Below are 83,381 nucleotides of genomic sequence, written 5' to 3' on the forward strand. Positions count from 1 at the left end.
GCCGACGATCGCCCGTTCGCCCGCCTGGTAGGCAGTGTTGCGGCGGGCGGAAGCTGCCTGGACGCGTTTCTGGATATGGCCTTGCTCGAGGCTGGACAGCACGCCGCCTTCCGCCTCGATCTGCTGGAACTCTTGCCAGGCCGCCGCGCAGAGCTCCGAAGTCAGCGCCTCGACGGCGCCCGAACCGCAAACCGGATCGGCGACGTGGTCGATGTGGCTTTCATTGGCCATGATCAGTTGCGCGTTGCGGGCAACGCGGCGAGCAAAACCCGCGGGTAGGCCGTGCGCGATCGTGTGCGGCAGGATGGCGATCGAATCCGCGCCGCCGGCGGCAGCCGCGAAAGCGGCGATGGTGGTGCGCAGGATGTTGGTTTCCGGGTCGGCCGCCGTCATCATCCGGAAGGAGGTTTCGGCATGGATGCTGGCGGTGGAGGGCGGTATCGAGCAGGCCTCCTGGACACGCGCCCACAGCCTGCGCAACGCCCTGACCTTGGCCGTCGAAACGAACTGGTCCTGGTCGACGCTGAGCGCAAAACCGATATGCGGCGCCGCGTAGACGAGCGGCTGGCGCGCCTTCTCGAACAGCCTCAAATAGGAGACGGCCGAGGCGAGCATGGTGCCAAGCTCCTGCGCCTCGGTGGCGCCGGCATTGTGGAATACCCGCCCGTCGGCCTCCAGCAGCACGCCGGGCACACCCATCGAAAAGAAATGCGCCAGCGACTGCGGCATCGAAGCCTGCAAAGCCTCGATCGACATGCGCAGCCTGCCGGTCCCGGCAAATATCGCCGCCGGATCGATGCCGAAGGAGAGGTTGAGCTTTGCCGGGTCGGAGCGGCGCTTGGTCAAAAACGCCACCAGCCAGTCGGCCACGGCACGGCTCCAGGGATGGGCGTCGATGCGGATCTGGATGCGGTTGAGCGGCACGCCGTCGAGCACGCCCTCCAGCGCCTCCGCCGTCCTCGGCAAGCCATAGCCGAAGGCGTTCGGCGCACCCTCGAAGACAAGCGACAGTCCGGTGGCACCCTGCGCGACGTCTTCCAGCGCCTGCGCACTGGCGCGGCCTATGTCCGGATCGTCGATGCGCTGGCTGACGATCCACGGTGATCCCGGGTTGGCGCGCACGACAGGCTCGGCGGTTACCGAACGCTCGTAGAGCGGCTCGATGCGGATGGCGTCGTCCGTATGCGAGACGAGCTTTTCCTCGAAGGACCCGCCGGCCAGCGCCTTCTCTGCCAGCGCCAGCCATCGTTGCCGGTCGACGTTCGGAAGTTCGGCATCCTGGGTCAAGGCACCGGCGCCCATCGGTTCTCCTCGTTCTAGCGGCCGCAGCGGCCGACTATGTCAGTCTACGGTCCCCGGTCCCATATCACAATGCAGCACACATGCCGTGCAACACGCCTTTCGTGACGGCGACCGTCAACCGATTGCCAAACATGGGCAGGTTCCGCAAGCTCCAAAAGCCATTTTCGACGGTGCCCATTGTCGCTGCGCAATGGCCTCACTATACCTGCGGCGGGGCTCCCTTTTCTTCAAGGGATCAGGGCATTCAACCCTATAGGTTTGCGGAGACCGGACACATGGCCGACGATACCAGTATCTTCATAGGGGCCAGCCGCAAGCCGGACGACAGCTATCAGCGGCCCGAACAGCTTTTGCTGCAGTATGGCAATCGTCACGGCCTGGTCACCGGCGCGACCGGCACCGGCAAGACGGTGACCCTGCAGATATTGGCCGAGGGTTTCTCCAATGCCGGCGTGCCGGTATTCTGCGCCGACATCAAGGGCGACCTGTCGGGTATCGCCATGATGGGCACAGCGCAGGATTTCCTGGTCAAGCGGGCCGAGCAGGTCAAGCTCGATCCCTATGAATTCCAGGAATTCCCGGTCATCTTCTGGGATCTGTTCGGCGAGCAGGGCCACCCGATCCGCGCCACCATCTCGGAGATGGGGCCGCTGCTTCTGTCGCGGTTGATGAACCTTTCCGAGGCGCAGGAAGGCATCATGAACATCGCCTTCCGCATCGCCGACGAGGAAGGCCTTCTGCTGCTCGATTTGAAGGACCTGCAGTCACTGCTGGCCAATATCGCCGACCGCGCCCAAGAGATCGGCGCCCGCTACGGCAATGTGACGAAACCTTCGGTCGGCGCCATCCAGCGCACGCTGCTGGTCCTGGAGCAGCAGGGCGCTGCCAATTTCTTCGGCGAGCCGGCATTGCGGATATCCGACATCATGCGCACCACGCGCGATGGACGCGGCGCCATCAGCGTGCTCGCCGCCGACAAGCTGATGATGAATCCGCGACTCTATGCGACGTTCCTTCTATGGCTGATGTCGGAGCTGTTCGAGGAACTGCCCGAGGTCGGCGACCCGGACAAGCCGAAGCTGGTCTTTTTCTTCGACGAGGCACACCTTCTGTTCGACGACGCGCCGAAGGTGCTGATCGACCGCGTCGAACAGGTGGTCCGGCTGATCCGTTCGAAGGGCGTCGGCGTTTATTTCGTCACGCAAAATCCGCTGGATATCCCTGAAACGGTGCTGGCCCAGCTCGGCAACCGCGTGCAGCACGCACTCCGTGCCTATACGCCGCGCGAACAGAAGGCCGTCAGGACGGCGGCCGAGACGTTCAGGCCCAATCCCGATTTCGACTGCGCAACCGTTATCACGCAGCTCGGCACCGGCGAGGCGCTTGTCTCGACGCTGGAAGCCAAGGGCGTGCCGTCCATGGTACAGCGGACGCTGATCCGCCCGCCGTCGTCGCGGCTTGGCCCGATCACGCCCGAAGAGCGCCGCAAGCTGATCACCGAGAGCCCGGTTGCCGGACAGTACGACCAGACCGTCGATCGCGAATCGGCTTTCGAGATACTGCAGAAAAAGGCTAAGGACGCCCAGGAGGCACAGGCGCAGCAACAGGACAGCGGCCGTTCGCGCTGGACCATTCCCGGTTTCGGCAATGACGATCCCGCTCCTCAGCCCAGCGGTGGCCGGCGGGCGCCGCGCCCCTCCAACCGGCAGACGGTGGCGGAGGCGGCGATCAAATCCATCGTGCGCTCGGTCGGCTCGTCGGTCGGACGGGCGATCATCCGCGGGATTTTGGGGAGCCTGTCCAGGGGCAGGTGAGGGGCATCGGACCCGAAGGCGGGCGTCGGTGTCGGTAATTCTGTCCTGGCATCAAGCGCCGGTGGCCAGATCTGGAGGACAGCGGACGGCGGCTATGCGCCATTTGCCGACCTTCATTGCGTTTCTCCAAACCTGCCGTTCGCGCTACAGCCTGATACGACCATCAGCGGGCATAGCTGCGTCCTTGGCTCGGCGCTATCAGTAATCAGTGCCGCTATCGCTTGGTTACGTCAGGGTAAAAATCTGATGCTGGACATCAGAGGTCGAACGGTCGGAGTCGACCACCCAAAACCGAAGTTCAATCCGCGACACTATCCAATTGCCCGTCGCTTGTAATCAAGAGGTCATTGGCCTAATCTGAACTGAGGGGATGAGCAGTCTCCCCTTCAGACGGCTTCCGTCAAGCACTGCGCAAGATCCTATTGAGGGATGGCGCGCGTGGATGGCAGGTTCCTTTCAATTGCACTTCACTTATTGTCGCGAATTGTCGCAACTGCTTTGATGGCTGCGGCAAACCTGCCGGTTGCGACGTTTGACGCTGCGGGCCAAGGCACGGAGCCGCCATTACGGCTCGAGGCCAGAATCCCACTCGGAGATGTGCGCGGCCGCATCGATCACATGGCGATCGACTTAAAGAGGCGGCGCTTGTTCGTTGCAGAACTCGGCAACAACAGCATGGCGGTGGTCGATCTCACCCATCGAACCGTGCTTCGCACAATCAAGGGATTACGGGAACCACAAGGTGTCGGCTACCTGCAAGGGACCGACACCCTGTATGTCGCGAATGCCGGCGACGGCTCGGTTCGATTGTTTCGAGGAGCCGATTATGCCGCTATCGGCAAAGTCGACCTAGGGGAAGATGCCGACAATGTTCGCGTGGATAGCGCGACCAATCGGGTCTTTGTGGGGTATGGCAGCGGTGCGCTGGCTGTCATCAATCCCACGACTAACCGGAAAACCGGCGATGTGCCGCTAAAGGCGCATCCCGAAAGTTTTCAGCTCGACGCGAGGACGAGCCACGTCTTTGTGAACCTGCCGGACGTTCATTCAATCGCAGTCGTCGACCGTACATCACTGGCTCAAATCGCAAGCTGGCCGACCGCCGGTTTGGCCGGTAATTTTCCGATGGCGTTGGACGACCCTCACCAGCACGTCCTTATAGCTTTTCGCCACCCTGCGTGGCTCGGCATCTTCTCCATGGGAGACGGTTCGCTCGTCGCGACTGCGAAGATTTGCGGTGATGCCGACGATGTTTTCGTCGACTCGAAACGGCAGCGAGCCTACATCAGCTGCGGAGACGGATTCATTGACGTGCTGGATACCCGGGACCCGCCATATCGACGCATCGCGCATATTCCGACTGTGTCCGGTGCACGCACTTCGCTCTTTGTTCCCGCGCTTGACCTGCTTCTTCTCGCGGTTCGAGCGGGCGGAGAGCAGCTGCCGGCAATCTGGGCGTTTCGTCCAACACCTTGAGGTGCGCACCCGTGTGGACGACGTTTTCCTGTTGAGCTGCATACCGATTGCCTATTCGGCATCGGGCGGAGATGCTTCAATGGCCAGGAGCTCTAAGCACTCAATCTCTTGCATCACCTTTCCAGCGATACCTTGCAAATCGCCGTACATGCCGACGGTCGACTCGATTACGCCTTGTTGGATGATGCTGAGCTCTATTGGATCATGCAAAACGGCATTAAAATGACCGGGATGCCTGCGTTTGGTTCAACGCACAACCAGGAAGAGCTATGGGCGATGGTGGCCTTTACCCGATGTCTTCCAGAGATGTCGCAATCGGAATACGAGAAAATCACCGAAGCCTCTGAAGGGCATCATCAGGCTGGAGGTGAAGACCGTGCACCGGCTGCGTTTCGCAAGTGAGTCGTACAGGGACTGCGGAAGGGCGGTCGTGATCGCTATCCGGTCGTGGCGACAAAGGGCCGCCTGATCCTCGGCTGTAGATCGTGTTCGCGCATCAGGCGACGAATCTTCCCTGCCGCCCAGGGCGGTGACGCTTGATAGCCAGGTTCGAATTTGTCGCGGAGGGCGCTGCTGGGATCACCGGTCCTAACTTGGTAAGACGTGGGTAGGTTGGATTGTCCGGTTCAATTGGTCATGACTGCCACGCAACGTCCGCGTCCGCGACTACGATCTGACGGAACTTCTTCCGCGATGGCAGCCTTCTTTTCAGGTTGCGACAGACGCAGGACATCTTCGAGACAGAGCGCGCCGCCATCTCCGCTGCCGCCGTCCCGCGCCGCGAATTCACGCGGGCCAACTTGAGGACTACCTGAGGACAACCGGGGCGACGCGTTGGTGTATATGACGCTCGGCACGGTGAAGTGGGTGGAGCTTGGTGTCCGCACGTCCTGTATGCAAGGTCACGGGCAGGTTCTGACCCTATTCCCGACCTTGACAGCCAAGCGCAATATGCGCCAGTTGCGTCTTCGGTCGTTGCAAGCCTTGACACGATATGAATCAGCATTGTTGGGCGGCAGCCTGAGGATTGAAACCGATATTCGCCTCGCTGGAATGTCTAACGCGACTCCGTCATGATCTTCCGGCCCTGTCGAGCGACGCTGCCAAAGCCGGTGACGCCAACGCAGGTGATGAGGGCAGGCTAGATCAGTGCAGCAGATCCGCCCGGCGACTTTTCTTTTTGCGGCCCGAGCCTTGCGCGACATGGGCGACGGCTTTGTGGCCGTTCTGTTGCCGGTCTATCTCCTCGCATTAGGCTTCGCGCCTCTGCAGGTCGGCATCATAGCAACCGGATCGCTGCTCGGTTCAGCGCTCTTAACCATCGCCGTCGGACTCCTTGGTGCCCGACACGATCACCGCCAACTCCTGTTTGCCGCCGCCAGTCTGATGGTCGCCACGGGTGTGGCCTTTGCTGTGGTCCACGACTACGCGCTGCTTTTGGTGATCGCCTTCGCAGGCACCATCAACCCGTCGGCCGGCAGCGTCAGCGTATTCGTGCCCTTAGAGCATGCCGTGCTCACACGCGAAGTTACCGACGCCGCGCGGACCAAGATGTTCGCGCGCTACAGCCTTGTGGGTGCGCTCGCAGCCGCGGTTGGCGCGCTCGCTTCGGTGACACCTGATCTTCTGGCTCCAGCCGGCCTCGATCAACTCACCGGCATCAAGGCGATGTTCGTGCTCTATGCGTTGCTGGGCCTGCTCGGCGGTCTCCTTTACGCGCAGATCCCGCAGCGCCGTCCAACGTCGGACTCCGGCAGCACGTCCGCGCTTGGCCCCTCGCGGAATATCGTTTTCAAGCTTGCGGCCCTTTTTAGCCTTGATGCCTTTGCCGGCGGCTTCCTCGTCCAGTCGCTGCTTGCCCTGTGGCTTTTCGAAAAATTCGACCTGTCGCTTTCGGAAGCGGGCTTTTTCTTCTTCTGGTCGGGCGTGCTTTCGGCGTTCTCATTCCCCGTTGCCGCCTGGCTGTCGCGGCACATCGGGCTCATCAACACGATGGTGTTCACACACATTCCGTCCAGCATCGCCCTGATGTTGGCGGCGCTTGCGCCGACGCTCCCTCTGGCGCTCGCCCTGCTGCTGATCCGTGCCGCGCTTTCGCAGATGGACGTCCCGACGCGCTCATCTTACGTTATGGCGGTCGTCACGGAGGCGGAGCGGGCAGCCGCCGCGAGCTTCACATCGGTCCCGCGCAGCCTGGCTGCCGCAGCCAGTCCCGCCCTGGCGGGCGCTCTGTTCGCTGCCTCGTTCCGGGCTTGGCCCCTCCTCATCTGCGGTGCACTGAAGATCGCTTACGATCTGCTGCTGCTGATGCAGTTCCGGCACCTCAAGCCGCCGGAGGAACGCTGATATTTGGGTGCTTGACCGGGAGGGGTCAATCGCGAAGGCAAATGTTGGAAAGGTCGTCGATCACTTCGGTCTGACTCCGGACTTGTCGAATGCCTAATGTGACCCGACATCCTCGACGCGATGCCTGCAGACCATCACCCGCAGCGCAGCAGACAACGAAAGTCTCCGCTGGGCTCTGCCGATCAGGCAGGCCGTGCTTTGTAAAAGCGGCACCAACCATCGGGGCTGATTTCACCCGCGACAATCTAGGATGCATTCGGCTTCAGGAAATGGGTGCACCCGGCGCAGCGGCGACCTTTGTTTGGAACATCCTAATAAAGCGCCACAGGCTTTGGGGTTGTTTCGGCGCCGCGCGCCGCAGGCTGACCTGTCATGCAGGAAGCAAGCCCACCTGCACCGGCAAATCGCCGCGCCGGTCGTCGACGCCTTAAGAAATTTCCGGCGAGACAGCGCTTGGCCTGGCTTACGTTGTGCCGACCCGCAATTTATCTCACCACGATCTTCTTTAATGGTCTTTCCTCCCAATCGAACCCAAAGAAGCGCCGAGTGCTGATCAGATCGATTTGAGGTACTCGATCAGATCACTCTTTTCCTGATCGGTCAGATCAAGGCCGAGATGGCCGTCATAGTGCTCCTTCTGCGCAAGACGTCGATCGGTTCCACTCCTCCTGCCAGGGGTCGATCAAGTTTAAGGACCCGACGTCTCCTCCCGGCTCGAGGTCTATTTCAATAAAACCGTACGTCACCGTCCTGCTTCCTTGATCCCTTGCCTTCCCTTACAATCCCTTCCGGACACAGAGGAGTTCCGCCATGAGCGAAGACGCCGTCAACATGTCGATCCGCAAGTTCCTGAAGGAAGTCGGCGTCACCTCACAGCGCAAGATCGAGGAGACGGTGCGCGAAGGGCAAATCGGCGGCAAGAAGCTGAAGGTCCGCATGACGCTGACGGCGGAAGGCACCGGCCTCAACCACGTGGTGGACGGCGAGATCGAACTTCCATAAGCCGGGCGAAGCGACCTAGCGAAACGTCCAACGCGGCCGAAAGCCGTCGAGACGGATCAGCGGTTGGAATGGCGTCTGGCCGGGTCGATGTAGTACCGCTCACCCCACGCTCTTGCGACTCTGAGGGAACGCGAAAGACCGACCCAACCAAGCCGTTTGACCCGCGCTGGCAGCTGCTGAGTAGGCGAAGTCAGCATCGCCTCGATCGCGCCACGAACGGTCATTGGTCAGCTACTAACGGAATGTCTCGATCCCATTACTTGCCGTTCGATAGCGCGGACGGACATAACAGTCACGTGGCCTCCTTGCGATCATGAGGCGTGCACCCTACCATTTGCCTGGCGGCCTTTAGGGGTCATCACCGTCGGGGGAGGCGTCTGCGCTGCCACCTTCTAAAACGTCGTCGCTTGCGACGCGGTTCTACTTACCGGCGTTGCTCAAGCTGAACAGATCGACGCGATCACGAGAGGGTAGCTCCGGCTGGTCCGCAACGACGAAAGCAGTCTTGTTCCAGCTAACGTCGAATTGGTCGAGCTTACTCACTAGCTTCCTGCGCTCTGCGGCGGAATGCAGCGCTTTGAGTGCCTGCGTTTCATCGGTGCTGATCCCGAGCAACCTTCCACCCGTGGCAGTAAGGTAGGCCAGCAACCAGCCAATAACGAAAGAAGCCGCTCGAATTATTGGCGTTGTGTCCAACAGCAGCGGAACAGAGAAGATCGAGCCCAAGACCACACCAATGCCGATTCTGACGGCTCTGTTGCGGCGAAGGGTCCCCTCGACATCAGTGCAAAGGGCCTCAATCGCATAACGGTCCTCACGGTGCTTGGCCTCCAGCTTTGCGCCCAAGATTGTTGCTTCTTGCTCCCTCTCCTTCTGTATCGTCTCAATTCGTTCATTGACCTTGTTTAACCGTTTTTTCCCTTCGGCTTTTGCCTTGTTGACCGCTTCCAGCCCTTTCTGACGTTCCTCTTCGAGGTGCGGATGCAGCATCTCCTGCCACAAAAGCGGGAGGTTTTCCTCGGTCACGACGTTGGACACACCTAGCGTTTTATCCATGAGGGCCTGCGCGCTGCGATCCTGCGAAATCAGCAAATCGAGCTGGCGGCTCTTGTCGTCATCCCCCAGCGCATCAGTGAGCCGCTTCACGGCCGCTACCACTCCCGGACGGATCGCGAGCACATGTTCGCAGCTTGCCAGCAGCATTCGTTTTGGAATGTTGAGATCACCGGCCCCCATGCCTGTGCGGAGCCAGATGGCGGTCGCAAGTACGCGGCGATGAACGACGGGCGGCACCGTTTCGTCAGGCAGTCCGCTCATTTGGACACACGCTCGGCGGACAATTTGGGCAAGAAGACCGTTCCGAGTCAGGCCGACCGCGTGCGACTTGAATATGTCTCGGCTAGTTCTGCCCCGCCGCTGTCTGACAATGAAGGCAGTGATGTCGGTGTCGTGTTCACGCGCCAACGGATTCTCGGCGTAACTGAGCCTGCCGTAAAGGTCCTGCCAGTTGTCCTTGTTAAAGAACTGGTGCTCGGATGGCCTGCTCCCGGGTTCGATACGTAGCCTTCACACCCACTGCGTCCAACAGGGGAGCAGGGTTGCGCGACACCTCGTTCACATACTCCCGCAAGACCTCACGCCTCAATAGGGCATGCGCAGTCGGGCCTGTAGGGCGCGGATTCTTCAAGACGGCTTGCAGGTTATTCTTTATCTCGTCGAGGCTCTGCCCGAAAATTCGAACCGAGGCCCCGATCCTGATGAGTTCGGCCACGACAGGGGCAGTGTTCTCGCGCGCCAACTTCCCGGAGACACCGAGAAGTTCCATCGCAACTGGCGCATCCAGATAGACAACGAGGTCGGTCTTATCGACCGAGGTCACCGGCTTCACAAAGTCCTGAACGACCTCGGTCAGAAGCCCGATAGCTGCAATCCGGGCAAGTACCTCAGCACTGCCTTGGTTCTCCTCGATTGCATGTTTGACGAAGCGCGCGCACAGGAATTTCTCTTCGTCTCGGAGGGAGGTCGTATTGGGGATTTCTACTACCTGCCGCAGCTTTCCTGACGCATCCGGTTTGACGCCCGCTTTGAACTCGATGCTCTTCTCGCTGAACGCTTCGACGTAAAGGAGCCATTCGACAAGGATGTCCTCGAACTCTTCGACGTCTCGGGGGATTGTAGTGAGTGGCGAAAGCGCTTCGGAGAACTCCTTAAACTGAGTGGCGATGCGGCGTAGCTCAGCCTCAACGGTCTGAGTGGATGCATCCGGCTCGCCGTTGTCAGCCATCTGAATCGTATACGTGGTATCCTTGGCACCTGCGATGTCAGCAACAATCCAGCCGTGACGCTCTAAGTAAGGGACAAATGTCTCGACCAGATCGGAGTTGAAGTTCCACTTGTACATATCGCGAATTGCTGCGGCGATGACATCTGGGTCGAGTTTGCTGCCATTGTGACGGCGCAAGATCGGATCGAAGAACGGCAGCAACCCTTCCAGCACGTTTCCGCTGTCATTTCCGAGTGCAGACAACGCCCCGTAAATGCGAACCGCCGACCGAGTAAGTTGCGTTGCCATGACCCGTATTGAACCGTTGCCTACGGTTGCAGACTAAGGGTCAACGTGGTCGCAGGCTACTGCTTATTGTGCATGTCAAGATGATCATGGTCGGTAATTGTTATGGTCAACGTCGCGGATAGACGCGAACAGCTTCCACCTCTCTTAGCCAAATCAATCCGAAGCGATCCGGCGCCCTAGTGGACGCTCCGCTTCCGAGCCGAGGCGTCGCAGTATGGTCACATCGGGGAAGGTCCGCTTCCGCTCATCGCAAACAGCCTCGAACCGTCGGGCTGAATGACCGCAAACAATAATCCATAGCCGACGATCGCGATCACTGGCCTTGGAATGTCTGGCAAGGGTCAGGAGCGCTGGTTGCGCTCAACGTCGGGTTTCGGGAAGGAGAAACGGCCCAGGACGGGCAGCAATGGGTAGGGAACGCTGGTTGCGTTGAATGTCGGCTATCGGGGGGCTCGGCATAAGCATCGGACCTAAAAGCGGGCACGGGCAAGCCGACGCTCGGCAAAACCAGCAGGACACGTGAGCAATCCCGCCCGCGCTTTCGACCAGCTCAGAAGATCGAGTTGGTCACCGCTTTTATCGGGCCGAGCAGGATCGATCCTTCCGGCACGCCGGCGTCGATCGGAATGGCTTTGCGGTTTGCTGTCGCCACCATCGGCTGACCGATGTCGGCCGTCACCACGACCGGGGTCTTGTTCGGCACACGATCATAGAGATCGATGATGTCCTGGTTCATCAGGCGCACACAGCCCGACGACACCGATTTGCCGATCGACCGCCATTCCGGCGAACCGTGCAAGCGGTAGAGCGTGTCCTGGTTGCCCTGGAAGAGATAAAGCGCCCGCGCGCCAAGCGGGTTCTTGAGCCCACCGGGCATGCCGCCATTGTCGGCGCTGTACGGCTTCAACTCCGGCTGCCGGGCGATCATGTCGTCCGGCGGCGTCCATTTCGGCCATTTCTGCTTCCATTGGACCACCGCATCGCCCGACCATTCGAAGCCGGCGCGGCCGAGGCCGACGCCATAGCGGATCGCCTGGCCGCCCGGGCGCACCAGGTAGAGGAAGTGATTGGTCGTGTCGACGACGATGGTGCCCGGCTGCTGCCCGGTCGGATCGTCCACGATCTGGCGCAGGAACTGCGGGTCGATCTTGTCGACCGGTATGGCCGGCAGCTCGAAGCCGCCATCGGACATCGCCCCATACATCGTCACATAGTCGCCGAGCGCCGGCTCGACATAGGTCGGCGGCGGTGGCTCGACCGGTTGTTGCGACAGCGTGGTGCAACTGGAGACCGCGACCGAGGCGGCGCCAAGGGCTGCTGCGTTGAGAAAACCGCGACGGCTCAGGCGCAGAGAGGACGATGGGGGTGTGAACATGATTGCCTTTTTTAAGTCTCAAATCGCAACAAAGCATAAATGCGTCCTGTTGCGCAGGTGCCGAGCAATGCCCGGCGCGATAGGCGGTTCCAATTCTGGCCGCAGGGTGGACAAACAAAGGCAAAGCTGTGACTGGATCGTCACTGTTGCGCCGAGGCAACATGTCCGGTGTCACCCCCCGGCGACCAGACCTTCAAGGGACGGCAGGATCAGGGCCGGTGGAAAATCCCGGTATTCCTCTGGCTGATTGGCGCGGTTGATCCACACCGTCCTGAAGCCGAATTTGGTGGCGCCGGCGACGTCCCAGCGGTTGGATGACTGGAAAGAGACAGCGCCCGGATAGAGGCGCCAGCCCGTGGTGACCATGTCGTAGACCGACGGGTCGGTCTTGAAGCGCCTGACGCTGTCGACGGAATAGACGTCGTCCAGGACCTGGTCGAGCGCGGCGGACTTGACGGCCGCTTGCAGCATTTCAGGCGAACCGTTGGACAGGATCGCCAGCCTTGCTCCCGATGCCTTGAGCGCCTTGAGCACGGCCGGCACCTCCGGATAGCAGTCCAGCCGCCAATAAGCCTCGAGCAGCTTCGCCTTCAGCCCGGCATCGGCGGACGGAACCTTGCTCAGGGCGAAATCGAGCGCCTGCTCGGTGAGCTGCCAGAAATCGGCATAGGCCCCCATCAGCGTCCTGACCCAGGAATATTCCAGCTGCTTGGCGCGCCAGATCTCGGACAGCAACTGGCCGTCCGGCCCGATCTGGTCGGCGTGACGGCGCACGGCCGCATGCACGTCGAACAGCGTGCCATAGGCGTCGAAAACGTAAGCCGCGAACTGCATTCGACAGTTTTGAGGCCGCGTAAGGCAAGGCGCAAGCGCTGATTGCAGTCCGCCAGCCCGCTGGCCTCAACAAATCTCAGCCAAGCCGGTTGACGGCGGCCGCCAAAGCATCTTCCAATGCGCCGCAACAAGCATCGAACGGAACCTGGCAATGACACTGGCGACTGCGGCGCAATCCGCGACATGGACCTTCGTCGACGGCGACTGGTACGAGGGCAATGTTGCCATTCTAGGGCCGCGCAGCCACGCCATGTGGCTTGGCACCAGCGTGTTTGACGGCGCCCGCTGGTTCGAGGGCGTCGCTCCCGATCTCGATCGTCATGCGGCAAGGGTAAATGCCTCGGCGATCGCGCTCGGTCTGAAACCGACGATGAGCACCGACAGGATCGTCGGCCTGACCTGGGACGGGCTGAAGAAATTCGACGGCAACACGGCGGTCTACATCAGGCCGATGTATTGGGCCGAGCATGGCGGCTATATGGGCGTGCCGGCCGACCCGGCCTCGACGCGTTTCTGCCTTTGCCTCTATGAATCGCCGATGATCTCGCCGGCGGGGTTTTCGGTGACGGTGTCGCCGTTCCGGCGCCCGACCATCGAAACCATGCCGACCAACGCCAAAGCCGGCTGCCTTTATCCCAACAACGGCCGGGCCATCCTGGAAGCCAAGATGCGCGGCTTCGACAATGCGCTCGTGCTCGACATGCTGGGCAATGTCGCCGAGACCGGCACCTCGAACATTTTCCTGGTCAAGGATGGCCATGTCCTGACGCCGGCGCCGAACGGCACCTTCCTGTCCGGCATCACCCGCTCGCGCACCATGGCCCTGCTTGGCGAATACGGGTTCACGACGACGGAAAAGACGCTGTCGATCCGCGACTTCCTGGAGGCGGACGAAATCTTCTCGACCGGAAACCACTCGAAAGTCGTGCCGGTCACCCGTATCGAGGATCGCAATCTGCAGCCCGGACCGGTGGCCAAGAAGGCGCGCGAACTCTATTGGGAATGGGCGCATTCGACTTCGCCCGGCTGACCCGCTAAAAAGCGGCCGGCGCTTCGTTTCCGGAGTTGTTCCAGACCAATCCAGTCCTATGTTAGTCCGGTATCGACACCGGATTTTTCCACGAGGGAGTACGACCGATGGCTTTTGAATTGCCCGCCTTGCCCTATGATTACGAGGCTTTGCAGCCTTATATGTCCAAGGAAACGCTGGAATATCACCACGACAAGCACCACAAGGCCTATGTCGACAACGGCAACAAGCTGGCCGCCGAGGCGGGCATGGGCGATTTATCGGTCGAAGAGGCCGTCAAACAGTCCTTCGGCAAGAATGCGGGCCTCTTCAACAATGCCGCCCAGCACTACAATCACATCCATTTCTGGAAATGGATGAAGAAGGGCGGCGGTGGCAACAAGCTGCCCGGTGCATTGCAAAAGGCGGTCGACAGCGATCTTGGTGGCTACGACAAGTTCAAGGCCGACTTCATCGCCGCCGGCACCACCCAGTTCGGTTCGGGCTGGGCCTGGGTCTCGGTCAAGGACGGCAAGCTGGCGATCTCGAAGACGCCGAATGGCGAGAACCCGCTCGTCCATGGCGCGACGCCGATCCTCGGCGTCGATGTCTGGGAACACTCCTACTACATCGACTATCGCAACGCCCGGCCGAAATATCTCGAAGCCTTCGTCGACAGTCTCATCAACTGGGACTATGTGCTCGAACTCTACGAAAAGGCCTGATCCGTTCCAGAAAGCCCCGGCAGAACCGGGGCTTTTCTTTTTCAGCATCAGAACGACAGCTGCAAAAATTTCACGCAAGCGTGAGGCGAAGCGTCGGAATTTTTAAGCCATCCTTGCCGTTTGTCATCGGTGTGGGGCCGCATCCTGAATTGCCTTCAACATGGAGCCAAGTGAATGAGAAAGCTTATCCTCGCCATCTCGATGCTCGCCTTCGCCGGTTCGGCGGCATTTGGAGACCCGGTAGCTGACCGGCAGGCCCTGATGAAGGAACGTGGCAAGATCGCCGCCGGCTTGTCGAAAGTGGTCAAGGGCGAGACGCCCTACGACGCAGCTTCGGTGCTGACGGCGTTGCAGGCACTGCAGGTCAATGCCGAGAAATTCCATGCCGGCGTCGACACGCTTTTCCCGGCGGGCAGCGACACCGGCGACACCACGGCGTCCCCAAAAATCTGGCAGGACATGGCCGGCTTCAAGACGGCTGAAGGCAAGTACCTCGCCGACGTCAAGGCGGCGGTCGCCGCAGCACCTGCGGATGCCGACGCGTTGAAGGCGCAGTTCAACACCATCGGCGGCGGCTGCGGCAACTGTCATCAAAACTACAGGGTGAAAAAAGGATGATAGCGGGCAATGCGCTTGCTGAAGAAACTTGTCGGCGCCGCCCTCGTTCTGGGCGGTGCGGCCGCGATTGCCGGCTGGTTCCTGTCGGCTCCGGTCAGGCTCGATGCCGCAACGCTGGCTGAGCTTGGTCCTGGCGACGCCGCCAGGGGCAAGCGCATCTTCTACGCCGGCGGCTGCACATCCTGTCATGCCAAGCCTGGCTCGCAAGGCGACGCCCGTCTTCAGCTGGCGGGCGGCCTTGAACTCAAGACGCCATTCGGCACCTTCGTGCCGCCGAACATATCGCAGGATACCAGGGACGGCATCGGCGCCTGGTCGGTCGAGGATCTTGCCAACGCCATGCTGAAGGGCGTGTCGCCGTCGGGCGAGCATCTCTATCCGGCATTTCCCTATACTTCCTACGCGCGCATGAAGCCGGCCGACATTGCCGATCTCTATGCATTCCTGAAGACGTTACCCGCGGTCGCCGGCAAGGCGCCCGCCAATTCGCTGGGGTTTCCCTTCAACGTCCGACGCGGCCTTGGTCTGTGGAAATTGCTCTATTTGAGTGACCAGCCGGTCGTTTCCTTTCCCGACGGCCCACGGGATCCGGTGTTGACAGGCCGCTATCTGGTCGAAGGCCCCGGCCATTGCGGCGAATGCCACACGCCGCGGGATCTTGCCGGCGGCACCAGGAAGAGCCAATGGCTGGCAGGTGCGGCCGCCGCCGAAGGCAGCGGCATCGTGCCGAACATCACGTCGGGCGAGGGCGGCATCGCGGACTGGTCCGAGGCCGACATCGCCAACTATCTCGAAACCGGCTTCACGCCGGATTTCGATACGGTCGGCGGCGCAATGGTCGACGTGCAGCGGAACATGGCCGTGCTGACCCCGGAGGACCGCGCGGCGATCGCCGCCTACCTGAAAGCCGTGCCGCCGCACCCCAACGGCTATCCGGCGCGCAAGAAGCCGTCGAGCTGACGGCCGTTGCGTCAGCGGTCGCCGAGAAAGTCGAAGCCGGTTTCGAAGAAGTGATTGTAGTCGCAGGTCATTTCCTCGCCGGGCGCAATGTCGCGCAAGGCATAGGTCTCCTCCGGCTGCGAGACGTCGCAATTCGGGCTGTCGGCATGGTTCATGTAGCGCGCATCGTCGGCTTCGAAGACGATGTAATTCGGGTCGCGCCGGTCCGGATAGGCGTAGCGGTCGAGATAGGTTCTGACCGGCCCGGTTTCCCGCTCGTAGGCCGCTACCTCGATGCGCCGGTCGTATTTCGGGTCGAGCTTCCAGACCAGCGTGCCGCGGGCAATGTGGTTCTTGGCAAAGACGCCGATGCCCTGGATGGGCGATTTGTCGAGATAGACATCGACGAGCAACATGGCAGATCCCTGGGTGATTGTGTGTTGGCGCGGCTGTGAAAAGGCCGCGCACTGGGTAGCGCGCGGCCTTTGCAATTGCGAGCGGAAAATCAGCTGTGCCTGCCCATTATCCGCAGCCTCGTACGGCTCGTCGCCTGTCGAGACCCTAGCGCTGTTGCAGCGCCAGCCGGATGCCTAAGGCGCAATAGATACCGCCGACAGCCTTGCCTTGCCATCTCAGCACCGTCGGGTTTCGGCGCAGGAATGCACCGAGGCCGCCCGCACCCACGGCGAAAACCACCGTGCTGACGAGGCCCAACAGAACAAAGATGACGCCCAATATCGCCAGTTGAAGCATCACCGATCCGTTTTCAGGCCGCACGAACTGCGGAAGAAATGCGAGGAAGAAAAGCGCGGTCTTGGGATTGAGAACCTCGGTCAAAACAGCCTGCCGAAATGCTTTGGCAGCGGGGATCGCAAGTGCGCCGGCGGCCGGATAGACAGGCGTTTTCTCGATGATCGCGCGAATGCCGAGATAAATGAGGTAGGCTGCGCCGATGTACTTCACGATGCTGAAAAGCGCCGCCGACGTGGCAATGATCGCCGAAATGCCGACGATCGCCATGAAGGTGTGAACCACGTCGCCGGCCGCGATCCCGGCGCCGGTCGCAATGCCCACCCTGGTTCCGGAACTGGTTGCCCGCGCCACCGTCAGAAGAGTGGCGGGACCCGGGATGAAGACAAAGCCAAGCACAACCGCGACATAAGCTATCAACGTGGCGAGATCGATCATTGGTGGGCTCCGCAACTCTCACCGCCAATGAAGCCACGTCGCGGAACGGAAGGCAATGACCGCTCATCCGCCGATGTTCACGCCGCAAGCTCGGCCTTGCCCGTCACCTTGAGCGCGAAGGCGTAGGTGAAGGCGATTTCCTCCAGTCTTGAAAACCGGCCGGAGGCGCCGGCATGGCCTGAATCCAGGTTGATCTTGAACAGCACCGGATTTTCACCCGTCTTGCGGTCGCGCAGCCGCGCCGCCCATTTGGCCGGCTCCCAATAGGTGACGCGCGGGTCGGTCAGGCCGGCCAGTGCCAGGATCGGCGGATAGTCGAGTGCGGCGACATTGTCGTAGGGCGAGTAGGCGGCGATGGTCCGGTAATCCTCCGCCGACGCGATCGGATTGCCCCATTCCGGCCATTCCGGCGGCGTCAGCGGCAAGCTTGCGTCGAGCATGGTGGTGAGCACGTCGACGAAGGGAACCTCGGCGACGATTCCGCCGAAGCATTGCGGCGCCATGTTGGCGACCGTGCCCATCAGCATGCCGCCGGCGGAACCGCCTTGCGCAACGATGCGGTCATGCTGCGTATAGCGTTCGGCGACGAGGTGGTGGGCGGCAGCGACAAAATCGGTGAACGTGTTCATCTTGTTCGCCCGCTTGCCGTCGTCGTACCAGCCATAGCCCTTGTCCTTGCCGCCGCGAACATGGGCTATCGCGTAGACAAGGCCGCGGTCGACCAGCGAAAACAGATTGGTGTTGAACGCGGCGGGTACGGCTATGCCGTAAGATCCGTAGCCGTAAAGCAGGCAAGGGGCGGACCCGTCGAGCGGTGTGTCGCGGTGGTGGAGGAGCGAGATCGGCACCAGTTCGCCGTCGGCGGCAGGCGCCATCAGCCGGCGCGTGACGTAGTGCTCCGGGTCGTGGCCGGACGGCACTTCCTGGGTCTTGAGCAGCACCCGCTCGCGGGTGCGCATGTTGTAATCGAAGACCTGCGCCGGGGTCGTCATCGACGAATAGGAAAAGCGCATGATCTCGGTGTCGTATTCGTAGGAGCCGGACAGGCCGAGCGAGAAGGCTTCCTCGTCGAAGGAGATCAGGTGCTCCTCGCCGCTCTTGCGGTCGCGCACGACGATGCGCGGCAGGCCTTCCTTGCGCTCGAGCCGGACCATGTGGTCCTTGAAGCCGATCACCGAAAGGATCAGCCGGCCCGCTTCGTGCGGCACCAGTTCCTGCCAATTGGCGCGCACCGGATCATGGGCCGGCGCCGTCATGATCTTGAAGTCCTTGGCGCCGTCGGCATTGGTGAGGATGAAGAAGATGTCGCCGCCTTCCTCGAGTTCGTACTGCAGGCCCGTCTGGCGCGCCGCAACCAGCTTCGGCTCTGCGAACGGATCGTCGGCGCTCATGATGCGGTATTCCGAGGTCTCATGATCGTTGATGCCGATCATGATCCACTCGTTGGAGCGCGTGCCGCCGACATCCATGAAGAAGCCGGGATCGGTCTCCTCGTAAATCAGCCGGTCGTTTTCAGGACCGTCGCCAAGCGCATGGAACAGCACTTTGGAAGGACGGTGGTTGGGGTCGAGGCGGGTGTAGAAAAAACCGTCATTGCCGGCATCCCACACACCGCCGCCGCCGGTGTCCGGGACCCTGTCCGCCAGATCGTTGCCGCCGGCCAGATCGCGGACGCGCAGCGTGTAGAATTCGGAACCCTTGTCGTCGAAGGCCCAGAGCAGCTTGCTGTGGTCGTCCGAATGATCGACGCCGCCCAGGCGGAAATAGGGCTTGCCCTCGGCCTCGGCATCGCCGTCGAGCAATATCTGCTTGTCGCCGCCGTCACGCGCCGTGCGGAAATAACGCGGCTGCTGGCCGCCAAGCTTGAAGGAGGAGCCGTAGGCGTAAGGTCCGTCCTTCATCGGCACGGAAGAATCGTCTTCCTTGATGCGTCCCTTCATTTCCGCGAAAAGCTGCTTCTGCAGTTGGACCGTATCGGCCATCAGCGCCGCCTGGTAAGCATTCTCGGCTTCGAGGTGGGCGCGGATTTGGCCGTCGAGCAGGGACGGATCCCTGAACATCTCTTGCCAATTGGCGGCCCTCAGCCAGCCATAATCGTCCGTCCGCGTTATGCCGTGATGCGTGTCGAAGATCGGCCGCTTCTCCGGCTGCGGCGGCGTGGCGGTCGGAAACACTGGGGTTCTGGTCATTGCGTCTCGCTGTGGAAGCTACTTGAATGGCGAATGAACACGCCGAGCAGCGCGGGTTCAAGGGCTATGATCTATTGTCGTGGTGGCTCGAGAGGACGGGCTGGAGGAGCGGATAAGGAATATTTCTTCTCGGACTGCCGCGGTTCTCGCCGTCGCTGCGATGACCCTGCCAGTGCCGGTCAATCTCATGCAACTGCCTTCGCGGCTTGGCAAGTGGCCGATACGGCTGGGTCTACGGAAATACATTACCCCATTTCAATGACACAGCGCACCGCTCCGGCGACGGCTCGCGAGCAACAGTAACGCTTCGCAACCTATGATTTTACTGAATCCGCCGATCATCCAGGCTGTAATGCCGCCGGCAGGGTCAAGCATCGAACTCTATTTACCTGCTGCCGTTTGTGTAATGGCTGCTTGCCGCGGCGTCAGTCGATGCTGGTCTGACCAGAAAAAACGGCAAAGTTACGCTTTGCACGAAAGAGTGAAGCTGAATATGGAAGATTTGACTTGTATCGCTGAATAGACCGAAAGAAGCGAATTGACTTACTTGGCGGCCCGGCCCATTAAGATGCCGCGACGCGAATCGCGGAGGCTTTTTCCTGCACAAGTTCGCGCGATGCCCAACTATCGAAACGGGCGCAAACAGAAACAATTCTCGTTGGGGCCTGAACGCCATGGATATTACCGAAACACCTTCCAGAAACAGCGACGCGCTGATCGAGCTCACCGCCGATGTGGTGGCCGCCTATGTCAGCAACAATCCCGTGCCGGTCGGCGAACTGCCGAACCTTATCGCCGATGTCCATGCCGCTCTCGGGCGTGTCGGCGGGGCCGCCGAGCAGCCTCCTGCCGACAAGCAGAAGCCGGCGGTAAATCCGAAGCGGTCGGTGCATGACGACTACATCATCTGTCTCGAAGACGGCAAGAAGTTCAAGTCGCTCAAGCGTCACTTGATGACCCACTATGATCTGACGCCCGACCAGTATCGCGAAAAGTGGAACCTGGACCCAAGCTATCCGATGGTTGCGCCCAATTACGCGGCCGCCCGTTCGCAGCTCGCCAAGAAGATGGGTCTCGGCCGCAAGCGCAAGGGACGCTGACAAGCGGCTCTTCCGGTTTGATACTCAAACGGCGCCTACAGGCGCCGTTTTCGCATTGTGGGGAGACCAAGCTCAGGCCGCCAGTTCTTCATGCCGCCAGCAACTGCCGTGCGGTCAGGCGGTCTGCTTCAGCGCTGCCTCGGCGTCACGCCTGATGCGCTTGACCATCGAGCGAAGACCATTGGCGCGCTGCGGCGACAGGTGCTCGTCAAGTCCGAGCGCCTTCAATGTGGCCTCTGCGTCGGTCCTCTGGATTTCGCTGGCCGGCCGTCCCGAAAACAGCGCCAGCATGATGGCGACCAGGCCGCGCACGATATGCGCGTCGGAATCGCCCTTGAAGGTGATAACGGGGTCGACACCCCCGCCTTGCTCAGTGGTCAGCCAGACCTGGCTGACGCAGCCGGGCACCTTGTTGGCTTGTATGCGTTGCTCGTCGGGAAACGGCGGCAGCGCTTCACCCAGTTCAATCACATAGCGATAGCGGTCTTCCCACTCGTCGAGCAGGGAAAAGTCGTCGCGGATGGTCTGGATCGTCGTCGTCATTCCCCCGGATATAGTCATCCGGCGCTGCCACGTCACGGAAAAAGAGGAGAAACGCCGCAGGTGCCGAGAGCGAGAGCCTTGCGGTTTAGCGATGAATTCGGCCGAAACAGTCTCAGTTCTTCGCCGGCAAGTGCACTTTCGCCGGCAAATCGACTTTCGCCGGCAAGACGATTTCCCCGGGCACGCTGCCGGTGGTCGTCACCGTATCGGGTTCAGCGGCCTTGTCGTCCAGCATGGCGGCCGCGATCTTGGCGGTCTCCCTGGCCCGGGCGGTGATGGTGTGCATTGCCGATTTGCCGGTCTCGCACACGTCCGGCTTGCGCTCGCAGATGCCGGCGATATCGCCGACGGCTTCGCGCGCCGCAAACAGCGCCTGGAGCGGCCCGACGCTTTCGCGGCCCGCATCATCGGCGCCGACACCCAGCGGCAGCGCCAGAAGCACCAGCGAAAACCAGAAAGCAGCTCTTATCAGAAAGCCCATCTGTCTGTCCTTTATGACGTCATGCATCCGAACCGCACGACCCTTGTACCGCGATACTGACACAGACGCGCAAAGGACGGCTTGTCCCGAAAGCAACAGTTTTCCTTAAATTTTAGGTAGATTCGAAACGAAGCGTTTTGAAGTTCATTTGCCTCGAACGGCTCAGATTTTATTCAGCAAATGATAACCATCCAACCTATTGTTTTTCATGATCATTTTCTTAATCGGCGACAGTTTGATGCCATCGGTCGTAGGTGCAGGGGCGGGCGGTGTGGATAACGCTCCGTTTACTATGGCGGCAATTGCCCCGGTTTTTCCCCGCCGGTATCCCGATATTTGCAGCCTGCCGGGGGACGATCGGCCCAGCCTTATCCATTCCTTAAACGCTGGATGCGAGTTTTGGATCGACAAAAGCCGCCTGCAAAGCAGGGCCGTTCACGACCGGGTGCGTTGAGTTGAGTGCGATCAAGGCCAGATACGCCGAGTTGCCGGGCGCGATAGCCGCCGGTTGCGAACGGATGGTTCATCCGTCCGCCCTCGGCCAGAGCGATCGTCGCCGCCACAGCCGGTTCATTGGCGTCATGCTGGCGGCTCCCTTCTTCAGCGCAGGTGCAGCGGTGACGCTGGTCACGTCGGGCATGGGCGCCGCCTTGACTGTGGCTGCGATCTTTGCGGCGTTTGGCCTTTGCTGGTTCGCCGCCTTGCTGGTGGCGGCATCGGGCAAGATGACCCTGGCCGGCCAACTCGCCTTGGTCGTCGGCGGTGTTGCCCTGGGTGCCCTTATCGCTGCCGCCGGCGGTGTGGCCTCGCCGGTTGCCTTGCTTGCGGTGGCGCTGCCGTTTGAAGCCTGGTGGATCGGCCAGTCGCGCCGTGCCGTGATCTGGGGCGCCATATCGGCCTTTGTCGCAGTCTTGCTGCAGCCTTTAGCCGGTTCGGTCTTGCCGCTCGACCAGACCGAAATCGCCGCATGGCACTGGCTGGTACCACTGGCCTGGGCACTCACGCTCATTCCGCGTATCGCTCCGCTTCGCGGCGCCGCCAGCGCACAGTTCGATCCGGCCGGCAGCGACCGGCTCGAAGACCTCATCGACGCCGTCGTGCTGCGAATCGCGGCGCATGGCGAGGTTCTGGACGTCTCGGCTAAGGCACGCGCTATGCTGAGGCTGCCGCCGGAGCTGCTTTTCGGCACCGGACTTTTCGATCGCATCCATCTGTCCGACCGCGTCCCGTATCTCAGTGCGCTGGCCGATATGCGTGATGGAGCCCTGTCGCGCCGGCTCGACCTTCGCGTACGGCTGCCGCAGAGCAGCGGCGTGACGGCCGACAATTACCGGCCGTTCTCGCTCGAGATGATGCGCGCGCCGGGGCAGGAGACTGTCTTCACGCTTCTTCTGTGCGAGAACGACGAACTGGCCGGACTGCGCCAGGAGCTTGCCGCTGCCAATGAGGCGGCTGCCTCCGCCGAGGTGGCGAAAGGACGTTTCCTTGCCGTCGTCGGCCATGAGTTGCGCACCCCGCTCAATGCCATCATCGGCTTTTCCGACATGTTGCTGCACGAGATGTTCGGCAGCTTCAAGGATCCGCGCCAGAAGGAATATGTCGGGCTGGTCAGGGATTCGGGCCAGCACCTGCTTGCCGTCGTCACCTCGATACTCGACGTATCGCGGATCGAATCGGGCGCCTACGCGACCGAACCGGAACCGTTCCGCTTCCGCGAAGCGGTCGAGATGTGCCAGTCCATGATGCGCCTGCAAGCCGAGGCAAAGGCTATCGATCTGCAGGCCCAGATCGCGCCGGACGCAGGCGAAATAAATGCCGACCGTCGCGCCGTGCAGCAGATCCTGATCAATCTCGTCTCTAACGCGATCAAGTTCACGCCCGAAAGCGGCAATGTCGTCATCGGCGCCAAGCGCATCGGCTCGCGGCTGCATTTCTGGGTCCGGGACACCGGCATCGGCATCGCCGAGGAAGACTTCGTCAATCTCGGCAAGCCGTTCATGCAGATCCAGAACGACTATACCCGCCGTTTCGAAGGCACAGGCCTCGGGCTCTCACTGGTGAAGGGGCTGGTGGCGCTGCACGAGGGCACCATGTCGATCGAAAGCATGCCGGGCGAGGGCACCACGGTGACGATCAGCCTTCCCGTGAGCGGCCCGACGGGCCGCTCGGCGGAGAAGACCGGCGTGGTGCCGATGTCCGCGGTCAAAGCCAAGGCGGACGGTGGCAAAGGGGAGAGCAATGGGTCGCTCCGCAAAACAGCCTAAGGCGGTCAAACGCCGCGGCAATGCCTTCGAGCACGGAGCGATGGCGCTGGGCAGCCTGATCTCGCGCAATCCTGTTGTGGTCGGCGGCTCCACCGCGTTCCTGGTGACGCTGTTCTACGTCTCGGCGAACGCGCTTTGGTACCAGCCCTTTCCGCATGCCGGCGCGTTTTTCGCCACCAGGAGTATCGAGCGCTTTCCCCGGGCGGACAGCGACGAGCCCGAAACCACCATCAATATCGTGCGTCCGGCCGCTGCGCCGATCAAGAGCGACCCGGTCGTCGAACAGGTCCAGGGCATATTGAAGGATCTCGATTTCTATTCCGGCACCGTCGACGGGATTCCCGGACCGAATACGCGCAAGGCCATCCAGGCCTATCAGCAGAAGGTCGGATTGAATGCCTCCGGCGAGATCGACAGCGTCCTGCTGGATCAACTGGGCGCCACGCCAAAGACCGCGGCCGTGGTACCGCATCCGGTGCCGCGGCCGGTCGAAACGGCTGCTGTTCCAGCCGCCATTCCAGCGTCCGCACCGGCAAATGCGGTGGCGCAAACGCCTGATCCCCGCATCGTCAAGATCCAGGCCGGACTGAAAGCGTTCGGCAATGACGACATGCAATTGGATGGCGTCGTAGGCGCGCGCACCAAGGCCGCGATCAAGGAATTCCAGGCGCTGTTCGGCTTGCCGGAGACCGGCGAGCCAGACGAGATCGTCTACGTCAAGATGCGCGAGATCGGCCTGACCAACTAAGGGTCGTGACGGCCGCTCGCCGGTCGCTCGGCAAAGACCGGTTACGGTTTTCCGGCCAATGCTGTAAGGACCGCCGCATGTCCAGGAATTCTCCATGCGGGTAACCACCGATCTGTGGGTGTCGGCGCTGTTGCGCCGGGTTTTCAGCGCCGGCGGCTTTGCCGCCGTGGTCAAGCGCGGCGCGACGGAAGCCGGCGCGGTTTTCGTGCTGGCGCGGGGCAGGCTGGGGGAGATAGCGCTGTTCGGGCCGGCGCCGCAGACGAGTTACGATTCAGCCAGGCCGGACGACCGTTTTTTCAGCCTGCTTGGCGAAGGCGACGATGCCGCCATCTTCGACGCGCGGCTGGAGCGCGAGAAGAGATTCGATCCGGATATCTGGGTGGTCGAGATCGAGGCGGGCGCCATTCCCGTCGAGGAGCTTATCTCGGTCAAGGCGTCGTAACGGCAAGCCTTCAGATGCGACGCGCCTTTGGGGTGGCGGCTATATCGGCGCTGTTCGGCTTGCGCAGGTCGGCATTTGCGGCGACGCGCCCAGGCTTGCGAACAATTTTCGATACGGTGTCGGCCTTCCAGCCGCGGAGCCTGTCCAACGCCGCGTCGCGGTGCAGCAGGCGGTAGCGGTCGAGGAAGATGCGGATCGCCTGCGGGTGCGGAAACTCGGTCGGATAGATGGCCGCCGTGATCAGGAACGCCTTGTCTTCACTAAGGTCGAGCGCGCGCAAGGCGGCCAGCAGCGGTGTGTAATTGTGGCTCGCGGTGAGCGTCCGCGCCGTTGAAAAATCGACTTCGAGCGCATCGGCGAGCGCTGTCTGGAAGAATGCCGCATTGCCGGTCAGCGCGGTCTCGCGCAGCTTGACATAGGTTTGTGGCTCGACGAACGGACTGATGGCGGCGCCGCTCTCGGCGCGCATCATGGATCGCAACCGGCGGCGTACAGTTTCAGCGGCATCGGAAGCCTCTTGCCTGTTGACCTCGCCCGCAACCACTTCGGCGTTTTCGGACGCGGCTTTGGCGGTTGTTTCCGGCTGCTGCTGCGACCGCACCAGCGTCGGCCTTTCGAGCACTTTGATGAGATCCGCGATCGTTTGATTGAGATCCTTGCGGCGGGCAATGGCACGGGCATGCGGCAGGCCGTGACGTCCGATCAGCGCGATCAGGTCGACGTCGCTGAGGGCGCGCGAGCGGATGAGCAGCGGAGCGGCGATGTCGACCCGCTCCTGGCAAAGCCGCCGCACCAGCGCGGCGGGTGCATATTCGCATTCGGAAAGGGCTGCCGCGACGTAGCGGCGCGATTCGACCGAGACATTCTCGAAAAGCGGCAGCGTCAGGTCTTCGAGCTGCGCGATCTCCCGGCGCGAAGGGCGGGTGAGCGAGCAGAACGCCGATACCGCGGCGCGAAACAGCCTTTCGGCCTTTCCCGATTCAGCTCCTGCTGCGATTTGCCTGAAATCCGAAGCTGACACGAAGGATACGCCCGACACTCGACACGATCTGGACAGCGCTCTGCCGGGCTGTACCGGTTTCGCGTTTCCCAAGAACAAAGATCAATTTAGCGGCGATCCGTTAGCGCTCCGTTAACCTACTGCCTTCTTAATCGACTATGGAGGCGTTGCGTTGTGCTCCGGGGCAACCGAGAGGAATACGCGAACCATGGGCATGGTACTGTCTTTCGTGCCGCGAACGGCGGCAACCAATCGAGCACAACAAGCCGCGCCGGCGGCAGTGATCATCTTTCCCGGGGTGCGCTACGAGCAGCGGCCGCTGACGGGCGAAACGCGGCCGGCCGGCCCCGACAAGCCGGGACCTTCGGGAACATTGCCGGTACCGCATCACTGAGCATCGGAACCGGCTTAAAAATCCTGCAGTTCGCAGGAACTCTGTTCGAGAAACCGCGAGACGATCGGCTTCCAGCTGTCGTCGGGCACGAACGAACGGATGACGAATACGCCTTCCTCTATCGGCGCCTCGACGAAGATCGCCCCTTGCAGTTCCTCGGGAAGATCCTTGCGGACCTCGATCATCTGGGCCGGCGTCAGTACAACGGTGTCGAGCACGCCTGCGGTCGCGCTGTGGTCGTTGAACGAGTAGATGTTGTGGCCGCCGCGGTCATAGACCGATATCGACCAGAACGGCACCTTTCCCGGCGCCTTGACCCGCACCATCCCCTCGGCAAGATCGAAGCGGCATGCCGCCGCATAAAACAGCGGATCGACCGATTTCACCACCGGCGCGCCGCCGGCTTCCGCGTCGAGCCGGGTCATCTTGTAGAGATCCGAAGCCATGGCCAATCGCGACCAGGCGTCGCGTTCGGAAAACTCGGGGACGAGCACCAGCACGATGATGTGCACGATGCCGGCGCCGAGCAGGCCGAGCAGCACGGCATGCAGCAGGCTACGCATTGCAGCCGACCTTCTGGATCTGCGGCAGCGTGACGTCCGAGAGACCGGTGCTGCTGGCGATCGGCGTGTCGTAGAACGTAAGCACCAAGTACATCTTACCGGCGCCGCTGGTCAGCAGCCAGTTGCCGGGCGCAGGGCGGCTGCCGACGGAAATGACCACCGAATTGTCGGCCTGGCGCAGCACTTGATAGGACTGCAGCGCAGCCGGCCTCGGCTTGCCGGTCTCGACCACGCCAAGCGACTGGTCGGCGGCATAAAGCGTCCAGAACCGGGCGGTGGGAAAGCCGCCCGCAATCTTGTAGGCACATTGCCGCTTGAGCTGTTCGCCGCCGGAATCGCGCTCGGCTATGAAGGACAGTCCTTCCGCCTGTCCGAGCGCCAGCACGCCTTCGCGAGCCACGCGGGCCTTCGAATAGGGATCTGCCGTCGGCGTGCCGATATCGGGGAAGGCGGTCCATTGGCCGATCCTGATGGCGCCGACGCCGTCCTGCAGCTTCAGTGCATACCAGACGCTGCCGCCACCGCCGACGACGGCGATGGCAAGCGAAAGCAGTGTCAGGAAGGCGTTCTTGAGCATGAGGAGGCAAGGGAACCGAAGGCCGGGACTGAAAGATTGCCCCTCGGGGATATCGCGGCGCACGGCCTTGTGGCAAGCGGCCCCGCGCAATTGGCCGTCACAGCGCCGACAGGGTCTCCGGCGCAGCGGGCGCATCGAGCACGGGTGCCGCCTGGAACAGCCTGGTCAGTTCCTTCAGGGTCTGGGTGGTCCGGCTGGACAGCACCGGCGGACGCTCGGCGGCGGCATCGGCAGCTGCCTGTTCGGCGTTCTTCTTTTCCACTTCCTCGGCCTTGGCGGCGATTTCGGCATCGACGAAGGGGTGATCGAGGCCAGGGATCGGCTTGAGATCGATGTGCTGGTGCGCATAGAGCATCAGCCGCTGCCACACCATAGCCGGCAGCGTGCCGCCGGTCATCTTGTTGGTCGCGGTGAAGTCGTCATTGCCGAGCCAGACGGCGGCCGTGTAGTTGCCGGTAAAGCCGACAAACCAGGCATCGCGGTAGGACTGGGTCGTGCCGGTCTTGCCGGCGACGACGATGTTTGGAAGGGCCGCGCGCCGGGCCGTGCCGATCACCGGCACCGCCGCCAGCATGGTGTTCATGTATTTGAGCGCCTGCTCCGACAGCACCCGGTGCGGCGGCGGCGCATCCTTGGCGAAGTCGTAGACCACCTCGCCGGTACGGGTAAAGAGTTGGCTGACGCCGTGCCGGGTTCCGGCAAGGCCGTTCTGGGCAAACACGCTGTAACCCGTCGCCTGGTCCATCACGGTCATGCCCGACGTGCCGAGCACCATGGTCTTGTGCGATTCAAGCGGCGACTCGACGCCCATCGCCTCGGCCATCGCCTTGATCGGCTTGATGCCGAGATAATCCTTGGCCAGCCGCACCGGCACCGTATTGATCGATTTGGCCATCGCCGTGATCAGCGTGACGTTGCCGGCCGACCCGCCATTGTAATTGTGGGGCGACCAGCTGCCCCAGGAGATGGGTCCGCCGGAAACCACCGAATCCGGCGTGAAGCCATGCTCCATCGCCGTCGCATAGACATAGGGCTTGAACGAGGAGCCGGTCTGGCGAAGCGCTTTGGTGGCGCGGTTGAACTGGCTGGCGCCGTAGTCGCGGCCGCCGACGATCGCCCTGACCGCGCCATTGGTCTCGATGACGACGATGGCGCCCTCGGTGACGTTGTATTCCTTGCCGAACTGGCGGAGGTGGAACTCCATCGATTCTTCGGCCGCCTTCTGAATGTTGGCATCGAAGGTGGTGTGGGCGACAAGCGAGTGCGGGCCGCCTTTGGCGGCGATCTTCTTGACCTCGTCGAAGGCCCAGTCGAGGTAATAGTCGGGGCTCTTCTGCTCGCCGCGGTCGACGATTTCGGCCGGGTGCAGCCTTGCCTGCAGCACCTGACCTTCGGTCATGAAGCCGGAATCGACCAGATTGGACAGCACCACGTTGGCCCGCGCCCGGGCGGCGGGCAGGTTTATGTGCGGCGCATATTTGGTCGGCGCCTTGAACAGGCCGGCCAGCATCGCCGCCTCGGCAAGGTTCAGGTCCTTGACGCTCTTGCCGAAATAGAAATCGGCTGCCGCCTCGATGCCGAAGGTGCCGCCGCCCATATAGGCGCGGTCGAGGTAAAGCTGCAGGATTTCCTTCTTCGACAGATTGGCTTCGAGCCACAGCGACAGGAACGCTTCCTTGATCTTGCGCTCGAATGTCCGCTCATTGGTCAGGAACAGGTTCTTGGCCAGCTGTTGGGTGATGCTCGAGCCACCCTGGACGACGGAATTTGCCCGCACATTCTCGAATATGGCGCGCGACAGGCCGAGCACATCGATGCCGTAATGGTCGAAGAAACGGCGGTCCTCGGTCGCCAGCACCGCCTTGATGACATGGTCGGGCATCTCGTCGACCGGCACTGAATCGCGCTGGATGATGCCGCGCTGACCGATCTCGTTGCCGTAGCGGTCGAGGAAGGTGACGGCGAAGTCGCCTTGCGTGCGCCAGTCGCCGGCGGTTATCTGGAAGGCCGGCAAGGCCAGCGCCAAAAGCACGACGATGCCGCCGGCACCGAGCGTAAAGCCTTCACTCAACAGTTCGATCAGGCCGCGGCGCCAGCCGCCGACGCGGAAACGCCGCGAGAAGATGGTCGCCGCCTCCCAGAACTGGCGCGCCCTGAAGCCGATTTCGTAGACCGAGGAATCGATCCACGCATCCACCGCCAGCAGCCTAGCGGCGACCGGACCTCTTCTCTTGCGTGGTTCCAAAGGACTGGCCATTCCAGGATCCGGCTGCGGCGATGCCGCCAACTGAGAAACCGCATACCGGCAATTTCACGGCGGCGCGCCGCTATGACTATTCGTCCATTTTGGCGCTGCCTACAAGGGCGATGAAGATAAGGGCGATGAAGATAAGCGGGAGGTTTGTCGAGGGGAAGACGGCTCCCGTGCGGCGTCAGCGCAGGATGCTGACTGTCCTGCGCGAGTAGGTGGTGTCGTTGATCTGGGCGAGCATGAAGGCCGCTACGTCGGCCCGCGCCAGTGTCGGCAGCAGCGATGCCGCCCGGATGCCATTGCCATGGCGGAATTCACCCGTTGCCGCTCCATTGCTCAGCTTGGGCGGCCGCACGATGGTCCAGTCGAGACTGGATTGAACGACCAGGCTTTCCTTCACCTCATGGTCCGTCACCTCATTGCGCAGCACCAATGGCACGATGATGTTGCCCAACAGGAGGCCTAGTTGCCGCCGGCCGTCGCGAACGCCAAGGAATGAAAGATAGATGAGCCGTTCGGGGCCGGCCTGCTGCATCGCCGCGACGATGAAGCCGATGCCGGCAACGACGGCCGGATCGCGTTTCAGCGGCACGCCCACCCCAAGACAGCTGAAAACCGCATCATACCTAACAACGGCGCGTTCGACTGCCTGCCGATCGGCGACGTTTCCGACGATCACCTTCAGATTTTCGTGGCTGATGGCAAGCTTGCCCGGCGTGCGGACGAAGGCGGTCACCGCATGGCCCTTCGCCAACGCCGCCGAGACAAGCAGTCGACCCGTCGCACCGGAAGCGCCGAAGATCAGCAGTTTCATCGTCCGCTCCTGGAAACCGTTAGCCCCGCTTACGCCCGGCGACGAAGGCGACAGGCGCCCCGGTCGGGCCGGGCAGCAACCGGCTGTCGGCATAGCCGCTCTGATCGACCAGGTCCTGGGCTGCGCCTTTTTCAAAGACCGTGCCGCCCCACATTGTGGTGCGGAGGCGGGCGAGGGCGTCTCCCAGTGCATCCGGTCCAGGATTGACCATTGCCAGCAGCAGCCAGCCGCCGGGCCGCAACGCGGCGTGGCTGCGCTTGACGATGGCCCTGACATCCGGCTCGGGGATGAAGGCGCTTGGTACGAAAACAAGGTCGAACGCGTCCGTGTCCGCGATATCCTGGCCCAGCCCGGTGTGCAGTTCGATGCGATGTTCGAGCCCGGCTGCCCTGACGTTGGCAGCGGCCTGCGCGATGGCTTCAGGCAAGGGATCGACACCGACCGCCTTCAGGCCGGGCCATTGCCGCAGCATCGACACCGACAGGGCGCCGACGCCGACGCCGATATCCAGGAAGGCTGCGCCCGGTGCGGCGAGCCTCTCCGGCAAACCGGCCAGTTGTGGCGCGATCAGCCGCTTCAGCAACGCCGGGAAGCCAGATGAAACGTCGCCGAAGGCCTGGCGTAAACGGGCTTCCAGGGCCTCGACGCTTTCGGAGGAGCGCGACAGCAGCTTGCCACCTGAAAGCAGGTCGACCCGGATGCTGGCCAGCACCGGCGTAAGTTCGATGACGCCAGCACTTGCCACGACGTCGGAGGCGCCGAGTTCGGCAAGCACGGCCCCTGTGCGCCGGGCCACACTGCCCTCGAGTGGCGTGCCGGAAATACGCGCCTCCATCGCCAAACCGAGCGCCACCAACGCATTGGCCGACGTCGCGTGCCGCGCCACCATCGTTCGCAAACCTTCGATATCCATCGATCGCTTCCCTGAATTGGATCAGGCCTATTCTCGCGCGGACGTCAAATTCAGGCGATTTGCAATTTCCGCGCATGCTTGTGCAAAACTGCACAGGTGCGCGGCGAGGAATTGATCTAGACTAGGTTCGTGACCAAGACCGGCGAACCGGACTGGAACGATTTGCGCTACTTTCTCGCTGCCGCCCGCGCGGGAACGTTGTCGGGAGCAGCGCGCGTGCTCGGCGTGCGTCACACGACGATCAGCCGGCGCCTTGCTGCTCTTGAGGCGGCACTCGGGGTTTCGCTTGTCGTGCGAACGCGGCAAGGCATCGAGATCACGCCGCTTGGCCAGACATTGCTGCCGCTCGGTGATGACCTTGAACGTACCATGCAAGCACTGACGGCGCTTGTGCGTTCGGGCAAGAATAGCGTTCGGCTGGCACTGCCGTCGGGCTTCAGCCCCCTTTTTGCCGAGCGTATGGCCGGGTTCCATAAGACCCACCCCGATATCAATCTTGAACTGACGAGCGGCAGCAGGCCCGTGGACCTGCAGCACGGCGAGGCCGACCTAGCGGTCAGGATCGGCACCGTCGCCGCAGACGATTTGATCGCGCAGAAGCTTTGTGTTGCGGGCTGGTCGATCTATGCGTCCCAGCGCTATCTCGACCGTCACCCGATGCCCATCGATCCTCGCCAGCTGGCCGGACACGAGATCATTGGATTTCACGCAAGCCTTGCCGGCGTCCCCGGCGCCAAATGGGTTGAGGCGCACGGCGCCGGCGCGACAATTGTCCTTCGCGTTGCCGAAATGACGGAAATGCTGGCGGCGGCTCTGAGTGGCGCCGGTCTGGCGGTAATGCCCTGCATGTTGGCCGAAGCTGAACTGCGGATGGTGCGCCTTGCCCCCGACATTCTCGGCAGTCATCCGGTGTCGCTCGTCTATCGCCGTGAAATCGGGGCGGAGGCGCCGATGCGCGCCGTCATCCGCTTCGTTTCTACCATCATCAAGGACCATGCCGAGGTGATCAGCGGCGAGACGCAGTAGGGGCATGGTGCAGCCGCTTGCGCGAGGTGCCGAGGATTGGCAGTCGTCACACGGGACGCTTGTCCCGCTCTTTGCGGGTCGCACCGTATCGTCCGGCGTTGGTTCTCTCGGAAGACTCGCTGGATACTCGATTTGCGGGAGCGCCAGAGAATCTTGCGATCCGCGATAATATTAACAGGTATTATTTCTGCCAGGTCTCTCACCACAGTTGGGTCATGCCAAATGCCTGAGAATTGAATTTCCGCTGTGAAACACCTATCTTACAGTGAAATTCACGTTTTCGACTTTAGCTGCAAGGAGATTTTACCGGTGGCCCAAGGCAATCAGAACATCATGGGAAAATCTGAGGCTCGCTTCATGGAAAATCAAAAGAAGACGGCGGAGCGGAACAAAGCAACTGCCGAATATCTCTCGGAGGCGAAGGCCAGGACCATCAAGACGGCAAGGCTGAGGGAATTGCGACTGGCCAAGGAAGAGGCGGACCGCGCGGCGGCGGCTCTGAATCCGGTCGCCCCGAAGAAGAAGCGGGCGTCGCGGACAGTCAAGCAGGCAGTATCCGCATCGATACAGCCCAAATCATGAGCCTGACATTTCCCATTCCAGCTGCAGCCAGGAAGCAAACGCATCGGCTTCGTCGGCCGTGCCGTCGCGGGTTGCAGGAGCAGGGCTTATTGCCGAGATCATGAAGGTTCATAATCCGCATGAGACGCGCTGATTCGCGCTTTGCCGGGATGCCTTCATGCAACGCAGCTACGCAGCCGGGAGGTCGACGCGACGGGCGAAGGGAAAGACGATGACCGCGCCGGCCGTCGAATTGCAGAGGGCCATATTCGAGGCAGTGAACGGCGATCCCCACCTGTCGGCGGCACTGGGCGATGCAAGATTGTTCGACCATGCGCCGGAAAATGTTGCGTTCCCCCACATGACCTTCGGCCGCACCAGCGTCTACGATTGGGCAACGGGGATGGAGAACGACGCAGAACAGTTGCTGACGTTGCATGTCTGGTCGAAATCAGAGGCCAGCAAGGAAACCAATGACATCATGGACCTTGTTAGCACCCGCCTGCGCGATACGGCTCTCTCGCTCGGCGAACATCGCCGCGCCTACCTCAAGCTCGAATTCGCCGAAGCCCGCTACGACGAGGACCTTTCGGCCCATCACGGGCTGCTGCGCTTCCGCGCCGTGATCAAGGACGAGGGCTGACCACCGGGCACTTTTTGCAAATCGAGCAATTTTGTTCTTGCTTTGTGCCGGCAGCTATGCTACTAATTCCCCTATGGTGCTGATGGCGCCAACGACCCGCCGCAGAGGCGGTTTTTTTGTTTCAGGTTCGGTTCGCCTGAACTGCCATCGGTTGCCTTGGGCCGGATGCTTCGTCCTCCCAAATGGTCCTGCCCGCCAGATGACGCCGGTTGTCGGCGAAGGATTGGAGGGCTAGGTTAAACATTGGCGATTTCGCGGAGCCGGGCGGCGAAATGGCAATCCGGTAATCTCGCGCTTCAGGGGTGTGGCGGGCATGCATTCGAGCGTTCACCGTTCATATCACGTTCAGCACCGGCGCGTTAGAACGCTGACCATGAAAACCCTTCGCTCCCACTTCCGGACCGCGGCACTGGCGCTGTCAGCCGCCGGTCTGCTTGCGTCGCAAGCGATGGCGATCCCCGCTGTCGTGCCCGAGTGGACTCAGCCGGTCGTCCTCGCCGCGTCCGACTGCTACGCGATCGGCCAGCAGGTGGCCGAGCAGAATGGCGGCACCCTGGCCAAGGCCTCGCAGTCGACACGCGGCGGCCAGCCGGTCTGCGTCATCGTCGTGCTCGTTCCGGGCAAGGACGGGCAGCGTCCCCGTCGCTCGGAGATCGTCGTTCCGCTGAACTGAACCGTGCCGTTTCCCAGTCTGCCGGAATCGGCCTATATCTGAACAGCTTCAACAGGCCTTCCGCATGCGCGTACTCGTCGTCGAAGATGACAAGGATCTCAACCGGCAGATCGGCGATGCGCTGGTCGATGCCGGCTATGTCGTCGACCGCGCTTTCGACGGCGAGGAAGGGCTTTTTCTCGGCGACACCGAGCCCTATGATGCCGCGGTGCTCGATATCGGCCTGCCGCAGATGGACGGCATCAGCGTGGTCGAGCGCTGGCGGCGCGGCGGCCGCAAGATGCCGGTGCTGATCCTGACGGCACGCGACCGCTGGAGCGACAAGGTTGCCGGCATCGACGCCGGCGCCGACGACTACGTCACCAAACCCTTCCACATCGAGGAAATCCTGGCCAGGGTGCGGGCCTTGATCCGGCGTGCTGCCGGGCACGCTTCGTCCGAACTGACCTGCGGGCCGCTCCGCCTCGACACCAAGGCCTCCAAGGCCGACGTCGACGGCGTGCCGCTGAAGCTGACCTCGCACGAATTCCGCTTGCTTGCCTATTTGATGCACCACATGGGCGAGGTGGTGTCCCGGACCGAGCTGGTCGAGCATCTCTACGACCAGGATTTCGACCGCGATTCCAACACGATCGAGGTCTTTGTCGGACGGCTTCGCAAGAAGATGGGCATCGACATGATCGAAACTGTTCGCGGCATGGGCTACCGCATGCGTAAGCCGGAGGCGTAACGCGGAACCGCTGCCTACAAAACCCGCCGTGTCGAACACGCCGTCGCTGCGGTCATGGCCGCGTTCGGTGGCGTTTCGCGTCATCGCCTTTTCCACGGTCTGGGCGATCCTCACTCTGGTCGTCATCTTCACCTTGATCACCACGCTCTATCGCCAGGCCAGCGAGCGCGGTTTCGACAGCCTGCTTTCGGCGCATCTGTTCAACCTGATCGGCTCGGTCGGCGTTTCTGAAAGCGGCCAATTGACCGGCGCCCCCGACCTTGGTGATTTGAGGTTCTCGGAACCGAATTCCGGCTGGTACTGGTCGGTCGAGCCTGCCTCGGAAGGCGTGCACGGCGATCTCCATTCGTCGTCGATGACCAAGGCGATCCCGTCGCCAAGCGTTGCCGAGGTGCCCTTCAATGCCAGCTTCCAGCGCAGCTATTCAGCGGACGGCATCGAAGGCGAGCAGTTGGAGGTGTTCGAGAGCGAGTTCGTGCTCGATGCGAAAAACCGCGCCGCGCGCTTCCGCGTCATGGGCAACCAGACCGAGCTCGAGCAGGAAATCGCCACCTTCCAGCGGCGCCTTTTGACCTATCTGTCGCTGTTCGGCGTCGGCATGATCGCCATCAATGCGATTGCCATCCTGCTCGGCCTGCAGCCGCTGCGCCGGGTCAGGAATGCGCTTGCCATGGTGCGCGAAGGAACCGCGCAGCGCCTAGACGGCCGTTTCCCGGCCGAGATCGAGCCGCTCGCCAACGAGACCAATGCGCTGATCGAGAACAACAGGCGTATCGTCGAGCGGTCGCGCACGCAGGTCGGCAACCTGGCTCACTCGCTGAAGACGCCGCTTGCCGTGCTGCTCAACGAGGGACGGGCGCTGGGTGGCGCCAAGGGTCAGCTGATCGCCGAGCAGGCCGCTTCCATGCAAAAGCAAGTGGACCATTATCTGCAACGTGCCCGCGTCGCCGCGCAGCGGGACAGCGTCGTCTACCGTACGCCGGTGGCGCCGCTGGTCCAGCGCATGGTTCGGGTGCTGCAGAAGCTCAACCCGCAGACGGCGCTGTCGCTCTCACTGCCGGCCACCGACATCGTCTTTGCCGGCGAACGCGAGGACCTGGAGGAGCTGCTCGGCAATCTGTTCGACAATGCGATGAAATGGGCAAGGAGCGCGGTCGCCGTTTCGGTCAAGCCAATCTCCAGCAAGGGTGGCGCTGGCACGGAAGGCGCAGCCAACCTGTTCGAGATCAGCATCGAGGATGACGGCCCCGGCATTCCCGACGACAAGGCGCGCGAGGTGTTGCAGCGCGGCCGGCGTCTCGACGAGACAAAACCGGGCAGCGGGCTCGGACTTGCCATTGTCGCCGACCTTGTCAACGAGTATGGAGGCTCTCTGGCGCTGGAACGATCCGTCATGGGTGGATTGAAGGCGATGGTTCGATTGCGGAGCCTTCAGTAATGCTTTTCCAGATTGCTTTTCCAGGTGGCCGGCTGCGGCCAAATTTCCGACAAACATCGACATTATGGCCGCGCCAGCTGCTGACAGCGCGGCGGTCCAGCTCAAGAAAGCCGGTATTGGCATGAAGATTCGCGTCGCGCTCGTTTCCGCCCTGCTCGCCGTCTCCGGCTGCACAACGCTCGGCAAGGGCCCGGCCGTTACGGTGACGCCGGCCGCGACGCCCCCCAGCGGCGCCAAGGTGGCGACGACGATCATCTCCGCCATGGGCGGCGGCCTCGTCGGCGGCTCTATCGGCGCCGGCCTGAGCGAGACCGAGAAGCGCAGCGCGCTCGAGGCGGAATACAAGGCGCTTGAATACACGGCGAGCGGCCAGAAAGTGGCTTGGAAGAGCGACAGTTCGGCCCATCGCGGCGAAGTGGTCGCCGCCCAGCCCTATCGCGTCGGCTCGCAGGACTGCCGGCAATACACCCATACGGTGTTTACCGGCACCGCCGGCGCCACCGCGCGCGGAACCGCGTGCCGCAATGCCGACGGCAGCTGGACGCCGCTGACGTAGCTGGCCGGCCGTCGATCCGCCGATTCCGGTCCGGCACTAAAGCGCGTCGCGTTCGACCGGCCTCATGCGACGCGCTTTAGGTTCTTGTTTTGATGCATGGTCGTTATCGCAAAACCGCTGCACACTTTTGCGCGACATGCATTATCGATCGGAGCGGCCCCGCCAAAGCGTCGCAGCACGCTTGTGTTGGCAGGGCAAGGGTCTCGTTCTATTGGAAGAGCCATGCTGTTCTGGGTCATAGCCGCAATCCTGACGCTGGGCGCAAGCCTGGCGGTGCTGCTGCCGTTGGCCGGCGGATCGAAGAACGCGTCCGCTGCCGGCGATCACGACCTTGAAGTCTATCGCGACCAGCTGGCCGAGCTTGACCGCGATATGGCGCGTGGCCTGATCCAGCCAATGGAGGCCGAAGAGGCACGCGCCGAAATCGCCCGCCGCATCCTTCGCCTGAGCAATGCCGGCCACGCCGACGACACGGCGACGCAGCCGTCGCGGTCGACAAGGCTGGTGGCGACGGCGGCCGTGCTGCTGGTTCCGCTGGTCAGCTGGGGCCTCTATGGCCAGCTCGGCTCACCCGACCTGCCGTCGCAGCCGCTCAGCGAACGCCTGGCCAAGAACCCCGCCGACAGCTCGGTCGACGAGCTGATAGCCCGCGCCGAGGCGCACCTGGCGGCCAACCCATCCGATGGCCGCGGCTGGGACGTGCTGGCGCCGGTCTATCTGCGCATGCAGCGATACGCCGATGCGGTGACCGCCTATCGCAACGCCATCCGCCTCGACAGCGACAGCGCCGCCCGCCAGGCGGGTCTTGGCGAGGCGATCGCCAATGCGGCCGGCGGCATTGTCTCCGCCGAAGCGCAGGCGGCTTTCGAGGCGGCGTTGAAGTTCGATCCGGCCAATCCGAAGGCCTCGTTCTATCTCGCCATGGGCATGGCACAGGAAGGCCGCATAGCTGAAGCCACGGCGGCCTGGCAAAAGATGCTTGCCGCCTTGCCGCAGGGCTCGCCGTGGCGCGGCGCCGTCGAGCAGGCGCTGGCCGAATCCGCCGCCCGCAGCGTCGCTTCGGAGGCGCCCGCGAAAGGGCCGACCGCCGAGGATATCGATGCTGCTTCCTCGATGTCGCCGCAGGACCGGCAAGCCATGATCAGCACCATGGTTGCCGGCCTCGACGAAAAGCTTCGGCAAAATCCGCGCGACGAGGAAGGGTGGATGCAGCTCGTTCGTTCCTATGCCGTGCTGGGCAAGACAGATCAGGCGCGTGACGCGCTCAATCGCGGTATCGCCGTCTTTGGCGCGGACAGCGACCAGGCCAGGAAATTCACCGCCTTTGCCGCCTCGCTTGGCGTGACGGCGACGGAGTAGACGATGACGCGCAAGCAGAAACGACTGTCGGTGATCGCAGCGGGGCTGGGGTTTCTCGGTGTTGCCACGGGGCTGACCTTCTATGCGCTTGGCCAGAAGGCCTCCTATTTCTACATGCCGGCCGATCTGGCCACCGCCAGCCTTCAGCCGGGCCAGCGCATCAGGCTCGGCGGTCTCGTCGAAAAAGGCACGGTCGAGCGCGGCCAAGGCGCCACCGTCGCCTTTTCGGTGACCGACAACCAGAAGGACGTCAAGGTCACCTATACCGGCATTCTTCCCGACCTCTTCCGGGAAGGGCAGGGCGTGATCACCGAAGGCTCGTTTGGCCCTGACGGAATCTTTGTCGCCGACAGCGTGCTGGCCAAGCATGACGAGACCTATATGCCCAAGGAAGTGGCCGACGGCCTCAAGGCCAAGGGCGTATGGCAGGAGAGCAAGAGTGACTAGCGGGTGCGGTGACAATGGTTGAAACCGGACATTTCGCCCTGATCCTGGCGTTTGCGCTGGCCCTGGTGCAGACGATGGTGCCGCTGTTCGGTGCGCGCACCGGCAACCACAAGATGATGGCCGTCGGCGCACCGGCCGCGCTGACCGGCTTTGCCTTGACGGCGCTGTCTTTCGTGGCGCTGGCAACCGCCTACGCCGGCTCCGACTTCTCGGTTGAGAGCGTCTGGGAGAACTCGCATTCGCTGCAGCCGCTGATCTACAAGATCACCGGAACCTGGGGCAATCACGAAGGTTCGATGCTGCTCTGGGTGCTGATCCTGACCTTCTTCGGCGCGCTCGTCGCCGTCTTCGGCGGCAATCTTCCGGCGACGCTCCGGGCCAATGTGCTTGCCGTGCAGGGAGCGATCGGCGCCACTTTCTTCCTGTTCATCCTGACGACGTCGAACCCGTTCGTCAGGCTCAATCCGGCGCCTATCGAGGGCCGCGATCTCAACCCGATCCTGCAGGACCTCGGCCTCGCCATCCATCCGCCGCTGCTTTATCTCGGCTATGTCGGTTTCTCGATCTGCTTTTCCTTCTCTGTCGCTGCCCTCATCGAGGGCCGCATTGACGCTTCGTGGGCGCGCTGGGTAAGGCCGTGGACATTGGTTGCCTGGATGTTCCTCACCGGCGGCATCGCCATGGGCTCCTACTGGGCCTATTACGAGCTCGGCTGGGGCGGCTTCTGGTTCTGGGATCCGGTCGAGAACGCATCCTTCATGCCGTGGCTGGCGGGCACGGCGCTGCTGCATTCGGCGATCGTCATGGAAAAGCGCTCGGCGCTGAAGATCTGGACGCTGCTTCTGGCGATCCTGACCTTCTCACTGTCGCTGCTCGGCACCTTCCTGGTGCGCTCCGGCGTGCTGACCTCGGTGCACGCATTCGCCACCGATCCGACGCGCGGCGTTTTCATCCTCTGCATCCTGACGCTGTTCATCGGCGGCTCGCTGGCGCTGTTTGCCTTGCGCGCCTCCCGGCTGACGGCCGGCGGGCTGTTTCACCCGATCTCGCGCGAAGGCGCGCTGGTCCTGAACAATCTGTTCCTGACCACCGCCACCGCCACCGTGCTGGTCGGCACGCTCTACCCGCTCGTCGTCGAAGCCCTGTCTGCCGACAAGATTTCGGTCGGCGCGCCGTTCTTCAACCTGACATTCGGCCCGCTGATGGTGCCGCTCTTGGTCGTCGTGCCGTTCGGGCCGCTCCTCGCCTGGAAGCGCGGTGACATTTTCGCGGTCGCCCAGCGCCTGATGGCGGCTTTCGCGGCGGCGCTGCTCGCCGTGCTGGTGACGGCCCTGTTCATCGATGGCGCTTCGGTGTTGGCGGCACTCGGTGTCGGCCTTGCCTTCTGGCTGATCTGCGGCGCGCTCTCCGATCTCGCCGTCAAATCCGGCTTCGGCACCGTCGCGCCCGCCACCATGCTCAGGCGCTTCGCCGGCCTACCGCGCTCGGTCTTCGGCACAGCGCTTGCGCATCTCGGCCTCGGGCTGACAACGCTCGGCATTGTCGGCACGCTTTGCTTCGGCACCGAAAAAATCCTGTCGATGCATGCCGGCGAGACCGTCGAACTGTCCGGCCACAAGCTGCGCTTCGAGGGACTCTACCCGGCCCAGGGGCCTAACTACAGTGAGGATCGCGGCCGCTTCGCCCTGCTTGGCGCCGACGGCAGCGTCACCGGCGAGATCACCTCGGCCAAGCGCTCATATCCGGTGCGCCAGATGACCACAACCGAATCCGGCATCAGGACGATCGGCTTCAGCCAGCTCTATCTTTCGCTTGGCGACGAGGGCAGCGATGGCTCTGTGGTCGTTCGTCTGTGGTGGAAGCCGCTGGTGACGCTGATCTGGGGCGGCGGAATGGTGATGATGGCGGGCGCGGCGATGTCGCTGCTCGACCGCCGCCTGCGCGTCGGCGCACCGTCGCGCCGCAAGGCTGCGGCCGGCGTGCCATCGGCGAGCCCGCAATGAAAAGGGTCACGCTGGCCTCGCTGGTCCTGCTGCTGGCGCTGTTGTTCGCCGGCGCCGTGCAGGCGGTCAAGCCCGACGAGGTGCTCGCCGACCCGGCACTCGAGGCGAGGGCGCGCGCTTTGTCGGAAGGCCTGCGCTGCATGGTCTGCCAGAACCAGTCGATCGACGAGTCCGATGCCGACCTCGCCCGCGACCTGCGCATCCTTGTGCGCCAGCGCCTGGTCGCCGGCGATACCGATCGGCAGGTGATGGACTATGTCGTTTCGCGCTACGGCGAATTCGTGCTGCTGAAGCCACGCTTCAATCTGCGCAATGTTTTGCTCTGGGGGACGCCAGTTCTTCTGCTGCTCGTTGGCGGGACATTCATCCTGCTGGCCGCCCGCTCGCGCCATTCGACGGTGACCGCTGCATTAACTGCCGAGGAACAGGCGGCGCTGGACAAGATGCTCCGCCGCGATTGATCGATACATTACGAAAGTTTCATGTACCGGAAATGGCGCCGTAATGTGCGGCCCTCTATTTCCTTTGTCGAGGATGCCAATCAAGGGGCGTCCCTTGAAAAGAGGATACGATAACCATGAATGTTGCCCCCAATTCATATCTTCGCACCCGTAAACGCCTGCTGGCCGCAGCCGCATCCCTGGCCATTGCCGGCGCGATCGGCTTTGGTGCTGTTGCCACCGGGACAGCCCCGGTGCTGGCCGACGCCGTGCGTGTCGAGGCACCGCAGGTCCCGAGCTTCGCCGATGTGGTCGAGCGCGTTTCGCCGGCGGTCGTCAGCGTGCGCGTCAAGGCCAAGATCCAGTCGACGGCCGATGACGGTTCCGGCCAGATGGACGACGAGGACGGCTTAGGCAATCTTCCCGACAACCCGCAGCTGCGCCGGTTCTTCCGCGAATTCCGCGGCTTTGGCGATCAAGGCGGCGATCAGGGCCCGAACGGAATGCGCCGTTTTGGACACCGTGACCGCAACAACGACCAGCCGCGGCCGGTGGCGCAAGGGTCCGGTTTCTTCATCTCCGATGACGGCTATCTCGTCACCAACAACCATGTCGTCGAGGAGGGCACCGCCTTCACCGTGGTGACCAATGACGGCAAGGAACTCGACGCCAAGCTGATCGGCACCGATCCGCGCACCGATCTTGCCGTGCTCAAGGTCGATGACGGCAGCAAGTTCACCTATGTCGACTTCGCCGATGATTCCAAGGTTCGCGTCGGCGACTGGGTGGTGGCTGTCGGCAATCCGTTCGGCCTCGGCGGCACGGTTACCGCCGGCATCGTCTCGGCCCGCGGCCGCGATATCGGCGCCGGTCCCTATGACGACTTCATCCAGATCGACGCCTCGGTGAACCGCGGCAATTCGGGCGGCCCGACCTTCAACCTCAACGGCCAGGTTGTCGGCATCAACACCGCGATCTTCTCGCCGTCGGGCGGCAGCGTCGGCATTGCCTTCGATATTCCCGCTTCGACCGCCAAGCAGGTCGTGCAGGATCTGATGAAGAACGGTACAGTCCAGCGCGGCTGGCTCGGCGTCGAAATCCAGCCGGTCACGCCCGAAATCGCCGAGTCGCTTGGCCTTGGGTCCGGCAAGGGCGCGCTCGTTGCCAGCGCACAGGACAACGGTCCCGGCAAGAAGGCCGGCATCACCGCCGGTGACGTGATCACCCAGGTGGACGGCAAGGACGTTGCTTCGCCGAAGGAACTCGCCCGCCTGATCGGCGCTTACCCGCCCGGCAAATCTGTCGATGTCACGGTGTGGCGCAACGGCAAGAGCGAGGCGGTTAAGGTCGATCTCGGCAAGCTGCCGTCGAGCGACAAGCAGGCCTCGGCCGACCAGCAGCCTGCCCCCGCGCCGAAGACCGACACGCTCGCCGATCTCGGCCTGACCGTCACCAAGTCTGACAATGGCAAGGGCCTTGTGGTGACCGATGTCGACCCCGACAGCGATGCCGCCGATCGCGGCATCCAGCCCGGCGACGTCATCACCTCCGTCAATTCGGCGGAAGTGAACGGCGCCGGCGACGTCGACAAGGCGATGGCCGACGCGGTGAAGTCCGGCCGCAAGGCGGTGCTGATGCAGATCACCCGCGACGACAGCAACCGCTTCGTCGCACTGCCTGTCGCCAAGGGCTGAGCGCATGACCCCGAACACGTATTCCGTTTTCGGAAAGGCTCATGCGCCGATTCAAGGTGCTAGAGCGTCCTTTGCGCGTCCAAGAGGACGCGCGGCGCTCTAGTGGTCGACTTTTCCGATGCGGCGGTTTTCAACACCCCCGAGCCACCGCACGGGAAAGCACGGGGCCTGAATACGTTAGTCAGTCATCGTGTTCCGCCCCAGCGGCAGCGGGCCTCCCATCGCCCGCTGCCGCTCGAACATGCCGCTCAAGGCGTGAAGCGATTTTAGGCTACGACATGCTAAAACAAAGACTTACCGCGTATCCCTGAATCACTTTGTTCGCGATACGTCATGGAGAAGGCCACGATGCATATGCCGGCCACTCAATCTTCCAGTGAAATCGCGTATAACGGTTCTATGAAGATTCTCGTCATAGAAGACGATCGCGAGGCAGCCGACTACCTGCAGAAGGCGTTCGCCGAGGCCGGCCATACCGCCCATGTCGCCGGCGACGGCGAAACCGGCTTCGCGCTCGCCGATTCCGGCGACTATGACGTCATGGTCATTGACCGCATGATGCCGCGTCGCGACGGCCTGTCCGTCATTGCCGGGCTCAGGTCCCGGGGCAATACGACGCCCGTGCTGATCCTGTCGGCGCTCGGCGAAGTCGACGACCGGGTCACCGGTCTGCGCGCCGGCGGCGACGACTATCTGACCAAACCCTACGCCTTTTCCGAACTGCTCGCCCGCGTCGAGGTGCTGAACCGCCGCGCCAGCGCCAGGGAAGCCGAAACCGTCTACCGGGTCGGTGATCTCGAACTCGACCGGCTGTCGCACTCGGTGCGCCGCGCCGGGCGCGAGATAACGCTGCAGCCGCGCGAGTTCCGCCTGCTCGAATATCTGATGCGCCATGCCGGCCAGGTGGTGACGCGCACCATGCTGCTCGAGAATGTCTGGGACTACCATTTCGATCCGCAGACCAACGTCATCGACGTTCATATCTCGCGGCTGCGGGGCAAGATCGAGAAGGGCTTCGACAAGCCGATCCTGCACACGGTTCGCGGCGCCGGCTACATGCTGAAAAGCGGCTAGAACCCCATGACTCTTTCCGTGCCGGCCATCATGAAGACGACGGCAGCGCGGCTTTCGGCGCTCTACCTCCTGCTGTTCGCCATCTGCGCGGTGCTGCTCGTGTTTTACATGACCTCGCTGTCGGCGCGCATGCTGACCGGCCAGACCCAGGACACGATCAACGACGAGGTGCTCGGCCTCGCCCGCGCCTATCAGCGCGGCGGCTTGCCGCTGCTGGTCCGTGTCGTCGAGCAGCGCTCCCGCCAGCCCGGCGCCAATCTCTATCTGATCGCCGATGCCAACGGCCAGATCCTGACCGGCAACGTGCAGAGCCTGGAGCCGGGCGTGATCGAGGCCGAGGGCTGGACCACCGAACCGTTCTCCTACCGCCGCTTCGGTGAGGGCGAGCTCGAGCGGCAGCGCAACCCGGTCGCCGACCCGAACGAGCCCGCCCAGAGCGAAGTCCAGGCCGAAGGCGAGAAAGGCCACAACGCCATTGCCCTGGTGCTGCGCCTGCCCAACCAGATGATCATGCTGGTCGGCCGCGACCTCGGCGAGCCGGAGCGCTTCCGCGCCGTCATTCGCCGCGCTCTGATGCTGGCGCTCGGCATGATGGGCGTCGGCGGGCTGCTGATCTGGTTTTTTGTCGGGCGCGCGGCGCTGAAGCGCATCGACAGCGTGTCCGAGGCGAGCCGCCGTATCCTGGGCGGCGATCTTTCCGGCCGGCTGCCGGTCACCGGCGCCGGCGACGAGTTCGACCGGCTGTCGGAAAACCTCAATTCCATGCTGGCCAGGATCGCCACGCTCAACGAGGGCCTGAAGCAGGTCTCCGACAACATCGCCCACGACCTGAAAACGCCGCTGACCAGGCTGCGCAATCGCGCCGAGGCGACGCTTTCCGGCAAGCACAACACCAGCGACTACCGGCAGGCGCTGGAAGGAACGATCGCCGAATCCGATCAGCTGATAAAGACCTTCAACGCCATCCTGATGATCTCGCGACTGGAAGCCGGCTATTCCTCGGAAAGCACCACCAGGGTTGATCTGGCCGCTGCCGTGCACGACGTCGTCGAACTCTACGAGCCGGTAGCGGAGGAGGCGGGCGTGACGCTCGAAACTTCGGTGCAAGGTTCCTTCGCCGTCAACGGCAATCGCGAGCTGATTGGCCAGGCGCTGTCCAACATCGTCGACAACGCGATCAAATATTCGACCGACTCGACCTCCAGGCCTACGGTTCGCGTGACGCTGGAGCGTGTCGGCAGCGAGATCAGACTCGCCGTCTCCGACAACGGCCAGGGCATTCCCGACGATGTCGACCGCGCCAGGGTGACCGAGCGTTTCGTGCGGCTGGAAAAGAGCCGCTCGCAGCCGGGTTCCGGCCTTGGCTTGAGCCTCGCCAAGGCGATCGTGACGTTCCACAATGGACGGCTTGAGCTTCTGCCCGGCAATCCCGGATTGTCCGTCGTCATGAGTTTTCCCGGGCGGGAGGATCGCTGATGGTGGCGAGGATGGCAGTGCGACGCCTCGAAACGGACAGGCTGTTGAAGCCGACGATAAAGCTCGTTCCGCTGGATGCAAGCCGCGCCAGGCAGGAATTGTCGGAGATCGCCGACGCCGCGCGGCAAAAAGAACTGCCGCGACTGGCGAAATTCTTGGCAGGCAAGGGGGTCGTCCAGGATTTCCTCGCCGCCGTGTTCGACCTGTCGCCGTTCCTGCGCGATACCGCGCGCCGCCGGCCGCGGATACTCGATGCGCTTTTCGACGAGGCCATCGAGGCGCGGCTATCATCGATCGGCGCCGCGGTCGACAAGGCAGCACGCGTACAGGCCGTCTCCGAAAGCAGCCTGATGATGGAGCTGCGCCAATGCAAGGCGGAGGCGCATTTCCTGATCGCCTTGGCCGATCTCGCCGGCGAAGCCGAGACCTCGCTGACGGTGCGGCGACTGAGCGACCTTGCCGACGCCTGCACGCGTGCGGCTGTCGATTTCCTGCTCCGCGACGCGCATGAGCAAGGCAAGCTCCGATTGCCGGATGCCAAAAATCCGGCGCGACGCTCGGGCTGGATTCTGCTCGGCATGGGCAAGCTCGGCGCGCATGAGCTGAACTTCTCCTCCGACATCGACCTCGTCGTCTTCTTCGACCCCGATGCGCCTGCCGTCGTCGATCCGCTCGATGCCACAGAGCTGTTTTCGCGCCTGACCCGCCGGCTTGTCCGTATCCTCCAGGACCGCACCGAGCACGGTTACGTCTTCCGCACCGATCTCAGGCTTCGTCCCGATCCCGGCTCGACGCCGCTGGCGATCCCGGTCGAGGCGGCACTGCGCTACTATGAGGCGCGCGGCCAGAACTGGGAGCGCGCCGCCATGATCAAGGCGCGCCCGGTGGCCGGCGATGTTGCCGCCGGCGCCGCGTTCGTGAAGGGACTGCAGCCCTATATCTGGCGCAAATACATGGACTACGCGGCGATTGCCGACGTCCATTCGATCAAGCGCCAGATCCACGCCCACAAGGGCCATGGCGAGGTCGCGGTCAAAGGCCACAACGTCAAGCTCGGCCGCGGCGGCATCCGCGAGATCGAGTTCTTCGTCCAGACCCAGCAACTCATCGCCGGCGGCCGCTTTCCCGAACTGCGCGGCCGCGAGACCGTGCCGATGCTCGGCGAGCTCGCCGCGCGCGGCTGGATCACCGCCGACGCGCGCGATGCGCTCACCAGGCAATACTGGTTCCTGCGCCGCGTCGAACATGCCATCCAGATGGTTGCCGACCAGCAGACGCATATCCTGCCGGAGGACGAAGAGGGGCTGGAGCGCGTCGCCCGCATGCTGGGCTTTGCCGATGCGGCAGGCTTTGCCGAAACGTTCCGCGCGGCGCTGCACCAGGTCGAGCGCCACTATGCAGCGCTGTTCGAAACCGCGCCGGAGCTTTCGGCCGGCATCGGCAATCTGGTCTTTACCGGCGACGTCGACGATCCCGACACCTTGCAGACCTTGCAGCGGCTCGGCTTCCAGCGGCCGAGCGACATCTGCCGGGTTATCCGCGGCTGGCACTTCGGCCGCTACCGCGTCACCAGGTCGGCGGAAGCGCGCGAGCGGCTGACCGAACTGACGCCGGCGCTGCTGCAAGCCTTCGGCCAGACGCGGCGGGCGGACGACGCAGTGATCCGCTTCGACGAATTCCTTGCCGGCCTGCCTGCCGGCATCCAGCTGTTTTCGCTGCTGCAGTCGAATCCGGCTTTGCTGAAGCTGATGGCGACTATCATGGGCGCGGCACCGCGGCTGGCCGCCATCATCACGCGCCGGCCGCATGTCTTCGATGGGCTGCTCGATCCGGCGCTGCTGAGCGAACTGCCAAACCGCGCCTATCTGTCGGCGCGCCTTGCCGCCTTCCTCGAAGGCGACAGAGCCTATGAAGACGTGCTCGACCGGCTGCGCATCTTTGCTTCGGAGCAAAAATTCCTGATCGGCGTCAGGCTGCTTGCCGGGTCGATCGACCCGCCGCGCGCCGGCCGCGCTTTTTCCGATCTCGCCGACCTGACCATCGAGGCGGCATTGCAGGCGGTGATGGCGGAATTCGCTTTGCGTCATGGCTATATTGCCGGCGGCCGGGTCGCGCTGCTCGGCATGGGCAAGCTCGGCAGCCGCGAACTGACGGCGGGCTCCGACGTCGACCTCATCCTGCTCTACGATCACGACGCCGATGCGGAGGAGTCCGACGGCGACAAGCCGCTTGCCCCGTCGCATTACTACAGCCGGCTGACACAGCGGCTGATCGCCGCCGTTTCGGCGCCGACCGCCGAGGGCGTGCTCTACGAGCTCGACCTTCGCCTGCGGCCGTCCGGCAACAAGGGGCCGGTGGCCACCCATGTCGACGCCTTCAAGAAGTATCAGCGCCAGGAAGCCTGGACATGGGAGCACATGGCGCTGGCGCGCGCCCGCACGATCGGCGGCGATGCCGAGCTCTGCCGCGAGGTCGAGGGAGAAGTTGCCGCAGTGCTCGCTCTGCCGCGCGATCCAGCCAAGGTGATGGCCGAGGCATCCGAGATGCGCGCCATGGTCGACAAGGAGAAGCCGCCGCGCGATCCCTGGGACATCAAGCTGATCCCGGGCGGCCTCATCGATCTCGAATTCATTGCCCAGATTGCGCTGATCACCGGAAAGATCGAGGCAGGCCGCAGGGCCACCGGCACGGCTGAGGTCCTGTCGCGCCTGGCGCCGGATTTCGCCAGCGCCCAGGTCAGGCAGGAACTGGTGGATGCCTATTCGCTCTATCTGGCGCTGACCCAGATGATACGGCTTTGCCTCACCGGCGCGTTCGAACGAGACGACGTTCCGCCAGGGCTTTCGGATCTGCTTCTGGCCGTCACCGACCTGCCGGATTTCGGGGTGCTTGAAGCGCATCTCGGGGAGACGTCGCAGAAGGTCAGAAAGGATTTCGACCTTCTGCTTCGTGCGAAACAACCGTGACGGCAACCAGCCGTACGGGCGAGAGCATCGGGCCCAAAATTGCGACCTGCTTTGGGAGGTTCCGATGTTCAATCAAAGAGATAGAGCGGGGGATTGAAGGTCCGCCGCTCTAGCATCGGGGGTGACGATGCAACAGGAGAAGACCATGAGAAAGACGACCAGACTTGCACTCGTTTTCGCAGCCCTGGCCGGCGCCGTCGGCACCGCTGCCTATGCAGACGAGCACTCCGGGGCCGGGCCGCGCGACGGCATGATGATGCGCCTCGGCAAGGTCATGAAGGACAATGACGGCACCATCACCTTCGACCAGTTCTCCGACGCCATGAACGCGCGGCTGAAGAAGATGGTCGCCGACAATGGCGGCAAGCTGACCGTGGCACAGCTCGCCGACGCGCTGGAGAAAGCACGCTTCGAGCAGATGGCCAGGCGCATCATCGCCCGTTACGACACCAAGGGCGACGGCACGCTGACCGCCGACGACATCACAAGCCGCCAGAAGAAGGTCTTCGCCATGCTCGACCGTGACAATGACGGGAAAATCGAGAAGAACGAACTGCCGAAGGGTCCCGGCCGTCACCGCCAATGGGACGGCGAGGGCAATGATGGCGCTGACGGCATGCAGTGAGAATTGACAACCGCTCCGGCGGCGCGAGCCGCCGGAGACTTATTTTGTCATTCAGGCAGCGGCCCTGACCGCCTGCGCGGCTTTCTTGATCGGGATGCGTACCGAGACGATCGTTCCGACGCTTTCGGTCGAGCGGATCTTCAACGCGCCACCCTGAAGCTCGGCCAGCGAGCGCGAGATGGCGAGGCCGAGGCCGGAGCCGGCATGGCTCTTGGAGAACTGGTTTTGCACCTGTTCGAATGGCCGCCCGAGCTTGCTCAGCGCCGCCTTCGGGATGCCGCAGCCATTGTCCTCGATCGTCAGGATCAGCGCGCTGGAAATGCTGCGGGCTCTGACCGAGATGTGGCCGCCTTGCCCGGTGAACTTCACCGCATTGGACAGAAGGTTGATGAGGATCTGCTTGATCGCCCTGCGGTCGGCGAACAGCGTCAGCGAATCGGCGATGCGGGTTTCGACGGTGATCGACTTTTCCGCCGCCTGCAGAGAGACGACGCGAACCGTCTCCCTGATAAGCGGGCAGAGATCGATTTCTTCCTGATCCAGTGCGAACTGGCCGGCCTCGATCTTCGACATGTCGAGAATGTCGTTGATCACGCCGAGAAGATATTTGCCGCTGCCGTTGATGTCGGTGGCATACTCTTCGTAGCGCGGCGAACCCAGCGGCCCGAACAGCCGCCGTTCCATCAGTTCCGAGAAGCCGATGATCGCGTTGAGCGGGGTGCGCAACTCGTGCGACATGTTGGCCAGGAATTCGGATTTCGCCCGGTTCGCCGCTTCGGCGCGCTCGGTTTCCTTCATGTATTTGCGATTGAGTTCGACGAGCTCACGAGCCCGTTCTTCTTCCGCGCGGCGGGCAAGGCTGAGGTCATGGATTGTCGCCATCAGCCGGCGCTCGCTGTCGACCAGCTTCTCCTGGTGCAGCTTGATCTGGGTGATGTCGGAGCCGACAGAGACGGTACCGCCGTCCCTTGTCCGCAACTCGTTCACCTGCAGCCAGCGGCCGTCGGCAAGCTGGCGCTCGAAGGTCACGCCTCCCTGCGGTCCGTTGGTGTTGGCAAGCCGCCGCTCCGAGGCGAAGGCCAGCATGCGTTCCTCCAGAACGGCGCGCGGAGCGCCCGGCATCACGTCGCGATCCAACAGGCCGTTGTCCTGCTGGTATTTGGAATTGCACATGATCAGGCGCTCGGACGAATCCCACAGCACGAAAGATTCGTTGATGTTTTCGATGGCCGTCCTCAGGCGCAGGTCCGCCGCTTCGGAGCGCAGCGCCAGATGCCGCTGCTCGGTGACGTCGACGGCGATGCCGATCAGCTGGATCTCCGGCGCTTCCGGGTCGATAACGTGTGCTCTTGCGCGCATCCAAACCCATTGCCCGTCGGCATGGCGCATCCGGAACACCTGGTCGATATGGTCGATCTCGCGTGCGACGATCCTGTTGGCGAGTTCGAACAAATCGCCGTCCTCGGGATGAATGATTTCATCGACTTCGCCGAACGACAGCATCGTGTCACAAGGCTCGTAGCCCAGCATGTCGTACATCGAGCGCGACCAGTACATCTTGCCGCGCACCATGTCCCAATCCCACAGGCCGCAGCGGCCGCGCACCAGCGCCATGTCGATGCGCTGGTGGGCTTCGAGATAGATGCGATCGGCGGCCTGGGCGCGCGCCGCCTGGCCGAAATAGGCGTAGAGGATGATGATCAGCACGCCGGCCGTCAGCACGAACAGCGTGACGTTGAGTGAGACCGTCTTGCGCCAGGCGTCAAAAACTGCCTCCTGCGGCACGAACGCTGCCGCGGCACCCCTTCGGCCATTCGCCAGGCTCACTGCCGCGTACCAGTCCTGTCCGCCGATGTTGACCTCCATTACCCCGGCGCGGTCACCGAACATGAACAGCGGCTGCCCGCCCTGCACGACGCCATCGAGCGATCGCCCCTCCCAGTGCATCGACTGCGGCGATACGGCAATGATCTTGAAGGCGCTATCGGTGATCGCCAGTACGTGGCTTCGGCCCATCGCGCCCTGACGACCGGTGCTCTCCAGCAGGTCCTGGATCGCGCCGGGCGCGGAAACCATGGTCGCGTCGGCGATCGAACTGGCCAGTTGGCCGGCGGCCAGCGCAAGGATCGCCTTGGCGTCGCGCTCGATCTCGTCGCGCTCGTTCATCAGCGAAAGAAAGCGCAGTACTGCGATGATCAACAGAAACATGATGATGAGGGCCGGGATCGATCGCCGCAACAGCGGCTCGGCTGCCAGCAGCCGTCGGTAGGCAGGTTCGGCGATGAGCCGCGTATTGCCCGCGAGACCGTCGCTTCGCGCCTCGCGACGCTCAAACGCCGTCCCACCGGGCGCGCCCCACGCGTCCGCCTTCGCCATAAATGGCACTCCCCGATTTTCTGTCCCGCTTGACGATCCGGCAACGCCGCACTTCCGAATCGTCACTAAAGAATCAAAGGTGATTCGCCTTGTCCAGAGGCGCGGCGAAAAAAGATTAAAAATCGACTAAAATAATGGGGTTTTCGGGTGGTCTTCCCTTTTTCCCACAAGGGGAGAACGGGAGGTCGCTTACGCCAGGGTGCGCTCGACGATGTCTCGCAAATCGGCCGACAGCTTCTCGGTATTGGCGATCGAAAGCAACGCCTCCCTTGCCTTGGCCTGCCGCACCGGTTCGAGCGAGCGCCACGACCTGAGCGCCGTCGCCAGCCTGGCGGCCACCTGCGGGTTGCGTTTTTCGACCTGCAGCACCGTTTCGACGAAAAGCCGGTAGCCTTGGCCGTCGGCGCGATGGAAGCCGGTCTGGTTGGCGCTGGAAAACGTACCGATGAGTGCCCGTACCCGGTTCGGGTTGGCGATCGAGAACGCCGGGTGGCTGGTCAAGGCGCGCACCGCGTCCACGGTTTGCGGGCCGGGCACGCTGGCCTGGGTCTGGAACCATTTGTCCATGACCAGCGGATCGGTTGCATATTTCGCCTCGAAATCGGCCAGTGCCTTGGTCGCTTCAGGTGAGCCATGGTGACGGTGCGCAAGAACGGTCAACGCCGCGGCACGATCCGTCATGTTGGTCGCCGATTGGAAGTGCCCGGCAGCGAGTCCCGCACCTCCCGGCAGCAAGGAGAGATAGTCCAGCAGGACATTGCGCAGTGCACGCCGCCCGGCACTGGCCGCGTCCGGGCTGAACGGACCATTGTCGGCGAGCCGATCGTAAAGGTTGGAGAATATCTCGCGGTTGGCCTCGGCGATCGCAACCGCCAGCGCCTCGCGCGCCGCGAAAATGGCGTCGGGGTCGATGTTCTTGCCGATGTCGCGGGCGATATCGGCCTCGCCGGGCAGCGCCAGCGCCAGCGCCCGATAGGCGGGTTCGAGCGCTTCGTCGCCGGCTGTCTTGCCGGCAAGCCCGGTCAGCCGGGCGCTGAACTCGGGTTGCCTGTGGTCCAGGATCTGGCGGAAGGCTGCAATCAGCGCATCGGTCAAAAGAGTGTTGAACGACTGCCAGCGCGAGAAGGCGTCGCTGTCGTGGCCAGCCAGAAAAAACTGGTCGTCGGGCCGCTGCTCGACCGAAAGCGTCACCGGCGCCGAAAAGCCGCGGTTGAGCGACATGGCCGGACGCTCGGCAATCCCGGAAAACCTGACGACGTGGCGGCGTTTGCGGATATGGATGACACCGTCCTCGACATTCGCCCCTTCGGCGCCGCTATGGGCTATCGCCTCGCCACCGGCGCCAACCAGGCCGAAGGCAAGCGGAATGTGCATCAGCCGCTTGCGGCTTTCCGCCGGTGTTGGCGGCACCGACTGCTCGATTTCGAGCGTGAATTCCCGCGCCGCCGGATTATACGCCGAACTGACGGTCAGGTTCGGCGTACCGGCCTGATGATACCACAGCGCAAACTGCGACAGGTCGCGACCTGAGACGTCTTCGAACACTTTGATGAAGTCTTCGATCGTCGCCGCCTGGCCGTCGTGACGTTCGAAGTAGAGGTCCATGCCGGCGCGGAACGTCTCGGCGCCGAGGATGGTATGGATCATGCGCACGACTTCCGAGCCTTTTTCGTAGACCGTCGCCGTGTAGAAATTGTTGATCTCGCGGTAGCGGCGAGGCCGGACCGGATGCGCCAGCGGCCCTTGGTCCTCGGGAAACTGATGGGCACGCAGCGTACGCACCTCGGCGATGCGCTTGACGGCGCGCGAGCGCTGATCGGCCGAGAATTCGTGGTCGCGGAAAACCGTCAGCCCTTCCTTCAGGCAAAGCTGGAACCAGTCGCGGCAAGTGATTCTGTTACCTGTCCAATTGTGGAAATACTCATGCGCGATGATGGCTTCGATATTGGCGAAATCGGCGTCGGTCGCAGTTTCCTGGTCGGCAAGAACGTACTTATCGTTGAAGATGTTGAGGCCCTTGTTCTCCATTGCGCCCATATTGAAGTCGGACACGGCGACGATGTTGAAGACATCGAGGTCGTATTCGCGGCCGAATGCCTCCTCGTCCCATTTCATTGACCGTTTCAAAGCGTCCATGGCGTAGCCGGCGAGCCTCTCCTTGCCCGGTTCGACATAGATTCCGAGCTCGACCTTGCGGCCAGACAGGGTGACGAGACTGTCCGAGATCTTGCCGAGGTCGCCCGCCACCAGCGCAAACAAATAGGACGGCTTGGGGAAGGGGTCGTGCCAGACCGCATAGTGCCAGCCGCCGGCAAGCTCGCCGCCATCGGCCGGGTTGCCGTTGGACAAAAGCAGCGGCGCCTCACGGCGCTGAGCTTCGATGCGGACCGTATAGACCGACAGGATGTCGGGACGGTCGAGGAAATAAGTGATGCGGCGAAAGCCTTCGGCCTCGCATTGTGTGCAATAGACGTCGCTCGAGCGATAGAGGCCCATTAGCGCTTCGTTCTGCGCCGGCGCCAACACGGTTTCAATTCTCAGCTGGAAGCGCCTTGTCGCAGGGGGGCTGATGATTGTCAGTTGATCGGGCGTGGCGAGAAAATCCGCAGGGCTCGGTTCCTGGCCGTCGATGGCGATGCTGCGGAGCGTCAGCCCGTCGCCATCCAGCACCAGTGGCACCGACGCCGCAATCCCGTCGCGGCGTTCGACCGTCAGCACGGCGGTCACATGCGTTGCTTCAGGCGAAAGGCGGAAAGTCAGGCTGGTTTCCGGAATGAGATAATCACTGGGGCGATAGTCTTCGAGCTTGAAGACCTGGCCGGTATCTGTGCGCATTCCTTGATTTTTCCTGTCGATCCGGGAGCGGCGGGCGGGTCCGCTGGTCCAAATAATTTGAAGTCTGCGCTCTTTACACGAAACGTTCCCTCGACAAAACTGCAGCGACGTCTATTTCAGGCGATCATTTCCCAAGCATCATCGCGAGGCTTCCATGACCGTCGTCACGCCGAAATTCGGAACGAGCGCCTCTGTGTTGCGTCGCGAGGATATGGCCTTCATCAAGGGCGCGCGGGAGGCGGGTACGATCGGGTCGACGCCTGCCGCGCTCAATGCGGTGACCGACGCGCTCTACCGCACCTACGGCATCAGGCATATCGACATGCCGGCAACGCCGGCGTGCATCTGGGCGGCGATCGAGGAAGCAAAAGGGGCGTGACAGCCAGACCGGATTTGCCAGTGCTTGCAGCTGGCGACCTTGCCGGCGAGCACAGCACGCTGACCGGGATCTTGCTCAAGATCGTATCGGTGGCGGTCTTCGTCGGCATGTCGTCCTGCATCAAGGCGGCAGGCACCGTGCCGGCGGGCCAGATCGTCTTCTTCCGCTCCTTCTTTGCCATTTTTCCGATCATCGCCTTCCTCGCCTTCCAGGGAAAACTCGGAACCGCCTTTTCGACAAAGCGCCCGCTCAACCACATTGCGCGCGGCGTCGTCGGTGTCTGTGCCATGGGGCTCGGCTTCTTCGCGCTGACGCGGCTGCCGCTGCCGGAGGCGATCACACTGAACTACGCGCAGCCGCTGCTGGTCGTGGTGTTCAGTTCGATCTTCCTCGGCGAAGCCATCCGCATCTATCGCTGGAGTGCGGTTGCCGTCGGCCTGGTCGGGGTGCTGATCATCTCGTGGCCGGAACTGACGCTGCTCAGTTCGGGCGCTGCCCTTGGCGATCAGGAGGTGCTTGGCGTCATCGCCGCCCTCATAGCCGCGGCGATCTCGGCCATCGCCATGCTCCTGGTTCGCAACCTCGTCCAGAGCGAGCGGACGGCGACCATCGTGCTGTGGTTTTCGGTAACCGCGAGCGTCATGGCGCTGCTTTCGCTGCCATTCGGCTGGCAGGCGCTGACGCCAGCACAGGCGGGGCTTCTGATTGCCGCGGGTTTTTGCGGCGGGCTTGGCCAGATCCTGATGACCTCGGCCTATCGCCATGCCGAGGCTTCCGTCGTAGCACCTTTCGAATACACTTCGATGATCCTCGGCGTCGTCGTCGGCTATCTGGTCTTTGGCGACGTCGCCACGATCAACATGCTGGTCGGCGGCATGATCGTGGTTGCGGCGGGGATTTTCATCATCTGGCGCGAGCGCCAGCTGGGTCTCGAACGCACCCGCACCCGCAAGGCCGTCGCGCCGGAAGGGTGATCAGCCCGCTGCGTCGGTCCGCTCTTTCGCCAGCCGCATCAGCACCGCCCGCGTCTGCTCGTCGGCGGGGAAAAAAGATTCGATCGCCAGCTCCGACAGCGTCACGTCGAGCGGCGTGCCGAACACGGTGATGGTGCTGATGAACGACAGCACCGCGTCGCCATGGGCAAGCTTGAGCGGATGGACAATCGCGTTCGGTTCGACCGGCGCCGGCCGGCTGCCTTTAAGGCCGGACGGATAGGCCCGAAGCTCGCGCTCGAGCTCGACCAGAACCGGATCGGCGGCAGCGTCGTTCTGCCGCTTCAGCCGCTCCAGAAGATGCGTCCGCCATTCCGCAAGGTTGACGATGCGCGGCGCGATGCCGCCGGGATGCAGGCTGAGGCGCAACACGTTGACCGGCGGCTTCAGCAGGGAGGCGTCGGCGACATTGGCGAGGAACGGGCCGATGGCGGCGTTCGCCGACACCAGGTTCCAATGCCGGTCCACGGCAAGCGCCGGGAACGGCTCGTGCGCCTTGAGCACGGTCTCGACCGCCGCCATCGCCGGTGCCATCGAGGCATCGTCAAGTGGTCGTTCGCTGAAGCTCGGGGCAAAGCCGGCGGCCAGCAGCAGCTGGTTGCGCTGCCTGAGCGGGATCGAAAGCTGCTCCGCCAGATGCAGCACCATGTCACGCGAGGGTGCGGCGCGGCCGCTTTCAACGAAACTCAGATGCCGCTGCGAGATCTCGGCCTCCATAGCGAGGTCGAGCTGGCTCATGCGCCGGCGTGTACGCCATTCGCGAATGAGACTGCCGGCGGAAATCTGGGCTGCTGTCATGACGAGATGACTAGGCCGGCAGTGGGCGCATTTCAATTACCTGCGAGGTCATGATGCCGCCCTTCCTTCCTCGCAAGGGGAGGACGGAAGACGCGTTCTGCACCGTTACCCAAGTGCCCGCAACTTCGCCTTCACTTCGAGGAAATCCCGCCACGCCAGCTTCTTGTGCGCCGGCGTTCTCAACAAATAGGCCGGATGCAGGGTCGGCATGGCGGGAATGGCGACGCCAGACGGGGTCGTGTGGACGCGCCAGTTGCCGCGCAGCCGCAATATGCCTTCGGAGGTGTTGAGCAGGGTCTTTGCCGACGGGCCGCCGAGATTGACCAGCACCTTCGGATTGACCAGTTCGATCTGCCGCTCGATGAACGGCCGGCAGATCTCGGTCTCGTGCGGCGTCGGCGTGCGGTTGCCCGGCGGCCGCCAGGGAATCACGTTGGCGATGTAGGCAGATGTCCGGTCAAGACCGATCGCGGCCAGCATGCGGTCGAGCAGCCGGCCCGAGCGGCCGACGAACGGCAAGCCCTCTATATCCTCGTCGCGGCCCGGCGCTTCGCCGACCAGCATCACCGCGGCAGTCGGATTGCCGTCGGCGAACACCAGGTTCTTGGCGGTGAATTTAAGATTGCAGCCGTCGAATGCCGCCATGTGCTGGCGAAGCTCGTCGAGGCTTGCCGCCGATCTCGCCAGTTGCCGCGCCAATGCCGCCTGCGCCTCGTCGGGCACCGTTGACATGGCCGGGGACGTTCGCACTGCCGGTGCCGTATTCGGTCTCTCGCCCATTTCGGCGCGCGACACGCTCGTCGAGCGATGAGGCGATGCATTTTCACCGGCCGGCAGAGCGGCAGCCGCAGGCACCCGCTCCGGCGGCCTGGCTTCTGCAAATCTGTTTACCGGCTGTTCTTCAAGTGCCTCGTCGACGCCGGCGCTGGCGTAGAAGGCCAGCAGCTCGGCGAGATCGGCTCGGCTAGTGTAGGGGGCGGCAGTCATGGTTTCACATTCGGCCGCGGAGCTTGAATTTGCAAGTTCAGCTCGACGGTATGCGCGGATCCTGCACCAGATAGAACGTCCAGCGCGGCGTGTAGTCGGTGATCAGGAAATAGAAGCTGGCGGTCTTCAGCGGGTCGATCTTGCCGTTCTTGAACAGCAGGCGGTCATACGGTTCGAAATTGCGGTCGAAATCGGCGTAGCTGCTCGACCAGATATTTTCGGGCGTTTTGTTGCGCTGGTCGAACGACAGGCCATCGCCGAACACGCTCGGCTGGTCGAGGATCTCCTGGAGTTCGAACTGGAACTCGACCCAGGCTTGGCCGCTATTGTTGAGCACGTCGATGCGCATATACATCAGACCATTGGCGAAGTCTCCCGCCTTGCCGAACGGCTGGATCGGCCTTGTCGTGCGAATGGCCAGCGTTACCGGCGTCGCTGAATTCAGCTCTTCGGTGATGACCAGCGGATCCTCCTTCGTGCCGATGCCGGAAGCCCCGGTGATGCGGAAACCGCCGCGCTCGTCGGAAAAGGAATAGGCGCCGGTCGCCCAGACCAGTTGCTGCTCGGCACGGGCATCGAGGGCCGTCAGTGGCAGAAGCGCCAAGAGCACCGCACGGCAAAACCGGCCGGGCGTGAAAAAAAAGCGCGTCGATGAAAAGCCAGCCGGCCCGAATATGCGCATGGCGGGAAGTATGGCCGATAAGCAAGCCGTCGAACAATTAAAAACATCAGTGCGACATATCTGTGCAAACGGAATAGGATTGAAGATTGATGCTCGTCACCGCGAATCTGTGCGGCAGGACGCGACTTTTTGACGAAATCGGTATTGTCACGTCCGCGCCGGTTTCCCGTCGCTATTTGATGCGCTATGCAGCGCGTGAGCCAGCAAGATGCCGGGAATAGCGAGCCAGTGAGGGATCGATGAGCGATATCGAACGCGAAAGCATGGAATTCGACGTGGTCATCGTCGGCGCCGGCCCGGCCGGCCTCGCCGCCGCGATCCGTCTCAAGCAGGTCAATCCCGAGCTTTCCGTCGTCGTGCTGGAAAAGGGCGGCGAAGTCGGTGCGCACATCCTGTCCGGCGCCGTCGTCGATCCGATCGGCATCGACCGGCTGCTGCCCGGCTGGCGCGAAGAGGAGGGTCATCCCTTCAGGACACCGGTCACCGACGACCATTTCCTGGTTCTCGGCCCCGCCGGTTCGTTCCGTCTGCCCAATATCCTGATGCCGCCGCTGATGAACAATCACGGCAACTATATCGTCTCGCTCGGCAATGTCTGCCGCTGGCTGGCGACCAAGGCCGAGGCGCTGGGCGTCGAGATCTATCCGGGCTTTGCCGCGGTCGGCCTGCTCTACAACGAGGCCGGTGCGGTCACCGGCGTCGTCACCGGCGACATGGGCGTCGAGAAGGACGGCACGCACGGTCCGGGCTTTGCGCCGGGCATGGCGCTGATGGGCAAATATGTCTTGATCGGCGAGGGCGCGCGCGGCTCGCTGGCCAAGCAACTGATCGCCAAACACCACCTTTCCGACGGTCGTGAGCCCGGAAAATACGGCATCGGCCTCAAGGAACTCTGGCAGATCAAACCGGAAAACCACCGGCCCGGCCTTGTCCAGCATTCCTTCGGCTGGCCGCTCGATATGAAGACCGGCGGCGGCTCCTTCCTCTACCATCTCGAGGACAACCAGGTGGCAGTCGGCTTCGTCGTTCACCTGAACTACAAGAACCCCTATCTGTCGCCCTTTGACGAGTTCCAGCGCTTCAAGACCCATCCGGCGATCCGCGGCACCTTCGAGGGTGCCAAGCGGCTGGGCTACGGTGCCCGCGCCATCACCGAAGGCGGCTGGCAGTCGGTGCCGAAACTGTCCTTTCCCGGCGGTGCGCTGATCGGCTGCGCGGCCGGCTTCGTCAACGTGCCGCGCATCAAGGGCTCGCACAATGCCGTGCTCTCCGGAATGCTGGCGGCCGAGCATGTCTGTGATGCGATAGCCGCCGGCCGCACCAATGACGAGCTGGCCTCCTACGAGGCCACCTGGCGCGCCACCGATATCGGCAAGGACCTGAAGAAAGTGCGCAACGTCAAGCCGCTATGGTCGCGCTTCGGCACCATTGTCGGCGTCGGCCTTGGCGGCCTCGACATGTGGCTGAACACGCTGTTCGGCTTCTCGCCCTTCGGCACGATGAAGCACGGCAGGGCCGACTACGCGACGCTGGAACCGGCCGCCGCGCACCAGAAGATCGCCTACCCGAAGCCGGACGGGGTGCTGACCTTCGACCGGCTGTCGTCGGTGTTCCTGTCCAACACCAACCACGAGGAGAACGAGCCGGTGCATCTGCTCGTCGCCGACATGGACCTGCAGAAGCGCTCCGAGCATGACGTCTATGCGGGGCCCTCGACGCGTTACTGCCCGGCCAGCGTCTACGAATGGGTCGACAAGGATGGCAATGCCGCCGCCGATCCTGCGGCCAAGGATGTGCGCTTCGTCATCAACGCGCAGAACTGCGTGCACTGCAAGACTTGCGACATCAAGGACCCGAACCAGAACATAAATTGGGTGCCGCCACAGGGCGGCGAGGGCCCGGTCTACCAGAACATGTAAGTCACAAGGTTTGCTCCGGACTAAACAAGATGAGGAGCAGCGCAACCGTAGGATTGTTGAATAAACCGCCTGCCTGTGTTTCCTTTCTGCGGCGACAGGGAGGAAGGAAAAATGCGCCTGGCAGTTCTGACGAGCGTTGTGGCGATCGGGGCATTGTGCGCCCCTGCAGCCTTGGCCGGCACTAAGGTGCTGGTCAAGACACGAACTTACAGCATTGCCGGAACCACCGGCGCGGCCCTGATCGAGGCCATGGATCGCAGTGGGCCGAAGCACGGCTTCATGACCCACGCCATCGCGCAGACCGGCTACAGCGTCGATGATTGGACCTTCGACGCCCATCGGGAAAACGGCGTCTGCCGCCTGCGCCAGGCCAACGGGACGCTCAATCTCTTCTATACCTATCCCAAACTAGTCTCAGCCACGTCGCCTGCGCTGCAGAAGCGCTGGAAGCGGTTCTTCGCTGGCGTCCGCGCCCATGAAGAGACCCATGGCCGCATCGCCAGACAGATGATGCGGGCCACCGAAAAGTCGGTTCGAGGGCTGACAGTCGGTGATGACCCGCACTGTTTCGAGGCACGTCGCGAGGCAAAGCGCCGGATCAATGCCATCTATGCCGAATACGAGGCAAAGCAGATCGCCTTCGATGCGCACGAGCATCGCGACGGCGGCCCTGTCGAGCACCTCATCCGCGCTTTTGTGGGCCAGTAATAAGCCAGGTCGAGATTGGACTGCGGATTTTCAGCTTCGCGTCCCGCCAGGCAGCGCCGCAAGCGCGGTCGCCGTCTGGTGCTCGTCGAGCGGCTTTTGTTCATCCGACCGTAGCGAAAACTCCACCAGCACCGGCAGATGGTCTGAGCCGGTGTCCTCAAGGGTCGACGCCGAACGGATAACGATGGCGCCCTTGCTGAAAACCTGGTCGATCGGCAGTCCGGCGAAGCGCAGGAAATCCGGCAGCCTTCTGTAGAGCCAGGTCGGCCCGACCGACGGCATTACAGTCAGCTTGCCAAGCGATGCGACGCGCCGGACGGCGGCGCTCCATGGCGCTGCGTTGCAGTCGCCTGCCAGGATCGACGTCTCGCCAAGCGAGGCGATTTCGTCAGACAACCCTCCAATCTGCCGTGATTGGTTGTGCGGCCATGGCCAGGTGAGGTGGATGGCGGCGACATCGACGTCGGTTCCGCCGAAATCGACCGTGGCGATCGCCATCGCGCCGCGGCTGTCGCAGTGCGGCTCCGTGCCTATGGCAAACGGTCGTCTGGACAGCAGCGCAACGCCGAACACGCCATTGGGATATGGGCAGAGGATCCGGTGGGGATAGGCGCCGGATAGCAGCCCAAGCTTTGCCTTCCACATCTCGGACACCTCGTCGAGGGTGATCACATCAGGCTGGGTCCGGCCGATCAGCGACAGCACCTTCTCAGGCGTTGGATTGTTGAACCTGAGGTTCATCTGCAGCAGGCGGTAGACTGGCTCGTCACCGGGTTTGGCTTCGTAGCCGGCCTGCACCTGCCATAGCCGCGAAAGCGGCAAGGCATTCGACGTAGTGGCAAAGGAGGCTATCGCAAACAGCAATGCGGCCGCGGCCTGCAGGCGAAACGAGGTGGCGAGCAGCGGCAGCGCGCAAAGCGCCATCAGCACCGAAAAATGGACGCGGAAATGAGCAAAGGAATCGAGGGCCGGATGCAGCGATCCGAAGAACCCGGCCACCAGCGCGGCCGAGAGTGCAAGCATTGCGACGAATGCCAGCGCAACCGTCATGTCCCGAACACGTGCCATCGCCTTGTCTATCGGCAGAAGTGCGGCTCAATCAAGATGACGAAATGTCCTGACCTGGACAGACACATGCGATTCGGCATTTACTGGAAGGCAGTTTCCGAAAAGCTCCTGAGTTTGCGCGAATGCAGTCGGTCCATCGGCATTTCAGCCAGCTTCTCCATCGCCCTGATGCCGATGGTCAGGTGCTGCGCTACTTGCCGCTTGTAGAACTCGGTCGCCATGCCCGGCAACTTCAATTCGCCATGCAGCGGCTTGTCGGATACGCAAAGCAGCGTGCCATAGGGCACCCGGAAGCGGAAGCCGTTGGCGGCGATCGTCGCCGATTCCATGTCGAGCGCGATCGCCCGTGACTGCGACAGCCGCTGGACCGGCCCGCGCTGGTCGCGCAGCTCCCAATTGCGGTTGTCGATAGTGGCGACGGTGCCAGTGCGCATGATGCGCTTGAGATCATATCCGGAAAGCCCGGTGACCTCGGCGACCGCTTCCTGCAGCGCCACCTGGATTTCGGCTAGCGGCGGGATCGGCACCCAGACCGGAAGATCGTCGTCGAGGACATGATCTTCTCGTACATAGGCATGGGCCAGCACATAATCCCCGAGCGCCTGCGTGTTGCGCAGGCCGGCGCAATGGCCGAGCATCACCCAGGCATGCGGCCGGAGCACCGCGATATGGTCGGTGATCGTCTTGGCGTTGGAAGGGCCAACGCCGATATTGACCATGGTGATGCCGCCATGGTTCGGCTTCTTCAGATGATAGGCCGGCATCTGCGGCAGGCGAGGGGGCGCAGCGCCCTCACAGGGCGCGCCGTCCCCCACCTTGGTCACGATGTTGCCCGGCTCGACGAACTCGACATATCCGTCACCGCCATTGGCCATCAATTCGCGTGCACGGGCCACGAATTCGTCGATATAGAATTGGTAGTTGGTGAACAGCACGAAGTTCTGGAAATGCTGGGGGCTGGTCGCCGTATAGTGCGACATCCGGTGCAGCGAATAATCGATGCGTTGCGCGGTGAACGGCGCCAGCGGCCGTGCCTCGCCCAATGCCACTTCGAACGTGCCGTTGGCGATCTGGTCGTCGGTGCCGTCGAGATCTGGCACGTCGAACAGGTCACGGATCGGCCGTTTGATGCGTTCGGCAGCAGCGCCGTCGACATGGGTGCCTTCGAGGAAGGCGAAATGCAGCGGGATGGGAGTGGTCGATTCCGAAACCGTGACGGGAACGCCGTGGTTGCGCATGATTAGCCGAAGCTGTTCGGTGAGGTAGCTTTCGAAAAGAGCAGGCTGGGTGATGGTGGTTGAGAAATGCCCCGGCGTCGGCATGTGGCCATAGGCCTGTCTCGAGTCGATTTGGGTGAACGAACTCGTGGTGACGCCGATCTCCGGATAGAAGGCCCGGTAGCGTTTGTTGTTGTCGCCGCCCGCGGCGAGCGCGGCAAATGAATCGCGCAGGAACTTGGTGTTGCGGTCGTAAAGCACCTGCAGGGTCGCGACCGCCTTCTTGGCATCGTTGAAGCTCTGTCGGCCAAACGGCTCCGGCGTGACGACCGATTCAATGGCTTGGGGATAGATTCGCTTTTCCATGACTCAATATAGAGAGTTGGACGCGCGGTTGGGAGGGGGTAAGGCGGCCTCAATACGCGCTGTCGGCGTTTTTCGGTCTGCTAACCGCGCTGCAGGCTAACCAGCAGCACAAAGCCGAGGCCTGACTTCCTCAACGCAGGCGCCTCGATCGTCGAGCCAGCATTGGTGCGCATCGTCGGCACGGCCAGTACCGGGACCGAAAGAACAGTCAGGATGAGCGCCGCGCGCGGCAGCAGCCGAAGCGTCTTGAGGGTGTTGGCGGCGAGGCGGTTCATCGGCGTTTTGCTTTTCTCTAAAGGTTCAGCTCTTTGTCGTTTCAGTGGTGAAGATGGTTCAAGCAACCGAGTCGGCAGGAACTTGCGACGTCCCAGGAGCGGGACGGCCGGCCGGCTTCGGCGACAAGGACGGCGAACAACATGCCGAACAGGCTCATCAGCAGGCAGACGATGGTGAAGCGGCGGGCAAGCATTGCGCGGTGTCTCCTTCAATACGCATGACAATGCCTTGCCCCGGCTGAACCGGCTCTGATGGCTCCGTTCATCTGGGGTTCAAAATGGTTGATGATCTCTGGGCGGGCCGCCTTGAAAGCAGCGACCTATGGCGACGCCGCGGCTGCGAGACCGATAACATGAAAACGGGGCCGACTGGCCCCGCTCACCCCTGGCAGGAATGGCACGATCAGAGCTTATGCCAGGTCTGGCTCTTGCAGATCAGCCCGCCGAGCACGCAGCCGCTCATCTTGAGCGAACTGCCGGAAAGCGATGCTTTGCCCGAATAGGTCTTGTCGGTTTCCGGGTCGGTTATGGTGCCGGCATATTTGTTGTCGCCGGCAACCTTCAGTGAACCGATGTTCTTGCCGGCAAATTTGCCGGATTTGAGCGTAATCGAAAATGCCCCGCCGCCACCCGAAATGGCGGCAGTCGATCCGGCTTGCGTTTTCCAATTGCCTTCGATCGGATCGGCCCATGCCGCGCCGGTCATCATTATTGCGGCCGCGAGGGCCAGGCTCACTTGTCGAAACATGTCTTTCCTCCCTCAGGTAAGTCCAATCGGGCTCCGTCCCGGGTGTCTGCCCCTTACGCAAACGTAAGCTAGTCCAGCTCCCGGAAAAACAAAAGCGGTGCCGCGACGGAAGGGTTGCGGGTTTTTGCCCGCTCCCGAACGGCCGCGCCGGCGAAAAATGAAACGGGCCGCACACGTCTTTGTCTTCTGTGGTTAGCGGAGTCTTGATCCGCGCCTCGCAAGTTTTCTTCAAATCTTGTGCAAACCGGCGCGATTGCTGGCTTTGTATCCTTAACGAATTTTCGCGTTTACCTCTTGTTTTAGCTTTGTTTTCCTCAAATTAAGCACGCCATTTAACGACGGATTCAAGCCTCCGGGGCATTCTCGAAAGCATCGAAAGAGCGGCCGCCCCCGACGGTAATCAAGGACACCGAGGGGCAGACGGAGACAGCTCTCGGGAGCCAGAACAGGGGATTTGAAATGGCACGTTTTGAAATGCTTGAAGCCGGCTTCGGCGCCATGGGGGCAACTGCCCAGGCCGATGTTCTTTTCGAGTTGGGCATGATGTATGCGACTGGCCGCGATTGCGAGACCGATGTCGTCGCCGCCCACAAATGGTTCAACATCGCCGCGATCAAGGGTTCGGCCCGCGCCGCGGAACTGCGCTCCGAATTGTCTGCCGCCATGTCGAAGGTCGAGATCGCCAAGGCGCTGCGCGAAGCTCGCGAATGGATGACGATGCACTGAATTCGCCGGCATCGACTTCACAAGGGTACTGACCTCACAACAGGGACGCTTCGGGTCAAGGCCGCGCAGAGGGCCGGGCCCGAAAAATCAAGGCCGCGCAAGACGGCTGAGCCAACAAGATCAAGAACACGGCGGCAAGCTGTGCAATAGACAGGGAAGGCGAGCGGGTCCTGGCGCCGATGCGTTGGGAAGCTCATGGCAAAAGCCGCGACCGGCCGGAACAAGGCTGGCGCGGCTTTGTCTTTCGGACTGCGTGTTGCAGGCCCAATCGAGGGCCGACGATGCGTCTAGACAGCCCCGGTGAAGGATGAAATTCTCCCGCCACTCTGGAAGAGGCGCGGCCGGGATGGTCGCGCGAGAGTGGAGGAGTTGTGTCACCATGAAGAAATTCAGTATTTTGAGCGCCGCCATATTTGGCCTGATGATGACCGCGCCGGTCGCCTTCGCCGACGACATCACCTTTTCGGTGGTCGGACCGATGACCGGTCAGCTTGCCACCATCGGCGATCAGTTCAAGCAGGGCGCGCAAGCCGCCGCCGACGCGATCAACGCGGCGGGCGGCGTCGACGGCCGCCAGATCAAGCTCGACATCGAGGACGACCAGTGCGATCCGAAGCAGGCGGTTTCGGTCGCCAACCGCATCATCGCCAATGGTGTCAAGTTCATCGATGGCCACGCCTGCTCGGGCTCCAGCATCCCGGCCTCCGCCGTCTACGCCGAAGCCGGTGCGCTGATGATGAGTCCGGCTTCCTCGAACCCGGTACTAACCGACGCAGCGGCGAAGGCCGGCTGGCCGACGATCATGCGCCTCTATACGCGCGACGATGCGCAGGGCGCTTTCATCGGTCCATGGATCGCCAAGAAATATGCCGGCAAGAACGTCGTCATCATGCACGACAAGAGCGCCTATGGGCAGGGCGTGGCCGATGCCGTCAAGGCAACGATGAACCAGAACGGTCTCAAAGAGATCCTCTACGAGGGCATCAACGCCGGCGAGAAGGACTATTCCGCTCTTGTTACCAAGCTCAAGGAGCTGAAAGCCGACGTCGTCTATTTCGGCGGCTATCACCCCGAAGCCGGCCTGATCCTGCGCCAGTCGGCGGAGCAGAACCTCAAGTTCCAGTTGATCATGCCGGACTCGATCGCTTCGCCGGAATTCTGGCAGGTTGCCGGTCCGGCCGGCGAAGGCACCATGTTCGTCTTCCCGTCGGATCCGCGGGCGAAGCCCGAAGCCAAGGAAGCCATCGCCAAGATCAAGGCCGGCGGCTTCGTGCCGGAGGGCTTCACGCTGTTTTCCTATGCGGTGATCCAGGCCTTCGCCGAAGGCATCAAACGCGCCGGCAGCGACGATCCGGCAAAAGTCGCCGAAGCGTTGAAGAACGGCCAGCCGATCAGCACGGTTGTCGGGTCAGTCACCTTCGACGAGAAGGGCGACCTCAAAAACGCCAGCTACGACATCAACCAGTGGCACGACGGCAAATACGCGCCGATCCAGCCGTGATGGCCGCGGCGCCGCAAGACGCGCTGCTGTAATTGAACATGGCCGGGGTCAAACCCGGCCATGTTGTTTTTGGCGACGCCTTTGTCACGCGTTCGAGATCACTTCGTGGATAGGGAAACAGCAGTCAACTGAGGTTCTTCGGCAAAGCGAACCAGCACGGTGCCGTCGGTTACCTGCGCGCCTTCGGCAGCAATCTCGGCGATAACCCCGTCATGGGGCGCGGCAATGGTGTGCTCCATCTTCATCGCCTCCAGGATCAGCAGCGGCTGGCCCTTGATCACGGACTCGCCTCTGGCTGCACGCACCAATTTGACCAGGCCGGGCATTGGAGCGCGCAGGCTGCCGGAAGCGGCGGCGGCTTCGTCGGTTCGCGCCAGCGGATCCGGCACGGCAAAACCGTAGCCGATTGCACCGTCGAAGACCGTGACGTGGCCCGGCCAGCGGGCGAGGCGAGGCGCGGCGCGGAGATCACGCGAATTGGCGCTGTCATAGGGCGCATCCAGCGCCACCTCGAACCGCCCGTCCGGCCGCACCGACACGCGCGCGCCGATCTCCTGCTCGCCAAACTTCAGCAGAGTGCGCCGCGCTACAGTGTGGAAATGCGCATAGCCGGCCAGTGACGACCAGGGATCGTCCGAGGACGGCAAGTCGCCCGCACCGGACGCGGCAAGTGCCGCGGCGGCAATCGTCTCACCGCTCGGCGGCGGAACCGCCGTCAACGCCTGCAGATGCCTGGCGATCAGGCCGGTATCGACATCGCCCGCCGCAAAATCTGCATCAGCGGCCAGCGCGGCAAGAAAGGCAGTGTTGACCGTCGACCCGGCGATTTCGGTCTGCGACAGCGCTGCGCCAAGTCCCGTGAGGGCCGCCCGTCTGTCCTTGCCGTGGATGACCAGCTTGGCGATCATCGGATCGTAAAACGGCGAAATCGCATCGCCAGCGCGCACACCGGTTTCGACGCGCATGGTCGCACCCTCCGGTGCCGGCTGCGGAAATTTCAGATGGTGCAAGGTGCCGGTCGCCGGCAAAAACCCTCTTGCCGCGTCCTCGGCATAGATGCGCGCCTCGAAGGCGTGGCCGGAGAGCGCGATCTCGCTCTGCGTCTTCGGCAGTTTTTCGCCGGAGGCTACCCGCAACTGCCACTCGACCAGGTCGATGCCGGTGACCATTTCGGTGACGGGGTGCTCGACCTGCAGGCGGGTGTTCATTTCCATGAACCAGAAACGGTCGGCCTTCAGCCCTTGCGAGGCATCGACAATGAACTCGATCGTGCCGGCGCCGGAATAGTGGATTGCCTTGGCGGCTTTCACCGCCGCGTCGGTCATCGCCTTGCGCAGTGCCGGCGTCATGCCCGGGGCAGGCGCCTCCTCGATCACCTTCTGGTGGCGGCGCTGTGCCGAGCAGTCGCGTTCGTGAAGATGCACGGCGTTGCCGAAATTGTCACCAAACACCTGCACTTCGATGTGGCGAGGCTTGTCGACATATTTTTCCACCAAGACGCGGTCGTCGCCGAACGCGGCTTTCGCCTCGCGCCGCGCGCCCGACAGTGCTTCCGAAAAATCATCGGGATGCTCGACGCGCCGCATGCCTTTGCCGCCGCCGCCGGCGCGCGCCTTGATCAGTACGGGGTAGCCTATCTCGCGCGCCTTGGAGGCGAGCAACACGATCTCCTGCGCTTCGCCATGGTAGCCCGGAACGACAGGCACGCCGGCCTTTTCCATCAGCCGCTTGGCCGCGTCCTTCAGTCCCATGGCGCGGATCGAGGCCGCCGACGGGCCAATGAAGATCAGCCCCGCCGCGACCACCTGGTCGACGAAATCAGGGTTTTCCGAAAGAAAGCCGTAGCCCGGATGGATGGCCTCGGCACCTGTGGCCAAGGCCGCCGCGATGATCTTGTCGCCGCGCAGATAGCTTTCGTTGGCGGGAGAGGCGCCGATATGCACCGCTTCGTCGGCCATTTCGACATGCAAGGCGCGATTGTCGGCGTCGGAATAGACGGCGACGCTGCGCACACCCATCCTGCGTGCCGTGCGGATCACCCGGCAGGCGATCTCGCCACGGTTGGCGATCAGGATCTTGGCGAACATCGGGCCTCCACAGGCAGAGCTGCCGCCAACGGCGCGAATTCTCGTCACGCGAACTGCGGCAATGCCCTGCTTTGTAGTCTGGCGGTCAAAGGGTAGGCAAGCGAGGCCTGCCTACTTTGAGGCCGCGATTTCGCAAGCTCCCCCGGTCGTGACCCTGTAACGGTCGCGGGTGACCTGGCAGGATTTCATCGCCATATCCTCGGCAGCCTTTTGCGAGGGCGCATTCAAGCGCGAGCCGCACAGGATGTACAACGAACGCACCCGGGAATACGGAGTGGTCGCATAAGCTGAATGGCCGCTGGCCGCCACATAGGCCTTATATGCCTTGGTGCATGGCCGATCCGCGGTCGCCGGAAAATACGGGTAGAAGCGGACGTCGCCCTTGCTTCCAGCCAGCGATTCCGCCGCGCCGACATTGGGGCTCGAGATTAGAAGCAACCCGGTTATTAGCGAGAAGACTGCTTGTTTGACGCCTATAGATTTCATTTTTCCCACCCATTGAATACGTCGAAGGCCGACGAGTGTCGGTCTATTTGGAGGCAGCTATGGCGCAGGCCCCTGCAGTCGTGACCTTGTACTTGCTGCGCGCGGACTGGCAGGATTTCAACGCCAGCGCCTCCGCAGCCTTCTGGGATGTTGCATTCAGATAAGCACCGCAAATAGTGAATTCGGTTGCCCAGTTGAATGGCGTCATCGCATAGGCCGAGTGACCGCCAGCCGCCACATAGTCCTTGTAATTCTTGCCGCAGCCTCCGATTGTACCCGGTGCAAAATAGACCGGAAAGCGGCTGTCGCCCTTGCTTCCCGCCAGCGATTCGGCGGCGCCGACATTCGGTGCAGAGGCCACAAGCAGTGCAAGTACCGACATGGTTGCTCGCTTGATTGATAAAGATTTCATTGCCAAACCCATTTGAACCCCAAACACTGAAATATATTCGCCTACTTGGAGGCAGCGATTTCGCAGCCGCCGCCAGTTGTAACTCTGTAACTGTTGCGGGCGGCCTGACAGGATTTCAACGCCAATTCTTCGGCAGCTTGCTGTGACGGTGCATTCAAGCGCGAGCCGCAGATGATGTACAGAAAACGCACCCGGGAATACGGAGTGGTTGCATAGGCTGAATGGCCGCCGGCCGCTACATAGGCCTTGTGGGCCCTGGTACACGGATCCTTCGGGCTCTGCGGCAAATAGGGATAGAAACGGGTCTCGCCCTTGCTTCCCGCCAGCGACTCCGCTGCGCCGATGCCAGGGGTCACTAATATAAGCAACCCTGCAAGTAAATGCACAGTTGTTCTCTGAAAAACCCGCCGCCTCATCTTCGCCCAATCCCCATTGGTATTTGCGATGATCAATAGCCGTGATTCTTTCGTCTGGCCAGATCGAGAAGCAAAAAATAGTCTGGAGATGTGGTGGGTTGTCTCCCGCGCAGGGTCACACCCTGCCGAGTGCAGCGACGACCCGCTGATACAATTCGGCCGTCGGCTCGTCGAAGCAGCAGAAAATGACGGTTTCCGGAACGATGTTCTGGCCGATGAAGGCGCTCACGGTCCCGACAGCAATTTGCGTCGCCTGATCCTTCGGATAGCGGTAGGCCCCGGTCGAGATCGCAGGAAACGCCACCGTCCGGCAGTCCTTTGCGGCGGCGATTTCGAGCGACCGGCGATAGCAGGAGGCGAGCAGTTCGGCTTCTCCTTTGCTGCCACCTTGCCAGACCGGCCCGACCGTATGAATGACGTAGCGCGCGGGCAGCCTGTAGCCCTTGGTGATTTTTGCGTCTCCGACCTTGCAGCCATGCAAGGTCCGGCATTCTGCCACAAGCTCGGGGCCGGCCGCGCGGTGGATAGCGCCGTCGACGCCGCCGCCTCCGAGAAGAGAGGTATTGGCGGCGTTGACGATGGCATCGACCGCCAGCTTCGTGATGTCGCCGGTTTGAATGCGAATCCTCTGGCCGGTATCGCTCATCTCACATCCTGAACACGCCGAATTTTGTCTCCTCGACCTCGGCGTTGAGCGCGGCCGAAAGGCTGAGCGCCAGCACCTCGCGGGTCTTGGCCGGGTCGATGATGCCGTCGTCCCAGAGCCTTGCCGACGAATAGAGCGGGTGTCCCTCGTGCTCGTACTTCATCAGAATCGGCTTCTTGAATTTCGCTTCCTCCTCAGCGCTCCATTCCCCGCCCTTGCGCTCGATGCCTTCGCGCTTGACCACGGCCAGCACCGTTGCCGCCTGCTCGCCGCCCATCACCGAAATGCGGGCATTCGGCCACATCCACAGGAAGCGTGGCGAATAGGCGCGTCCGCACATGCCGTAATTGCCGGCACCGAACGAGCCGCCGATGATCACGGTCACCTTCGGCACCTTGGCCGTTGCGACCGCCATGACCAGCTTGGCGCCGTCCTTGGCGATGCCGCCGGCCTCGTATTTTCGCCCGACCATGAAGCCGGTGATGTTCTGCAGGAAAATCAGCGGGATCTTGCGCTGGCAGCACAGCTCGATGAAGTGCGCGCCCTTCAGCGCGCTTTCCGAAAACAGCACGCCATTGTTGGCGACGATGCCGACCGGCATGCCGCTGAGATGGGCGAAACCGGTGACCAGCGTGGTGCCATAATTCTGCTTGAACTCATCGAACTCGGAACCGTCGACGGTGCGGGCGATTACCTCGCGCACGTCGTAGGGCTGGCGCAGATCCGTCGGCACGATGCCGTAGAGTTCATGTGGATCGTGAAGCGGCGGAATCGATTTCTGTAAGGCAAGGCTTACAGTCTTGTTCCGATTCAGGTTTTTGACGATACGCCGGCATATGGCCAGCGCATGCTCGTCGTCGAGCGCATAGTGGTCGGCAACGCCGGAAAGCCTTGTGTGCACGTCGGCGCCACCGAGGTCCTCGGCGGTGACGTCCTCGCCGGTGGCCGCCTTCACCAGCGGCGGCCCGCCGAGAAAGATGGTCGCCTGGTTGCGCACCATGATTGTCTCGTCCGACATCGCAGGCACATAGGCGCCGCCGGCCGTGCACGAACCCATGACGCAGGCGATCTGCGGAATGCCGGCGGCCGACATGTTGGCCTGGTTGTAGAAGATGCGGCCGAAATGATCGCGGTCGGGAAACACCTCGTCCTGGTTGGGCAGATTGGCGCCGCCGCTGTCGACCAGATAGACGCAAGGCAGATTGTTCTGCAATGCGATCTCCTGTGCACGCAGATGCTTCTTCACCGTCAGTGGATAATAGGTGCCGCCCTTCACCGTGGCGTCATTGACGACGACCATCACTTCGGTGCCTTCGACGCGGCCGATGCCGGCGATGAGGCCGGCCGAAGGGATGTCCTCGCCATACATCGACCATGCCGCGAACTGGCCGATTTCGAGGAAGGGCGAGCCTGTATCGAGCAATTGGGCTAGGCGTTGCCGCGGCAGGAGCTTGCCGCGGGAGACGTGCCGCTCACGCGCCTCTTCCGAGCCACCGCGCTCGATGGCGGCGGCTTTTTCAGCAATATCGGCGACTAGCGCCCGCATGCGCTCGGCATTGCCGCGGAAGGCATCGGAGGCGGACGACATCTGAGAGGTGAGGGGGGCCATGGCGCTACCGGATCAGCTCGATCTTGCAGCCGACATCGAGGTCGCCCCAATCGCGATCAGCGGTGACGGCAATGGCATTCTCGCGAATTGCCAGCGCCAGGCAAGCCCGATCGCCCAGCGACAAGCCGCGATGCCGCGTCAATTGGCGAAGCTGCCCAGCGGCGATGCCCATCGCGTCGTCGAAAACGGCGATCGGCATGCCGAGACTGGCGAGGTCGTCCGCGGCCTGTTCCATGCTGCGTCCCTTGTCGATCAGCTTGGCGATGATTTCGGCCGCATTGACCGAACTGCATTGTGCATCCGGCGCGAACCCCAAAGCATTATCGGTGCCTTGCTCGTTGAGCAGGATTGCGAGCGCCGCCGAACTGTCCATGACGTAGGGCTTCATTTCGCCCGCTTTCCTGTCGTCCCTTCGGCGTGAAGCCGGTCCAGACGCTTGTCGCTTCGACGCTGCTCTTCCCGCCGCTCCTTCAGAAATTCGTCGACGACGCTTTCACCGGGCTGTTTCAGCGTCGACAATTCGGCCTGGACGCGTCGCAGATTCTGCAGCCACGATCTTACCCGCAGCTCGCCGTTTTCGACATGAAGGATCATGTCCTCGCCAGGCTTCACGCCCATCTCCTCGCGCATCGCGGCAGGAATGACGAAGCGCCCGCCCTCGCCAAGCTTGACACGCTCGCGTTTCGCCGGAGCACGAAGCTGTGGTTGGCGAGCGCCGGCATCGAACCGTGCTTGCGGATCTTCGTCAAATCCGGACTTTCCCGTTTTGCCAGCCATGGTCCGTCTCGCCTGTGTTGTGGCACATATTCCGAAGTATGCCACATCGTGCGGCTTCTGGCAAAATCTCAAAAAGACGCCATCAGGCGCCCTCCACCATGATTTCCCGCCCGATCAGCCAGCGACGGATTTCGCTGGTGCCGGCGCCGATCTCGTAGAGCTTGGCGTCGCGCAAAAGCCGGCCGGTCGGGTAGTCGTTGATGTAGCCGTTGCCGCCCAAAAGTTGGATGGCGTCGAGCGCCATCAGCGTTGCCTTTTCGGCGGCGAAGAGAATACAGCCGGCAGCATCCTTGCGGGCCGTCTCACCGCGATCGCAAGCGGCGGCCACGGCATAGACGTAGGCGCGCGCCGCGTTCATCGTCGCATACATGTCGGCTAGCTTGCCTTGCACCAGCTGGAACTCGCCGATCGGCTGGCCGAACTGCCTGCGTTCGTGCACGTAAGGGATCGCCACGTCGAGGCACGCAGCCATCAGCCCGATCGGGCCGCCGGCCAGCACGGCGCGTTCGTAGTCGAGGCCCGACATCAGCACCTCGACGCCGCGCCCTTCCTCGTGCAGCACATTGTCGAACGGCACTTCGACATTCTCGAACACCAGCTCGCCGGTGTTCGAGCCGCGCATGCCGAGCTTGTCGAGCTTTTGCGCCACGGAAAAACCGGCAAAGGCCTTTTCGACGATGAAAGCGGTGATGCCGCGCGAATGGAGTTCCGGATCGGTCCTGGCGTAGACGACCAGCGTGTCGGCATCCGGCCCGTTGGTGATCCACATTTTGGTGCCATTGAGCACATAGCGATCATTGCGCTTTTCGGCGCGCAGGCGCAGCGACACCACATCGGAGCCGGCTCCCGATTCCGACATCGCCAGTGCGCCGACCTTCTCGCCGCTGCAGAGCGAAGGCAGATATTTTTCCTTCTGCGCCTGCGTCGCCCAGCGGTTGATCTGGTTGACGCAGAGGTTGGAATGGGCGCCGTAGGAGAGGCCGACCGAGGCCGAGGCGCGCGAAATCTCCTCCATCGCCACGACATGGGCGAGGTAGCCCATGCCGCTGCCGGCGAAATCGGGATCGGCGGTGATGCCGAGCAGGCCGAGCCCGCCGAGCTCCGCCCACAGATGTGCCGGGAATTCGTTCGAGCGGTCGATCTCGGCGGCGATCGGTGCGATCTTTTCCTGGGCGAAGCGCCGCACCAGGTCGCGCAGCGCCTCGATGTCTTCGTCAAGCCCGAAGTTGAGCGTATGCGTGTACATGCCGTTCCTCCCGGCGCACGACCGCGAAAATCGGGATCATGCGCGAAATCAAAGTGCTGCAGCGTCCGTTGCGCGCTCGAATGGACGCACGGCGCCGTGGCTCGTCCTCGCGCCATCGCTCTTTGCTCCAACAAGGCGCATTGTCATTGCTAGATATGTAGCGGTGACTTCGGCGATCGACAGCCGTTCGCCCGGCCGGAACCAGACGATGACGCCGGTCATCATCTGGATCAGCGCCATGGCGGTGAGCCCGGTGTCTTCGATGCTGAATAACCCCCCTTCGACGCCGTCGCGCAGGATGGCGCGCAGCTCCTTCTCGTAGGCCGTGCGCATGCGCAGGATCTGCGTGAGTTTTTCATGCGACAGGCTGCGCAGCTCCATGTTCGAGACATGGGTGGAGTGGCGGCGTTCGATATGGAAAGCGATGTGGTTTTCGACATAAGCGGCAAGCCGCGCTGCCGGATCGGCGCCGACAGGGCGTGTTGCGCGCCACGCCTCGATCAAGCCTTCCATATGCTCACGCATCAGCATGAACAGAAGGTCCTGCTTGGTCGGGAAGTAGCGGTACAGCGCCGCTGCCTGGACGCCGACCTCGGCCGCCAGTTGGCGCATCGACATCGCCTCGTAGCCAAGACGCGCAATCAGGCTGACCGCCGCCTCGCGGACCGCAGCTTCGGTCTTCTCTCCGTCGGAACCGGTCGTACGCGCCATGACAAGCCGCCTTTTCGCGGACAATAAAACAAACGTTCAATTAATTCAAGAACCGAGGCATGTCCGGGCAGGGCAATGGCTTCAGATTTGCTCTATCTGCACCCTGGAGAATTTTGTGCGATGGAAGCGAATGAGCAGGACCATGCCTTGCTAGGCAACAATCCTGAAATCGGCCGACGTGTCGCGAGCCTCGATCTCTTCGACATCGACCTTTGAAACCGCTGCCCCTGGCGGCCCTTGCCAAAACCGTTCGATCATCGTCGAGACCGCCGCCCCGGTTCCTGCAATCAAGGCTGTCACCGAGCCGTCAACTTCGTTGCGCACCCACCCGGCAAGGCCAAGCGCCGACGCCTCGCGCCGCACCCAAACCCGGTAGCTGACGCCTTGCACCTTGCCGTATATGCGTACCTGCACCGTACGATCGGTCATCGCGCTCTCCATCCTTTGAGTCGAGTCTGGCGCATCGCCGCGCAAATTCAACCGCGCAACGTGCATCGAAGGTTTCTCTCCGGTCGCTATCCGCCAGATTTCGCACTGCGAGATGGGTGGCGCCTCCACCGATGATTGACTAAGTCAAATAATAGGCGATCATGGCCCTGACGGAGCGGTCCGTCCGAAGGAGGTCGACATGCCGGCCGATCGGAATGCCCTTGTCGCGGAGATACGTGGCTTCAATCGCTTCTACACGCGCCTGATCGGGCTGCTCGACCTGACCTTGACGCACAGCGCCTATACGCTGGGCGAGGCGCGGCTGCTGTTCGAATTGGGCGGCCGATCCCGCGCTGTCGCCAATAGCGGCGGTGAGGCAGGGTTTCTTGCACGGGCGTTCCACCTCGATCTCCGGCCGGCGGCCTCCGAAATCGCTGCCGAACTCCGGCTCGATCCGGCCTATGTCACACGCGTCCTGAGGAGGTTCGCCGCCGCTGGCCTGACCGAGACACGCTCTGACCCAGCCGATCGGCGCAGACGTATCCTGTCGCTGACCGCTCGCGGAAGTGCTGAGCTCGCCAGGCTTCAGGCTGCGGCGGATCGCGACCTCGCCCGGCTGACGGCCGGCCTCGCCGATGACGCGGCTGCCGAATTATCGGACGCCTTGAAGTGCGTCATGCGCCTGCTCGGGGAGAAATAGCGGGCAGCACTGGAATCCCGGCGTTGCGCTCTTCAGTTCCCCCGCGCTGCCGCCAGTGCGCCAGGCAGTTCCTCGGCAAAGATGTCGAGCTCGTGGTCGAGGCCGACACTGACCCGGATGCAGCGGTCGAGAACCGGCACCATCGGCTTGCGGATGAAGACGTCGCGTGATAACAGCGTCTGCAGCACTTTCAGTGCGAAAGCGCCGTCGCGGCCGCAGTCGATGGTGACGAAATTGGTCGCCGAAGGCAGCGGCTTCAGCCCGTTCGCTTCGGCTATTGCGGCGATACGCCGGCGACCGGCGGCGACCCGCGCCACCACGCTATCCAGCCAGGCCTGATCGGCAAGCGCCTCGACACCGGCGATCTGCGCCATGCGGCTGACGCCATAGTGGTTGCGGATCTTCTCGAAGTCCCGAATCACCTGGGCCTCGGCCACCGCATAGCCGCAGCGTATGCCGGCCAGCCCATAGGCCTTGGAGAAGGTGCGCATATGAATGACGTTCGGCCGCGCCACATCGATCGGCGGCAGCGCTGAGGCTGGCCCTAATTCGCCATAGGCTTCGTCGAGCACCAGCATTGTGGTTTCCGGCAAGGCTTCGATGAAGCGGCTGAGCTCGGCGGCTTCCCACCAGCTGCCCATCGGATTGTCCGGATTGGACAGGTAGACCAGTGGCGCCTTTTCCCTGGCCACTGCCGCCAGCAGGCCGTCGAGGTTTTCCCGATCGTTCTCGTAGGGCACTGCGACCAGCCGGCCGCCGACGCCGGCAACATGAAAGTTGAAGGTCGGATAGGCGCCGCGCGAGGTCACCACCGCATCGCCCGGCGCCACATACATGCGCGCAACCAGGCTGAGCAGCCCGTCTATGCCTTCGCCGACGACGACGTTTTCGGCGCCGACGCCGAGATGCCTGGCCACGGCTACCTTCAAATCGTGATTATCGGGGTCGCAATACATCCACATGTCGCCGGCAATCTCGGCCATGCGGGCAACGACGCGCGGCGAAGGGCCAAAGCTGCTCTCATTGGCGCCGATGCGGGCGCGAAAGGCGCGGCCGCGGTCGCGCTCCTGCGCCTCAGGGCCGACAAACGGCACTGTAGAAGGAAGCGCGGCGATAAGTGGCGTAAGGGGAGGGCGCATGGCAAAGGCTCGTTCGAAAAGGGGCCTTCTTGCTAGCCTGCTGGCTGGGCCTGCGCAAGTTCCAGGGCCAGCGGCAACGGTCAGGCTGGATTCTACCGGATCATTTTGCTAGCGAGACATGATGAGCAACCGACTGCCGCCCGCTTGGTCCAAGCACATAAAGTCCCGCCCGGCACCGAAAGTGCAGCCGCCGAAGGCGAAACCGCCGTCGCGCGCGCAAGCCGACGATGCGCTGCTGAAACAGGCGTATGGCTTGCAGCAGGCCAAGAGGTTGGCCGAGGCTGAGGAACTGTGCCGTCGCGTGCTGGAGCGCACGCCCAACCATCCCTTGGCTTCGTATATTATGGGCACGCTATTCATCGGGCTCGACGATGAAATGGCGCTGCGATATTTGGCCCGAGCCGTCGGCGAGGAGCCTCAAAACCCCTATTACCACCTTAGTCTGGGTGAAACCTATCTGAAAGTCAGCGAATATTCGCCCGCAATCAGGCATATTCAGCAAGCATTGAAGTTGAAGCCCGATTTGCTGGAAGCGCTTTGCGCGTTGGGACGCGCTTACGTCGAATTCGACAAGGCTGACATGGCTGTCCCGGTTTACGAGAAAGCGCTCAAGATCAACCGCGATCACCCTCGCGTTCGGACAGGACTGGCCAGCGCACTCACCGGTCTCGGTCGCGTGGACGAAGCCGAAGTCTATCTGAAAGAAGCGATCGAACGTCGCATCGCGATGCCCGCTGCCTATAACGAGCTTGTGCATACGCGCAAATTCACCGAAGAGCCGGCCGAACTTAAGTCCATCCTGCGCGAACTGGGCTATCCAAAGCTTGACCCGGACAGTGCGATGAGACTTCATCACGCAGCCGGCAAGGTGCTGAACGACCTTGGGCGCTACGAAGACGCGATAGATCATTTCAAGAAAGGCAAGCAGGCCGCAGGCTATAAGTTTGATCTGGAAGCCTATCGCCGCTGGGTCGACTCTACGATCGAGCTCTTCAACCCGGACATGGTGGCTGCCAAGGCGGGTCATGGAAGCCCATCGGAAGTGCCCGTGTTTGTATTGGGAATGCCCCGGTCGGGGACCACCCTGACCGAGCAGATTTGCGCGAGCCACCCGGATGTTCACGGCGCAGGAGAACTGAGCAAGCTAAGGCGAGCCGCAAATGCTATCGGCCTCACGAAGGTTCCGTCACGAGCCTTGGCCCAATCGATTGTGCCGATCACCCCTGACATGTCCAAAAGGTTGGCCGAGGAGCATTTGTCATACCTTCGTGAGCGTGCGCCGACCGCACTTCGCGTCGTCGACAAAATGCCCCAGAATTTCGAACTGATCGGTCTCATAGGCCTCCTCTTTCCCGACGCGCGGATTATTCACTGTCGCCGCGACGCCATCGACAATTGCCTCTCGTGTTTTTTCCAGAATTTCTCCAAGGGACACAGCTACATCGCCGACCTGCAGACGCTCGGGCTGTACTACCGTGAATATGATCGCCTGATGCGACATTGGGACAAGGTTTTTCCGGGACGCATCTTCGAAAGTCGCTACGAGACGCTGGTTGCGGATCAGGAGGCACAATCGCGCCGTCTGATTGATTATCTTGGATTGCCCTGGGACGATGCCTGCCTGCGCTTCTTCGACAAGGAGGGATCGGTCAACACGGCCAGTCGCTGGCAAGTCCGGCAGCCGATCTACAGTTCATCTGTCAAGCGCTGGAAAAACTATGAGAGCGCAATCCAGCCGCTGATCCAATCGCTCGGCGATCTCGCCGGTGCCTGAGTTCCACGGCCGGCGGCAACGGCCAGGCTGGATTCTCCCGGACCATTTTGCTAGCGAGACATGATGAGCAACCGACTGCCGCCCGCTTGGTCCAAACACATAAAGTCCCGTTCGGCGCCGAAAGTGCAGCCGTTGAAAGTGAAATCGCCCTCGCGCGCGCAAGCTGACGACATGCTGCTGCGACAGGCGCTCGAACTTCAGCAAGCCAAGCGGCTCCCGGAGGCGGAGGAATTATGCCATCGCGTTCTCGCCCGCACGCCCAACCACCCGCTTTCGCTCTACATCCTCGGCACGTTGGGGCTCGGTATCGACGACGAGTTGGCTCTCAAATATTTTGCGCGGGCAGTAAGCCAGACGCCTCAGAATCCATATTTCCACCTTAGCCTGGGAGAGGCCGGTCTGAAGCTTGGCGACAGCTTGCTTGCGATCAGGCACCTGCAGCGCGCCTGCGAATTGAAACCCGATCTGGTGGAAGCGCTTTGCGGACTGGCGCGTGCCTACGTCAACTTCGACAAGGCCGAGATGGCTTTGCCCCTTTACGAGAAGGCGCTAAAGATCAACGGCGACCATCCCATGGTCCGGATTGGTCTGGCTGGTGCGCTCACCAGCCTCGGCCGCATGGACGAAGCCAGAGCCTATCTCGATCAGGCAATAGAACGTCGCGTCGATGTTGGGGCAGCCTACAATTACCTGGTCGACACGCAAAAGTTCACCGAAAAACCTGCCGAGCTCGACTCTATCCTGCGCGAACTCTCCAATCCCAGGCTCGAACCCGTTGCTGCATCGCAGCTCCACCACGCGGCAGGCAAAGTGCTGAACGATCTTCAGCGCTATGAAGAGGCGATAGATCACTTCAAGAGGGCGAAAAAGGCCGCTGGTCACGATTTCGACCTGGAGTACTACCGCCGAAGCGTCGATTCCATGATCGAGATATTCAGCCCATCACTATTGGAAGCCAAGGCTGGCCACGGCAGTCCGTCTGAAGTGCCTGTGTTTGTGCTGGGCATGCCCCGGTCGGGGACGACGCTGACCGAGCAGATCTGCGCGAGCCATCCGGATGTCCATGGCGCCGGAGAGCTTACGAAGCTGCGGCGAATCGCGAACTCGATGGGCTTTAGAATACTGTCGGATGAGGACCTGCGCAGTTCGATTATGTCGATGACGAGGGACCAGTCGAGGGCGCTGGCCGAAGAATACCTGTCTTATCTGCGCCAGCACGCGCCTGCCGCGCCCCGCATCGTCGACAAGATGCCGCACAACTTCGAGTTTATCGGCGTGATTGGAATTCTCTTTCCCAACGCACGCGTCATTCATTGCCGGCGCGATGCCATCGACAATTGCGTCTCCTGCTTCGTCTTGCATTTCACCAAGGACCACGGCTACAACGCCGACCTTGAGACTCTCGGGTTGTACTACCGCGAATATGATCGCTTGATGCGGCACTGGGACAAGGTCTTTCCCGGACGTATTTTCGAAAGCCGCTATGAGACGCTGGTTGCGGATCAGGAGACGCAATCGCGCCGTCTCATCGATCATCTCGGCTTGCCTTGGGACGATTCCTGCCTGCGCTTTTTCGAGAGGAGCGGATCGGTCAATACCCCCAGCCGCTGGCAGGTCCGGCAGCCGATCTATAGTTCATCCGTCAAACGCTGGAAAAAGTATGAGAGCGCAATTCAGCCGCTGATTGACGCCTTGGGCGATCTGGCTGAAATTTGAACAAGTAGGATGCGCCCGATCGGCCGAGGTCGATCGTGACTTGCTGTCGAGATACATTGATCCGGTAGGCCAGCTCTTCAGATCGGCCCAAGTTTTTCTTTTGCACGAACAAGCGTGCGGAGCGAGCATTGCATTCGACCAGCCCTGCGATCGGCTGCTCAGCAGCAGCCTGCATTATGCATCGAAAGTTGACAGCTGCGTCGCGCCGATACGAAAAACCCGGCGGTTGCCCGCCGGGTTCAATCTCAATCTAGCTCGGACTGTTAGAATGAGCGCTGGAAGCGGAGCATGCCGCCGACGCTGTCCTTGTCGTCGGCATTGGTCCAGTTGCGATCGTAGGCTTTGTCAAACTGACCGTCGCGGGCCCAATCGACTTCGGCAGTGATCGTGAGACCGGGAACGATATCGTAGGCAATGTTCGCGGCGACGCCGTAGTTTTTGTCATCGTCAGCCGACGCCTGGAGGTTGAACGAGGTCTTCTCGTTTATGGTGTAAGTGCCACCACCCCAGACTGCCCAGTTGCCGCCCCATTGCTTGTAGAAGTTGCGGTCGATGTTGTCGTCAGAGCCGTAACCGGCCATGAGGAACAGTGTCAGGTTCTGTATCGGCGTAACGTCGACGCGAACCTTGCCGGCCCACTCTTCCCAGGTGCTGTCATAGGCGGCGACACCGGTGATCGAGCCCCAGCCCTGCGTGTATTTGATACCGCCGACGACATACGGGACATAGCTGTCGATGGAATCATTGCCGCTGTTGCTGTCTTGGAAAATGCCAGGATCCGCGGCGGCACTGCCCGAACCGGTTTCCAACGAAGCCACGGCCGAGAAGCCGTTTCCGGCATCGAAGTAATACTGGACGACATTGGTGTCGAAGCCGCCGTAGGGGACCAGCGTATCCTGGATGACGTTGCCGGCATAGCCGATGAAGGTATCGAAGGCCGATTCGTCCTTGCCAACGCGCAGACCACCGAGCTGCACCCAGGCAAAGTTCAGCGAAACGCTCGTACCGCCATTGAAGTTGTCATCAAGGTAATCGTTGTGGTTACCCCAGTTGAAGCGCGTCTCGGTGTAGGTTTTCAAGGTGCCGAGCTCGGTTTCCTGGCCGGTCCAGGTCTTGAGCGTGAAGCGGGCGTGCTTGTAGTAGGTATCCTGCGAGTCGCCGTCCTGCTGATCGGTAGTCTTTGCACCGTCAAATGAGCCGACGTCACCGATGCCGATGTCATAGCGGACGTAGCCGCCGATGCGCAGGCAGGTCTCGGTGCCGGGGATGTAGAAGTAGCCGGCGCCGTAGACGTCGCAAATCTTGACGTATTCGGCGGGTTCCGGCTCGGCGACCACAACAGCGTCGGCGGCGCGCGCACCGGAGACCGCGACGAATGCCGCGGCTGAGCCGAGAAGAAGGCTCTTGATATTCATTTTCTGACCTCCAGTCAGAATCGGGACGGAGGTCGGCGAAAAGCAGCTCGTTGGGTTTGTTTTTATTTATATTTCAAATAGATAGGTCCTAAGGCCGTCAGTGAGGCCGTGTCGGCCAAAAACGTTTACTCGCAAAGGCCTTGCCCGAACCGGTCTTGAAATATCGCTCGAGTTGCCGTGCGTTGGCCTCGGTTTCAACCCCGATGTAGGCCTTCAAGATTGCAGGCAGATAAGCCTTAGTCGAAGTCACATCGCCTGATCGGTGCGAATCAAAACGGCGTCAAAGATCGTTGGTCGATCCGACATAGACATCGCCGTTACGGAGTTGCAGAAAATAGACGTACCACATGGTCCCCCTACGCTACTTCGTAGCTTCGGGCGACACCCTACGCCCAAAATGCGGCTTCGGGTGGCCTGCCACCCGAAGCCCGCAGGGCGTAGGGTGGCGGAGAGGATGGGATTCGAACCCACGAGAAGCTTTTGACCTCTACTCCCTTAGCAGGGGAGCGCCTTCGACCACTCGGCCACCTCTCCGTTGCGCCGGTGGATAAAGAAAAGCGCCGGCACAATCAACAAGCTGACGCTATTATCCTTGAAAAATCGACCCTTCGCCAAAGCGCCGCGCGGCGATGTGGCGATTCTACGGCAATTCCCTGGTTCGCGACTCGGGCCATGGTCACATTTCGGGCCGACCATCGCCGGAATCCGCGGTTTGCAACGGCTTGCGAAGGGCCGTTGGTTAACGGGAGCTTTCGGAGTGAGGCCAAATCGTGTCATTTGTGCAACAACGCCGGGGTATAGCGCCAACACAAACCTTTTGCCGGTACGATCGTGGTTGAACGCCGCCGTCTCATGGGTAATGTCGGGTTTGAAGGAGCGGCGCGGTGCGCATCTTTTTCGGTAGTGGGGATGGGGCAGGGAACGCTGTCCTTCAGCAAAGAATACCCAGACCCGTTTTTTAACTTTTGACTGGAGGTCAGAAAATGAACATCAAGAGCCTTCTTCTCGGCTCCGCTGCGGCACTGATCGCAGTTTCCGGTGCGCGCGCCGC

At 62.3% G+C, this 83,381-nt stretch carries 79 protein-coding genes and 1 tRNA gene (1 of these 80 cut by a window edge); 40 read left to right on the plus strand and 40 right to left on the minus strand.

Features of this window, described 5'->3' with window-relative positions; all coding sequences use genetic code 11:
- On the minus strand, positions 1-1,302 hold the 5' portion of the coding sequence (locus NKJ28_RS15735; RefSeq protein ID WP_352569883.1) for a methylmalonyl-CoA mutase subunit beta. 141 nt of this gene lie to the left of the window's left edge; the window shows 1,302 of its 1,443 coding nt (coding positions 1-1,302); the start codon lies at positions 1,300-1,302; the stop codon falls past the left edge of the window.
- 275 nt (positions 1,303-1,577) lie between these two features.
- Between NKJ28_RS15735 and NKJ28_RS15740 the strand changes: the two genes are divergently transcribed.
- The 5 genes from NKJ28_RS15740 (at position 1,578) to NKJ28_RS15760 (ending at position 7,940) form a co-directional block, all read left to right on the plus strand.
- A complete protein-coding gene (locus tag NKJ28_RS15740) occupies positions 1,578-3,116 on the plus strand; it encodes a helicase HerA-like C-terminal domain-containing protein (protein ID WP_352636404.1) in 1,539 nt (512 codons plus the stop codon).
- A gap of 438 nt (positions 3,117-3,554) precedes the next feature.
- Positions 3,555-4,592 (plus strand): YncE family protein, encoded by a 1,038-nt coding sequence (locus NKJ28_RS15745; protein WP_352636405.1) that lies wholly within the window; start codon positions 3,555-3,557, stop codon positions 4,590-4,592.
- Between the two features lie 177 nt (positions 4,593-4,769).
- Positions 4,770-4,994, plus strand: a complete 225-nt coding sequence (locus tag NKJ28_RS15750; protein ID WP_352636406.1) for a c-type cytochrome — start codon at positions 4,770-4,772, stop codon at positions 4,992-4,994.
- Between the two features lie 801 nt (positions 4,995-5,795).
- Positions 5,796-6,938, plus strand: a complete 1,143-nt coding sequence (locus NKJ28_RS15755) for an MFS transporter (RefSeq protein ID WP_352636436.1) — start codon at positions 5,796-5,798, stop codon at positions 6,936-6,938.
- An 810-nt stretch (positions 6,939-7,748) separates the two neighbouring features.
- Entirely contained in the window at positions 7,749-7,940 is a 192-nt protein-coding gene (locus tag NKJ28_RS15760; protein ID WP_023679340.1) for a DUF6494 family protein, read from the plus strand.
- Positions 7,941-8,360: 420 nt separating this feature from the next.
- Here NKJ28_RS15760 and NKJ28_RS15765 read toward each other — a convergent pair whose 3' ends face one another.
- The 4 genes from NKJ28_RS15765 to NKJ28_RS15780 all read right to left on the minus strand — a co-directional run bounded on the left by NKJ28_RS15765 (position 8,361) and on the right by NKJ28_RS15780 (position 12,721).
- The gene (locus NKJ28_RS15765; RefSeq protein WP_352569880.1) at positions 8,361-9,257 is read right to left on the minus strand and encodes a hypothetical protein; all 897 of its coding nucleotides are present in this window, start codon (positions 9,255-9,257) and stop codon (positions 8,361-8,363) included.
- Positions 9,258-9,456: 199 nt separating this feature from the next.
- A complete protein-coding gene (locus NKJ28_RS15770; protein ID WP_031213483.1) occupies positions 9,457-10,512 on the minus strand; it encodes a hypothetical protein in 1,056 nt (351 codons plus the stop codon).
- A gap of 550 nt (positions 10,513-11,062) precedes the next feature.
- Positions 11,063-11,887 (minus strand): L,D-transpeptidase, encoded by an 825-nt coding sequence (locus tag NKJ28_RS15775; RefSeq protein WP_352636407.1) that lies wholly within the window; start codon positions 11,885-11,887, stop codon positions 11,063-11,065.
- 171 nt (positions 11,888-12,058) lie between these two features.
- A complete protein-coding gene (locus NKJ28_RS15780) occupies positions 12,059-12,721 on the minus strand; it encodes a haloacid dehalogenase type II (RefSeq protein WP_352591620.1) in 663 nt (220 codons plus the stop codon).
- Between the two features lie 151 nt (positions 12,722-12,872).
- On the opposite strand from NKJ28_RS15780, the gene NKJ28_RS15785 reads away from it, so the two are divergent.
- The 4 genes from NKJ28_RS15785 (at position 12,873) to NKJ28_RS15800 (ending at position 16,033) form a co-directional block, all read left to right on the plus strand.
- Positions 12,873-13,751, plus strand: coding sequence for a branched-chain amino acid aminotransferase (locus NKJ28_RS15785; protein WP_352622574.1), 879 nt, complete (start codon positions 12,873-12,875; stop codon positions 13,749-13,751).
- Positions 13,752-13,858: 107 nt separating this feature from the next.
- The gene (locus NKJ28_RS15790; protein ID WP_023677850.1) at positions 13,859-14,455 is read left to right on the plus strand and encodes a superoxide dismutase; all 597 of its coding nucleotides are present in this window, start codon (positions 13,859-13,861) and stop codon (positions 14,453-14,455) included.
- A 174-nt stretch (positions 14,456-14,629) separates the two neighbouring features.
- On the plus strand, positions 14,630-15,073 hold the full coding sequence (locus NKJ28_RS15795; protein WP_352636408.1) for a c-type cytochrome: 444 nt from the start codon (positions 14,630-14,632) through the stop codon (positions 15,071-15,073).
- A gap of 9 nt (positions 15,074-15,082) precedes the next feature.
- Complete coding sequence (locus tag NKJ28_RS15800; protein ID WP_352636409.1) at positions 15,083-16,033, plus strand: cytochrome c; 951 nt, start codon at positions 15,083-15,085, stop codon at positions 16,031-16,033.
- 11 nt (positions 16,034-16,044) lie between these two features.
- On the opposite strand, the gene NKJ28_RS15805 is transcribed toward NKJ28_RS15800, so the two are convergent.
- The 3 genes from NKJ28_RS15805 to NKJ28_RS15815 form a co-directional block, all read right to left on the minus strand.
- Entirely contained in the window at positions 16,045-16,428 is a 384-nt protein-coding gene (locus NKJ28_RS15805; RefSeq protein ID WP_352449057.1) for an SET domain-containing protein, read from the minus strand.
- Positions 16,429-16,573: 145 nt separating this feature from the next.
- On the minus strand, positions 16,574-17,200 hold the full coding sequence (locus NKJ28_RS15810; RefSeq protein ID WP_352636410.1) for a LysE family translocator: 627 nt from the start codon (positions 17,198-17,200) through the stop codon (positions 16,574-16,576).
- Positions 17,201-17,277: 77 nt separating this feature from the next.
- A complete protein-coding gene (locus NKJ28_RS15815) occupies positions 17,278-19,389 on the minus strand; it encodes a S9 family peptidase (RefSeq protein WP_352636411.1) in 2,112 nt (703 codons plus the stop codon).
- A 674-nt stretch (positions 19,390-20,063) separates the two neighbouring features.
- Between NKJ28_RS15815 and NKJ28_RS15820 the strand changes: the two genes are divergently transcribed.
- Positions 20,064-20,489: a Ros/MucR family transcriptional regulator gene (locus tag NKJ28_RS15820; RefSeq protein ID WP_023677844.1), complete on the plus strand. Its 426-nt coding sequence runs from the start codon at positions 20,064-20,066 to the stop codon at positions 20,487-20,489.
- A 114-nt stretch (positions 20,490-20,603) separates the two neighbouring features.
- Here the strand turns inward: NKJ28_RS15820 and NKJ28_RS15825 are convergent, their stop codons facing one another.
- Positions 20,604-21,032: a SufE family protein gene (locus NKJ28_RS15825; protein WP_352636437.1), complete on the minus strand. Its 429-nt coding sequence runs from the start codon at positions 21,030-21,032 to the stop codon at positions 20,604-20,606.
- A gap of 112 nt (positions 21,033-21,144) precedes the next feature.
- Positions 21,145-21,513: a DUF5330 domain-containing protein gene (locus tag NKJ28_RS15830; protein ID WP_352454313.1), complete on the minus strand. Its 369-nt coding sequence runs from the start codon at positions 21,511-21,513 to the stop codon at positions 21,145-21,147.
- A gap of 518 nt (positions 21,514-22,031) precedes the next feature.
- Between NKJ28_RS15830 and NKJ28_RS15835 the strand changes: the two genes are divergently transcribed.
- The 3 genes from NKJ28_RS15835 (at position 22,032) to NKJ28_RS15845 (ending at position 24,967) form a co-directional block, all read left to right on the plus strand.
- Positions 22,032-23,777, plus strand: a complete 1,746-nt coding sequence (locus tag NKJ28_RS15835) for a sensor histidine kinase (RefSeq protein WP_352636438.1) — start codon at positions 22,032-22,034, stop codon at positions 23,775-23,777.
- On the plus strand, positions 23,752-24,525 hold the full coding sequence (locus NKJ28_RS15840; RefSeq protein WP_352622487.1) for a peptidoglycan-binding domain-containing protein: 774 nt from the start codon (positions 23,752-23,754) through the stop codon (positions 24,523-24,525). Before NKJ28_RS15835 ends, NKJ28_RS15840 begins: the two co-directional genes overlap by 26 nt.
- A gap of 94 nt (positions 24,526-24,619) precedes the next feature.
- Positions 24,620-24,967 (plus strand): DUF1491 family protein, encoded by a 348-nt coding sequence (locus NKJ28_RS15845; protein WP_352454316.1) that lies wholly within the window; start codon positions 24,620-24,622, stop codon positions 24,965-24,967.
- A gap of 10 nt (positions 24,968-24,977) precedes the next feature.
- On the opposite strand, the gene NKJ28_RS15850 is transcribed toward NKJ28_RS15845, so the two are convergent.
- Positions 24,978-25,988 (minus strand): DUF2336 domain-containing protein, encoded by a 1,011-nt coding sequence (locus tag NKJ28_RS15850; RefSeq protein ID WP_352569878.1) that lies wholly within the window; start codon positions 25,986-25,988, stop codon positions 24,978-24,980.
- Between the two features lie 187 nt (positions 25,989-26,175).
- Between NKJ28_RS15850 and NKJ28_RS15855 the strand changes: the two genes are divergently transcribed.
- Positions 26,176-26,361 carry a hypothetical protein gene (locus NKJ28_RS15855; protein ID WP_023677835.1) on the plus strand — a complete coding sequence of 62 codons (186 nt, stop codon included), beginning with the start codon at positions 26,176-26,178 and terminating at the stop codon, positions 26,359-26,361.
- 14 nt (positions 26,362-26,375) lie between these two features.
- Here NKJ28_RS15855 and NKJ28_RS15860 read toward each other — a convergent pair whose 3' ends face one another.
- The 5 genes from NKJ28_RS15860 to NKJ28_RS15880 all read right to left on the minus strand — a co-directional run bounded on the left by NKJ28_RS15860 (position 26,376) and on the right by NKJ28_RS15880 (position 31,479).
- Positions 26,376-26,924, minus strand: coding sequence for a DUF1254 domain-containing protein (locus NKJ28_RS15860; protein ID WP_023677834.1), 549 nt, complete (start codon positions 26,922-26,924; stop codon positions 26,376-26,378).
- Positions 26,917-27,501, minus strand: coding sequence for a DUF1214 domain-containing protein (locus NKJ28_RS15865; RefSeq protein WP_352449049.1), 585 nt, complete (start codon positions 27,499-27,501; stop codon positions 26,917-26,919). The genes NKJ28_RS15860 and NKJ28_RS15865 overlap by 8 nt, the downstream gene beginning before the upstream one ends.
- Positions 27,502-27,598: 97 nt before the next feature.
- Positions 27,599-29,758 (minus strand): transglycosylase domain-containing protein, encoded by a 2,160-nt coding sequence (locus NKJ28_RS15870; RefSeq protein ID WP_352636412.1) that lies wholly within the window; start codon positions 29,756-29,758, stop codon positions 27,599-27,601.
- Between the two features lie 175 nt (positions 29,759-29,933).
- A complete protein-coding gene (locus NKJ28_RS15875; RefSeq protein WP_352636413.1) occupies positions 29,934-30,566 on the minus strand; it encodes an NAD(P)-dependent oxidoreductase in 633 nt (210 codons plus the stop codon).
- 19 nt (positions 30,567-30,585) lie between these two features.
- Positions 30,586-31,479 carry a methyltransferase domain-containing protein gene (locus NKJ28_RS15880; RefSeq protein WP_352636414.1) on the minus strand — a complete coding sequence of 298 codons (894 nt, stop codon included), beginning with the start codon at positions 31,477-31,479 and terminating at the stop codon, positions 30,586-30,588.
- Between the two features lie 129 nt (positions 31,480-31,608).
- Here NKJ28_RS15880 and NKJ28_RS15885 point away from each other — a divergent pair, with 129 nt between their 5' ends.
- The 16 genes from NKJ28_RS15885 to NKJ28_RS15960 all read left to right on the plus strand — a co-directional run bounded on the left by NKJ28_RS15885 (position 31,609) and on the right by NKJ28_RS15960 (position 49,190).
- Positions 31,609-32,505 carry a LysR family transcriptional regulator gene (locus NKJ28_RS15885; RefSeq protein WP_352636415.1) on the plus strand — a complete coding sequence of 299 codons (897 nt, stop codon included), beginning with the start codon at positions 31,609-31,611 and terminating at the stop codon, positions 32,503-32,505.
- A 309-nt stretch (positions 32,506-32,814) separates the two neighbouring features.
- The gene (locus tag NKJ28_RS15890) at positions 32,815-33,087 is read left to right on the plus strand and encodes a hypothetical protein (RefSeq protein WP_352636439.1); all 273 of its coding nucleotides are present in this window, start codon (positions 32,815-32,817) and stop codon (positions 33,085-33,087) included.
- 211 nt (positions 33,088-33,298) lie between these two features.
- Positions 33,299-33,709: a DUF3168 domain-containing protein gene (locus tag NKJ28_RS15895; RefSeq protein WP_023677827.1), complete on the plus strand. Its 411-nt coding sequence runs from the start codon at positions 33,299-33,301 to the stop codon at positions 33,707-33,709.
- Between the two features lie 373 nt (positions 33,710-34,082).
- The gene (locus NKJ28_RS15900) at positions 34,083-34,382 is read left to right on the plus strand and encodes a hypothetical protein (RefSeq protein ID WP_352449043.1); all 300 of its coding nucleotides are present in this window, start codon (positions 34,083-34,085) and stop codon (positions 34,380-34,382) included.
- Positions 34,383-34,446: 64 nt separating this feature from the next.
- Positions 34,447-35,112, plus strand: coding sequence for a response regulator transcription factor (locus NKJ28_RS15905; RefSeq protein WP_352636416.1), 666 nt, complete (start codon positions 34,447-34,449; stop codon positions 35,110-35,112).
- 28 nt (positions 35,113-35,140) lie between these two features.
- Positions 35,141-36,550 (plus strand): ATP-binding protein, encoded by a 1,410-nt coding sequence (locus NKJ28_RS15910; protein ID WP_352636417.1) that lies wholly within the window; start codon positions 35,141-35,143, stop codon positions 36,548-36,550.
- 121 nt (positions 36,551-36,671) lie between these two features.
- Positions 36,672-37,106: an RT0821/Lpp0805 family surface protein gene (locus NKJ28_RS15915; RefSeq protein WP_023677823.1), complete on the plus strand. Its 435-nt coding sequence runs from the start codon at positions 36,672-36,674 to the stop codon at positions 37,104-37,106.
- 222 nt (positions 37,107-37,328) lie between these two features.
- Positions 37,329-38,465 (plus strand): c-type cytochrome biogenesis protein CcmI, encoded by a 1,137-nt coding sequence (gene ccmI, locus NKJ28_RS15920; protein ID WP_352636418.1) that lies wholly within the window; start codon positions 37,329-37,331, stop codon positions 38,463-38,465.
- A 3-nt stretch (positions 38,466-38,468) separates the two neighbouring features.
- Positions 38,469-38,912 carry a cytochrome c maturation protein CcmE gene (gene ccmE / locus NKJ28_RS15925; RefSeq protein ID WP_352471012.1) on the plus strand — a complete coding sequence of 148 codons (444 nt, stop codon included), beginning with the start codon at positions 38,469-38,471 and terminating at the stop codon, positions 38,910-38,912.
- Between the two features lie 14 nt (positions 38,913-38,926).
- A complete protein-coding gene (locus tag NKJ28_RS15930) occupies positions 38,927-40,915 on the plus strand; it encodes a heme lyase CcmF/NrfE family subunit (RefSeq protein WP_352569864.1) in 1,989 nt (662 codons plus the stop codon).
- On the plus strand, positions 40,912-41,376 hold the full coding sequence (locus NKJ28_RS15935) for a cytochrome c-type biogenesis protein (RefSeq protein WP_352569863.1): 465 nt from the start codon (positions 40,912-40,914) through the stop codon (positions 41,374-41,376). The genes NKJ28_RS15930 and NKJ28_RS15935 overlap by 4 nt, the downstream gene beginning before the upstream one ends.
- Before the next feature lie 116 nt (positions 41,377-41,492).
- Complete coding sequence (locus NKJ28_RS15940; protein ID WP_352569862.1) at positions 41,493-43,049, plus strand: Do family serine endopeptidase; 1,557 nt, start codon at positions 41,493-41,495, stop codon at positions 43,047-43,049.
- Positions 43,050-43,448: 399 nt separating this feature from the next.
- Positions 43,449-44,123, plus strand: coding sequence for a response regulator transcription factor (locus NKJ28_RS15945; RefSeq protein WP_352454335.1), 675 nt, complete (start codon positions 43,449-43,451; stop codon positions 44,121-44,123).
- Between the two features lie 6 nt (positions 44,124-44,129).
- A complete protein-coding gene (locus NKJ28_RS15950) occupies positions 44,130-45,599 on the plus strand; it encodes a sensor histidine kinase (protein ID WP_352569861.1) in 1,470 nt (489 codons plus the stop codon).
- Positions 45,599-48,565, plus strand: a complete 2,967-nt coding sequence (locus NKJ28_RS15955; protein WP_352636419.1) for a bifunctional [glutamine synthetase] adenylyltransferase/[glutamine synthetase]-adenylyl-L-tyrosine phosphorylase — start codon at positions 45,599-45,601, stop codon at positions 48,563-48,565. Before NKJ28_RS15950 ends, NKJ28_RS15955 begins: the two co-directional genes overlap by 1 nt.
- 145 nt (positions 48,566-48,710) lie before the next feature.
- The gene (locus tag NKJ28_RS15960) at positions 48,711-49,190 is read left to right on the plus strand and encodes an EF-hand domain-containing protein (RefSeq protein ID WP_352569858.1); all 480 of its coding nucleotides are present in this window, start codon (positions 48,711-48,713) and stop codon (positions 49,188-49,190) included.
- A gap of 51 nt (positions 49,191-49,241) precedes the next feature.
- On the opposite strand, the gene NKJ28_RS15965 is transcribed toward NKJ28_RS15960, so the two are convergent.
- Positions 49,242-51,566: a PAS domain-containing sensor histidine kinase gene (locus NKJ28_RS15965; RefSeq protein ID WP_352622511.1), complete on the minus strand. Its 2,325-nt coding sequence runs from the start codon at positions 51,564-51,566 to the stop codon at positions 49,242-49,244.
- A 189-nt stretch (positions 51,567-51,755) separates the two neighbouring features.
- Positions 51,756-54,401 (minus strand): aminopeptidase N, encoded by a 2,646-nt coding sequence (pepN, locus tag NKJ28_RS15970; protein ID WP_352636420.1) that lies wholly within the window; start codon positions 54,399-54,401, stop codon positions 51,756-51,758.
- A gap of 154 nt (positions 54,402-54,555) precedes the next feature.
- Here pepN and NKJ28_RS15975 point away from each other — a divergent pair, with 154 nt between their 5' ends.
- Both NKJ28_RS15975 and NKJ28_RS15980 read left to right on the plus strand, forming a co-directional pair.
- The gene (locus tag NKJ28_RS15975) at positions 54,556-54,780 is read left to right on the plus strand and encodes a hypothetical protein (protein WP_352570006.1); all 225 of its coding nucleotides are present in this window, start codon (positions 54,556-54,558) and stop codon (positions 54,778-54,780) included.
- Positions 54,777-55,754, plus strand: a complete 978-nt coding sequence (locus NKJ28_RS15980; RefSeq protein WP_502894781.1) for a DMT family transporter — start codon at positions 54,777-54,779, stop codon at positions 55,752-55,754. Before NKJ28_RS15975 ends, NKJ28_RS15980 begins: the two co-directional genes overlap by 4 nt.
- Here the strand turns inward: NKJ28_RS15980 and NKJ28_RS15985 are convergent, their stop codons facing one another.
- The 3 genes from NKJ28_RS15985 to NKJ28_RS15995 form a co-directional block, all read right to left on the minus strand.
- Positions 55,755-56,570, minus strand: a complete 816-nt coding sequence (locus tag NKJ28_RS15985; RefSeq protein WP_352636421.1) for a helix-turn-helix domain-containing protein — start codon at positions 56,568-56,570, stop codon at positions 55,755-55,757.
- A 105-nt stretch (positions 56,571-56,675) separates the two neighbouring features.
- On the minus strand, positions 56,676-57,557 hold the full coding sequence (locus tag NKJ28_RS15990) for a uracil-DNA glycosylase (protein ID WP_352636422.1): 882 nt from the start codon (positions 57,555-57,557) through the stop codon (positions 56,676-56,678).
- Positions 57,558-57,594: 37 nt separating this feature from the next.
- A complete protein-coding gene (locus NKJ28_RS15995; RefSeq protein ID WP_352569852.1) occupies positions 57,595-58,239 on the minus strand; it encodes a hypothetical protein in 645 nt (214 codons plus the stop codon).
- On the opposite strand from NKJ28_RS15995, the gene NKJ28_RS16000 reads away from it, so the two are divergent.
- From NKJ28_RS16000 to NKJ28_RS16010, 3 genes are all read left to right on the plus strand, one after another.
- Positions 58,190-58,372: a hypothetical protein gene (locus NKJ28_RS16000; protein WP_198023574.1), complete on the plus strand. Its 183-nt coding sequence runs from the start codon at positions 58,190-58,192 to the stop codon at positions 58,370-58,372. The genes NKJ28_RS15995 and NKJ28_RS16000 overlap by 50 nt on opposite strands.
- A 106-nt stretch (positions 58,373-58,478) precedes the next feature.
- A complete protein-coding gene (locus tag NKJ28_RS16005) occupies positions 58,479-60,158 on the plus strand; it encodes an electron transfer flavoprotein-ubiquinone oxidoreductase (protein ID WP_023677807.1) in 1,680 nt (559 codons plus the stop codon).
- A gap of 111 nt (positions 60,159-60,269) precedes the next feature.
- Positions 60,270-60,866, plus strand: a complete 597-nt coding sequence (locus NKJ28_RS16010) for a DUF922 domain-containing protein (protein WP_352454346.1) — start codon at positions 60,270-60,272, stop codon at positions 60,864-60,866.
- A 30-nt stretch (positions 60,867-60,896) separates the two neighbouring features.
- Here NKJ28_RS16010 and NKJ28_RS16015 read toward each other — a convergent pair whose 3' ends face one another.
- The 5 genes from NKJ28_RS16015 to NKJ28_RS16035 all read right to left on the minus strand — a co-directional run bounded on the left by NKJ28_RS16015 (position 60,897) and on the right by NKJ28_RS16035 (position 64,540).
- On the minus strand, positions 60,897-61,934 hold the full coding sequence (locus NKJ28_RS16015) for an endonuclease/exonuclease/phosphatase family protein (RefSeq protein ID WP_352591950.1): 1,038 nt from the start codon (positions 61,932-61,934) through the stop codon (positions 60,897-60,899).
- A gap of 80 nt (positions 61,935-62,014) precedes the next feature.
- On the minus strand, positions 62,015-63,517 hold the full coding sequence (locus NKJ28_RS16020; RefSeq protein WP_352636423.1) for an AMP nucleosidase: 1,503 nt from the start codon (positions 63,515-63,517) through the stop codon (positions 62,015-62,017).
- Between the two features lie 80 nt (positions 63,518-63,597).
- Positions 63,598-63,792 (minus strand): hypothetical protein, encoded by a 195-nt coding sequence (locus NKJ28_RS16025; RefSeq protein ID WP_352454349.1) that lies wholly within the window; start codon positions 63,790-63,792, stop codon positions 63,598-63,600.
- Between the two features lie 41 nt (positions 63,793-63,833).
- Positions 63,834-63,986 (minus strand): hypothetical protein, encoded by a 153-nt coding sequence (locus NKJ28_RS16030; RefSeq protein ID WP_023677802.1) that lies wholly within the window; start codon positions 63,984-63,986, stop codon positions 63,834-63,836.
- A gap of 209 nt (positions 63,987-64,195) precedes the next feature.
- Complete coding sequence (locus NKJ28_RS16035; RefSeq protein ID WP_023677801.1) at positions 64,196-64,540, minus strand: DUF2147 domain-containing protein; 345 nt, start codon at positions 64,538-64,540, stop codon at positions 64,196-64,198.
- A gap of 459 nt (positions 64,541-64,999) precedes the next feature.
- On the opposite strand from NKJ28_RS16035, the gene NKJ28_RS16040 reads away from it, so the two are divergent.
- Positions 65,000-65,266: a sel1 repeat family protein gene (locus NKJ28_RS16040; protein WP_352636424.1), complete on the plus strand. Its 267-nt coding sequence runs from the start codon at positions 65,000-65,002 to the stop codon at positions 65,264-65,266.
- A gap of 379 nt (positions 65,267-65,645) precedes the next feature.
- Entirely contained in the window at positions 65,646-66,767 is a 1,122-nt protein-coding gene (locus NKJ28_RS16045) for a branched-chain amino acid ABC transporter substrate-binding protein (protein ID WP_352636425.1), read from the plus strand.
- A 98-nt stretch (positions 66,768-66,865) separates the two neighbouring features.
- On the opposite strand, the gene NKJ28_RS16050 is transcribed toward NKJ28_RS16045, so the two are convergent.
- The 10 genes from NKJ28_RS16050 to NKJ28_RS16095 form a co-directional block, all read right to left on the minus strand.
- Positions 66,866-68,854, minus strand: coding sequence for an acetyl/propionyl/methylcrotonyl-CoA carboxylase subunit alpha (locus tag NKJ28_RS16050; protein ID WP_352636426.1), 1,989 nt, complete (start codon positions 68,852-68,854; stop codon positions 66,866-66,868).
- A gap of 529 nt (positions 68,855-69,383) precedes the next feature.
- Positions 69,384-69,764: a hypothetical protein gene (locus NKJ28_RS16055; RefSeq protein WP_245274740.1), complete on the minus strand. Its 381-nt coding sequence runs from the start codon at positions 69,762-69,764 to the stop codon at positions 69,384-69,386.
- Positions 69,765-69,793: 29 nt separating this feature from the next.
- Positions 69,794-70,168 (minus strand): hypothetical protein, encoded by a 375-nt coding sequence (locus NKJ28_RS16060; RefSeq protein WP_352636440.1) that lies wholly within the window; start codon positions 70,166-70,168, stop codon positions 69,794-69,796.
- A gap of 115 nt (positions 70,169-70,283) precedes the next feature.
- Entirely contained in the window at positions 70,284-70,814 is a 531-nt protein-coding gene (locus tag NKJ28_RS16065) for an O-acetyl-ADP-ribose deacetylase (RefSeq protein ID WP_352591969.1), read from the minus strand.
- Between the two features lies 1 nt (position 70,815).
- The gene (locus tag NKJ28_RS16070) at positions 70,816-72,423 is read right to left on the minus strand and encodes a carboxyl transferase domain-containing protein (protein ID WP_352636427.1); all 1,608 of its coding nucleotides are present in this window, start codon (positions 72,421-72,423) and stop codon (positions 70,816-70,818) included.
- 4 nt (positions 72,424-72,427) lie between these two features.
- Positions 72,428-72,811 (minus strand): type II toxin-antitoxin system VapC family toxin, encoded by a 384-nt coding sequence (locus tag NKJ28_RS16075; protein WP_023677795.1) that lies wholly within the window; start codon positions 72,809-72,811, stop codon positions 72,428-72,430.
- Entirely contained in the window at positions 72,808-73,200 is a 393-nt protein-coding gene (locus tag NKJ28_RS16080) for an AbrB/MazE/SpoVT family DNA-binding domain-containing protein (RefSeq protein ID WP_352591975.1), read from the minus strand. The genes NKJ28_RS16075 and NKJ28_RS16080 overlap by 4 nt, the downstream gene beginning before the upstream one ends.
- Before the next feature lie 82 nt (positions 73,201-73,282).
- Entirely contained in the window at positions 73,283-74,446 is a 1,164-nt protein-coding gene (locus NKJ28_RS16085) for an isovaleryl-CoA dehydrogenase (RefSeq protein WP_352636428.1), read from the minus strand.
- Positions 74,447-74,494: 48 nt separating this feature from the next.
- Positions 74,495-75,157 carry a TetR/AcrR family transcriptional regulator gene (locus tag NKJ28_RS16090; RefSeq protein WP_352591978.1) on the minus strand — a complete coding sequence of 221 codons (663 nt, stop codon included), beginning with the start codon at positions 75,155-75,157 and terminating at the stop codon, positions 74,495-74,497.
- A gap of 150 nt (positions 75,158-75,307) precedes the next feature.
- A complete protein-coding gene (locus tag NKJ28_RS16095; protein WP_023677791.1) occupies positions 75,308-75,586 on the minus strand; it encodes an acylphosphatase in 279 nt (92 codons plus the stop codon).
- 199 nt (positions 75,587-75,785) lie between these two features.
- Here NKJ28_RS16095 and NKJ28_RS16100 point away from each other — a divergent pair, with 199 nt between their 5' ends.
- A complete protein-coding gene (locus tag NKJ28_RS16100) occupies positions 75,786-76,286 on the plus strand; it encodes a MarR family winged helix-turn-helix transcriptional regulator (protein WP_023677790.1) in 501 nt (166 codons plus the stop codon).
- Between the two features lie 32 nt (positions 76,287-76,318).
- Here the strand turns inward: NKJ28_RS16100 and NKJ28_RS16105 are convergent, their stop codons facing one another.
- A complete protein-coding gene (locus NKJ28_RS16105; protein ID WP_352636429.1) occupies positions 76,319-77,425 on the minus strand; it encodes a pyridoxal phosphate-dependent aminotransferase in 1,107 nt (368 codons plus the stop codon).
- A 121-nt stretch (positions 77,426-77,546) separates the two neighbouring features.
- Between NKJ28_RS16105 and NKJ28_RS16110 the strand changes: the two genes are divergently transcribed.
- Together NKJ28_RS16110 and NKJ28_RS16115 are read left to right on the plus strand one after the other, a co-directional pair.
- Positions 77,547-79,199: a tetratricopeptide repeat-containing sulfotransferase family protein gene (locus NKJ28_RS16110; RefSeq protein WP_352636430.1), complete on the plus strand. Its 1,653-nt coding sequence runs from the start codon at positions 77,547-77,549 to the stop codon at positions 79,197-79,199.
- Positions 79,200-79,262: 63 nt separating this feature from the next.
- Positions 79,263-80,915, plus strand: coding sequence for a tetratricopeptide repeat-containing sulfotransferase family protein (locus NKJ28_RS16115; protein ID WP_352636431.1), 1,653 nt, complete (start codon positions 79,263-79,265; stop codon positions 80,913-80,915).
- Between the two features lie 263 nt (positions 80,916-81,178).
- On the opposite strand, the gene NKJ28_RS16120 is transcribed toward NKJ28_RS16115, so the two are convergent.
- From NKJ28_RS16120 to NKJ28_RS16130, 3 genes are all read right to left on the minus strand, one after another.
- Positions 81,179-82,330, minus strand: a complete 1,152-nt coding sequence (locus NKJ28_RS16120; protein ID WP_352591993.1) for a porin — start codon at positions 82,328-82,330, stop codon at positions 81,179-81,181.
- A gap of 443 nt (positions 82,331-82,773) precedes the next feature.
- Positions 82,774-82,864 (minus strand) — tRNA-Ser (locus tag NKJ28_RS16125).
- Between the two features lie 239 nt (positions 82,865-83,103).
- Positions 83,104-83,381 (minus strand): hypothetical protein (locus NKJ28_RS16130; RefSeq protein ID WP_352636432.1); only part of this gene is annotated, 278 nt, incomplete at its 5' end.

The sequence above is a fragment of the Mesorhizobium sp. M0145 genome, from assembly GCF_040322355.1.
GTDB lineage: Bacteria > Pseudomonadota > Alphaproteobacteria > Rhizobiales > Rhizobiaceae > Mesorhizobium.

Excerpts from the sequence above, each read along its gene's own strand:
- NKJ28_RS15795 (WP_352636408.1), top strand. The coding sequence starts at position 14,630 with ATGAGAAAGCTTATCCTCGCCATCTCGATGCTCGCCTTCGCCGGTTCG.
- NKJ28_RS15755 (WP_352636436.1), top strand. The coding sequence starts at position 5,796 with ATGGGCGACGGCTTTGTGGCCGTTCTGTTGCCGGTCTATCTCCTCGCA.
- NKJ28_RS15895 (WP_023677827.1), top strand. The coding sequence starts at position 33,299 with ATGACCGCGCCGGCCGTCGAATTGCAGAGGGCCATATTCGAGGCAGTG.
- NKJ28_RS16045 (WP_352636425.1), top strand. The coding sequence starts at position 65,646 with ATGAAGAAATTCAGTATTTTGAGCGCCGCCATATTTGGCCTGATGATG.
- NKJ28_RS15760 (WP_023679340.1), top strand. The coding sequence starts at position 7,749 with ATGAGCGAAGACGCCGTCAACATGTCGATCCGCAAGTTCCTGAAGGAA.
- NKJ28_RS16075 (WP_023677795.1), bottom strand. The coding sequence starts at position 72,811 with ATGAAGCCCTACGTCATGGACAGTTCGGCGGCGCTCGCAATCCTGCTC.
- NKJ28_RS15840 (WP_352622487.1), top strand. The coding sequence starts at position 23,752 with ATGGGTCGCTCCGCAAAACAGCCTAAGGCGGTCAAACGCCGCGGCAAT.
- NKJ28_RS15935 (WP_352569863.1), top strand. The coding sequence starts at position 40,912 with ATGAAAAGGGTCACGCTGGCCTCGCTGGTCCTGCTGCTGGCGCTGTTG.
- NKJ28_RS15740 (WP_352636404.1), top strand. The coding sequence starts at position 1,578 with ATGGCCGACGATACCAGTATCTTCATAGGGGCCAGCCGCAAGCCGGAC.
- NKJ28_RS15875 (WP_352636413.1), bottom strand. The coding sequence starts at position 30,566 with ATGAAACTGCTGATCTTCGGCGCTTCCGGTGCGACGGGTCGACTGCTT.
- NKJ28_RS15815 (WP_352636411.1), bottom strand. The coding sequence starts at position 19,389 with ATGACCAGAACCCCAGTGTTTCCGACCGCCACGCCGCCGCAGCCGGAG.
- NKJ28_RS16010 (WP_352454346.1), top strand. The coding sequence starts at position 60,270 with ATGCGCCTGGCAGTTCTGACGAGCGTTGTGGCGATCGGGGCATTGTGC.
- NKJ28_RS16015 (WP_352591950.1), bottom strand. The coding sequence starts at position 61,934 with ATGGCACGTGTTCGGGACATGACGGTTGCGCTGGCATTCGTCGCAATG.
- pepN (WP_352636420.1), bottom strand. The coding sequence starts at position 54,401 with ATGCGCACAGATACCGGCCAGGTCTTCAAGCTCGAAGACTATCGCCCC.
- NKJ28_RS16065 (WP_352591969.1), bottom strand. The coding sequence starts at position 70,814 with ATGAGCGATACCGGCCAGAGGATTCGCATTCAAACCGGCGACATCACG.
- NKJ28_RS15775 (WP_352636407.1), bottom strand. The coding sequence starts at position 11,887 with ATGTTCACACCCCCATCGTCCTCTCTGCGCCTGAGCCGTCGCGGTTTT.
- NKJ28_RS16055 (WP_245274740.1), bottom strand. The coding sequence starts at position 69,764 with ATGGGTTTGGCAATGAAATCTTTATCAATCAAGCGAGCAACCATGTCG.
- NKJ28_RS15990 (WP_352636422.1), bottom strand. The coding sequence starts at position 57,557 with ATGACTGCCGCCCCCTACACTAGCCGAGCCGATCTCGCCGAGCTGCTG.
- NKJ28_RS15780 (WP_352591620.1), bottom strand. The coding sequence starts at position 12,721 with ATGCAGTTCGCGGCTTACGTTTTCGACGCCTATGGCACGCTGTTCGAC.
- NKJ28_RS15905 (WP_352636416.1), top strand. The coding sequence starts at position 34,447 with ATGCGCGTACTCGTCGTCGAAGATGACAAGGATCTCAACCGGCAGATC.
- NKJ28_RS16100 (WP_023677790.1), top strand. The coding sequence starts at position 75,786 with ATGCCGGCCGATCGGAATGCCCTTGTCGCGGAGATACGTGGCTTCAAT.
- NKJ28_RS16070 (WP_352636427.1), bottom strand. The coding sequence starts at position 72,423 with ATGGCCCCCCTCACCTCTCAGATGTCGTCCGCCTCCGATGCCTTCCGC.
- NKJ28_RS16050 (WP_352636426.1), bottom strand. The coding sequence starts at position 68,854 with ATGTTCGCCAAGATCCTGATCGCCAACCGTGGCGAGATCGCCTGCCGG.
- NKJ28_RS16090 (WP_352591978.1), bottom strand. The coding sequence starts at position 75,157 with ATGGCGCGTACGACCGGTTCCGACGGAGAGAAGACCGAAGCTGCGGTC.
- NKJ28_RS16085 (WP_352636428.1), bottom strand. The coding sequence starts at position 74,446 with ATGTACACGCATACGCTCAACTTCGGGCTTGACGAAGACATCGAGGCG.
- NKJ28_RS15975 (WP_352570006.1), top strand. The coding sequence starts at position 54,556 with ATGACCGTCGTCACGCCGAAATTCGGAACGAGCGCCTCTGTGTTGCGT.
- NKJ28_RS15865 (WP_352449049.1), bottom strand. The coding sequence starts at position 27,501 with ATGCTCAAGAACGCCTTCCTGACACTGCTTTCGCTTGCCATCGCCGTC.
- NKJ28_RS15825 (WP_352636437.1), bottom strand. The coding sequence starts at position 21,032 with ATGACGACGACGATCCAGACCATCCGCGACGACTTTTCCCTGCTCGAC.
- NKJ28_RS15845 (WP_352454316.1), top strand. The coding sequence starts at position 24,620 with ATGCGGGTAACCACCGATCTGTGGGTGTCGGCGCTGTTGCGCCGGGTT.
- NKJ28_RS15805 (WP_352449057.1), bottom strand. The coding sequence starts at position 16,428 with ATGTTGCTCGTCGATGTCTATCTCGACAAATCGCCCATCCAGGGCATC.
- NKJ28_RS15960 (WP_352569858.1), top strand. The coding sequence starts at position 48,711 with ATGAGAAAGACGACCAGACTTGCACTCGTTTTCGCAGCCCTGGCCGGC.
- NKJ28_RS16020 (WP_352636423.1), bottom strand. The coding sequence starts at position 63,517 with ATGGAAAAGCGAATCTATCCCCAAGCCATTGAATCGGTCGTCACGCCG.
- NKJ28_RS15985 (WP_352636421.1), bottom strand. The coding sequence starts at position 56,570 with ATGACAGCAGCCCAGATTTCCGCCGGCAGTCTCATTCGCGAATGGCGT.
- NKJ28_RS15930 (WP_352569864.1), top strand. The coding sequence starts at position 38,927 with ATGGTTGAAACCGGACATTTCGCCCTGATCCTGGCGTTTGCGCTGGCC.
- NKJ28_RS16040 (WP_352636424.1), top strand. The coding sequence starts at position 65,000 with ATGGCACGTTTTGAAATGCTTGAAGCCGGCTTCGGCGCCATGGGGGCA.
- NKJ28_RS15915 (WP_023677823.1), top strand. The coding sequence starts at position 36,672 with ATGAAGATTCGCGTCGCGCTCGTTTCCGCCCTGCTCGCCGTCTCCGGC.
- NKJ28_RS16110 (WP_352636430.1), top strand. The coding sequence starts at position 77,547 with ATGAGCAACCGACTGCCGCCCGCTTGGTCCAAGCACATAAAGTCCCGC.
- NKJ28_RS16095 (WP_023677791.1), bottom strand. The coding sequence starts at position 75,586 with ATGACCGATCGTACGGTGCAGGTACGCATATACGGCAAGGTGCAAGGC.
- NKJ28_RS15995 (WP_352569852.1), bottom strand. The coding sequence starts at position 58,239 with ATGCGCATATTCGGGCCGGCTGGCTTTTCATCGACGCGCTTTTTTTTC.
- NKJ28_RS15950 (WP_352569861.1), top strand. The coding sequence starts at position 44,130 with ATGACTCTTTCCGTGCCGGCCATCATGAAGACGACGGCAGCGCGGCTT.
- NKJ28_RS16115 (WP_352636431.1), top strand. The coding sequence starts at position 79,263 with ATGAGCAACCGACTGCCGCCCGCTTGGTCCAAACACATAAAGTCCCGT.
- NKJ28_RS16105 (WP_352636429.1), bottom strand. The coding sequence starts at position 77,425 with ATGCGCCCTCCCCTTACGCCACTTATCGCCGCGCTTCCTTCTACAGTG.
- NKJ28_RS16060 (WP_352636440.1), bottom strand. The coding sequence starts at position 70,168 with ATGAGGCGGCGGGTTTTTCAGAGAACAACTGTGCATTTACTTGCAGGG.
- NKJ28_RS15955 (WP_352636419.1), top strand. The coding sequence starts at position 45,599 with ATGGTGGCGAGGATGGCAGTGCGACGCCTCGAAACGGACAGGCTGTTG.
- NKJ28_RS15880 (WP_352636414.1), bottom strand. The coding sequence starts at position 31,479 with ATGGATATCGAAGGTTTGCGAACGATGGTGGCGCGGCACGCGACGTCG.
- NKJ28_RS15830 (WP_352454313.1), bottom strand. The coding sequence starts at position 21,513 with ATGGGCTTTCTGATAAGAGCTGCTTTCTGGTTTTCGCTGGTGCTTCTG.
- NKJ28_RS15860 (WP_023677834.1), bottom strand. The coding sequence starts at position 26,924 with ATGCGTAGCCTGCTGCATGCCGTGCTGCTCGGCCTGCTCGGCGCCGGC.
- NKJ28_RS15835 (WP_352636438.1), top strand. The coding sequence starts at position 22,032 with ATGGTTCATCCGTCCGCCCTCGGCCAGAGCGATCGTCGCCGCCACAGC.
- NKJ28_RS16120 (WP_352591993.1), bottom strand. The coding sequence starts at position 82,330 with ATGAATATCAAGAGCCTTCTTCTCGGCTCAGCCGCGGCATTCGTCGCG.
- NKJ28_RS15945 (WP_352454335.1), top strand. The coding sequence starts at position 43,449 with ATGAAGATTCTCGTCATAGAAGACGATCGCGAGGCAGCCGACTACCTG.
- NKJ28_RS15765 (WP_352569880.1), bottom strand. The coding sequence starts at position 9,257 with ATGAGCGGACTGCCTGACGAAACGGTGCCGCCCGTCGTTCATCGCCGC.
- NKJ28_RS15870 (WP_352636412.1), bottom strand. The coding sequence starts at position 29,758 with ATGGCCAGTCCTTTGGAACCACGCAAGAGAAGAGGTCCGGTCGCCGCT.
- NKJ28_RS15965 (WP_352622511.1), bottom strand. The coding sequence starts at position 51,566 with ATGGCGAAGGCGGACGCGTGGGGCGCGCCCGGTGGGACGGCGTTTGAG.
- NKJ28_RS16005 (WP_023677807.1), top strand. The coding sequence starts at position 58,479 with ATGAGCGATATCGAACGCGAAAGCATGGAATTCGACGTGGTCATCGTC.
- NKJ28_RS15820 (WP_023677844.1), top strand. The coding sequence starts at position 20,064 with ATGGATATTACCGAAACACCTTCCAGAAACAGCGACGCGCTGATCGAG.
- NKJ28_RS15790 (WP_023677850.1), top strand. The coding sequence starts at position 13,859 with ATGGCTTTTGAATTGCCCGCCTTGCCCTATGATTACGAGGCTTTGCAG.
- NKJ28_RS15785 (WP_352622574.1), top strand. The coding sequence starts at position 12,873 with ATGACACTGGCGACTGCGGCGCAATCCGCGACATGGACCTTCGTCGAC.
- ccmI (WP_352636418.1), top strand. The coding sequence starts at position 37,329 with ATGCTGTTCTGGGTCATAGCCGCAATCCTGACGCTGGGCGCAAGCCTG.
- NKJ28_RS15900 (WP_352449043.1), top strand. The coding sequence starts at position 34,083 with ATGAAAACCCTTCGCTCCCACTTCCGGACCGCGGCACTGGCGCTGTCA.
- NKJ28_RS16025 (WP_352454349.1), bottom strand. The coding sequence starts at position 63,792 with ATGAACCGCCTCGCCGCCAACACCCTCAAGACGCTTCGGCTGCTGCCG.
- NKJ28_RS15770 (WP_031213483.1), bottom strand. The coding sequence starts at position 10,512 with ATGGCAACGCAACTTACTCGGTCGGCGGTTCGCATTTACGGGGCGTTG.
- NKJ28_RS15810 (WP_352636410.1), bottom strand. The coding sequence starts at position 17,200 with ATGATCGATCTCGCCACGTTGATAGCTTATGTCGCGGTTGTGCTTGGC.
- NKJ28_RS15855 (WP_023677835.1), top strand. The coding sequence starts at position 26,176 with ATGGGCATGGTACTGTCTTTCGTGCCGCGAACGGCGGCAACCAATCGA.
- NKJ28_RS16035 (WP_023677801.1), bottom strand. The coding sequence starts at position 64,540 with ATGTTTCGACAAGTGAGCCTGGCCCTCGCGGCCGCAATAATGATGACC.
- ccmE (WP_352471012.1), top strand. The coding sequence starts at position 38,469 with ATGACGCGCAAGCAGAAACGACTGTCGGTGATCGCAGCGGGGCTGGGG.
- NKJ28_RS16030 (WP_023677802.1), bottom strand. The coding sequence starts at position 63,986 with ATGCTTGCCCGCCGCTTCACCATCGTCTGCCTGCTGATGAGCCTGTTC.
- NKJ28_RS15800 (WP_352636409.1), top strand. The coding sequence starts at position 15,083 with ATGCGCTTGCTGAAGAAACTTGTCGGCGCCGCCCTCGTTCTGGGCGGT.
- NKJ28_RS15940 (WP_352569862.1), top strand. The coding sequence starts at position 41,493 with ATGAATGTTGCCCCCAATTCATATCTTCGCACCCGTAAACGCCTGCTG.
- NKJ28_RS16080 (WP_352591975.1), bottom strand. The coding sequence starts at position 73,200 with ATGGCTGGCAAAACGGGAAAGTCCGGATTTGACGAAGATCCGCAAGCA.